The organism is Chthoniobacterales bacterium (assembly GCA_035274845.1).
In the GTDB taxonomy this organism is placed as follows: Bacteria; Verrucomicrobiota; Verrucomicrobiia; order Chthoniobacterales; family UBA10450; genus AV80.
The window spans coordinates 115,344-230,686 of the sequence record DATENU010000022.1; the positions used below are offsets into that span (position 1 = coordinate 115,344).

Sequence of the window (115,343 nt, forward strand, 5' to 3'; positions counted from 1 at the left end):
CCCTCTACATTAATCTTTTAAAATCGATGATTTCGCAATCCCAAGTCTACCGCGTTTGCCGGTTCACTACCTAGTGGCTCGGTAATTTTCACAAACAACCGGATTGTACTGGAATTTCCCAGAAACCGTCTCCAGGAGCAAATAATCGTCAGACGCGTCCCGTTGCGGAAACGGGCATTCAATCGCGTCTAGCACAATAGGCCTCCAACAGACTCTCTACTCGTGTTGATGGCCACGACGCACCAGACATGCAGTCGAGGAACGCGTCTGGGGATCTCCCCCCTCCATCGAAGCAGCCAGAGACATCCTGCTAAGAGCACAACCGATCTTTTCTACGAAGCGGTGATTACTTTAATCTCACCTGTTACTTTGTCAGTTCGGGGACTTGCAAACAGCCAAGGATCACCTCCGCCGGACTTTCGCGCGATGGGATCGTGGAATTGGAATTACTGCGGCCTGGACGTCGCGCCCCTCAACCTCTGACTCCCCTCAGGCCGCTACGGACGCCCAGGTGCTAGGCCGAGGGCGGCCGGTGGTTCACATCAAGCAGTTTACCAGCAGGGGCCGATTTCACTCTCGTGGTTTCCGTTCCCCAACGTGAACTTGCCCCTGTTCTCCTACCTTTGCGCACAAATTTCGGTACTTGACGCCTTTTCCGTCCGTCCACAGATTCGTCCGATTGTGATATGGCTACAGAACGTGATTCACGCGCCGAGAAGCCAACGAACTCTTCCGTGGCAGCGGAAAGCGTCCTGCAGACACTGTTCATAAGCGATTGGTCCTATAGCAGGATTCTAGCTAGGTTTGGGATGACAGGTTGCACAGTTCCTGGATGTCCATTTCACGATGATGGCAGCGGCACGCCGGCAATTTTCTTTTGCGCGTTGAATCTCTCTGACGCAATTCTGCGGGCTGGTCATACGCTCCCGCCAGCGAGCAATGTGAATTACTGCACCCATGCGAATCCGCGCGTGCGCAACGCTGATGGTATGGCGCGCATCGTCCGGGCCAAGAATGGAGGTGCGATCGATGTGTCGGGTTGGGCAAACCGACCATCCTGGCAAGGAATCGTCTACTTTGAGGGGGGCCCCGACTTGCAGAACGCGACGGGCCACATTGACCTTTGGAACGGGACACAGGGAGTGCATGCGCAATATCCCACGGCGACTACGATCTGGTTCTGGCGCCTGGCGGCCTGACAACCGGTGACGGACACCCCTGCGGAAGCTCCACCGTATCCGGGCCAGTTGCCAAACTTCTTCCTTTAGGGTCCCGCGCCTTTTTGACGTAGCATCATCCTCGAAAACGCGGAACGCCTTATCCGGCTGCATCGTACATTCCCCGATGCGGCTCAGTTTGGTTTTCTTGGCTCATGCTTTCCATTATGGCTTAGGACGCTTTAAACGACTCGAAAAGCGAGACGATCCGATACAACGGGAGAGGCAGCACCTGGATCGTTTTCCACTTCCGTTAGTTTAGGGGATACTTCACGTGTGCGCGCCCCGGACTCGCCGAAGAGCAGTTCCCAGGGAGACCTGTCTCGGTCTAGCGCGACATCGTTGCGTTTGCGCACCAAAATGAAGCGCACATAACCATCCTTCAGTGAGCCAATATTCGAATTCGACGGTGGATCGATAACTGTGAAGGGCAGCTCGGTAGCCTCAGCGCCCGCCGCCTCGCCGCGGTAGGCCAATGTAGCCACATAGCTCTCGCACGGCTGGCCTCCGATGTCATAAACTCGTTGGGTCACCACAAGCCAGCGCTCCATGCGTTCCTCGAAGGTGCGGTCGAAACGCTGCGCGTTCGGCACATTGATAAACCCATCCGCCACTCGGAGATTCACATGACCCTGACACTTCGCCTGGTCGCGCCAGCCCTTGGGAATGATGAAGTCCACGGACGGCAGGAATTGCACCCACTCCGGCGCGGTCAAGGGGCTGTCCAGCGTAGGCAGCGGTTGGCGTGCGTCGGCCGCGTTCTCCTCGTTGTCCTCCTCCTGCCGGGGCAAGGGCACCTCACAGAGTTCGGGGTAGAGCTTGCGGCGGACGGAAACGCGCATCATGAACAAAGCCTTGAGCGCTTCGTTGAGGCGCAGAGGTTCTTTTCCTTCCACTGGGATTTCGTTCGGCAGCGCGAGGATGAACGCGCTGCCTATCAGGCGCGGCGTTTGCGCGGCGAAGTCGAATGTCAGGCCCACCGGACCGGCGGGTCGTGCGTTCACCACTGGCATATACTCGAAGCCCGGCAGCGCCTCACCCGTGAGGGTTGGGTCATAGCCGGCATTCACGTACCAGCGCTGGCTGGCACCCGGGCTCTTCAGCACCTCCACGCCTACTTCCAATTGTTCGGCGAGGCCGGCTTCGGTATACCAGCGATCATTGAGCACAATCAGCAGCGAGGCCGCGGTATCATCGGGACTCGCATGCCCGTTCGTACCATTGAAGGATTTTGTCAGCGGCAAGATGAAGCGGATGGCGGGCTTAGGCATCGGCTTGCTCCGCGAAGCACGCCGGATGAACCGTCGCCACGGGTTCACCACCTCGGGTTCGTTCTCCACGACCACCGCGGTATCTACTGGATCCGCGAAAGCTCCGCCCAGCACCGCGTACCTGGAGTAGGCGGTGGCAGAGAAGCGGTAATACAAGGCCTTCTCTTCCTTGGGCCGATGGTCGGCAAAAAGTTCCTCCTCGTCCTCCACCTTATCCACGGCAGCGCCGGTCGGGGGGTCGTAACGCCAGAGGCGCAGGTGGCACTCCTTGGTCAGGCGCGCGAAGTCCGGCCGGTCGGCGAAGGCCCACGCCTCCCACTTCATCGCCAGCGTGGTCCGCGGCCCGCCGCCGGAGGGGTCCAGCTGGGTTTGATCGCGTGCCACCTCGGCGAGCTGGGCAGTGTCTATCAGCCGTCCATTCCAGTTCCAGACTTGATGATGCACATCGATCCGGCCGATGAGCGCAAATCGGGCAAAGTCGCCCTGCTGCCGCAACAGGCCGGCGGACACCTTGTCACCATTCTGCCGGATGGTGAGGGACTGCCACACCTCCTCGGGGAAAGTTCCGTCGGCGGGAAAGGCCTGGGCCGACTCGAACCAGAGCTCGATGGGCCTCGTGATCGCGTAGTCGTTGGTCTGGGCGTGCGACGAGACATCGGGGGTCAGTTCGAGCACCCCGCCCGGGTTGCCTTCCGTGATGCCCATCCACTCGTGAAACCGCCTCTGGCCGCCGGTAAAGTCATCGCGCCGCAGCACGGCGTGAGAGGAGATACGAACCACCTGCCCCACGGGCACGGTCACCCGCACCGCGGAACCGGCCACCTGGACTGCGAGATTCGCCTGGGCCGCCTCCGTGACCGTGAGTTGAATCTCCGGGTCATCCAGAAGCATGTCCCCAACGTCCGGGAAGGGCACTGAGTAGTACGACTTGGTTTTTACCGGGAACAAACATTCCACCAACAGCATCAGGCGATGCTCCACAGCGGGATCGCACAGGGCGGAACCCAGCAGTCCCGCATCCGTTTTGCTCTCGCGGAAGGGCCGATCGCGTTGCAGCAGATCCCGGGTATAGGCGGTCTTCTTCTGCGCCGCCGTTGTCGTGTCCCCCGCCCACGCATACCAGTTCCAGAAGCTGGTGCTTGGCTTACGCAGCGCGACGGTCACGGCGCTTTGCCGAAAGATGGTGGGATCTGCTTGGGTCGTGAGCAGATACCACTTGCGATCCGGCGTTACGACGCCGGACTTTGCTTCCTGCCTGATCGCATCCCCGGCGATCCACTCCGGCAGTTCGCTGGCGATGGAGCGCACCTCCTTGGGAGCGATTTGGTTGGTGATCTCCCCCTGGGCATCGCGCGCATTGACGACACGGACAGAGGAGACACCGACACGGCGGTAGTGCTTGTATCCAACCTGGTTCTCCGGGGCCGCGAGATCGACGATTCCGAAGTTGCTTCTGGGAACGTTCCATACGGCCGCATTCTCCCGGAGCGCTGCGGATAGCACACCGCTATTCAGCGCCACGAAACCGGCGAATTCATAGTGATAGCCGTACAACAGCGCCCAAGCCACATGCGTTGGGTCGAAGATGAATGAAAGACCTGGCTGAAGGGGCTCAGTATCGACCGAATTCTCCAGTTTTTCTCGCTGGCCGGCGATGAGCGAGAGCGCCTCGTTGCCCAGCGTGAGGAAGCAGCGGCGCGCACCGGACACCTCCGGCATGAAGGCTGGAGGAAGCAGAGGCAGAGCAAGTGGCCGCGACACGATTTGCCCCGCGTTGTCCTTCGTGCGGCATTCACTTTTCACGCGATTGAAGCTGCGCCACTCCTGACCAGCGGCCGCCGTTCCCCGGGTCACGCCACGACGGCTAAAGACGAGATGGCCGCTGATTTCATCGTTGAGGTCGCCGGTGGAGCTATCGTCTTCGGGGCCCGGTCGATCCACCGTGACCCGTATGGGTGGCGGGATGTCGTACACTTTATTCTCGCCGGGGAACAGATCCGCCAGTGCATCAGTCCAGAGCGGATCGTTGTTCATGAATGCGACGAAGCCAGCCCAGGTGGGCGCGCCCACCATGTCTACAGGTGGATTTGCGAACGGGTCAGGTTCGGCAACTTCGACGGAAGGGCGCAGATCCTGCACGGGGTGGACCCTGTCGCGCCTGTTCTCCGCATACTGCTGGAGACAGAGCTTTAAATTAGTCACGATCTGCTTGGGGATGTCTTCGGCCGTGACGTTTGCAGGAATGTTCAACAGTTGCGCGCGGTACCGCGTTATCAGGCTATCGCCCTGCAACAGCCGCGAGGAAGGCAGTTCCGCGAGTAGAGTCCGCAATGCGTTTTTCACGCCGCTCCATTGTGTGGCGTCAAGGCCGGCCGGCTGGCCACTCGTTTCCCACTGCAGCAGGACGATCCGATCGGCGAAGTCCTTCCCCTGCATTGCCTGCAGCACGATTCTCCACGCCCCCAGCCAGTGAGGGAGCGCCTTCCGGAGGGCTTCGGCGGAGGGATTAACTGCCGCCAAAGCAACAAAATCCGGCGTTACTGCACTGGTTTCTTCATAGGACGACACCGCGCCGTTCAATCGGTTGCGCCAGGTCGCAAGGTCGGGCGGCTCATTTGCCGGAAAATGAGCACCCAGAGCGGCCAACAGCGTGCGCAACACGGCGGCTTGGTCTTCCTCGCTGCCGCCGGAGGCAGCTGCAAAAGCTGCCGCCGCCCTCTTGACCAAGGAACCTCCATCCCCTTCCTCGAACCGACCGAAACCCAGCATGTCACGGGTCACGGTCAGGAGGAATCGCTCGATGCGCTGAAGGTAGTTGACGTACTCCCGCTCCTGGGCTTGCGCGACGGTTACGCTCAGAACCGACTCCGCTCCACGCAGATAGCCGAGAAGGCGCGCGGGCAGGTCCAAGTATTGCGCGGCGCGATAGTTGAGGCCCGGCAGCCAGTCTTCGGTATCCGTCACCCCTCCCGCGCCCATTCGTACCTGGCCGTAGAATGCGCCGTCGTGAACAAGACGGATGGGCGAATTGGGATTGGTCACGCCGCTGCTGCGATCGACAATGGTGATGGGGCAGTAAACCCGGAATACTCCTACGGGTGCTCCAGGGTCAGCATACGAATACCCGATGTGATTGGCGATGTCCGTGAATCGGTTATTCGTCCAATTCCACCACGCCCCTCCCGTGGGGAAGAGGACGAAATGCGTGGCGTCCGCCGGTATGATGATCCCCGCATCCGAGGCGAGGAAGACGAGGCGAAGTCCCTGGTTATGCGGTGGCGTCTTCTGGGCCAGCTCGGCGATCCGTCCTTTGAAATAGCCCTGGATGGTGGCGGGATCCGAGGTGTCATTCACTTCAACCACCTGGGCCGCCATGCTGGACAGGATTTTGGATGGAATGACGTGACCTTGCTGGTCGAAGATTGCTTCGCCGAGACTTTGCTCCGCGTGATTCCGAATGATGTCGGTATCCGGCTGGTAGCCCGCAGCGAACGCCTGCAGCGCGAGGTTCGTGGGCGCTCCAACTTCCGAGCCGTTCTGGTTCAGCCAGAACAGGCGCACCTGCGTCGGCAGGTCCCAGCGCCAGGGATAGAGATGCTTTTCCGTGAGATCAGGCACCGCTGGCTGGAGGCTGGGGTCCTGCCAAAAGACACCGGACAAACTCAAGGTGAAGTCCCCGGCCTGAGTCTGACCTGGCTCGAGTTTGCTGAGGGTGGAGGCGTCCAGGGTAATATGAAGCATGGCTTGTGAAAGACTTGGTTAGTTAAGAGTGGCAAGAGTGGCGGAAGCGATTGCCCCGCAGCGGGGTTCGGCCTTGTCGCGCGGGAGCCCCGTGATAACGCCAGGTCGATCCACGGCGGCCAAGGCCCGCGTTCCGTCCCCGCCCGACCGGGCGATCACCTTGGTGTAGGTCTTGTTCACCTTGATCTTAATGAAGCGGCAGATGCGGATCGTAAGCTTCACCTGCCCGGTGCCGATGAGTTCATTGCCGCCATTCCCCAACGAGCGATAGGTGGCTTGGAGCAGCAGTTGCAGATGGACCGTGATCAGGCTCAGGATATCCACATACCCGGTGAAGAGGATGAAGACGGAGATGTTGAACGCGGCGTTCTGTTGGGGCTGTTTGTGATACTCGGCCTCAAAGCCCAGCATGATGGAGACACTGCCGCTCATCCAACCCAGCGCGATCGTGAATGCTACGCTAGCATGGACGCTGATGCTGAAATCCACCGTCAGCCCGCCCGCGGACGGTTCATAGTAGATTGCTCCGTCCACATGCCCACCACCGCCCAGGATGAACACGGTGAGATTGAAGGGCGCGAGTTTCTTGCCCACATAGAAGCCCACGCCCACGCGGAAGGAAAAGGTGAGGTTGGGGCGCAGCACCGTCATCTCAAAGAACCCGCCGAAGGACAGGTTCGTGAGCGCGGCCACGCCTCCGCCCACGGAGATGGGCGGGATATCGAGCGTAGCGCGAATCCCAGCCGGGATGCCTGCACCGACCTTCACGAGGCCCACCTTGAAGACCTCGTCCTCCCCTTCCCCGGCTCCCCCGCTCAGGCCAGAGAGATTTTTCGTGGCATCAGTCAAAATCTTCATCAGCCCCGGCATCTCCATGCGGTTGGGATCCAGATCCACGCTCACGCGACCGTCACGGTAGATGATCTTCGTATCGCGGAAGATCATGAGAGAGCTTCCGCTCAGTCCCATGTGCCAGGAGCCCGTGAGCGTGCCCGTGTTGGTCTTCTTCACCTGGCCGTCGATGCCCATCTCCAGGCGCAGGTGCCCTTGGAAGATGCCGTTTTCCAGGTCCACGCGCAGCGGGCCGAAGTTCATGATTGCCTTCTTCCCCGCCAGCGTTACGTCCGCCTCCGCATTGACCCACGCCATCAGGGTTTGTTTGTCGAAGCCCTGAGTGATCTTGATTTTGTCCCGCGCGAACTGCGGCATTTTGAAGCCGGGGAAGAGCTTGTCCAGGCGCATGCCACCGATGTCGGACATAAGGTTGCCGAAGCCGAAATTGTCCAGCAACGACTGGCCCACATTCTTCCAGTCAGGCATGGGTGGCAGGAGGCGGTTTGCCAGGGCGACGACCGGAAGGCGAAGGCCGAGTCCTTCGAGATCCTTGCCGAACTGCTTCACCCGGGAGATGCAGGGTGTGAGAGAAAGGCGCTGCTGCACGTCCTTGAAGTCCGTGTTCACGATCATGGCCACGGTACGGCGGTTCAGCCCGAGGCCGGGCGCGGTGAACTCTTCCCAGACGCTGCGGATATTTCGCAGCGTCTCCTTGCCCGCCTGAATCACCTCGCCCGCTGAACTCGCCGCGGCATCCGCGTCGCGCACTTTCTGGGCGACTTCCCCGGCGAAACGTCCCAATTCCTCATTTATACTCTCGCCCAGCGCGGTGGATTCCTGGAGGATGGCGTCCAAGTCACCCGTCCTAATGGCGTCTTGCAGACGCTGATAGGCGTTTAGGGTCTCCAGCCATTGCGTGACATCCAATCCGGTGTCGCGGATGAAATCCAGCAGGCTGGAAATAATGAGATTCCGCAATTCGAGAAGCAATCCATTGAGAACGGTCAGTACCTCGAACACTGTGATGTTAATGCCCGGCAAGGATGGTGGCACCAAGACTTGGGTTAGCGCACCGACGAGCTGGCCTTTCAAGGCAGTTCTGACTTCCGCCAAGCCGGTGGCTACTATGTCACGAACCCCGGCGGTACTCGTCTGCACGGCGGCCCGCAGGGCGGCCAATCGGATCTTAATATCCGCCCACACTGTGTCCCACAGCATGGTGAGGGCCGTGCTGATCTCATGGTAAGCATTCCTAGCATCAGCCAATAGCGATGAGGCCTCTGTGTGGATGGTTTCCAGTTGAGTCCGCAAATCCTGGCGCAGACCCATTGAGCGCGCGTTGATTTCGCGGCGCATGCGCTGGATGAAGCCACCCGTGGTGTTGTCTGCCATTTGGATGGCGGCAGCAATCTCACTGTGAAATTGCCGTATTCTGTTTTGGATCGCACGGTCGATGGCATCCATCTTTCCATCCCAAGTGTTGTCGCCGAGAGGCTTCAGGTTCTCGATGAGGGTATGGATGGCAGCGCCAGTTTGGCCCTGTGGCACGGCGTCAGGATTACCAGCGGTGAAGAACAGGCGATCGTTGAGCTGGGTCAGCCTTGTCTTTGCGTCCGCCAACTGGAGTTCCGGCGCGCGGTTTTCAACCCATTGGTCGAACTGCGTGAACGCGGAGTCGATGGCGGACTCGGCCTGTCCCCGTACATGGTCCAGAGCCTTCTGCACCGCGGAGAAAGCGCCATCTACAGAAAACTCGATCCCCAGGCGGAAAGCCACGACACGCTCCTCAAAGCGCAAGAGTGCTGCCTCCAACTCCAGCGTCTCGTTGTTTCCGGCCGCGATGAGGCGGTCGATTTCCTTCAGGATACTGCCGGTCTGTTGGTCATAGAATCCGAGCGTCTGGTTGACCAAGCCATCGGCCGCAGTCAGCGCCTCCCGCCAGAGCCAGCGCGTAGGATAAGCGAAATTCTCCCCACTGGCCCACAAGAAATCAAAGTGTTTTAGGGTGGGCTTTGAGACACTCGATTGATCGGCCGGGGGTACGATGCCCGCGACCGCATTGCGCACGCTGCCCGCCACAGAGGTGACCTTGGAGAACACGGCATTCTCGTAGTCTGCAATGGCCAAGCTCCCGCTTCGAAAGCGGCTCTCCAGTTCCGCGAATCCGTTCGCCGCTACCGCGAGTGGGGCTGCGGCCCCCCTTGCTAGGCTCTGCAGCGATGCCCGGGCCGCGCCCGGCTGACTCCACCAAACATTCACCTTCTCTGCATCCGCCACGCTGCGGCTCATGGTGACGGTGCGCAGCCGTCCTGTGATGGCGGAGTCCGGGAAATATCGGCTCGCGACCGCAGCCGGCAATTCGACGCGATCCACACGGAAGGTGTAGCGCTCAAACCCCGGCGGCACTGAGGTAGCTGCTGGCATGGGCGCATCCAGCAGCGCCGGGCTGTCTCCCGCAGCGGGCTTAATATCCTCCTGCCGCGGATCAGGCAGCCGCGTGTAGTCCACCTCGACGATCGGCGGCCACGCATGCACGTCCGCCGTGATCTGGATAACTTTGCCCTCGGCATCCACCACTGTCTCGCGCGTATCCGTGTAGAACCAAAGGTTGTCCGGCTCGCTCAGGCTCACGCGGATGGCCTTCTCATCCGAGTCCGGCGGCGGCGCCAGGTCCAGCATGACCTGCGGTTTCGGATAGATCTCCGGATCCGCCCCGCGCTTCCACAGCGGCACCTCCCAGCCGATCGGAAACTCACCCTTGGGAATGTCCCACACATCCTTCCCCCACGTGGACAGCACGGGAATGATCTTGCTCTTGAACGTGCAGGCCATTACTGCGCCGGGCGCGGCCGGATCATCATCCATAGGGAAGTCCGGATAGGCCCGCGTGGGCTCCAGAATCTCCACATATTCGCGCACCTTCCGCACCAGCGGCCGGCCGGGATGCTCTTCCTGCGCACCGGCGAACTGCTTCGAGGGCACGACCGTGCGCTCGTACTCGATCACGTGCTTCGCCTTATTCCAATACACGCCGATGCGGCCTATGCGCTCTACCGCATAGAAATGGGTACGGCCCAGGCTGGTGTTCGACTTGATGATCGTCTTGTCCGCCGCGAACCGCGCCGATTGCCGACCCCAACCGCCCGGTGACGAGAAGGCCAGCCCGTGCGCCTCCGCCGAGGACGAACCTCTGCTGAAGGCCTCTCGCCAAAACTCCGTGTAGATGGCGAAGGATTCGAATCCATAGTGGAATCCGCCCGCGAGGCCCTCCGTGGCATGCGCCGCGGCCATCCTCGCCAGCAGGATATCTTTCTGACTGGCGCCAACGGGAAGCTCTACTTCTCCAGGTGGCGGCATTTCCGGAGGAACACTCTCAATTGGCCACCTGAGGTCCGCGCCCTTGTCCTTCCTATAGGTTACGATTCCCTGATCGTTGGGCGGCGTGGCTTCCACGATGATGCGGGGTGCATAAGACAGCCCCTCGGCGAAGCTCGCGTTCGAAAACGCGTCGTCCCGAGAAAGCTCCAAGACCGCGAGCCGCGACTGCCAGGCGCGATACACCTCGCGATAGTTTCGCCATTGATCCTCGAAGACATTCTTCTGCGGTTCTGTCGCGTTCCAAGCGATGCTGTTGACGGGAGGAGTCGGCACTTCACCGAGCTTCGCGCCCAGCTCCACCAGGAACGCCTTGGATGGTACGAGGTGCGCCGTCAATCCGTAGAGCAGCTCGAACCTCGCCTCCAGCAGCGGCGTGCCCGGCGCCTCGTCCCCCGCCCGGCCCCAGATGCGGCGCAGGTTCCAGGGTACCGCCACATAACGGCGCTCCAGCCTCTCTTGCGCGAGCCGTAGGATAGCCGGCGCGCCAAAGCGAAACTCGATCGGCTGGTTCAGCACCGGTTCGCCAGGCTGGGTTCTTCCCTTCACATAAGCTTCCCCAATCGCCTGCGCCGGGAGCACGAGGCGGAACCCTAGTGTTGCCGCTTCGTCATCCAGCAGTTCCCATCCGCCATCCTCCTCGGAGAGCGGCGAGCGCCGTGCGAGCACCCAAGCCCCGTCATCGATGCCCGGCTGTTGCAGGAAGCGGCAATCAACCAGCGCAGTCAGTTGCGGGTTGGAATCGAGGACCACCGCCTTGATGCTGCTTCCGCCGGAGCTGCCCGGCGTCGCGCTGATCTCCTGCAGACGCAGATCGAACCGGTGGCTTTGGCCCACATTCACACTCTCACTCGCCGTAAGGAAAAATTTCGAGACGCCTCCCGAATCTGCATGACGCTCCGCTGGCACGGGAATCACGAGCGCCGGCTCCGCCCGCTCGCCCGCGCCCTCGCCAGCTGCATTGATGCTGCGTGGCGCGAGCAGTTTGTCCGTAGCCAGGGCATCCTGTCCCGCCGGCTTCACGAAGAGCACGGGGAGAGACAGATCTTCTACCGCATAACCCATGACGACACGGTCCACCAGCTCCAGCGCCGGGTGCCACTGCCAGGGGAAGAACGGCCGCTGTCCCTGGGCCAGTTGGAGCGTCAGGCGGAGCCTACCCAGAAGCGTGTCAGTCTTGAGCGGGAGACTTGCCGGAACTTGCGCGCCGATCGTGAACGCCATCGCCCCATCGCGCAGGACCGGCGCTGCGTCTCCCGCCAGCCGGTTCACAGTAAAGCCACTCAGTAGGAGTTGGAAGATGGTGCCGTTGTCCGAGACGTTGCTCGCGCCGTTCGTGCCCGCCAGGGTCACGCGGCTCAGCAGAATTGGGGCCTTGCCCAAAAGGTTGTCAGGCTTGTCGTGCCGCATCGCCGGCAGCCTCACGCTCCCGCAGTGCACTGTGCCCATGCCTGCCACGCCATCCTCCTTCGGGAAGCCCGCCGCTACCAGGTTGTAGCCATCGGCGCCGCCGCCACAGCACGTGCCGGTGGGCACGGATGTACCCGTCGTCCACTCCGCTACATAATCCTCCAGGTCTCCATCATCCACACCCTCCAGCACGGGCACGATGCCCACCGGTGCCGCCCCCGCAATCGTTGTCAGGCTCGCCTCGATGGACTGCACATGGGTGTTCCACCGCGCGATCGCCCGCTGTTGGCTCACATCTTCCAGCCGCGCCAGCAAGCTCGTCTCCTGGCGGCATACCTGGACCACATGAATGTCAACTTCGCCAAGCGCCTGTCGTAGCGAAGTGTTGGCGGGCGCCTCGAACGCCCTCGCATAGATGGGATAGAAATAAGTTTGCGCCACGCCCCCCTCTTGCGGCGGCATCGTTTCACGCAGCAGCCACGCGAAGGCGTTCGCGCCAAACTTGCGTGTAATCCTATTCGGAATGAGTCCTCCCTGCGCCTCTTTGACTGGCCATTCAGAACGCCACCCGATGGCTTGTACCGTGGCGCCGACGCGTGGGATCAACACATCGTCCAGACGGCCGTCTCCCATCCCGAGCCTCCGGCGCCAGACGAGGGGACAATCGCCGCCAGCCTCCGGCTGGTCGAGACGCGCTACCGCGATGAATGGCTTCTTATTCTCCCTCACACCGAACCACGCATGAAATTGGTCCGCCTGCTTCTTATCCGTCGAGAACACATGGTTGCACGGGCATGGAAACACGATGACCTGATCCTCCGTGTTGAGGTCCGCTTCCGTGTACCACACGCGCAACGCATCCGCGTCACCCGCTGCCTGCAAGGTGCGCCAGTGGCCCTTCGCGCTCAGCCCCGAGAGCGCCGAGCCCAGCAGCAGCTTCGGATCGGCCTGCCACTGCGTATCATCCTCGTACCAAAAAAGCCACCGCATCTCACCATCGCGCCGCAGGCCCGGGTTCCTCACCGTGATATGCCGCGCATGAATCGGAGGCACCTTGCCATCCTCGGCCTTCTCCGCCACCCCCACCGCCTCCACCGAAATCGGGATCAGCCACAGCGGCCTGCCCCCTCTCCACTGCGGCGCCCCCGGCAGGCCATCCACCGTGCCATGGAAGTCCGGGTCACCTCCCGGGCGCGCTTTCTTCACGCTCCCGAAAATCGCCCAGTCAATTTCATCGGGACGTTCAGCATTGGGAATCGTCCCCAATACCTTTAGGTGCCCTTCCCCCGAACCTTCAAGGTAGCGGCGAAAATTTGGCGGCAGATTTTCGATGGAACGAGATCGTCCCAATTCTTCATCATTTGAGCCAGCGTTATCTTGCGGCATCGCAATTAATCCTGGGTAGTTTATTGGCGTGGGGTTGAACTGATGCGAGTCTTAGCGCTACTATGCTTTGGAGGCCGTGCGCATCTGCAATCCGTAAAGAATCACTAGCTTCGAAGGGTTCTTCACCAAGTGATTTCAACTTGTTCCCCCTGAGCCCGGACACTCGATCGGACTGTCAGTGATGGTTTTCCCTTCATATAAATAAAATGCTAATCTTGCGTAGAGCTAGGGTGCTACGGTTTCGTGGGCTCTTTGCTTCCTCAGGAGACGACACATCCTCATTCCCTTTACGGAAGCAGTGAGGCTAAGTTCCCGGAAAATTGCCTAATGCCCGAGATGGGACGTACGTCTACCGGCATCGGGCAAAGATATAGCCTGCTGGGAGATTTTTTGGAGCTCGAGCACGGCGACGGTTGTTTCTTTGTCATACGATCCAATCAAATTCACGAGCGAACCACTGAGCTCCTATTGGCATTCGCGCCCTTTCCTGAAGGTATAGAACGTATGCGACGCGCGTATCGTCCTATCTTCTCTTGCCTTTGAGGATTTGGCGGTAAATCCGCGGCTTGGTTGAAATTGGAGGGTCTCTCGGTTCAGCGCAACGTAGGTTACAGGCGGATTCACTGGATAAATTCGGTTTACCGCATCTACTGTCCGCTTCAGGTGGTCAACGTCAGCTGGCGTAGATATGATCAACTTCCATCGCGATTTCCCTTATCCGCCGATTGTCTTTCGAACCGCGCCAATGATACTACCGTCGCCGAAGCTGCTATTGTAGCAGGTCTTTCCGCCGTGCGTCTTCCACGTCGCGTAATAAGCGGCGTTGATCAGCGCAAGGCCGATGCATTTTTTTTCTTTGTCGTAATCGCCAGCCGAAGCGGCGTCGGTACTCTCAGCAAAAATCGCATCGGTTGGAGCCTCGGGCTCTTCTCCAGAAGGCAGTGGAAAATCAATTGGAAAGAACGCGGAAATGGAAGTGACGAAGTTATCCCTCTTCATTCTGGGGCGTACGATCTCCTGTCGTTATGCTGTAAACGAACCTCATTGGTCAAGAATTATTCCATTACACGCTTTTACCCTTGTGCCATGCCTCTTAGAACGAAATAGCCGGCAAAAGGTGCGCGGGCAAACTCTCGGGACTCATGGTGATGGAGTCTTGGCGGATGAGCGCGCGGCAGCGAAATCTCGTCGCTCGTCCTTGCGTTCCACGCGCGATTTTCACACTCTCAGGATTATGCCCTCGCCTGTTGGGCGCTTGTTCGCGGACTTTCGGCGGCAATCCCGCGAAGTGAGACCGTTCAGCGGTGCGCTGAAGATAGGCACCGCACGAGGGTCGCTACCCTTTAAACGCAGATCCAAATCAGGAAGACGATGGCAATGCCCAAGGCGATGAAAAAGGATTCAACACTTCGTCCGAGCCGCGCTTGTCTTTGCAGCCGCCCGTTCCCCCAGTCCGAGGCTTTGTTTAGCATGGAATAGATGAACAAAATCAGTCCTCCGAAAAAAGCGAGAGCTAGCATAATGAATCCTCCGATTTGATGTGATTGCTTTCTCGAAGAAGTAGTCGTCGGGAGCTATCACCGTGACGCGGAAACTCCAAATCATCGCCCCTCTTTGAGATCCTTAGAGGAACGTTTTCCACGCCACGCCTGCCGTTTTTCGTGCAGCACGGATCTTATCCGGGCGCCCGTTCGCTGTGCTGCATTGGGGAAGAGCATCGACGCGTGTCGCCGAGCGTGCTGTGAAATGCGCCGACTTCGGCATACTGTCTTTCGACGAAAGCGAAAAGCGCACCGCGTGCCCGACATCCTGCTGCAAAATGTCGATGCCGCTCGCGACACTAGCCAACGGCGTCACGGTCGACTTGAGCGGTTTCTACGGTCGTGCTCACGTCGAACCTCGGCCGCCGCCGCCGTGATGCAACTCTAGCACATGCCGCTCTCAACTATGGAACGCCGTGACCTCGGCAAAGCCCGACGATCATTTCGTCCGCAGTTCGCACGCTCACCGAGCTCGTCTTCAGTCGCCTCCCCTTTGACGAACAGTTTGGAGGCCCGAGCAGACAAACTACTCGTGAATTCGCATTTCTGCGCAAACAGGTCTCAACATAGTTGCCGACGAATCTCCGTCTCATTCTGATTCAATGCGGTTTCTACTTACGCTTGGCCGTTCGTCGACTGCGGGAGGCAGTCGACAGGTTTCTTCGCGATGCTCGCGGCGAATGCAATGAGCGTTCTCCAGTGGCGACGTTCACGACAGAGACAGCGTCCTGACCTTTCAGCAAATCAACAATCTGATCCAAGTGGTCTCCGACCGTAGCAATGGTATCGATCCGCCCGTCTCGCAACACAGCATCGACCTTAGCCTCCATCGCGGCCTGGCAGCTCGCCGAAGAAGGATCGCTGAGACGCACAAGGTGTCCGGTGTCGTCCACTGTCGCGAAGACGATCACCCGGAAATCGTATTTCTGGCGCCGTAAGGCGCGCGACCAAGCCAACGCCAGAGCGCCGGCGGCACTGCGTCCTTTGAGCGGAAAAGCGGGGCCCGCAACTCTGTGCCAGGTGCCAAAATGACCGATCCAGTTGGCCGGATCGCCCTGAGAGATTCTACCCTCTTTTTGCAGTGCCTCGCTTTGTTCCGTTTGAATGAACGTGTCTGCAGCATGCCACCCGTAACCCGCGGCTTCTCTGAATTCCTCGTCACCGTCACCAGCTTGAAGGGGGTGAGGGATAGCTACAGCCACATTTTCGGGGAAAACCATTACCTCGATCTCTACGATATGGCCGACGGGGGGTGATCCCGCTCCTCCTGTATCGATCACTGTTGCGACCGGACACCGCGCGATCCCGGACGGTTCAGTTTCCAATGTGCGGCGTGCAATCTCGCGCCAGGAGTCGGACCCATAGCTCCGGTAGTAGCCATTCCGTTCGTGGGAAATGCTCCGCGCATTTGCACTGAGCGGTCCCGGAAATTTGCCGGCTTCGCGATCAGCCAGACTTTCATGGGCCAATCCGACAACGTGTTCCCAGAGGAATGCATATCGGCGGAGCTGATCGGCCAACGTTTTTGCCGACTCCAAACGTTCCCGAACATCTTCCTGCAGCGGGGGTTGCTGGGTAGAAGTCCATGCCGTGAGCGTTGATGCTGAGCGTCCATAGGCCTGGCCTGACGCCACTGCGGGATTTCTTGCGTGACCGTCCAATTGATTGAGTTGTTCTACCGATGTCTCAAGCGTTGAGACCAACGATGCATACTCATTCACGAGAACAGAATCGCGCGCGAGCGCGCCAAGCGCTATCCTTGGCCAAGCGAGGGCTGACGCCTGAATCTTGTGAAGTCGGTCTATGGCGCTACTTGCGCCGCGCGGATCTTGGATCTGCGATAATGATGTACGTAGTTCCTCGATAAAACACGATTGGCCATCAAGAAGCTTCGAAAGCGCAGAGCAACACTCAGCGACCGATCGCCCCGTCGCGCCACGCGCCCAATCCCAGTTCATTGGACCGCACGCAGGCAAATTATTGCGTCGGGATCCAAGCGCCGGAGGTTCTCTCCTGTGAGCATGACGGCATCGCGCACGGTTGATGAACCACGAAGCACTTGCTTAAGCGTCAGCTCCGCACGCCAATCGCCGGGTCTTGCGAACACCTCGATGCGCGCGCCTGTATCCTCCACGTTTTCCGATATGACCTCAATTTCTACGCCATCTTTAAGAGGATTCAGACGGACTATAGCAGATTGGTCCTTGCTGAGATGTTCGCGCTCGGAAGTCGCGCACGAGTGAACGGGTCCGAGAAGGAACCTGATTTCTCGCATGAAGCCCGCGATGGCCTCGACAAGAGCAGCAGACACGGCTCCTCCCGGCGGGCGTAGCGGCGCGGCTTGCACCGCAACCGCAGCAACCGTCCTGCCAGTCTGGGCAAGTATACGCTCTTCAAGCCGCGCGAGTCGCGCTGGGGTAAACTCCTGCATCCCTCGCCTGCGCGCTTCGACATCGGCGCGAAGAGATTCGTCTTCAGCCAACAGGCCTTCGACGCGAGCTCTTATCTCTGGAGGGCAATCGCCCGCAAGATACTGCGCGATCCATTCCTCCTTTTCACGCTCTTCAGGCGAGAGGATAAACAGATCGCCCAATAGCGTCCTGAGTTGTTCAGTTTTCATGGTCTGTCCTCAATATACGTTAACTAGGCGTGTCGTTTGGCTCGATGTGACGTTCACGACATTGTGATTCCGCGGTCCCTAAGGCATCGTCGCAATTTCTCTCGCGCCCGCGATAGCCTCTTTCGACCCGCAGGTTCGCTTATGCTCAAAGCATTACATATTTCGCGATGTTTCTCCTCCTCGGGTCCACGATGCCCGCCGAAACGAGATACGTAGTCCCGATCCGACTCACTTAATTTATCGAGACACTCGTCCAGCGCCTTCATCTTATCCTTCATTTCTGTAGAATCATCCGGTCCACGTCCTTCGCTCTCGACTTCATTGAACAGGAATTCCCATTCCTCCGGTGATAGCAGTTTGGCGCGGCCATATCGAGAGCGCTTCAGGCACCAACTTCTTAGAAAGGGAAAACGAAAGTGTTTGCCACCAAATGCAAACATCGTGTTATGCCAAGATTCAAAACTGCCCGCCGCCGGATTGAACCGCGCGACAGTTTTGCGCGCAAAGAAGGTGCTTGCGTAGTAATCATGCAGTGCATCTTCTGCATCTTGCAGGTGATGAGTCCAATTGGACTTTGCCAAAGCAACGTTTTTCGTGAGATTGCATCCACTAAAAAGATAATGAACGCACTTGTGGAATTCCTCAGGCGTCCAATCAATGCCCGATTTATCAAAGCAAGCGGGACGCGGAAGGTCGGGCCGATCAAAGATAGACATGCGTTTTGGCGGGATGACGGAAGATAGTGCAATCGTGCCAACCGCCGCAAACACATTACTTTGAAAATCCTTGGTTGAAATCGAGGCACATTCGGAGACTTCGCAGTGAACTCTCATTGCTTATTGCAGGCATGAACGTCGAGTTCCGGCTGACGTTCCTTCTGAAACGCACGTCCCGAACCGGCGACCGCTATTTTGTTTTTCCGGGATTCCGTGCCCTAGCTTGGGCGGCACCACCTGAAGTTGGGTTCCCGACTTCGGAGGGCTTCTTGGTCCCCGCCGCCGCCTCTTTGGCTCCAGACTTCTTCAGTGCTTCCGACGCACTACGCAGTTTTGCCTCGTCGCGTATTTCCGGCTTGATCAAGGCCCGTTCTTTGTTGAGCGATTCCGTCTTATTCAGCGACTTCGTCTCGTTCAACTTCTCCGTGGTCTTCCCGGCTTCCACGCGCGCCCTTTCCGCGGCTTCCTGACGGCGGGCGATGTCTTTTTTTTCCTCGGCTTTCCTCCGAACATCATCCTCCACTCTTCCCTGCGCGTAGCCTTCTTGACCCGCCGCGAACAGCACGAGCACGAATGCGGCGATGCGCAGTGACCTGATGGCGAAGCTTTTCTTGCCGAATGGTTTTCCTGTTTGTGAGTTCATCGTTTGTAGATTGATGGATTATTTGCTGGTTGAGTTGAGAAATGCGTTGATCAAGTTGATGGCTTTCTCGGCTGCGGTGCCTACGGTCTCCACGACTTGTTTTCCACCAATTTTCCCGAGATTAGCCAGATCTGCATTGGACGCCCTGACCACGGCTTTGAACTCGGGCGTTCGCATGGCCACGATAGCGTCCTGCAAACGGCTCTCGGTCCCCGCAAAGGAGAGGAGCACAGCGAAACTGGCCTCGTTCTTCTTCCTAACGAGCATTTCGAACTCAGGGTCTGAGTCCGCCGCAAAGCGATCAAGGTAGATTGTGAGGTCACCAAGCAGGCTCTCCGCGGACTCGGCATAATCTGAAAGCGGAAACATCTCGTGCTCAGGTAGGTCGCCACTGAACGTTCCCGGAGTTGATCGCAACTCCAACATGCTGAACGTCAACGTCCAGAGGTAGAGCTTTTCGAGGTATTGCCGCTCGGAAATCTCGTAAACCTTTTTCTTTCGATCGAAGCGGCGGATGAGAGGTTGAAGCTGGCTGAATGCTTCTCGCTTGATCTGCTGGGCTTCCGCTTGGCTCATCGCGCTCGTCTCCACGCGACGCTCCGCTGGCGCGTCGACAGACGCCCGGCTCTCCGGACGTTCGACGCAACCGACTCCGCTGCCGAGAAGGGCGAGCAGCAGGACGATGCGGAAGTAATGCGGGAGGCGTTTGCGAAGGTAGCCAGCGCGGATTGTTTCAAACCTCGGCGTGAATGGCGTAGCGAACGAGGGCCAAAGGTAATTGAACGAACGGTCCCGCTTCATGGCTTCATTGAGATGACGAACGATTTGCATGGCGATAATGTCTGGTTTTGGTGTTGATGGTTGAAGGTCTCGTTCGGTATTTAGAAGCGGGACATGGGGGATGTGACGGAGATTCTTCACACCACCGCATTTTTTTGGCGGCTGCCTTGAGGGATGCCGCTCAAACAGCCCAACAAGCGGCCAGCCGGGGACTGTGCGGACCCTTGGGTTGCGCTCCCCTCTCACAAGCCGTGCAGTCCAGGCGACTCATGCCAAATCGACGATCCGTCCGTCACACAATGCAGTGTTCGGCGCTAGACCTCGCTAGACATGAGTGCTCCACCCTCGACGAAGACTCTTGTGCGAGCCGATGTGGTGTGCGTGGTTGCGGAGGTGAGACCGAGGCCCGGCAATCACACGAGGCGAATTGAGGCAGTGATCAGCCGAATATTGACGTGCCGCGCTGCCTTCTTTTGGATTGATTAACCGGGATGGCTTCACTTCGACAGCTTCTTAATGTCCGCTCTAGCAGTGCAGAGGCATTGGCTGAGTATCTAACTCAACTGATCTCCATTTACGGTCGCCATCCGCTGCTCGAAAAGCACGCCCCGGGAATCGATCTAGAAAAGGTCTGGCAGCCATTGCGGTGCGTCGAGCGCCGCGAAGAATACGAGCGGCGGACCGACGCTCGCACCAAGAGCGCGGTAGGCGAGACAGAGGTGCATGGCCGCTGGTCCTCTGAAGTGGGCGACACGACCGAGTTTCACCACCCGGTTGAAAGCGCCCTTCGGCCGGAACTCGGTCGCGGCCTCAGCAGCACCGCAGAATATATAGCATACCGACCGGAGAGCTGGGCAGATTTTCGCGTTTGCACCTTTTTGGGCGATCCCGGTTCGGGCAAATCCGAGCTACTCCGGCGACAGGTTCGAGAGCGTGCGCAACAACAGGCTGCTGTTCTGCAGGCGCAGACCGCGCTATCATCAGAACTCTGCCCGCCTGTCTTCGTCGCGTTGCGCACGGTCCCGCAGCTCTTGCGGCCCGAGAAAGAAATCGAAAAGCAATTGCTTGAGCGGATTGGTCGGTCCGTGACCCGAGCGCTGGGGTCGCAGCGGGAAGAGTGGGTCGTTCCATTCTCAATCCTGCTCGCCGCAGCGGCCCAGCAGATTCCCGCTCTTGAACACATTGCTGGTGCGGTGGCGCGTCATTGGTCGTGCCGGATGAGCGAAGGGGAGGAGGCGCATACTCCACCGCTACTATGCTTGGATGGACTCGACGAGCTACGGGGCGCCGCCTTTGAAGAGGTCCGGACGCTGCTGCAACCGCTGCTGGCACCAAGCCCATCCTGCCTACGAATGCAGATTGTGTTGAGTTCCCGGTTTCATGGGTATCAGCGCCTGATGAGATACCGCGAGCCGCGCCTGTTACCCTTTCGTCCCCCGGAAATAGATGCCTATATCGAGAGCTTCTTTCACGCCGGCGACAGAGAGTTCGCAAACTTCACCGGCTCACAGGTGCAAAGCATGGTGCGCAATCTTCTGCGGGAAAACCCAAGCATTTTCGATAGTTGCGCTAATCCGTTCATCCTCACGATGCTCTGCATCGACTGCTTCGAAAAGCTGCGGGATGGGCGCATCAATCTTCGGGAGCTAAGGCTGCCGGGCACTCGCTCCGAACTTTACTACGATATCCTCCGACGTATCCTAGGCGACGAGGCGTCCAAGTCGCGCCCAGGCAGCCCCGATCATCACGATCTGAGTACCGCCCGTAAGATTGAGTTGCTGGCGCATGCCGCGCTACAGATGTCTCCCGAGACATCCATTTCCACGACGGAGATAGAGGTGCTCTTCTGCAACGAGAAAGAACTTCTCAAGCAATTGCTGGAGAACGACTGTATCTTTACCAAACGAAGTGAGGCGGCGCAGCACCTTTCGTTTCTCCATCTCACCTTTCAAGAGTATCTGGCGGCGGCAGCTCTAGTGGCTCATCAACAGCTCCCCGAGGAGTTATTGCGTTGCTCTTACCTCCCCGTCTGGACGCAAGTGGTGCGCATGACCCTGGGTCTTCTCACCTTGCCAGAAAAGCGGCGCTGTCGAAACATTCGACCGGCGTGGACGCTGCAGGGCGTGATCGCCGCCTGGCATAAAATCGGCGGGCTGTGCTCGGGCTACTTTTCAATGCTACTCGCCAGCGGCGTTGCGGATATAGGCGCCCTAGAAGAGGGCGACCTCGCGGCCATTTGCGAAACATTGTTCCGTGACTGGTGTCGCGCGCAGGGAACGGCTGCGGATACAGCCATAGTAACTCAACCTATTGAGCGAGCTTTTTTCGTGCTCCAGCGCAGTGTAGTGAATCGCGCCCGCGTGCATGAATGGCTAGCTGTACAGCTGGAAGATGAGTCAACGGCCTGTCTCGCCGCCTCACTCCTACGCGCGGCAAATATCTTCAATCCAACTCGCCGCCTCGCCCGAGCGGTCTTCGGCGCGCTGCGTCATGACTCCGTGGAAGCTGGATGGCCGGTGCACCTTTATTTAACCTCTGCCGCCGGCAGTCGCTTGGAGCACCTCGCTGAGAAGTTTGCTCGCCGTCCGACAGCAGAGGAGACGAAGGGTTTGGACGAGTTTTTGCGCATGAACGTGATTTCCCGGCCCCTTCCCATGCTAGTGAATCCCGAAGAAGCAGTGAGCGAGATTCACTCCGTGCTCACTGAGGCTATTCAACTCCGCGAATTGCTGACGCTCGATGACCCTCCTGGTGTCGCCTATCTGAGAGAACATCCGAAGCTTCTCTGTACCGTTGCCATCCTTTTTGGAGGTTTTAATTACCTCGGCATGGAGCGATGTCTCGCCCGACGTGCCGCGCTGGTTCACGACATGCTGAGCCCCGCCCAGTTTGGCCGACGGCATTCTGCCGCTTGCGAACTTGACTTGGAGATATCACCTTGGCTGCAGCTAATCCGCAATGAGGGCCTAGATTTTCGCGCGGAGAGCATCTTTATGCCTTCGCCCCTGGACGAGGCCTTCACCGGCTGGATCCGAAACCGTCTTCCCGTGCCGCAAATCGTGCAGGAATTGGCGGCGATCATTCAAGCCGAATCTGCGAATGACGCCAAATGCGCTGAAGCCTATGTCGCCTGCTATTGCTTGGCCCCAGAGAAGGCGCCTGAAATTGATATTCCGGAGATCCGGCGGAGGGAGATTGCTCCGCTTTTGCGTCGACGCGCTTCTGTGCTGGAAAAAATCCTGCGCGACGCGATGATCCGCGCCGGTCCGCTGGCGCGCGATAGTGTAGTAAAAGCGAGCATTGAGAGACAGCCTATGACGCTAGGCCGCGCGCACGTGAAAGATGCGCATGCTTTGTGGCGAATTCATCAGATTCATCGTCGCTATGGTGGACAGCCACTGAAGCTCGCCTCAGATTTCCACCTACTTCCCGAGCCGATGCGCGTGGTTGCCCTAGGAGAGTTTATGGCGGCAGCCCTTAACGGCTCGCTGGAAGACGATCCAGGTTTCACGAACGACACCTGTTATAACATGATGGTGACACTGGACACTATCGGTGGTCCACTTTCCGATCCCGCCGTTCTCACCCGCTGGCTGCGATGGGTGCCATGGTCGGAAAGCGCGCGCCAAGAGCGAGGCTTGGCAAACGTTTGTTTCGAAGACGCGCATTCTTCAGCCGAGCGTGAACTCACGGAAATTATGGAAAAAGAAACCTGGCAAGGGCTTGCAGCGGCGCTGGATGTGATTTATCACAGTCCCGCTTGGAGTTATCCTTTTCAAGGCTGGGCTTTGGCTAACCTAGTCCCTCTCATTGCGGAAATCGCCCCAGCCATGCTGGCAGAGGTGCTCCTATTCGCACAACAGGCCTTGCAGGAAGATTGCTATCGCGCGCGTAGCATGGTGCTTTCGGCTCTGGCGCGGGTTGGAGCCGACCGCTTTCCAGACTCAGTGGACACGATGCCGTCACCTTTGGCGGTGCGATGGTGCGCGCTCGCCGTCTCACTCCGAGAACACATGGAAGACAAGTATCTCCCCATGGCGCAGCGTTGTTTAAACCGCGTGAACGATTCGCGGGAGAAGGCTCGGTCACTGGAACTGCTCTCCGTGAATTGCCGCAGCGACGAGGTTGTTGCTGGTGCCTGGGCTTTTTACTGCAGGACTCGACGCGATGTCTCGCTTAAACGTGAGCTTCCCCACCGGCGCGCGATCTCTGAGACTGCACCCGAATACCTACTGCGTTGCGGCAATCGTCTACATGCCTTCCTGCAAAAGTTTGTCGCTGGGGGTTCTGCCTTTCGTCGGATGATCCAACATAGTGCGCGACTCGAGCACAAGATCTCCCTTCCGGACGTTTCCTCTGGGACTCTACCGGAACATCTGCTGCGCTGCGGCGAGCGGCTACATGTCCTCCTTCGAAACTTGGGCGAAGCTCCGGAAGCCGATCTCGACGCTTGCTGGAACGAGTGCATCCGTGATCCGCAGAATGTGGAAAAACAAGCTTCCTTCGTGCAGAGAGTGAACACAACCGGCTTTCTCCTTACGCGCAGCCGCGCAATGTCGCTCGAGCACGAGTTGCCGCTGCGCGGTGCACGTGCCTTTGTTTCCCTGCTGCGCAAGATTCCACGCGTAGCGCGCTGCGCCGTTTTTGCGCTCCGCGCTTGGCTGCATTCTGCAGATGACGAGTCGTTCCGCGACATCTGCGCCCTGCTCTTACTAGAGCACGGGCTTTGTCCACCTTCCGTTGCCGCGCGGATTGGTCGTCTTCTCGAATCCGGAGACGACCTAATCCGGCAACGAACCCATGTCGCCCTTTACCCTAAATCAGAAGCCCATGCCGGCTGGGTCGCCGGAAGGCTTGGGCAGGAGACCCTACTTAAAGTCGCGGATCAAGCCAAGCGATACGGGAGGGATCGGCCCGGCCTTGCCCTTCACGTCGGGTGGTTTCTTGACCGGATTATCTTCGATAATGCTCAGATAGTCGCGGAGTTTTACAAACGGGCTTTGCGCGAGGGAAGAGACTGCACGGCGGCGCACGTCCTGGGGCGAATGCAGCTCATCGATGGGAGCGTGCTTGAGTATCTTCTGCAAGTTCTGCCGAACACCCCGACTTGGCTGAGTGAACGCCTCTTCTGTGCCGGCCGCCTCTTTCGGACTTGCGGCCCCGAGCTGCTGAACAGAACCGCAATGCCCCGGCAGATTGATGCATGCCTGCGTCCTATCGTGGAGCGGCAGGTCGCGCCGTCGGCTGCGCTGGCAGCCTACGCGTGGCGCAACTTTATCAATTGCTTGGGCCTCGAGAAGACGGAACAGAACGTGGCGTTAGGAGGTTTGCTTGAGTGTCTGCAGAGTCGTTTGGCTCGCTGGACCGAAGCAGATGGTGATTCCACAGTCCTCCTCGTTCTTAGCGGGCGGATCGCCGAGGAAGTCGCGCCCGGCCTTCTGCACCAGCTAGCGGACGAACTCACGGGAAAGGCACGCGCCTCATTTGCGGAGGTCGCATGGTTCTTGGAGGTGCAGGAAGCTCTGGCGGTCCCGCTCTGCATCGCCATTGTGGCGCTTCTGCTCGAGCACTACGAAGAGGAGCGCGCTCTTGAGGTGGGGGCAGCCTTCGCACCCGAACAGTGGGTCAGCGCCATGCAGTTCGCGCTAGATTCGCCGCTCATAAGCGAGTCTCTGCTCTCCAAAACAAAATTTTGTGCCTGGCTGCTGGCAAGAAATGAAGGGTGCCTTCAAGCCGCCGCCATGGAACTTGAGCAGTTGTTGAAGAAGAACATCTGGGATCCCACCACCTACGGCAGTGATGCCCACATCCTTTTTCCACGATCTAATCTGCTCATGCTCTTGGATGGCGCGTTCACTTTAGCGCCACGTCTGCGTCAAACGGTAGCTCCTCGCCTCACGCTGCTGCAGTGCGAGGTGCTGCGCGAATGCGCCATCCGGCACAATGCCTACCCAGGGCGCCGCGCGGCCATCCGGCTGTTGGCCCTCACAACCGGGGGCGCGGAATCGGCTCTTATTGCTTACGGTGCGAGAACTGGGCACGACGTCGGCGTGGTCAGTGGTATCTGGGCCGCTCTGCGCTGCCAGCAGGAGCATGCAGAAAATCTTCTCGCTGCGGCGGAAGAAGCGTCGGAGTCCGCTCGCTCCAGTCCGCGCACGGTGATGGTGATGCTGAACATGGTGGCTAACTCAGTCACCCATCAGGAGACCAGCAATGCCCGGCCGCTTCCCCCGCTCATTCTCCGTACTTTGCTGCGAATCAAGGATCGGGAAGTTTCGTATTTCGAGCCCACGGACGAGTTCAGCAAAACCTTCGTTTCCAGTTCCCTCGCGCTGCAACAACGCATCGTTACCGTGCTCTACCAGAAGCTGGGTATGATGGACCAACCTCTCCAAGCTGGACGCTTCGATTGTGTCTGCTGCGACATTGCCGCGTCGGCCATTTTCCCACAAGCCATCACGGTTGCTCCCGAAACGCTTCCGCTCTATATCTCGGAGATCCCCGTCGCCGGAAAGCGGATCGCAGAATATCAGTTGCGGCACTACTTGCGTCGGCTTTACGGTGCGCAGAATGTGAACACCGCCGACTGGTTTATGAATGTCACGAACAAAGCAGCGGAGGGAAGCTGGAGTATAGTTCGCTTTATCCTCACAATAGGTAATGAGGTCGCTCCGCCGCATATGCCCGAATCTATCTCGTGAACAGACTTGCAATCCCGCGTGAACTGATTGGGCAGAATTCGTGTGCAGACATATAGGGCACTCCTGCTCCTGCGCTAGCCATCCCGGTCGATTTCCAGACTGCGTGGCTGAGAGGGGGGGTTGGAAGTGCCCCTTGGCGGACATCCGGGGGGTAACCGAAGGAGATCGCGAAAGGCGGCGTGAACCCGTAAGGAACATGGTATCAAGATGGTCCCAGTCTGGGAGAAGCATTGCTTTCTGTGCTTCCTTTCGTCGAGTCCCAAAAGGTTGATGTTCAGAGCGTTTGGAAACTGCGCGAGATCGCCGATGAAAACCGTGTCTCGCTCAAAGACCTCTTCAATTATGTTTACAGTGAGGATCTATCTGGGGGGGTTAAGCTAATTCAATCCAACAAAGTAACTTTCGCAAATTTGCCGCGTGGATTGTGATCTGGTCGTGCGTTCGCCTTAGACATCGCGCCTTATCCTCATCCTCATCTCCCTGGCCTTCGCTACTCTGAGTTCCATCCTAGCATGGGTGAATACGTTGACCTTTTCGAGCACTCCCTAGGCATCCCCGATTCTCAATGCCATCTGCGAAATATTCTCCTCCGAACTGAACACGATTACCGCGGACGAAACCACTTTCGCTGTTCTTACACGGCGTTTGTCTCAGAAATAGCTTTGCGGACCGTTTCCAACATAAGCCGCAAGTGCTCGACAAAGCGACATACGGCTGCCATGACAGGGCTATCCGCGACCGGCAGCTCTTCATCATAGGGGAAATTTAATGCGTATGCGCACGTTTCCGAAAAAGAAGCATTGTGTTCGATGGTCATTCGCCGAAGCTCTGCCAATTCAAATAATGTCTCGGCGGGCACCTCTACCCCACGATTTGACCTAAGCCAGGCTGTTTGGAAGTGGAGTGCATTGATAATTCCCGGAGTGGGTTCGCCAAGGTAAAATTGAATTGGGATTAATTTCTCATTCACCCGACACGGTATGACAAACATTTTCATTTTCGGGCAAAGAGGAGACTCTAAAATCTAACGAGGCTCAAGCGTTAAAACGCAGAAGAGCGCTCTCAACGCCTCATGGGAAAGCGGCAAGCCGGTTTCCAGCAGTTGCGGGACTGATGGTGGCGCGTCACACTCGGCCACTGGGCCGCCTATGGATGAGTGTTAGTGAAAACCTCAACTTTCAACCACCTCATCCACATGCCTCAATACGAAGACCACCAATACGAACCCAGCCGCGAGATCAAGCAGCGCTTTCTCGCTACCCGCAAACACGATCCTACCATCGGCGCCACGCCGCACACAGGTCTCTTCCATACCGCCAATGTTTTTGGCGACACATTCGGTCTGATCTTGGCGCTCGGGCTTGAAACCTACGGCCTGGCCAATCTGATGCGGATCGGATCCATCGAACTGACCGCAGCCCTGGCACTTGTGGCGGTCGATATTCTGGGAGCGCTGCTGGCCCACTATCGGCAGGGAAACCTCTGCCGTATTCGCTGTTTGATCGCCGTGGCAGATGATCAGGAGAAACCCTACATCCGCCATCGCAACCGCTTGCGCGACCGGGCCATTCGTGGGCTGGGGTCGCTAATGATTGCCGGCTCGGCCGCTTGGAAGATTACCTCCTTCACAAGTATTGGCAGCCTCAACGAAACCCCAACGGCAATCATTGCGCTGATGGGGCTCGTCTATATTTCAGCCGCCTTTTTGCATTGGCGCTGCACCGGTTACGCAATCGCGCATGCCTGGCTGACACTGGGTTTAAGAATGGAATGGCGGCGCACATTAGGCGAGGATCGCTCTACGGCGAAATGCGTTATCCATGCCTCTCGCAACTATCTCTTCGAGAGCCAACTGCCGCTCCGGGAATGCACGGTGAACCGCCACGCGCTGATCGGTATCGGCGACACCCGATACACCCTGCGCACCTGGGGGCTGCTCCTTGATCACGATCTGGCTACGCTGGCCGCGGCGCAGGATTGTCCCGAGACGCGCAATAGCGTGAAAGATGCGGGGCTACGTGCGCAGTTGACGATGCTGGATGAGGAACCGGTCCGCCCCATCACGATGCCAAATGAGGTGCCCGCAGAAAGCGATGAGCAACATCAGCCGCAAACTTCTCGCAATGGCACCCAGCAGACGACTGCGCCGTTTGTACGCCAAGCCGCGCTCCTGCTCCTCTCGGCAGCGCTCGCCAGCGGTTTTTCCGGCTGCGGTAATCCGCCGACGCCGAAAAGTGTCGTCGAGTTGAAGGTTATCGTGCCGGCTTCCGTGTTGACCGATGGACACGCGCTGCCGGAGGCGTTGATCGACCTTCTGGCGCCGGCAAAGTCTGCGACTGCCAATGGAAAGGCCTCGGTCGTCGTCCCGGCGATTTCGCTCATGGTTGCGGGCGGCGGGAAACGCGAGCCGGTGACGATCAAGTCAAAGGCTGATCCGGGCTTCGTGGCGGGCACCTACGGTGCTGAACCCCCAGGCAGGCAACAACTCGCAAGCATCCGTGAGCAATTGCGGGCGCTGAAGCTGGAACCAAAAAGCGCGCCGGCCACCGGCCCGAACGATCCTGTTTCTCCGGAGGGCCCCTCGATGGAAGAGCTCGTCCTGGACAAGGAGGGCAAGCCTCAGGGGAAAGCGCTCGCCTTTGAACCCGGGGTAAAGGATACGCCGCCGGTGAAAATCGGCAATAACGAGGTGCCGGCATTTGGCGATGCCACGGAAATCAGCCGCGTGATCGTCGACGCCATCGCCGTCGGGGAATCCAAGTTCACTTTGCTCTACGCAGTAAAGGATTTGCTTTCGTCGCCCCCGACGGAGCTTGCGCAGGTCGTTGAGACCAAACCACCGGTTGCGCCAGAACCTCCACCGGAGGAGTTGCCCTCGAAACCGCGTATCGTCTCGCTTAACGAACAGTACAGTCACGCCGCGCTCGTGGATCACGCGGAATTGCAGCTGGTGATTAAGTTCAACTCAGGTAGTTCGGAACTAAGCTTCGAGGCCGTAAAGGAAATCGAACGCCTGGCGGAAAAGGCTGCCACCATCGGCCCTGCGGCAGGCCAGTGGATCGTCATTGGATATGCCGACGGAAAAGGAACAGAGGAACTTCGTGACCATCTCTCCTTGGATCGCGGACTGCGGACCGCCGCTGAAATGTCTTCCTGCGGAATGAAGGTCGCCATCGTAGCCGGTGCAGGTTCCACCCGCCCTGCTGGGCCCAACGAAACCGCAACTGGGCGGGCGCAGAATCGTCGGGTGATCGTCTACTGGAAACCCTCCACGGCGGCGAATTGAGGCCCCGCCGGAAAAACGAGGCGAGCAGGCGGTCTTCCACGATCGCCTGCTCTGCATCTGTCATGGCCTCTATGGAAGGAGGGCGTGATTCACCACCCGACGCAGGAAGCTGTCGATGAAAGCTGTCGTCACGGACTCGTCCGAAATCCAACTTCTGATAAGGTATTATCAATGCCCGCCACCCTCGCACAGCTTCTATCGGTCCATTCCCGGCTGGCCGAGGAAGCGATTGAGTTTCTCGAGCGCTTTGCGGAGGCGGTGGATCTGACCCCGTGGGAATTTTGCGGGAAAAAGCTCAAAGCAGGCTCCGCGTTCATTGAGCCGATTGTCCTGACGCAGCGCGAAATTCGCAAGGAGGACGATACCCTCGGCCGCAAGGCTCAGGGGCAGTCACTCGGTGGCAGCACGATCTCGCTTACCGACGAGATGTTGATGAAGCAATACGAGCGCACGCGGCTCTCTGGTAAGCATCAAGAGAAGCGCTGGAGCCAGGTGCTTCGTGCTGCCGGGAGACTTCGGTTGGTCGTGACCGGCGAGCCGGGCGGCGGCAAGACCTGCGCCACGCGCTGCACCGCGGCGGAAGTCGCGCGCGAGCGCGGCGCGTTTGCGCGGGCACGAGTCGGATATAAACGAGGTCACGTTTCCGCTATGGCTCATGGCCACTGACGTCGCTAAATTGCCGGACAGCATCGACCTGTCCGACGCGCTGCTCTCCGGCTCGCTCGTGCGACCGGCACTCGCCGGGTTCAGCGGTCGTCGCAATTTCCAGCACAACTGGGACAAAAATCTGCCAAACCGACTTCAACAGTGCAAGTCTGCCGCGTCCGTGTGCTAGAATTTGTGCTAGATCGAGCAGGTTTCTGCTCTCCATCGCTAGAATTGGTGTAATTCGCCGCTACAGGCGTTTTTCCCTCGTAAACACAATTTGCTTTGAAATAAAAAGCGACGCTTTGAAATCAATGATTTCGCAATCCTAAGTCTGGCGCGTCGAGAAACGCCAAAGATAGTAAAACAAAGCGGAAATTAGATTTTACGGTTCACACCCATTGCGATTCTGGAGGATGCTCAATCTTAATTGCACGCCATTCATTATTGAATGAGACACGCGGATGGTTTAGGTCCGATTTGTCCCCGACGGGCCAGAAATGAAACGCGAAACACCGTATTTCGATCACTGGGTGCGAGCTGCTGCGCGCAAACTGGCTCGTCGAGGTGCCAAAGCCGAGCTCGCCAGACATCTCGCCGAACGATATGGTCGCCCGGCACGATCATGGGAATCAAATCTCGCGAAAATACTCTCCCGGAATCGGTTGCCAAATGCAGAAGTTATTCTGGCGATTGACCACTGGCTCGCCCGTCGCACACCAACGAAAAAGGCCAGACGATAAGCTTAGTTATTCATAACAAAAAGCGTCGAGCATTTGACGGTCGCGAGAAGGAAACGACACCCTTGTTTGTTCGCTATTTCACATAGGAATTGACGTGACATTGTGATCTTATTAGGACACATTATTCCCATCAAACTTCAAATTACGGTCATGCGCTACGGTCGCCGGAATTGGGCCGTTTATGTAAACGGTGAATTGCTCGTTGTGGCTGTTTACAAGAAGGGTGCGCTGGCAGTCCAGAAGGCGATTGCGGGCAAACTTCGAAAGCATCGTGACGGTTCGACAGACTCTTTGAAAGAGACAAATCTGATACCCCAATCTGATACCGGTTGCCTTTCCTGGCGGCAAAATGGCGCAAAACTGCACAGCACCAAAACTTCATCGGTTCAACCGAAATGATTCTGCGTCAGGGAATAACAACGCCACGCAAAACCAAGCAAAAACACCGAAAACCCATTTTGAGTCTTTTCAGTCCTCTGCTCTACCAACTGAGCTACCCAGCCGATGGCGCGGACGCCTGGAAGTCGTCGTCGCGAGGGCGTCACTATGCAACAAACCGGTTGTAGGGCAAGCGCTCCGCTTGCCGCGTTTCTCCCGCCCGGCAGGCGGAGCGCCCGCCCTACAAAAAACTGCGCGGGAGATTTACGGCGGTCGCAAGGAGGTGCAGATATTCAGCGCGCGGGATTTCAACGGCGCCGAACTGGCGCAGGTGCGGCGTGGTCCATTGAGTGTCCAAAAGGAGAAACTTCCGCTCTCGCAACCGTTCCACGAGGGCCAGGAGAGCAATCTTCGAGGCATCGCGGACCTGATGGAACATCGACTCGCCGAAAAACGCGCCGCCGATCGACACCCCGTAGAGGCCGCCGGCGAGCTGGCCATCTTGCCACGCCTCAACGGAATGAGCATGTCCCAGCCGATGGAGTCGCGTGTAACTCTCAATGATCTCAGCGTTGATCCAGGTTTCGTCGCGGTGCGCGCATTGACGCATCACTTCGGTGAAGGAAGCGTCGACCCGGATCTCGAAAGTTTTCTTCCGCTTGATCCGCTGGAGGGTATGAGGGACGTGAAATTCCTCCAGCGGCAGGATCGCGCGCGGGTCGGGCGAAAACCACCCAATCTCGCCGTCCTCCATCGCCATGGGGAAAACGCCCAGCCGGTATCCCTGGAGCAAGACTTCGGGATCAATCATTCGGGAAAAAGTGACATGTGACGAGTGACGTGTGACAAGAAAAGAAGTTCGCGACAACGCCAGATTCGAAGCTCGTCACTCGCCACTTGTCACTCGTCACTTTCTTCATTATTGTCAGCGCTTGAAGGCACTCTCCATCGCTTTCTTTATCCTCACCGCCCTCTTCCTGGGCGGTTGCGCCGATCCGCTCGAAAAATCGCTGGGGCAAGAGGCTGGCGAAAAATTTAAACGCGGCATCCGCGGGGAAGGCACCCTGGGCCCGATGAATCGCGACGACGATCCCTACATTCAGGAGCGCCATTAGCCGTGAAGACCGCTGCTCCGTCCGCCCATTCCAAGATTCTCCTTCTCGATTTCGGGTCGCAATACACCCAGGTGATCGCCCGGCGGATTCGCGAATGCCAGGTCTATTCGGAAATCGTTCGCTTCAACATCCCGGCCGAGGAAGTGGCAGCCCTCCAGCCGAAGGGGATCGTGCTTTCCGGAGGTCCGGCGAGCGTTTACGACGAACGGGCGCCCCTGCCCGACCCCAAGATCTTTTCGCTCGGCATTCCGGTTTTGGGGATTTGCTACGGAATGCAATTGATGGCGCATCATCTCGGCGGCCAGGTAGAATTCAGCGAGCGACGCGAATACGGCGCGGGAATGTTGCAGATCCTTGACGGATCGCGGCTCTTCGACGGAGTGGGTGAACAAATCGACATCTGGTGCAGCCACGCCGACAAAGTGACCGCGATGCCTCCCGGGTTTCGCAGCTCCGCCCGGACGGAAAACGCGCCCTTTGCCGCGATGGAAGATACGGACCGCAAATTGTACGCGCTCCAATTCCATCCGGAGGTCGCGCACACGCCGCGCGGAAAAGAAATCATCCAGAATTTCGTCTTTCACATTTGCGGCTGCGCCATGGACTGGACGATGGGCTCGTTTATCGAGGAAGCCTGCGATCGGGTCCGCCGGCAGGTGGGCGACCAGAAAGTGGTGCTCGGCCTGAGCGGCGGGGTTGATTCCTCCGTGGTCGCGGCGCTCCTGCACAAAGCGATCGGCGACCAGCTCACCTGCATTTTCGTTAACAACGGGCTACTCCGCTCGCGAGAGGAAGAAATTGTCCAGCGCGTTTTCGAGGAAAATTTTCATATCCGGCTGAAGTACGTCGACGCGGCTGGGCGTTTCCTGAAACTCTTGGAAGGCGTGACCGATCCGGAGACGAAACGCAAAATAATCGGGCGCGAATTCGTCAAGGTCTTCGAAGAGGCGACCGAGGAATTGCTCGCGGAAGATGCCGCCGATGGTTCGGGCGGGCACGGCGGCTACCATTTCCTCGCGCAGGGAACGCTCTATCCGGACGTGATCGAAAGCGTGGCCATTGGCGGCAACCCGGCGCACGTGATCAAGAGTCATCACAACGTCGGCGGATTGCCGGAAAAGATGCATTTCGAGCTGGTCGAGCCGGTCCGGCAATTATTTAAGGATGAAGTCCGGCAGGCGGGACTGCAATTGGGCCTGCCGAAGGAGATTGTCTACCGGCAGCCATTTCCCGGCCCGGGCCTGGCGGTGCGAATTCTTGGGGAAGTGACGCCGGAGCGCCTCCGGATTTTGCGGGATGCCGACACGATCGTCACGAGCGAGATGGAAGCGGCGGACTGGTATTACAAAGTCTGGCAATCGTTCGCGGTCCTCCTGCCGGTGCAATCGGTGGGGGTAATGGGCGACCAGCGCACCTATGAAAACACGATCGCGTTGCGCATCGTGGAGAGCCAGGACGGGATGACCGCCGACTGGGTTCGCGTGCCTTACGAATTGCTGGCGCGGATCAGCAACCGGATCGTGAACGAAGTCAAAGGCGTGAACCGCGTCTGCTACGACATTTCCACGAAGCCCCCGAGCACAATCGAGTGGGAGTGATCGGATTTTCGAATTTCGACACCGAAATGCTTCGGTGCTCGCGATTAATTCGGAGTTGCCGATTTGCGATTTTTGATTGCTAATCGGCTTCGTGAACGCCGAGCAGCAGCGCCTCGCGGAGAATAAGAAGGACGAGCGCTGGCATCTCTGGGGTCCGTATCTGGCGGAGCGCGCCTGGGGCACGGTCCGCGAGGATTACAGCGCTAATGGGGACGCCTGGAATTATTTCCCGCACGATCACGCCCGGTCCCGCGCGTTCCGCTGGGGCGAGGACGGAATCGGCGGGATTTCGGACTTCAAGCAGCGGCTCTGCCTGGCCTTTGCGTTTTGGAACGGTCGCGATCCCATCCTGAAAGAGCGGCTGTTCGGCCTGACCGGTCCGCAGGGTTCGCACGGCGAAGATGTAAAGGAGGTCTACTTTTACGTCGACAGCACGCCGACTCATTCCTACATGCGGATGCTTTATCGGTATCCGCAGGCCGCGTTTCCCTATGATGAGTTGGTGACGGTCAACTCCGGCCGGCCCAAGCGCGAGCCGGACGTCGAGCTCTGGGACCTGGGTGTCTTTCGGGATAACCGCTACTTCGATATCCTGCTGGAATACGCCAAGGTCGACGCGGACGATATTTTCATCCGGATTACAGCGACGAACCGGGGGCCCGCGCCTGCCGATCTTCACTTGCTGCCGACGCTTTGGTTTCGCAATACCTGGTCATGGGGCAGCGACCGTCGCCTTCCCTCCCTGCGCGCCAGCTCGGACCTGATCAGCCATTGCCCGACCATCCAGGCAGTGCACGACGCGCTGGGCGAATACAAACTCCACTGCGACGGCCGCCCGGATCTTCTTTTCACCGAGAACGAGACCAACACCGAGCGGCTCTTCTCTTCCCGCAACAAGGTGAAATTCGTGAAGGATGGCATCAACGATTTCATCGTGCATGGCCGCAAGGAGGCGGTAAATCCGGAGCGCGCCGGGACGAAAGCGGCCGCGCACTACCGATTTACGATTGGGGCTGGCGAGAGCGAAACGGTGCGGCTTTGGTTCGGACGCGTGGGCGAACCACCAGTGGAAGCGGAGTCTCCCGGCGAGCCTGGCGCCCATCCCCGGCCGGTCTGCCTCCCGGTTCTGGGGCATGAAGCATTCGAACATTTCGACGGAGTTTTTCGAACGCGAAAAGACGAGGCCGACCAATTTTATGCGGGGCTGGAACCGGCGTCCCTGAGCCAGGAACACAGGCTGATCCATCGCCAGGCGCTGGCCGGGATGCTCTGGAGCAAGCAGTTTTATTACTACGTCATTGAGGAATGGCTCGAGGGTGATTCGCGCCAGCCGCCTCCACCGCCTGAGCGCCGGAAAGGCCGCAACGCCGAGTGGCGCCATCTCTATAACGAGCGTGTCATGTCGATGCCGGACAAGTGGGAATATCCCTGGTATGCGGCCTGGGACCTGGCGTTCCATTGCATTCCCCTGGCCCTGGTCGATTCAAAATTCGCGAAGGACCAGCTCGATATCATTTTGCGCGAATGGTATCAACATCCCAACGGCCAGATCCCCGCTTACGAGTGGAACTTTAGCGACGTCAATCCGCCCGTAATGGCCTGGGCGGCATGGCGAGTTTACAAAATCGAGGAGAAACAATCCGGCCAAGGCGACCGCGCTTTTCTCGAGACGGTTTTCCACAAGCTCCTCATCTCTTTCACCTGGTGGGTGAACCGGAAGGATTCGGAAGGAAAAAACATTTTCCAAGGCGGCTTTCTCGGTCTCGATAACATCGGCGTCTTCGATCGGAGCGCGCCCCTGCCGGGAGGCGGCTATCTGGAGCAAAGTGACGGCACCAGCTGGATGGGAATGTTCTGCCTCAACCTGATGCGGATGGCGCTGGAGCTGGCGCGCCAGAATCCGGTTTACGAAAATATCGCCACCAAGTTCTTTGAGCATTTTCTCGGCATTGCCGGAGCGATGAACAATCTCGGCGGACAGGGGATCGGTCTTTGGGACGAGCCGGACGAATTTTTCTACGACGTCCTCCACATGCCCGACGGTCGCTACCTGCCGCTGCGAGTTCGTTCGCTGGTCGGCCTGATGCCGCTGCTCGCCGTGGAGACAATTGAGCCCGAGCTTTTGGACGCCATGCCAGGATTCAAAGAGCGCCTCGAATGGTACCTGGAACATCGGCCTGATCTCGCCAGCCTGATCTCGCGCTGGCACGAACCGGGGGCCGGCGATCGCCGCCTGGTTTCCCTGACCCGCGGCCATCGCATGAAGTGCCTTCTTCGCCGGATGCTGCACCCGGACGAATTTCTGAGCGACTACGGCGTCCGTTCGCTCAGCAAATTCCACGCGACGCATCCTTACGTTCTTTACACCGAGGATGGCGCGCAACGGGTGGTTAACTACGAACCAGGCGAATCGCAGACGAATATTTTCGGCGGAAACTCAAACTGGCGCGGCCCGGTTTGGCTGCCGATCAATTACCTGCTCATCGAGTCCCTCCAGAAGTTCCACCATTACTACGGCGACGATTTCAAAGTCGAATGCCCGACAGGTTCCGGCCAGCTCCTGACCCTGAATGAAATTGCCAACGACTTATCGAACCGCCTGATCCGCCTCTGGCTTCGGAACAGAAACGGCGCCCGTCCCTTCGAAGGCGCCAGCGGCGATGCCCTGAAAGCGGAACACGATCGCGACCTTTATTGGTTCCACGAATATTTTCACGGCGATACCGGGGCCGGCCTGGGCGCGAGTCATCAAACCGGTTGGACAGGCCTGGTAGCGAAGCTGATTCACCAACAAGGCGAAGGCGGCACCATAACCAGGCGCGATCCGTTTACGGACCTCTAGAACTGGAGAGGGCACGCCCTCGTGCCGTTGGGGGAAAACGCCACTGAAAAGCTCCTCTCCCCGGCGCGATGGCGCGCCGGCTCCAATTTTTCACCGCCGCATGATATGAATGGCGAGAATCCGGCTCTGATGGCGCGCGAGCAGGTAATCGATGAAATCGCCGATGATGGAATTCGGCTTGTTGCCCAGCTTCGTCACGACCCGGCAAATCAGAACGCCGGTGCGGCTGTGCCATTCGAGATTGATCACGCCGTGCGCTTCCTGGCTGTGAATTTTCGCCCAGCCATGCGGACGTCCCGCGCGGAAATGCTCGGTGGGGATGAGATTGAATTTCTTCTCGAGCTGCGGATCGCTCATGATCCGGTTGCGCAACGACCCGCCGCCTGTGGTCACCACCTGGATTACCGTTTGCATTCGTTAGGCTTCCTCTAACGAACGAAACATCACGTAAGCGTCAACCAATCCTTTGTCGGCGTGGCGAAAAGCCCCCGGCAAAGTGCCGACGATCCTAAATCCAAGCTCCTGCCAGAGACGGAGGGCGGATTCATTCGTCGCGATGACAAAATTGAATTGCATGGCGCGATACCCGAGCCGCCGCGCTTCCGCGAGCGCATGCTCTCCCATCGCCCGACCCACCCCGAGACGGCGGGCGGCAGGATCGACCATGAAGCCCGCGTTCGAAACATGGTTACCCAACCCGGGGCGATTCGGGCGCAGAATGTAACTGCCGACAACCTCCCCTGGAGTTCAGCCACGTACGTCCGGGTTCCCTTCGCGAACCAATACGCCTCAGCTTCCTCGCGAGGTGTCTTCGGGTCGTAAACAAAGGCGTCGCCCGGCGCGACGGTGGCGCGAAAAATTTCCCAGACCGCCTCGCGATCCTGAGCGGTTGCTTCGCGGATGGTCAACTGGTCGCCGGCAATGGACGTTTCCACAGGAACAACAATCCCCCGAGAACGAGAAAATCGAGGGCAAGATGCCACGAGAAACTGAGATAGGTGCTCGCATGCCCGAAGCACCCGCAGCTCACGTCTAGTCCACGCGCTTTAGCAACGATACTGGCAACGATAAAGAGAGACATCAGGCCCGTCACCATGAAAACGCTGCCGCGATAAAGAACGCGCGTGATTAAGGCGAGCCCGCACAAGATTTCGAGCCACGGAAGATAGAGCGCGAGCCAGACACTGCTCGACCAGGGCAGCATCTTGTAGTTGTCGATATCCCGCGCGAACTCGACTGGATCGATGACCTTGACGATCCCGGCATAAACGAACAGCCCACCGATCAGAATAGCCACGACCCGTTTCATTTTTTCGCCTGCCACGCTTCCCAGCCGCCCTTGAGAATCCGGATCTCGTTAGGCAGTTTGGCTTCTTTCCGAAGCCGTCGCGCCACGTCTTCCGCGAGGTTGCAGCTAGCGGCACTGCAATAGACCACGATCTTTTTTTCCGGAAGCCACTCGTTCCCAAGGAATCGAGCCAGCCCTTCGCTCCAGCGATCTTCATTGAGCGAAACCGCGCCGGGAATGTGGTCGCGCTCGAATTCATCCGCTGGCCGCGCATCGATCCAGATGACGTTGGCGCCCCAACCTTGCGCCGTCGCGACGTCGACCAAATCAGACTCCGCGACGCGTGCGTTCCACGGAATTTTGTCCCGCAGGTAAACCGCCTCGACAACAGCCGGCAACAGGGCGAGGGCCACGAGCACCGCGCTCTGCCGGAACAGTGCTTTCACGAACTAAGGCTTGGCAGGAGGGGCCGCAGGGGCAGTCGTCGGAGGCAACACGCGCGCGGACGCGTAGAAAACTTTCGCCGGAGTGACCGCGGCATCGGGCTTGACCGTCAAGGTGGCGTTGAGGGCCTTGTCGGTCTCTTTCGGCTGGACGTTGATCTTGAATTCGCCGGGCCCGGAGCCGGGTTCCACCTTCGTGGTAAATTCCGTGCTCGAAGATGTGACCTCGATATTCTTGACGGTCACATCCTTACCGGCCTTGGCGAGAATCGTTTTGGCTTTGGCAGCTTCGCCCGCCTGCCAGGCGACGTTTGGTGGATCGAGGTCGAGGACCGAAGTGATCATTGCTTTGAGGGTCAGCACGGTCGTCGGAGCCTGGGCATCATCCGTTTCAACGGTGATCGTCTTCTGCTGCAAACCAGTGCGATCGCCGATATTGAAGGTCGCGGTGATTTCACCCTTTTCCCCAGGCGCCACATCATTCTTGGCCAGTGCCGCCGTGGTGCAGCCGCACGATGGGCGCACCGCATTAAAATGGACCGGTTTGTCGCCTTTGTTTTCGTATTTGAAAACGCCGACCGCGGTCGCAGCGCCGAGCGCCGGTTTCAGTTCCAGCTCGGTCTTTTCCCAGGACAACGACGCCTGCGCAGCAGCAGCGATCGCAAGAGAAAAGAGACCGACGAGTAAAGTCTTTTTGCCGTTCATACCGGAAAGCAAAACGGGGTACGCCTGCGGTGTCAAACAATCTCAACATTTGGAGGCGGCCTGCCCCCAGGCCGTAGGGGGAAAACGGCTACTGCGGGGCGAGGGCGGGCTCCCCTTCCGGCACGGTGGCGTGCCGGCTCCAAAGCAGCACGAGGGCGTACCGGCTTCAACTCAGTTGAGCTGGTAAACTTCGACGACGGCCACTCCGGTCGTTTCATTCGCACCGCGAACGATTGCCGTATAGGCCCCGGGCGAAAGCGACACGAGGATGGCCGATTCCGCGTTGTTAGCCGGGGCCAGGCCCGTCTGACTGATGGCCGCTTCCTGCGTCGAACGCCAGTTGTCGTTCGAGGCCATCAGGGCGCCATCAGGGTCCCGGAGCTCGAGAATGGGATCGGTCATTGCCCCCGGAAGCGGAAGCGACGGGCCGATGGCGCGCACAATCACGTTGGCGGCTGATTGTCCCGCCACGATCAAGCCGCCGATCAGGACAGCGTCACCCGACTGGACCGAGGCCCGCGTTGATATATTGGCCAGTTTGGAATTAACCGAGAAATCGAGGTCGTACACTTCCACGACCGCGGCGCCGGTGGTTTCGTTAGCGCTGCGAAGAACCGCCGTGTAGGAACCGGGGGCAAGCGTGGCAAGAATAGCGGACTCGTTGGGGTCGATCGGAGCAAGGCCGCTACCGTTGATCGCCTGGCTGTTTCCGGCCTGGCTCCAATCGTCGTTGAAGCCGATCTGTGCGCCGGTCGAATCGTGCAATTCGAGAATCGGATCAAGCATTTTGCCCGGCAACGACAACGATGGGCCGATTCCGCGGATGATGACTTTCTTGGTTTGCGCTCCGGTGACAATGAAGCCGCCAATCAAAACATTCTCGTTTGTTCCCACAACGGCGCGCGTCGAGATATTGGCCAAAATCGGTGCGGCAGGGGGCGTCGGAGTTGGCGTTGGCGGCGGGGTAGGTGTGGGGGAGCCGGTGACCAGGTAGTCAGCCTTTACATTCTGGGTTCCGACGACGTTGACGTTTTTTTGAGCAATCGAAACGGAGCCGCCGCTAAAGGTTACCGTATAAGCGCCATCGCCCGGAACCGGCACCGAATAGCCCCCGGCGCTCGCCGTCACCGCATAATAGTTCGTGTTCGAAACGTTGACGGTCACGCCGCCCATCCCCTCGTCCGGATCATAAAGTCCATTGCCGTTGAGATCGCGGTAAACGACTCCCGTCACGAAAGGCAAAAGACCGCCGACACTGCCGAAATCCTGGGTCACGAGCTGAGGTCCAACCCCGCCGCTGCCGCCATTGCTGCCGAGCACGACGCCAATCCCTACTTCGCGAAAATCAGCGTTGTGGATATTGATCCGATGCCCTGGCGGCGACTGCATTCCGCCGGTCGCGATCGTGCCACCCCAGTCGACCTCAAATCCGGCATGCCCGTACGGGACCGATTTTGAATAGGCGTAAACGTTTTCGCCCAGGGTGTAACCGAAGGCTCCCGAGACGTAGGCCTGGAGCCGGGTGAGCAGGTCGCCGTCGGGGCCGTTATGTCCCTGGTAATTGTTTTGCAGCATGTTTTGACTGTGCGCCCTGGCGACCGTGGCGAGGGTCGCATTCATCGAGAGCGGCGGGCTGGGAAGGACCGTGGCGAACTGCGCCTGCATCAGAACGAGGTTCACCCCGAAGACGGAATAAGCGCTGAGAATGTTTGGATCGGTTAGGCCCGCGAGACGAAGTCCTTCGGCCGGCGGGTTGGCGCGCGCACGATTGATCAGCTCCAGGTAGAATTGCTCCTCCTTGGTGGGGTTACCGATCGAATAAAGTTGTCCGTCCTGTGGCTCCAGAGGAGACACCAGGGAACCCGCCGCGGAAGAGAAGATCGGCGGAGGTGAAGGTGGCGCGAGCGGGGTTGTATCCTGGGCGTCGGCGGCCACGCCGCCGGCCACCAAAAACAAGAGGGACGCGACGACACGGTGAATCCGTGGGGAAGAGAATAGCGCTCGGTTGTGGCAGGGGTTGAATCCGTCCATCGCATAAGCACTTAAGCAGTAAAAGTGCCGTTGCCGCCCCTCCCGGGGTGGCCCTGCCGCTACCGAAATGCAATAATCGCAGGGCGCACCCCGCGCGGCCGGCCGGTCCCTAATCCAGCGCGTACGCTTCTACCACGGCGATGCCGCTAGTATCTCCCACCCCACGCACAATGGCGGTGTAAGCTCCTGGCGGCAATATTCGGAGGATTGCGGATTCGCTGTCGTCCGTCGGGGCAAGCCCGCTGTCGATGATCGCTTGCTTGTTGATCGAGAGCATCCAGTTGTCGTTCGACTCCAGCAAAGCTCCGTTGTCATCGTGTAATTCCATCGTCGGGTCCGCCAACTTTCCGGCGATTGTCAGCGATGGCCCGATGGCGCGCACGATGACTTTTTGAGACGTTTGTCCCTGCACGATCACACCCGCGAAGAGCACGTTGTCTCCCGTCTTGACCAGACCGCGCGAAGAAATATTGGCCAGCTTCGAATCCGCCGCCTGGTCGATGTCGTAAATCTGCACGACCCCGATGCCGGTGGTGTTGTTTGCTCCGCTCAGCAACGCGGTATAAGCCCCGTTAGCCGGCAGAGTCGCGATGATGGCTGATTCCAAATCGTTGGTCGGGGCCAGGCCACTATCGATGATGGCTTGTTTGTTAGGCGAGGTTTGCCAATCGTCGTTTTGATCGAGAAGCGCGCCCGATGAATTGCGCAGCTCGAGCGTCGGGTTCGCGAGCTGATCGGGCAATCCGAGCGACGGTCCAATGGCGCGAATAACCACCTTCTTGGGCGCCGTTCCCGAGACGATGAATCCGCCGATGAGGATGTTGTCTCCGTTCTCAACCCGCAAGCGGGTGGCGATATTGGCGAGATTCGCGTGAGGCGTGGGAGTTGCCGTTGCTGTTGGCACCGGCGTCGTAGTCGGGACTGGCGTCGCGGTCGGAACTGGCGTGGTAGTGGGAACTGGAGTGACCGTCGGAACTGGCGTCGCAGTGGGAACTGGAGTGGCCGTTGGAACCGGCGTCGCCGTTGGCACTGGCGTGGCAGTCGGAACCGGTGTTGCAGTCGGAACTGGTGTCGGAGTAGGCGATGGCCCCGGGCTCGTCGGCAGCGGCCAGGCATAGGCGCCACGCCCTCGCGTCCAAAGCGACAGAGTCGTGCTCCCGCGATCGATCTGCATGTCCCAGATCATCACGTTCGGCAGACCATTGTTGAAACGTGACCAGGTGGGCGAGGCCGCCGTAATGTCGTCGGTGTAGTAAAGTCCGAAGTCGGTGCCGGCGAAGACCTGCTGCGGAATATTTGGATTCACGATGATCGAATCCACCGGGATATCCGGGAGGTTCCCGGTTTTGTCGAGCCAGGTGAACGACCCGCAGGTGGCCGCGCAAGTCACTTGAAAGACATGGCCGGGGGTCGTCGGCGTATTGGCGTTGAACCCGCCCACCGCGGCATAACCGACGGGGACATTTGCGGCCGGCACTGATGGATCAAGGGCGATACCGAGCACCGGACGATTCGGCAAAATGGCGTTATTACCGGTGACGTTCACCCACGTCGCCTGGGACGCGATGCTGGTGCCGAGATTGAAACCGATCTGCACATTGCCGTCATTAGTTCCGACAATGGCAACGCTCTGAAACTTTGGCGAATACTTGACCTGGTTAATGAATGAGCGATTGCCGAGCGTTCCTTTGCAAAGGTTAGGGCCAGCCGCCGAACCGGGCGGATTGTTCGTGATGTACCAGCTTGAGCTCGGCATCGTAGCGTTACCGCCAGAAACCGATTCCCATACCCGCGTCGTGCCGGCAATAAGATGGCCACACCCGCCAGGAGTACCGGCGGGCAGACAGTCGTCGCCGCCGGGAATGCCGCCGTGAAAAAGATCGATCGGCAGGATGAAGGACTGTTGGTCGCTACCCCAACCGCCTTTCACGCTCGTCCAGACGGCCCCGCCCACGGTGCAATTGCTGATGCACCGGCTGACACCGCCGCTATTGTTGCCTTCGAAAAAGCGATTGCTCGTGCCAGTGCCTACCGGATCAATTCGGCCGGAGAACCCGTCCCCGCCGAGTCCTTCCTGCCACTGGATCGGTCCGGTCGCGCTTCCAGTGAAGGTAACCGAGCTCGGTCCGTTGTCCTGCGCCCCACCGACCGCCTGGGGCGTGGCTGAGGTGGCGAAGTTCCCGCTAATGTCGCCGGAATAGAACTCAATCGTGTTCAAGTCCGTGTCCATGTTGAACCAGGTGTTCCGGGTAACCCCGATGACCGCCGCCGAAGCGTTGCTGGATCCAAAGATGCCGCCGTCACTTCCTTCGAGCAGCAAGTCGGATGAGCCCGGGACAAAGGCGAGAGCATGATGGTCGACGTGCACCACGGTGCCGCCGCTATAGCCGCAGGTCAGGTCGTAGAAACTCGCGCCGACACGACTCGCCAGCCAGGTGTCGAAGGTGTCGACAAAAAGGCGGTCCGGATTATTCGGATCGACTGCCAGCCCCTGGTCATACCAATTCTGGGGATAATCACCCGCGCCGCCGGAGCAATTCAAAAGGGAGCCACCTGCCGAGCCAATCATGAAACTCCAGCTGGCGCCCCCGTCCGTGCTCGACCAAACGCCGAGCTGACAGCCGTTAGCGCCGCCACAGCCGCTGTTGCTGTTAGGAGCGATCGATTGGACCTGCGCGTAAATAACATTCGGGTTGCTGGGAGCGACGGCGATATCCATTCGTCCCGGCTGCGTCCCGGTGCCGACCCCGCCATAGGGTGTGCCGCTGCCCGCGTTCATGGCAGCTCCCGTCGAATACGCGCTGCCAGTCACCTGCGGGCCGAAGACGAAGCCGTTATCGTTGCGCGAGATCAGGGTGAAATCGGACGGGCATCCGCTCGCAGGCATTGTCCCCTTGTAGAGACCATTCGCGCCATTCTGGTTGAGATTGTACTGCACTGTTGTCGCAAACCCTCTGACGCCGACAGCGGCGAGAATCCGGGTGGTGCCACCCACGTTGGTCAATTCCAGACCGGTGATGTCCTGGCGTTGCGTGCTGAAGCTGTTCGTCGTGCAAGGGCCTGTCCAGTTGGTGCCGCCGTCGTAGGAGAAATAGAGACCGGTCTTCGTCCCGGCCACGACTCTGTTGCTGTTGTTCGGATCAACCCGCACCTTGCCGACGGCTTGATACTGAGGGAATTGCCCCGGGGGCTCCGGCAGCATCGCCCCGAAAATATCTGACGCGAGCACTACCCAGGAGGCCCCGCCATTGGTGGATTTTAGAATGCCCTGGCTGCCCATCGAAAACGAGCCGTAGTTCAGATCGCCGGTCCCGGCGTAGATCGTATTGTGATCGTTCGGGTCAATCGCCAGAGTGTCGATACTGGTTGTACTGACCAGCGCGTTGTCCGTAACCTGAGTCCAGCTGGTCGAGCCATTGCAACAGTTCGTTGACTTCCAAACCCCGCCGCCTACGGCGGCGATGTAGGCCGTGATCGAGCCATTCGTGGTCGTGGTGGGATCGACAGCGATGGCGTTCACCCGACCCTCCGTGGTGCTGTAACTAAAGCAGCCGCTGCAGCCGGTCATCCGCTCCGGTTTTGGGCCAAGGGCGACAAAAGAAGTTTGATCCAATTCGAGCGGCGCCTCGGGACCCCGCAGGAGGTTCGTCGCCCGCTGTCCGAACGGAACGCTCCGCGCAATGGTTGCGTCGTGTTCCGCGGCGCGCCGAACCCACGCGGGATCGAACACGCCGGTCGGGTAGGTCAACCGATCGTGCCATTCTTCTTCCATCCGGTTGAAATCATCCAAATCCCCTTCCGGAACCGGCATGAAGCGAGGCCGCTCGTCGGCCTGGCGCAGGAGAACCGACGGCACGCCCGCAACCGAGAAGATGGCCAGCAACCCACCAAACAGGCAAAAAACAAGGCTGAGCAGGATGCGCGGGCTAAAGAAACCGCCCCGAGAATGGCGTTCGTTTTTCATAAGAGATTTGTCTGTTTGTTGCTCGGATGCCGCCGCCGGATTCGCGCGTCACCGAAGAGCGAACTGTCTAGTTAACTGCGTATGCTTCCACGACCGCAATGCCGGTCAGATTGCCCGAACCTTTCACAATCGCGGTGTAAGCCCCGGGCGGTAAACTACGGATGATGGCCGACTCCATGTCATGCGTGGGAGCGAGTCCGCTGTCGATGATTGCCTGTTGGTCGTTCGACAGCACCCAGTCGTCGTTCGAATCCAGGACCGTGCCGCTGGCATCGCGCAATTCCAGAGATGGGTTCGCCAGTTTTCCAGGGATGGTGAGGGATGGTCCGATCGCACGCACCACTACCTTTTGCGAGGCTTGCCCCAGGACGATCATTCCCGCGATCAGAACATTGTCCCCATTTTGCACCAGGCCGCGCGAGGAAATATTGGCCAACCTTGAAGCTCCGGCACTGTCCACATCGTAGATCTGAACGACCCCGATTCCTGTCGTGTTACTTGCTCCGCGCACAATCGCCGTGTAAGCCGCGCCGTTCGCGGGAAGGGTTGCCATGACAGCCGATTCGAGATCGTTCGTTGGGGCCAGGCCGGCGTCGATGATCGCCTGTTTGTTGCTGTTCGCGACCTGCCAGTCGTCATTTTGATCCAGCAGCGCGCCCGCTGAATTGCGCAGCTCGAGAGTTGGATTCGCTAGTTGGCCCGGCAACCCGATCGACGGCCCGACAGCACGGACGATGACTTTCTTGGGGGCGCTACCCGTAACGATGAATCCGCCAATGAGCGCGTCATCGCCCGTCCCGACCGCGAGCCGCGTGGCGATGTTACCTAACTGCGTCGGCGGCGTTGGACTCGCGGAAGGCGACGGCGAGGCGGACGGAGATGGTGAGGGCGATGCGGAGGGCGATGGCGATGCAGACGGTGAAGGTGATGCGGACGGAGAGGGCGACGCTGATGGAGATGGCGATGCAGAAGGTGACGGGGTAGCCGTGGGCGAAGGAGACGGGGATGGCGTCGGAGTTACGGATGGTATGGGCGTCGGGGTCGGGCTCGGGCCTGGGCCGGCGTCGACCGCGGCTTTGACGTCGAGCCGCCCGTTACCAAAGGTATTATTCGGCGAGCCAGGCGGATTCGGAGAGTCGCAGGTATTGGAATTGATATGAACCGCCGACGCGCTCAGCACACTGCGAGTTCCCATCACGTCTCCCCGCAGCACTGGTCTTGCCGACAATAATAAGGCAACCGCGCCGGCAACGTGCGGGGAGGCCATGGACGTGCCGCTCAGGTTCGCAAAAGCCGTATCGCTGCTCCGGGTGGCCGAACGAGTGGCCGTGCCGGGGGCGGAGATATCGGGCTTCAGGCGCAAACTTCCGTCGGCGGTCACCGGGCCACGACTGCTAAAGGAAGCGATGTTGTCCGTCGCGGTGGTCAAAGCTCCAACACTGTAGACCTCCTCGTAGAGGGATGGCGGGTCCGAAACCGTGGAACAGGCAGGGCCGCTGTTGCCCGCCGAAACGACCATCACGATCCCAGCCGCGCGTTGCGCTGCCACGGCCGACTGGAGCGACGTGACGTTACAGCCTTCCGAGGGAGGGCAACCCCATGAATTGTTCGTTACGTCCGGCGCCTTGGTTGAATCTCCCTGCGCAGGCGTGCCACCGACCGGATAGGGCGCGAGGAAAAACTCCATGCACTCGATGTAGGTAGCGGGCGTGCCGGCGCCCCCATTCATGTTGCGGCAGCCAATCCACTTCGCTCCTGGAGCCATGCCGATCTGATTCGCGCCCCCGTCATCGCCCACCACCGTGCCCATCGTGTGGGTGCCGTGGCCGTGATCGTCGCATGGCTGAACGGAATCCTGACCACACACTCCAGTGCTGGTGTGAATGCTATCGTGCCAATTGTAGTCGTGATTGGCCACCGCGCCGTCCCAGCCGCGGTAATGCGGCTTCAGGGTGTTGTGCGTCCAGCGGATTCCCGTATCCGCTCCAGCGACAGTGATTCCCTGGCCAAAGAATCCGGCCGCCCAGACTTGCGGCGCCTTAGTGTAATTGATGCCGGGCTCGATGGCGGTGATAACCTCCGGCGCAACTTGCTCCTCCGGCTCCGGCTCAGCCAAATTGCGGACGCTGGGATTCCCATCGACGCGGAGCACGTCGGGCCGCGCTGCGAGCTGCATCGCGAGATCGCGATTTCCTTTCACCCAGATCAGGTTCACGATGTAGTAAGCGCGATGCTCCACCTGGTGCTCTCTCAACCAGGCGAGAAGCGGCCCCTGGGTTGATTGCGCTTTGTTCCACAAAACGTCGCGGACGTAGCGGCCTTTTTCTTCCTTGGTCCGCAAGGCATCCGCGGCGCGGAGATCGGCCTGGTCGGACAGAACCACGAGGAACTCAGCCTGAGCGCCGTTTGCCGTCCGCTCGAGAACCCACGATGCGATCTTGGACGCGGGCGCGGAATTCCCCGCCTGGGCGGAAACACCGGAGGAGAGGCCAAAAGCAATCAACGCGAGGAGCATTCCCGCCATGCCCAAAACCAGGCCGAGGAGGATGCGTGGATAAGAGAAACCACTTCGAGAAAGACGCTCTTTGTTCATAAACATTTTCTCCGGCTGGGTATGCGAAAAAACAGCAATCGGTTGCTGTGATCCACGGGCAAAACCACTGCGGCTCGGACGGCCTTTTGAGTCGTGGACGAGACCCTGCTTTCTACCCGCGAAGCGTAACTGTGTCGAGTGTTTTTTTCACATCGAACACACTTAGGTCGGCCCCTTGCGCACCGAAAAAACGACGGATTCAAATCGCGCCTTATTGAATATTATAGGCTTCCACTAACCCCACTCCGGTCGTCCGGCCAGCCCCCCGGACGACAGCTGTGTAGGCACCTGGCGGGATGGTTTGCACCAACGCCGATTCCGCGTCGAATTGGGGTGCGAGGTTAGCCGCCTGGATCAAAGCCATCTGGCTGGGATCGCTCTTCCAGTCATCATTCGAGCGGAGCACAATCCCATTCGCGTTGACCAGATCGACCGTTGGATTCGCGAGCGCGCCAGCCACTCCGAAGTTGGTCAGAGTCGGCCCAAGCGCCCGCACCAGAACATTAATGCTCCCCCCGCTTGCCGGTCCGACAATCACACCGGCGATCATCACATTGTCATCCACCCCCACAAATCCACGCGTGCTGATGTTGGCGAGTTTTGAGGCGGCGGCCTGGTCGAGATCGAAAGCATCCACCACGGCGAGTCCGAATTGCCCATTCTTTCCCCGAACCACGGCGGTGTAGGCTTGATTTGGACTTAGCGTCACGATGATCGCTGACTCCGCATCTTTGGCCGGCGCGAGTCCGCTGTTCTGGATCTCGGCCTGCTGGGCGGAATTACGCCAATCGTCATTCGTGGCCACAGAGGTATTGCCTTGAAAAACCTCGAGAGTTGGATCTTGCAATGCGCCCGGCAAGCCAAAGTCGGTAAGGGTGGGACCGATCGCCCGGATAATAACTTTCTTTCCCGCGGTGCCCTGGGTGATCATCCCACCGATCAAAACGTCGCCGCCATTTTGCATCCGCAGCCGGGTGGAAATGTTAGCCAGGAGAGAGGGAACGATTGCGCCGGTCGCCAAATAATCGGCCTTAGCGTTGAGCGAATTTGCCACCGTCACTGTCCGTTGCGCAGTCGCCTGTCCGCCGCCGCTGAAAGTCACGTTGTAAGATCCATTACCCGGCACCGGCACCGAATAGCCGCCGGAAGAAGAGCTCACCGCGAAGAAATTCGACCCTGCAACATCGATCCGCACGCCCCCGATGCCTTCACCCGGATCATAGAATCCGTTGCCGTTTGTATCGCGGTATACAACGCCGGTAATGAACGGAGTCGAGTTAGTCTGCGTTCCGAAATTCTGGACGACATAGAGCGAATCCCACGTATTGCCCTGACCGTTGTCAGTCCCTGCGCTGATCCCGATCCCGATCTCCCGGAAAAACGCCAGCATTGTCGTCATGCGATGTCCCCGACCCGGCACAGTCTGGTCCGTGAAAAGATTATTGTGATCGTTGAGAATTTCCGTGATCAACTTCGCGCCCGTGAACGGACCGCTCCCGATGGTCTCTGATTCCGCAATGTTTTCCGGGCCTGGAAAAAAACCGGAAGCGGTGGTCGGCCCGTTATAGTTCGCCATCGAGTAATTCGCCGCCGCAATTCGAATTTGAGGGCTAGAAGTCCCATTCGGATAAGTGTGCGGATTTTGGCCGGAAAAAAATTGATCGCCATTGTTGAGATTGGTGGCGTGGCCTTGCGCCGAATTGAAGAGCAACGAATTTCGCGAAAGTGGCTGGACCGAATTCTGAATGGTCCAGGATTCGCCGTTGATGTTGGGGTTGCCTTCCTGGAGCCCGCTCAATCCGAGCCGAGCCGCTTCCGCGCCGCCATTCGCACGCGCCCGGTTGATGAGCTCGATCATATATTGCTCCTCATTGCTCGGAGTGCCGATCGAATATTGGGTCTGCGCTATCGCTTGAGACAGCGCCGTTGCCGCAGTGAGGGCGATGAATCTGATCAGGTAAAGCTGGACGTTTGCGAACATCCGGCAAACCTGCCTTCGTTTTCTGAAAAAAGAAGAGGAAATCCTACAACTCCAGCCCGGGGGGCTCCCTGCTTCCGGTCACTGCAGGAAATAAACTTCAACCAAACCGGTGCCGGTAGTTTCGGGTTTACCGCGAACCTGAGCGGTGTACTGCCCGGGCTGAATCGTCTGGACCAGGGCCGCCTCGAGATTGTTGGTCGGTTGAAGCCCGGTGCCCTGGAGTTCTACCGCCTGGTCCGTCATCCAGTCGTCATTCTCCCGCACAATGTTCCCGTTCTGGTCCCTGAGCTGAAGGGTTGTGTCGGGCAGCGCATTGGTAATGCCAAACGCCGCCAACGAAGGACCGATCGCCCGGACCACTACCCTGACCGGTCCATTCTGGATAATGAATCCGCCGATCAGCAGTCTGTCGCCGGGTTGGACCAATCCTCTCGTTGCCACGTTGGCCACCCGCGCCGTTGATGCCGGGCTCAGGTCGTAGGCATCGACCACCCCGGTGCCCACCGTGTTGTTCGCCCCGCGTACCACCGCCGTGTAACTGGCGGGCGTGAGGTCAGCGACAATCGCCGATTCCAGGTCGTTCCCCGGCGCCACTCCGCTTCCGTTGATTTCCGCAAATTGATCGCCGGTGATGATCCCACCCACCTGCGTCGTTTTCCAATTATCATTCGAAGCGATCTGCGCATTACTGGCGTCGAAAATTCCCAGGGTCGGATTGGCCACTGCGTCGGTAACTCCAAACGCCGCGAGGGATGGTCCGATCGCGCGCACCAGGAGCTTCTTTGTCGAGCCTGCTGGGCCCTGGATAATAAACCCTTCAATGAGGGCGTTATCCCCCGTGCCGACGGGCAGGCGGGTAGAGATGTTGCCGACGAGGCCGGGTGCGCCATTTCCCGTAATCGTAAAATTGGCGTCGGAAATATCGAAGAAAATATTGCCGACGGCTTCCACCTTGATGCGGGCCGTGGTGGTCGGAAGATTCGGCACCGTGACGTTGGCGGTGCCATTATTAGGAACGCTCGCGGCCAGCACGGCGGCAAAGGAAGTCCCGCCATCCGTGGAGAGCGAGATTTTCACATTTGCCGCGCTGACCGGCGTCGCTGTGGTGTTGGCCACATTCCAGTTCACCGTCAACTGCGAACCCGCCGCTACGGTCACGGCCGTATTCGGTGCCGTGACAACAAACGGTCCGCTCGCCGCGTCGATGTTTATCGCCACGCCGGCGTCGCTTATGCCTCCTTTGTTGTCCCGAACGGCGACGCGGAAGTTCATTGTCCGGGCCACGGAGGGAAGGTTCTCACCGGTCACACAGGTGTCTCCCGTCCGGCAAACAGCGCCGGTGGGCGAAGTTCCCGTGAAAGTCAGCGGGGGAGTGTTCGCGTTGTTCAAAATGTAGGTCAGGCTCGGGTAGGTGCGGGACGAGCTCGCGGCTGGAGCGTAAACCCGAAACAAAGGACGCAGGACGCCGTCCGTGTCGACATCGTAGGTCCCCGGAGGCACTCCATTCGGCCCGCTGGCGGAAGGGGCCAGGTCGTATTCCTCCCAGGAATAAGTTAACGGGTCATTGTCCGCGTCGGTCGCCGTGGCGGTGAGGGTGAAAGGAGTCAATTTCGGGATCGTAAAGCCCGCTCCCGCGCCTGCGACCGGGACATTGTTTCCGGTGGGAGTGCTCGTGCCGCAAGTCGAGCTTTCCCCGTTCTCGATCTGGTCCAGCATCTGGGTGAGACTGCGGATATGAAAGTTATCGAATGAAAACCGTTGCTGGTTTCGGTCCCCGCAAATGCCGACGTAGGACATGATGGTACTTCCGCTCGCGATTTCGAACGCGTTCGGGGCCGAACGGGTGCTGCAGACTGGACCCTCGGATGTGTTGTAAGTGTGCTTTCCGGCGAATTGATGGCCGATTTCGTGGGCCACATAGTCGACCCAAAAAGAATCGCCCGTTGGTGGAACGCGGGCGGAATAACCTTGCGCTTTTTGGGTCGAGCACACCGACGGGCTTAGGGCGACGCCGCCCCCACCCGTGCCGAACAAATGGCCGATGTCGTAATTGGCGGCGCCGATCGTGTTGTCGAGAGTGGTTTGATTGATCGTGAGTTGCGCGCCGTTGTCCGTGTTGTCGTACGGATCAGTGGCCGGGTCCGGAAAAACGGTGTTTGTCCCGGAGACAAGGGTGAAGGTCAACGACAGGTCCCGACGGTAGATGAGAATGAGGCGGTTTACCGCGTTCATCACGTCCGCCAAGGCGGTTGCCTGGCCGCCCCGGTCGACAGTGTACTCTCCGGTGGTCGCGATCGCTATGCGATAAGTCCTCAAATTCGCTCCGTTACTAAACTCGGGAACGGCCGGCTCGATGGGGGCACGGCGATCGCCAGCGGTGGCGCGCTTGCCCAGCTCGAAAAGCCGGTCAATCTCACAATGAAAGGAGCTTTTCGGCGCCTCCAAATCCTGCTTGCGATACGCAATGTAGTTTTCCGGATCGCCAGGAGAATAGGGGTCAAGGTAATGAGACCCATCCGCGCCGATGATGAAAGCGCGTAAACCTTCCTTGGACCAGCTCAGGCGAACGGTCGCAGTTCGATCTTCGATCCCCTGTCCCGAGTACGTTTTCCAATCCGGAGCTTCGGCGGCAACCTGCGGGGAAACCATTGGCGATTCTGTAATCTCGAAACGCCAGAAGCCCCCATCCGCTTTCGGCAGCGTAATGATCACGTGACGGGTTTTCGCCGCGTCACTGAACTCCATCGGGGCGCTGTTTAGAAGCTGGGCCATTGCCACTGTATTCAGCCGCAGAGTCCGATACCGCTGCGGGAGAACCTGGCTTGGACGTTTGGTGGCTATTTCGCTTTCCCTCACATCCTGCCAAAGCGCGGACTGGGCGAAGGCCCCGATAGGAACGAAGACAATGAGAAAAGATGCAATCAATTTACGCATAATAATGGATTTGCTTCGGCGCATATTGCTCAACCCGAGACAAATAGGCGAGATTTTTTTTCAAGCCTTCGCAGGTTCTTTTCGGGGATATCCTCCGGGACCCCGCCGCTACCTGATGTGATGGCGAACATAGTCTGCGACCACCTTGCGCCACGGACGCACCGTTTGGCCGGTGAGCGCCTCGTATCGCGCGCTCGAAAGCACGCTGTACACCGGCCGCTTCGCGACGAAGCTCGTCATGTCAGCGAGGGACGATGCGCCAACCGTGCGCGCTTTCAGTGGAATTCCCTTCTCATGGCAGCAGTCGAGCGCCCATTGGGCGTACTCCTGCCAACTGCACTCGCCGGTGTTGGCCAGATGGAGAATCCCGCTGGCGTAGCCGGGATCGCCGACCCTGGCTGCAGCGAGCGGCTTCAGCCAGGCCGCCAAATCCAAAGTGTAAGTCGGCGTCGCCCATTTGTCCGCGATCGCCTTCACCTCATCGTGTTCCCGAGCCTGGTTGATGGCCCAATCGACGAAGCTCGGCCGATCGGGACCGAAGACCCACGACACGCGCACCATTAACGCGCGCTCATTCGCCTCCAGCGCGCGCCGCTCCCCTTCCCTTTTCGATTCTCCGTAAACACTGATCGGGCGCGCCGGGTCCTCTTCCGCGTAAGGCTCGCGCTTCTCGCCATCGAACACGTAATCGGTACTGATATGGATGAACCGCGCTCGCTTCGCCGCGCAAATTTCAGCGAGAACCCGCGGCGCTTCAGCGTTGAGCGCAAATGCTTCGTCCACGTGCGTCTCGCAGCGATCGACGTTTGTCTGCGCCGCGGTGTTGATCAACGCATCGAACTCCAGTCCGCCGAGAGTGGTGCGCAGTTGTTCCGGCGCGCCGAGATCCAGTTGCGCGTGATTAAATCCGACGACGGAGAATTCCTTACCGTACTCTCGCGTCAGCGCAGCGCCGAGCCGGCCGCCGGCGCCAACGATAACAATTCTCTGCATTGCGCCCAACTAAGCGCCGGAAATTCCAAATCCCAAGCTCCAAATCCCAGGCAAACTCAAAAAACCAAAGTTCAAAGACCGATTTTCGCCACCCGGGCTCCTTGGCGCTTGGAGCTTTCCCCCTTCATTTGGAATTTGGGGGTTTGGATTTGGGATTCCGGCGCTTATTTCGCCGGCTTCGTCGGCTTCTTAGCCTTCGCGAGTTTCGCGCACTCCTGCGCGCACTTACGGCAGGCCTCGGCGCACCGCGAAAAAGCTTCCACCTTCGAATGCTTGTCGCAGGCTTTCGCGAGTTCTTCGCAAGCCCGCGCGCAGACATCGCAAATAGGATAGGCATACTTCGACCCGCGCTCGAGGAGCTGCGTGGTCAGGGTCGCGATCCGCGCACAATCCCGCGCGGTCACGATGACCGACGCCACCGTGTTCACATCCGGCTGGGCCAGCCCGGCCGTCACCACTCGTTCGCAACGCCGGCGCGCAACGTTACAGGCATCGATGCAATCGCTAAATTTTGGAGGCCACATAGCTATTTTCCTCTCGAATGAATTTTGGATGCGGGCCGCTCTTAGCCCTCGGCCGACAGTAGAAAAACTTTGCCTGGCAAGGCAAGATTTTATTGGGAGCCAAAACACGCGACTGCGATCATCCTGGCGGGACTCCCAGGTGATCGCCCTTCGCGGTTTCCGTTTTAGTTAATCCCGTAGGCTTCGACCACGGCGATGCCGGTCACGCCGCCCGAGCCCTTCACAATCGCGGTGTAATTCCCCGGCACCAGTGTGCGAATGATCGCCGACTCCTTGCTATTCGCCGGCGCAAGTCCAGTACCGCTGATCGCTACTTGGTTGTTCGACAACGTCCAGTCGTCGTTCGCTTCGAGCAGGTTGCCGTTTCCATCGCGTAATTCCAGCGCTGGATCCGTCAGTTTTCCAGCAATGGTCAGCGACGGCCCAATCGCGCGCACCACCACATCCTGCGTCGCCTGACCCACTACGATCATTCCTGCGATCAGCACATTGTCGCCGTTCTGCACCAGTCCACGTGAGGAGATATTGGCCAGCTTTGCATTGCCAAAGGGATCCACATCGTAGATCTGGACGACGCCAATGCCCATCGCGTTGTTCGCTCCGCGCACGATCGCCGTGTAAGCCGCGCCGTTGGCGGGAAGCGTCGCCATGACCGCAGACTCCAGATCGTTGGCCGGCGCCAGCCCGGCATCGATGATCGCCTGCTTGTTGCTGTTGGATACCTGCCAATCGTCGTTTTGATCGACCAACGCCCCCGCTGCATTGCGCAATTCGAGCGTCGGGTTAGCCAACTGGCCCGGCAATCCGAGGGATGGACCGATGGCACGGACGATAACCTTCTTGGGTGCGGTCCCGGTGACGATGAACCCTCCAATGAGCACGTTATCGCCATTCCCGACCGACAGTCGCGTGGCGATGTTACCCAGCTGAGTCGGAGGCGCTGGGCTGGGGGACGCCGAAGGAGAGGGCGAGGCTGACGGAGAGGGCGATGGAGACGCAGACGGCGAAGGAGAAGCACTAGGCGATGGGGACGCGGACGGCGAAGGAGAAGCACTAGGCGAGGGCGACGCGGATGGCGAGGGCGAGGCCGATGGCGACGGGGATGCGGATGGGGAGGGCGACGGAGTCGGGGTTGCCGTTGGTGTAACGGTTTCTCCTACTGTTGGGGTCGGGGTTGCGGTTGGGACTGGCGTAGCAGTCGGTGTCGGGTTCGGAGTAGCGGTCGGCGTCGGGTTCGGCGTAACGGTCGGCGTCGGAGTTGCAGTCGGAGCCACGGTGGGAGTTGGCGTGGCCGTCGGCGCGACCGTCGGAGTCGGGGTTGCGGTTGGGACTGGCGTGGCGGTCGGCGTCGGATTCGGCGTGGCCGTAGGGGTTGCAGTCGGCGTGGCCGTTGGCACCGGAGTCGGAGTTGGCGTAGCCGTCGGAACCGGTGTTGCCGTCGGCGTAGGCGTCGGGCCCGCAGTCCCGGGAGCCATGATCGCCACCGTTATGGGCGAACCGGTCTTGAAAAATCCGATCGTCGCGGTCGTGGCCTGCGGCGGGGTGTTGGAATCGAACCGGAAATTGTAAAGCGTGCCCCAGCGAATCGCGTTGGCGTTCTGGTTTTGAGCGAAAGTCTCGCTGCTCCAGGTGAGATCAGAACTGCCTTGGGTGGAGCCCCAGGCTGTGTTGCTATATCCCGCGCTTCCTAACGTGCCGTCATTCGCAATCCCAGGATGATTCGTCGGGGCATGGAATCCGAGATTGCTCACGGTGGCTCCGCTACCAAAGGCAACAGGCACCGTGAAGGATTGGATCGCCCGGTCCAGATTCTCATTGTAAACCACGTATTCGTAGTGCCAGACACCCGTCGAAGGATTCGTCACTCGATAACCGACAAACCCGACGCCATCGACTCCCGGCGCCGGCTCGATTTGGTTAATAGTCGCCTGCGGGTTGCTGGTCGCTGCCCTCCAGGCGTTGATGGCAGGCTCCGTCCTCACCGTGGTGAAACCGGTCCCGGAAAAAGTGAAACTGGTCGTGCCGGTAACCGTAAACCGCCGATACGAGACGTTATTCTTCATGTTCGCGTTATTGACGCATTGGCCCGGATTCTGGCTGCACCAGAGGAATTCGTGCGGAGTCACATATTGACCTTCGGCAAAATAAGTCGCCCCGGTGTTTTGCGTGGTGTCCAGATCGCTGACTGCGACCAGGCAGCGATGAGTTGGACCCGCGTGGGTGTGGCCGGTGTGGTTATTCGGATTCGTAGCCCCCGAATCGCCTCGAGGATAAACACCCGTAAAGGGATTGACCCACGCCCGCGAACCAATCCCGGTTTGATCGGAATTCAGGCTGGCTGAATAAGGATCGGAGCAGCCCGAGCCAAGATGGGAGCCGCCGGTACCGTTGCAGCCAAAGCCGCAGATATTCTGAGTCAAGGCGGTGAAAGCATGTTTGAGCCAGGACTGGCCGACCTGTTCGAACCGGTCGTTGTTGCTCGTTCCGCCGCTCATTCGATACAAATTCTGCGGGATGACTGGATGGTCGTTGCTAGGCAACTGAAACCAGTCCAGGTCCACGATGCCGTTGTTGCAGGAAGTCGTGGCGACGCCGAGTCCAACAAAGCCGCCCGAGGCGGTTCCAAATTGTTGCATGGCGGGTAAGTCTCCTACGATGACGTCGGGCCCGGGCGCTGTGCCCACCGAAGGGACAGATGGCTGATTACTGTCATGCCGGAGCGGCGGCATCACCGATGATTGCACCGATCCGTTCACCAGCTTGTCGATTTCGATCGGGTAAACGGAAGCCGCAATCGAGATGTTTCCCACGATTGCACCTGCTTCCACGTTTCCGAGCTGCCGGGCGAATTCCTTCGAAACGAGGAGTCTGCCGTTGTCGATCCGAAGGACCCGCTGGGCCGCGTCGTAATTGTACTCGTGGCCATCAATATTGAAGAAAACAAGGCCGGTCCTGGAGTCGCGCAGCACCAGTTCGACACTTTCTCCCCAGGAAACTTTTTCCAGGACCAACTGCCGGATGGAAGCGCTTAACGCCGCGGGAAGAGTCCCAGAATTTTGTGGCGTCAAAGCCATCGAGCCGGGCTCCGGCCCGCGCAGCTGATCGTTGAGGACGAGCATCGTGAAAAACGAATTTGGCGACACCGCGAAACGCAGTGTTTCCAGCTGGGCCTTTTCCGCCGAGGCGTCCCCGTTGAGCCGCTTGAGGTCGAGATCCATCGCGACGCTCCCGTTCGCGACGATCATTCTTTCCAGCGTGCCGCTCGGTCCGTCAGCGCTTTTGGCTGGCGATCGAGCGATCAAATCTCCCGAGCTGTTGCTCAACAGCAACAGCACCGGGACCACGATACGAAGGACTAGTGTTTTTAACATGTTTTGAAACTCCCAAAGCTCCGGGCAATCCCTTGAATGAATCCTGGAGGCGGCGCGCTCCTGACCCTTGACCGATAGTAGGAAAATTCTGCCGCGTCAGGCAAGATCTTATTGAGACGGGCAATCAACGAAGTCGCCATGCCTCAACCATTTGAGGCATGGCGCGACTGCGATCACCCTGGCCGGAGCTCCAAGTGATCGCCACTTCGCGGTTTCAGTCTTAATTGATTCCGTAGGCTTCGACCACGGCGATGCCGGTCGCGCCGCCCGAACCCTTCACAAGCGCGGTGTAATTCCCCGGCGGCAGGGCCCGGATAATTGCGCTTTCCACCGGGCTCGACGGAGCAAGCCCGCTATCGATCAGCGCCTGCTTGTTGTTCGACAGCTCCCAGTCGTCGTTCCCTTCTACCATGTTCCCGTTTCCATCGTGCAATTCCAGCGACGGATCCGCCAGTTTTCCAGCAATAGTCAGCGATGGCCCAATCGCGCGCACCACTACGTTTTGCGAGCTTTGACCCACCACGATCATTCCCGCGATCAGCACATTGTCGCCCGTCTCCACCAGCCCACGTGAGGAAATGTTGGCCAGCCTCGCGTTCCCAAACGGATCCACATCGTAAATCTGGACCACGCCGATGCCCGTCGTGTTGTTCGCTCCGCGCACGATCGCCGTGTAAGCCGCGCCGTTGGCCGGAAGGGTCGCCATGAGAGCGGATTCGAGAGCGTTGGACGGGGCCAGGCCCTTGTCGATGATATCCTGGGTGTGGCTGTTGGAAACCTGCCAATCGTCATTTTGATCGATCACCGCGCCCGCTGAATTGCGGAGCTCGAGCGTCGGATTCGCAAGCTGACCGGGCAATCCGATCGACGGGCCGATGGCACGGATGATGACCGTCTTTGGCGTGGTCCCGGTGACAATGAATCCACCAATTAGTGCATTGTCACCTGTCCCGACCGACAGTCGCGTGGCGATGTTACCCAGCTGAGTCGGCGGCGCTGGACTCGGCGTTGCCGTCGGATTCGGTGTTGCGGTCGGGTTTGGAGTCGCCGTTGCGGTCGGATTCGGCGTCGCGGTTGCCGTCGGCACCGGAGTTGGGGTTGCAGTTGGCACGGGAGTCGCAGTCGGCGTGGCCGTCGGCGCTACGGTCGGAGTTGGGGTTGCCGTAGGCACTGGCGTAGCCGTCGGCGTCGCCGTTGGCACAGGGGTCGCGGTCGGCGTAGCCGTCGGCACCGGTGTGGCCGTCGGTGTAGGCGTCGGGCCCGCGGTCCCAGGAGCCATGATCGACACCGTAATGGGCGAACCGGTCTTGAAAAATCCGATCGTCGCGGTCGTGGCCTGCGGCGGGGTGTTGGAATCGAACCGGAAATTATACATGGTGCCCCAGCGAATCGCATTCGCGTTCTGGTTCACCGCAAACGTCTCGCTGCTCCAGGTGATGCTCGAGCTGTCTTGCACGTTACCCCATGCGGTATTGCTGTAGCCCGCGTCGCCCAGGGTGCCGTCATTGGCAATTCCAGGATGATTTGTCGGCGCATGGAAGCCCAGGTTGCTCAGGGTGGCTCCGCTGCCAAAGGCAACCGGCACCGCGAAAGACTGAATCGCGCGATCGAGGTTCTGATTGTACACGATGTACTCATAATGCCAGACCCCCGCCGACGGATTCGTCACGCGGTAACCGACGTATCCGATCCCGTCGACTCCAGGCGCCGGCTCGATCTGATTGATCGTGACTCTCGTTTCTACAGCCTCGGCGGCGTGCGCCGCCCTCCAGGCGTTGATCGCAGGTTCCGTCCGCACCGTGGAAGCCGCTCCTGTGAAAGAGAAGGTGGTGGTACCCGTTACGGTAAACCGCCGGTAGGAAACGTTGTTCTTCATGTTGGCGTTGTTGACGCACTGACCGGGGTTCTGGCTGCACCAGAGAAATTCATGCGGCGTCACATATTGACCTTCGGCAAAATAGGTCGCTCCCACATTTTGCGTTGTGTCCAGGTCGCTGACCGCCACCAGGCAGCGGTGGGTCGTGCCCGTTTCGCTGTGACCCGAGTGGTTATTCGGGTTGGTGGCCGAATCGCCTCTGGGATAAACGCCCGTGAACGGGTTCACCCACGCGCGAGAACCCAGCCGGCTTTGCTGAGAATTTAAGCTGGCTGAATAAGGATCGGAACAACCTGAACCCAGATGCGAACCCCCCACTCCATTACAACCAAAGCCGCAAATGTTTTCAGTCAGGGCCGTGAAAGCGTGCTTTAGCCAGGATTGGCCGACCTGTTCGAAATGGTCGTTGTTGGTCGTCCCGCCACTCATCCGATACAAATTCTGCGGGATGACCGGATGGTCGTTGCTCGGCAACTGGAACCAATCCAAGTCCACCACGCCGTTATTACAGGAAGTCGTCGCGACACCGAGTCCGACAAAGCCGCCAGCGCTCCCAGCCTGCGTCATGCTCGGCAAATCTCCCACGATGACGTCCGGCCCGGGGGCCGTGCCGACCGAAGGAACGGACGGCTGATTGCTGTCGTGCCGCAGCGGCGGCATCACCGAGGATTGCACCGAACCGTCGACTACCTTGTCGATTTCGATCGGATAAACCGAGGCCGCAATCGAAATGTTTCCCACGATCGCGCCCGCTTCCACGTTTGCGAGCTGCTGGGCGAATTCTTTCGAAACGAGAAGTCTCCCGGCGTCGATCCGAAGGACATGCTGGGCCGCGTCGTAATTGTACTGGTGTCCATCAATATTGAAGAAAACGAAGCCCGTCCTGGCGTCGCGCACCACGAGATCGAAGCTTGCTTCCGAAGAAGCTTTTTCCACGACCAGCTGTTGGATGGAAGCCGTCAACGCCGCGGGAAGAGTCGCGGAATTCTGAGGCGTCAATGCCATCGCGCCGGGCTCTGGCCCGCGCAAGAGATCGTTCAGAACGATCATCGTGAAGAACGAATTTGGCGACACCGCGAAATGCAGGGTTTCCAACTGCGCTTTTTCCACCGAGGCGTCTCCGTTGAGCCGCTTCAGATCGAGATCCATCGCGACGCTCCCGTTCGCTACGATCATCCTCTCGAGAGTGCCGCTCGGCCCGGCCCCGTTTTCAGCGTTTTTGGCGGGGGATTTTGCGATTAAATCTCCCGAACTATTGCTGAAGAGCAAAAGCAATGGGACTATGACACAAGTAATGAATCTTTTTAGCATGGTGTGAACTCCAAAGCGCCCGAGGTGTCTCGGATTTCCTGCCATATGAGAGCACTTTTTGGGAAAAAATCCTCTCGAAAAAGTAACAGGTTCCGCGGTTGAAATGAGCGGCCGTTGCCGGGCGCGGCCCCCTCATTATGAAAACTGGTTGTGAAGATCAAGCACTAAAAAAGCGGGGCCCGCGAATTTCCGGCCCGGCCCAGGTTTGGCCCCCCCGGATGCGCGCCTCCAAGACCAGCCGCTGGCGCGCCGCCGCCCTCATTCTGCTCAATCTTTTCATGATCGCCCACGTGATCCAGTGGCGAGTCACCGGCAGGACCGTTTCGCCGATCGAACCCTCGGAATCGATGCAAACCCTCCAGAACGGTGCGGTCAACGCCGGCTTTATCTTTTTCTCCATCGCCATCCTGGCCACGATCGTCTTCGGGCGCTACGTCTGCGGCTGGGGTTGCCACATCGTCGCCCTCCAGGACTTCTGCGCCTGGTTGCTCCAAAAGATCGGGCTCCGCCCCAAGCCGTTTCGCTCCCGGCTCCTGGTTTATGTGCCGCTCATCGCCGCATTATATATGTTCGTCTGGCCGACCACGTATAGGCTCCTCTTCAGCCCCGAACCCGGCCCCGCCATCCCCGCGTTCAGCAACCACCTCGTCACGGAAAATTTTTGGGCCACGTTTCCAACGGTCGCGGTCGCCATTCCGTTCCTGCTCATTTGTGGATTTCTCACCGTCTATTTTCTTGGGATGAAAGGCTTCTGCACTTACGCCTGCCCGTACGGCGGATTCTTTGCCCTGGCCGATACCCTCTCGCCGTTCCGGATTCGCGTGACCGACGCCTGCAATCAGTGCGGACATTGCACCGCCACCTGCACCTCGAACGTGCTGGTCCACGCTGAGGTAAAGGAATACAAAATGGTGGTCGACCCGGGCTGCATGAAATGCATGGACTGCGTGAGCGTCTGTCCGAATGACGCGCTTTATGTCGGCTGGGGAAAACCGGCCGTCGCAGTCCGCAAATCGGACAAGATTCCCCGCCGCTATTCGCTTACCTGGCCGGAGGAAATTCTCGGAGCCCTCACTTTTTTCGGCAGCTTCATGGCGGTCCGCGGCGTGTACGGACTTGTGCCATTCCTGATGGCCCTGGGTTATGCCGCGGTCACAACCTTTCTGACTCTCACGATTTGGAAATTGATGACGCGCGAATCGCTCTCCTTTTACCGATTCGATTTGAAGGCTCTCGGGAAAATCAAAACCGCCGGACTCATGTTTCTTTCCCTCTCGATCATTTGGATTGGCCTTTGTCTCCACAGCGGCTGGGTTCGCTGGCACGAACACCAGGGCGACCAGGCCTTCCAACGATTGCAGGTTCCCGATGAGCTCGCCCTCGCCCAGGTCGATCCGGCCCCGTGGCTCACTCCGGAGGACCGTCGAAACGCCGAAGCGGGCCAAAAGTCGCTGACCGCGGCGGCCGACTACGGATTGTTCGTGAACCCCGACGCGCTGGCCAAGCTGGCCTGGTTCGACTACCTGCTCGGGAACGCGACCAAATCGGTTGAACGTTTGCGCCAGGCCGCCGATCACCAGAAAGACCAGGCCAAAGCGCTGAGTCTCTATTATCTCGGCACGATTCAAAACCGGCTGAGCCGTTACCCCGAGGCGCTCAAGAGTCTGGACGAGTCCTTGAAGGAACGGCCGGACTTATTGCTGGCCCGGCAGGAACGCGGCGAATCGCTCTGGCAATTGGGGAACAAGGAAGAAGCCGCCGCTACGTGGGCTGACGCAGTCCAACGCAACACGCATCTTTCCCTGGCCGGGAATTTCCTGGCGGGTGCCGAGCGCTCACTCGGCCGAACCGAAGACTCGGTCGCGCACGAAAAACAGGCGGACCAATCCACTCCGGACATTCCGGCCTACCATTGGATGCTCGGGCTGCGGTTGCAAAGCGTCGGCATGCCGGAACTCGCCCAAAAGCATTTCCAGCGAGCGGCCCAACTCGATCCCCGTTTCCGGGCCCGACCGAACTGATCGTTCGACCGGCGAGGACGATCACTGCGCCTACTGAATATTGTAAACTTCGACCAAGCCGACGCCGGTCGTGCGGCCACTTCCGCGCACCACCGCCGTGTAGGCGCCGGGAGCAACGGTCTCGATCAGCGCCGCTTCTTCGTCGTGATTTGGAGCAAGGTTCGTGGCTTCGATCTCCGGACGTTGGTCCGTTTTCCAGTTGTCGTTGGAGCGAATCACGGTCCCGCTCGAGTTCACCAGGTCCAGAGTCGGATTATCTAGAGAGTTTGGCACCCCAAAGTCCCCAAGCGTTGGCCCCAGTGCGCGCACCAGCACTTTGCTGCTGGTCCCATTGCTCGGGCTCACAATCAATCCCGCGATCATCACGTTGTCGTCCACGTCCACAAACCCGCGCGTGCTGATGTTCCCCAGTTTCGAAGCTGAACCTTGTTCGAGATCGAACAGTTCCACCAGGCCTACTCCGGTTTCCCCATTCTTCCCGCGAACGATCGCCGTGTAGCCCTGATTCGGCGTCAGTGTCGCGATGATCGCCGATTCGGCGTCCTTGTTTGGCGCCAGCCCGCTGTTCTGGATTTCGACCTGTTGCGGCGATAGTCGCCAATCGTCATTACTAGTGAGGAGTGTATTGCCTAGATAAAGCTCAAGAGTGGGATCTTGCAGGGCGCCCGGCACACCGAAGTCATTGAGGCTCGGCCCGATCGCTCGAATAATTACTTTCTTGTTCGCCGTCCCCGTGGCGATCATCCCACCGATAAGAACATTATTTCCACCGAGAACGCGAAGGCGGGTGGAGATATTGCCCAATGAACCGGGGGTAGCGGTAGGTACTGGAGTCGGTGTTGCCGAAGGAATTGGCGTCGCCGAAGGAGTTGCAGTCGGGGTCGGCGTCACGCTCGGACCGGGCGACGGAGTCGCAGTGGCAATTGGCGTCGGAGTTGGTGTAGGTGCCCCCATTGGTTTGCGCCAGACGCCCTCCCGAAACGTCCCGGCAAACAGGTAAGCATTATCGGCGGCCGATGCTTCAACATCGGGTATTGAGCATTGCGGAAATCCTTCATTAACGGCGGTCCAGGTCGCACCGCTATCGGTGGATAACCACATTCCTGCCGCATCGCCGGCGAATATGGCGCCGCCTCTAAACGTATAAGTGAAGATGCCGCAACCAAACGGACAGTTCCCGGGTGGATCACTAAAAGTCCAGCTTTCCCCGAAATCCGTTGAGTAAAAAGCGGCAAACAGGCCACCTGCGAGCACATTGCTTCCATTTGCCGCGAGACGCTCAATATCCACATTGAGGGCCTGTCTTTGCGTCCAGGTAACGCCTCCATCGGTGGATTTGTACAAACCTTTGACTGAAGAGCTCTGCCCAAACACTCCGGCATAAGCAAGAGCACTTCCATCCGATGCAACCGCAGTCACGGCAGTAGGAGTGACAGGCAAGTTGGCCTGATGCCAGGTGCTGCCGTCGTCGGATGAATAAAAGATGCCAGCTAGACTTTCTGACACGGAAAACTCGACATTCACCGCTGCGACAATATTACCACCACTCACCGTCATAGAGTATGCCGTCACCTTTATGTTCGGCGGAAAGCCATTCAGCATTCTCTGAAACGTCGCACCGCCGTCGGTCGATTTGTAAATACCCCCGAGTGCTCCAGCAAAGAGCGCGTTATCCTTTATGCAGAAGGTCAAAACCAGCTCTTGAGCGAGGAGGCTGTTATTCGGATCAACTTTTGTCCAAGTACCTCCATGATCACTTGAACGATAAATGCCGTCTCCCTCCGTTGCTGCGAAGAGGTCCGCTCCAAAAGAAATCAGACTGCGGATAGTTTTAGCGACCGGCAGGCCTGCGGCAGCGGGGTCCCAACTCGCCCCACCGTTCGTGCTCCGGTAGATTCCTGCTGCCTCCGCGGGCGTGCTGGCAAAAAGAGTGGTCCCATCATAGAGCAACGCTTCGATAACTCCGTGGCCCAGGCCGGCACTGACGTCGCTCCAGGTTGCCCCGAAATCAATAGATTTGAAAACCTTACTGGTGGCACCGAGATAAATCGTGCTGCCATTCGCAGAAAAAGAAACCGCTCCGCCTGAAAACGTTTCAAAATTCCAGGTCGCGCCGTTATCCGTTGAAGTATGAAATCCTCCTGTCCCGGCTGCGCCAAACAACTTCGTGCCGACTTTGGCAAAGGAACTGACGCCGGTCAGGGCAAACTGCTCCACGAGGTCCCAGGTAGCTCCGTCATCGATTGATCGCCAGATAAAATTGCTCTCCGCCACAATGATCGCGTCGTCGCTGACGATGGATTTGCCTGGCCGTGTTATGATGGAAGGAACTACCTGCCAGGTATTTCCATTATCGGTTGATCGCGCGACACCGCTGTCATTAGGAAGGGCAGAGAAAAATGCCCAGACAGTGCCTCCTTTGATTGCGAAGGAATTGACTCCGTTGCCGGCCAGTCCGGTCGTCGCGCTCCAAGTCGCTCCGTTATCCGTAGACCGGAAAACATTTTGCAAACTGGGACATTCGTTTCGGGTAGCAACTAACAGGTTGGTTCCGGAGAAAATTATGTCGCTGACTTCGACCCGCTCGATGCCGGCATTTGCCGCCACCCAGCTCAAACCGTTATCGGTCGATTTGTATACTCCCTGGGACTTAGTTCCTGCATAGACAATGTTATTAACCTTGAAGATCACGTTTGTCTCTATGCCAAGCGGGCCGGCGGTTTTTTCCCAGGGTGCCGCACCAGCCATGCCGGAGATATTCTGGGGAGCGCCCGAGGCGGCAGGCGCCCTGCCGAGCGCAAGAATCGGAACCGAAAGGATCGCGGCGGCAAGCACCAATCTGCGGAGGTACCGGACCGGCGAACTTCCAGACCTGGTTGCTTCGGCAACGAATCGTGGGCGGGAGTCCGATTCGATAGCTTTTTGGTGAACCGAGAAACGATTCTTTTTCATAAAATTCACGCTTCAGTGCGCTAAAGAATCGTTTGAAACCACCTGCGCGATGGTCAGCCTCTCAACTCCTCCCAATCTGATTGTTAACAGAATTGTTACTTTTCAGGTTTCTCGCGTTCGGACAGCAGGACTGCTGTGTCGATCAACGACCAGTCGCTGTTTCCGGATCTGAAGCAATAACAGGCCTTAGTCCCGCCTGGTTCGCTCGAGGAGCGGTTTCCCACCAGGCGCGGCTGGGCTATCGATCACCGCCTACGGAATATTGTAAGCTTCGATGAGGCCAACGCCGGTCGTCCGTCCGTTCCCGCGGACAACCGCCGTGTACGCACCGGGCGGGACGGTTTGCACCAGCGCTGCTTCTTCGTTATGGCTCGGTGCAAGGTTCGCCGCTTCAATCTCCGATTGTTGCGAATCCCTCCAGTTGTCGTTAGAGCGAATCACGGTTCCGCTCGCATTCACCAAGTCGAGCGTCGGATCTGCCAGAAAGCCTTGCACTCCAAAGTCGCCAAGCGTTGGCCCCAACGCGCGGACCAATACTTTGGTGCTCGTTCCATTGCTCGGGCTCACGATCAATCCCGCGATCATCACGTTGTCGTCCACATCCACGAACCCTCGCGTGCTGATGTTCCCGAGCTTCGAACCTGACCCCTGTTCCAGGTCGAACGCTTCCACTACCCCGACGCCAGTGGTGCCATCTTTGCCGCGCACGATTGCCGTGTAACCTTGGTTCGGCGTCAGGGTCGCGATGATCGCCGACTCAGCATCCTTGCCTGGCGCGAGGCCGCTGTTCTGGATCTCGGCCTGCTGCGGCGATTGCCGCCAGTTATCGTTACTGGCGATGAGTGTGCTGCCCTGATAAAGCTCCAGGGTCGGGTCCTGCAAGGCTCCCGGTACACCAAAGTCCGTGAGTGTAGGACCAATCGCCCGGATGATTACCTTTTTGTTCGCGGTCCCCGTCGCAATCATCCCACCGATCAGAGCGTTGTCTCCACCCAGCACCCGAAGACGGGTCGAGATGTTTCCTAATGAGCCCGGTGTTGCTGTTGGAGTTGGACTCGGAGTTGCCGTCGGCGTTGGGGTTGGTGTGCTTGTCGGTGTCGCCGTTGCGGTCGGCGTCGGATTCGGCGTTGCCGTCGAAGTCGCAGTCGGGGTAGGCGTAGCCGTCGGGATTGGTGTGGCGGTTGGGGATGGGGTCGGCGTCGGCGTTGCTGCGAGCGTGCTGATTGTGAAACCTGTGTCTTTCACCAAGGTCGCGTAACCGGGACCGATATCGGCATCACCGGACGCCGCTCCGGCAACGCGCACGAAAGCCAGGTCGCAGGTGTAGTTGGTTCCGGCCTGAAGACTTCCCGCCGGCAGCGTATAGGAGGTCTGCGTCGCTGGGAACGGGCTCAGGTTTACGCCCGAATTGCGAATCGCGAACTCGATCACGTCGGTGGCCTGCGCGTTCGCAAATGCATTCCAGGTGAAGGTGTAGTCCAGCGAGGGATCGAGCACCAGGACGCCGCCCTGCCAGTCACTCGCCGGCACCGTCAGTATGGGTGTCGTAGGATAACTGAATGGAAAAAGGAAAACCGAGCGCGAAAAAATTCCGGCGCTGGTGTCGATGTTGACCGTGAAGTTGCCGCTTTGATAAGCCGCGTCCAATTGCGCTTGCGTCGCAAAAGTATCGAGAATGGAGAAATCGCCGGTTCCCGTCACCGCAGCGTAAGTGCGGGGACTGGAGGTCCCGGTAAACGTCAAGGTGGCGCTGTTGATCGTGGCGGTGCCCATGGTGATCAGCGATCCAAACTGGAATGGCTGCGCGGCATTGGCGACGGGAGCTGCTGAGCTGGTTTGCTGGAAGTTTTGTATTTTGCCGTGAAGGAAGCCCGCCACGTTTTGCGCAAAGCTCGTGACGGTAGAAATGTTCAGGGCGAGAACGAGAAGCGTCCAACGCGCGAAGGAAGAATGCGGCGAGCGGGATTTCACGCTCGCTTCATAGCAAATCGGAGGCGCGATTCCAATCGTTTGTTGGCCCCTTCATTACGAACCTCGCTCTGGCCGCCAAGACGCTACTGAATATTGTAAGCCTCGATCAGGCCGACGCCGGTCGTCCGTCCGCTCCCGCGGACAATCGCGGTGTACGCGCCGGGCGGGACTCTTTGTACCAGCGCCGCTTCTTCGTCGTGGCCCGGAGCGAGATTCGCCGCTTCAATCTCCGATTGCTGCGAATCCCTCCAGTTGTCGTTGGAACGAATCACCATGCCGCTCGAATTCACCAGATCGAGTGTCGGATTGGCCAGGAAACCCGACACGCCAAAGTCGCCCAGCGTTGGCCCCAACGCTCGCACCAGCACTTTGCTGCTGGTTCCATTGTTCGGACTCACAATCAATCCCGCGATCATTACGTTGTCGTCCACATCTACAAATCCTCGCGTGCTGATGTTCCCCAATTTCGAAGCCGCACCTTGATCGAGGTCGAAAGCTTCCACCACGCCTACTCCGGTTTCCCCATTCTTCCCGCGCACAATCGCGGTATAGCCCTGGTTCGGCGTCAACGTCGCGATGATCGCCGACTCGGCGTCTTTGTTTGGCGCGAGTCCGCTATTCTGGATCTCGGCCTGCTGCGGCGATTGCCGCCAATCGTCGTTACTGGTTATCAGCGTGCTGCCCTGGTAAAGCTCCAGGGTCGGGTCTTGCAGGACACCGGGAACGCCAAAGTCAGCCAGGGTAGGACCAATCGCGCGGATGATCACTCTCTTGTTCGCTGTTCCCGTCGCGATCAATCCGCCAATGAGAGCGTTGTCTCCGCTCAGCACCCGAACACGGGTCGAGATATTGCCTAACGAGCTCGGTGTGGCTGTGGGAGTTGGGCTCGGTGTTGAGGCGGGAGTTGGCGTGACTGTCGGGGTGGGGGTGGGCGGCGGCGTTGCAGCCGGTGTCGGTGTTGCCGTCGGGGCGGGAGTTGGCGTTGCGCTGGGAGTAGCCGTAGAAGTTGGCGTCGCAGTAGCAGTAGGCGAAGTTGTTGGGGTAGGAGTTGAGGTAGCCGTAGGAGAAGGCGTGATCGTGGGGGCAGGTGTCGGCGTTGGAGTCGCCCCCGGCAAAAAAGCATTCCGGATGGATTCCGTGATGCTGTCCGAGCCACTGTTGCCGTCGCTGGAATAATAGCCGCGGGCGCGAATGTATATGTTCTGGCCAGTCGGGAGATTCAAACCTGTCAGAGCCCAATTGCTCCCAGCGGCGGTCCCGTGGCCGAGAAGAGTGTAGTTCACATTATCGGTTGAAAGCTCGAAAGTGGCGCGAGTCAGGTTGGGGCTCGAGCCGCCGCGCGTCCAAGTGATCACGCTGGGCGTGACCTCCAGGTTTTGCAGCGCTGCCGTATCGTTACTCAAACGAGCGAAAAAGTTGCGAGGCAGGTTCCCGACGCTGGTGAAATAACCTCCCGCCAGAATCTTGCCGTCCGCCTGCACCGCCATCGCAGTGACAACTTCGCTTGCATTTGGGTCGAAGGAATCCGGCCGGCCGCTTGTGGCATCGAGCCGGACAATGCGATTGCGCGTGTACCCGGCGATGCTGGTGAAGGAACCGGCCGCTAAAATCTTGCCGTCTGCCTGTACTGCCAATTCACCGACAATATTATTGGCGCTTGGATCGAACGAGTCGGCCAAGCCGGTAATAGCGTCGAGCCGGGCAATGTAGTGACGGTTTTGTCCACCGATGAAGCCGAAAGGGCCACCCGCTAGAATCTGGCCGTCCCCTTGCGCCACAATGGCATAGGGGTGAACAGAACCTATGTTCCCCGGGTTGAACATGTCCGCCAAGCCGGTGCCAGGATCGAGCCGGGCAATGCCGTTGCGCGGCTGTCCGCCGATGCTGTAGAAAGAGCCCGCCGCTAGAATCCTCCCATCAGCGTCCTCCGCCATGCAAAAGACTGCGTTGTTCGAGGCCGCGTTGAACGAATCAAGCGAGCCGCTGGGATCGAGTCGTGCGATTCCCGTGCGCTCGACATACGGACCGCCGTTGGGCCAAAGGAACGAAAAAGCGCCGCCGATAACAATCATTCCGTCCGCCTGCACCATCAATGAATAGACTGCCTTGTAGGTCCCATCGAAGGGATCCGCGTTCGGATCGAATAAATCCGCCTGGCCGGTGATGGGATCCAGCCGGGCGATCCGGTTTCGCGTCTGGCCGCCAATGCTGTTCTTCCCATAGAAAAAACCGCCGACCAGAATCTTGCCGTCGGTCTGCAAGGCAATCGCCATCACCGTTCCGTTTGCGTTCGGGTCGAAGGCCATATCGAGCGTGCCATCCGGATTCAACCGGGCGATGTTGTTACGGGGCACGCCCAGGACGCTGGTAAAGCCGCCACCAATCAGAATCTTGCCATCCGGCTGAACAGTCGTGGCGTGGACCGCCAGGAGGTCACCCCCGATGCCCTGAATGTTGAGATCGAGGGTCTGGTCGAGCCTGCCGTCTTTTTCCAAACGGGCGATCCGATTGCGCGTCACTGCTGGTCCCCCATTGGGCGCGAGAGTGGTGAAATTGCCGCCCACCAAAACCTTGCCATCCGGCTGGATCGCGACGGCAACGGTAGGCGAGATCAGGCCCCCATTCGGGTCGAAGGAGTCAGCCGCTCCGGTAATCGGATCGAGCCGGGCGATCGCGTTGCGCGACTGTCCCCCGATGCTGTTCGCTCCGCGGAAACCGCCAACCGCCAGAATTTTACCGTCCGGCTGCACGGCGAGGGAAATGACAGCATCGTTCGGGTTGGGGTTGAACGAATCAGCGAGGCCGGTCGTGGGATCAAGCCGGGCCAGGCAACGGTGGGCCTGTCCGCCGATGCTGAAGAAATTACCTCCTGCCAAAATCTTGCCGTCCGCCTGCAACGCGAGCGAATAGACATGACCGGTCGCGTTCGGATTCCACGAATCGAGCAGTCCCGACGTGGGGTCGATCCGCGCGATATGATTGCGGGTCTGACTGCCGATGTTCGTGAATATGCCCCCGATTAACACCTTGCCGTCCGTCTGGAGCACGACTGAATAGACGGGATCGCTCGCGTTTGGATTGAACGCGTCGGCCAATCCCGTCGTAGCGTCGAGCCGGGCGATGTAGTTGCGTGGCTGACCGCCGATGGTGAAAAAATAGCCGCCGGCCAAAATCTTCCCGTCAGGCTGCACCGCGAGGGCAAGAACAAGGCCGTTCGCATTCGGATCGAATGAATCCGCTAACCCGGTTATGGGATCCAGCCGGGCAATGTTATTGCGTGGTTGACCGCCGATATTCGCGAAGGCGCCCCCCACCAAAATCTTACCATCCGGTTGCAGCGCGATTGAATTGATATTCGCATCGCCGGAATCCGGGTTGAAGGCCATGTCCACAGTTCCATCAGCGTTGAGCCGGGCGAGGCCCTTGCGCGAAACGGTTCCGGGGCCATTGGCGGGCGAGAGGGTCGTAAAATCACCGCCAAGAAGAATCTTCCCATCCGGCTGCACCGCGATAACGCGGACGAGACCGTTGGCATTCGGATCGAATCCGTCGAGGGCGGATTGCGCCGCCGCTCTTTCCGAACCGAGGAACCCCAAAATTGCCAAAACGCCAAGCGCGCCCAGGCGCCATGGGAAATGCCGGCTAACAGGAAAATAGGGCGGTCGGTGGGTGCTCAAAGCGTAGGACTCAGGAGAAGCCCCTCTTGCTTGAGCAGTTCCGATGCTCAATCCGCTCAGAAGCCGACGCCGAGCGCAGCCTATTGGATGTTATAAACCTCGACCAGCCCCACGCCGATCGTGCGGCCGCTTCCGCGAACAATCGCCGTATAGGCGCCGGGAGCGACTATCTCGACCAGCGCCGCTTCTTCGTCGTGACTCGGAGCCAGATTCGCTGCTTCGATCTCCGGACGCTGGTCCGATTTCCAGTTGTCGTTGGAACGAATTACGGTTCCGCTCGAATTCACCAGGTCGAGTGTCGGATCCGGCAGAAAGCCAGAGACGCCAAAGTCACCGAGCGTTGGACCCAGCGCGCGAACCAGCACTTTGGCGCTCGTTCCATTGCTCGGACCCACAATTAATCCCGCGATCATCACGTTGTCGTCCACGTCGACGAAACCGCGGGTGCTGATGTTTCCCAGCTTTGAAGCTGAACCCTGTTCCAAGTCGAACGCTTCCACTAGCCCAACGCCAGTTGTCCCATCTTTGCCGCGCACGATCGCCGTATAGCCCTGGTTTGGCGTCAGCGTCGCGATAATCGCCGATTCGGCATCCTTGCCTGGCGCGAGCCCGCTGTTCTGGATCTCGGCTTGTTGCGGCGATTGCCGCCAATCATCGTTACTGGTGATAAGCGTGCCCCCCTGATAAAGCTCCAGGGTTGGATCCTGCAAGGCGCCAGGCACGCCGAAATCCGTTAGCGTAGGACCTATCGCGCGAATAATAACCTTCTTCGTAGCCGTCCCGGTTGCGATCATCCCACCGATCAGAGCGTTGTCTCCCACCAGCACGCGAAGGCGCGTCGAAATGTTACCCAACGTGGTGGGTGTGCCTGCGGTTCCTTGAACTTCAAACGCGCCAAGGTCGCTTCCATCACCACCACTGACGCCAGGCATACCTACCGGGCGAGTGAAGCCGCGTTGATCGGTGACGACCGAACCTCCAGAGTACCCTTTGTCGATCGCCGGACTGCCGGAAAGCAATGCGTGCGTCCTAGTCGGGCCGCCGTTGTCTTGCAGCGGTCCCAGAATCGGATCGACGTTGAATTGATTTCCAGTCGTAAAACCGGTGAGAGTCATGCCACTGGTGTTGCCTACCAGGACATAACCCTGCGAAAACAGCCTGCCCGACACATCCGGACCAGTCGCGGCAGTATTTGTAGCAATGATGGAGTTAAGCACTTTGAGAGAGTTGCCGCTGGGCTGTCCAAAAATTCCACCGCCGTCTTGCGACGAGTTACCAGTAACGGTACTGTGGCTGATGGTGAGGGCGCCAAGAGTGTAAATACCGCCGCCCTTCGTGTTGCCAGCGGAGTTGCCCGAAATCGTGCTGTTGGTTATTGTTACTCGGCCACCGCCGTCCAAAATACCGCCGCCACCCAGGCCCCCCATCGTTGAGTTCCCGGTAATCGTGCTGGAGGCAATGGTTAACTGGCCTCCGGGATCGCCTCCGTCGTTGTAGATGGCGCCACCGCCGGAAAATTCGCCGGCTGACACGCTGTCGGCAATAGTGCAACCGGTAATTGTTAGCGTGCCAAGGTTGTCAACGGCGCCGCCGTTGACGCCGGACGGAGGGCTTCCATTGCGAATCAGCAGGCCGGAGATGGTGACCGCCGCGAACGACGGGACATGGAAGATGTGGAATGCCGCTGTGCCGGGTGCCGCACTCCGCTGCACAGTCAACAGATTCGCGCCAGGACCGGTGATAGTGAGGCTCTTCTCGATCAACAACTCACCGCTTGTGAGATTTATTGTCGAGAGGCCGGGAGCAAAGTTGATCGTATCGCCGGATGCAGCCGCCGCAATTGCCTGACGGAGCGTGCAGCTCGCGCCGGGACAACTCCCGCCTGAATCGGCGGGACTGTTTACCGTCAAGCTCGCCGCATCAACCGCCGGCGCCAGGAGCAGGGCTACGATGAGTCCGGCAAAGGAGAGCAGATATCGGCCGTATGACTTTGTCATGGTTAGGAGCGGTTACGGAATATTGTAAACTTCGACCAGGCCGACGCCGGTCGTACGGCCGCTGCCGCGCACAATCGCTGTGTAGGCGCCCGGGGTGACTGTCTCCACCAGGGCCGCTTCCTCATCGTGAGTCGGAGCCAGGTTCGCGGCTTCAATCTCTAAGCGCTGTTGCGGATCGTCTTTCCAGTTGTCGTTGGAGCGAATGGTAGTTCCGCTCGAGTTCACCAAATCAAGGGTCGGATCCCCCAGGAAGCCGGGCACCCCAAAGTCTCCGAGCGTTGGCCCCAGCGCGCGCACCAACACTTTGGTGCTGGTTCCATTGCTGGGGCTCACGATCAATCCCGCGATCATCACATTATCGTCCACGTCCACGAAACCACGCGTGCTGATGTTCCCGAGCTTTGAAGTTGAACCTTGTTCCAGGTCGAACGCCTCGACCACTCCTACGCCAGTCGTTCCATCCTTCCCGCGCACAATCGCCGTGTAGCCCTGGTTCGGCGTCAGCGTCGCGATGATCGCCGACTCAGCGTCTCTTCCGGGCGCGAAACCGCTGTTCTGGATCTCAACCTGTTGCGGCGATTGCCGCCAGTCGTCGTTGCTGGTGATGAGCGTGCTGCCCTGATAAAGCTCCAGAGTTGGATCCTGCAAGGCGCCGGGCACGCCAAAGTCCGTCAGCGTAGGACCGATCGCGCGGATAATTACTTTTTTGTTCGCCGTCCCAGTCGCGATCATTCCACCGATAAGGGCGTTATCTCCTGCCAACACGCGAAGACGCGTCGAGATATTGCCCAAGCTGCCGGGCGCCACGAGAAAAGCATTCCGCACTGACTCTGTGATGCTCTCCGATCCAAGAGTGTGATAAAAGCCCCGCGCGCGGACGTAAATATTTTGTTCGGTTGGGAGATGCAAGCCAGTCAGATTCCAGGAGGAATCAGACAGGAGAGCATCGCCGAGCGGGGCGTAGTTTAGATTGTCCGTCGAGAGCTCAAAAGAAACCCGCCTCAGTGACGGACTCGCCCCAGAGAGCTTCCAACTAATAGTGGTCGGCGTCACGGTGAGATCTTGCAGCGCCGCAGTGTCGTTACTCAATCGGGCGGCTCGATTCCGAGGTTGTCCGCCGATGGTCTGGAAGAAGCCCCCAGCCAAAATCTTACCGTCCGCCTGCACCGCAATCGCGTCAACAGTATCACTCGCATTGGGGTTGAATGAATCGGCCAAACCAGTGCTGGCATCGAGTCGGGCGATACGGTTGCGCGTCTGGCCCCCTATGCTGTTTGTTCCGTTGAAATCGCCAACCACCAGAATTTTTCCGTCCGCCTGCAGCGTGATTCCATCAACGTTAGTGGTCGGGTTTGGATTAAATGAATCGGCCAAACCAGTCATGGCATCGAGCCGGGCCAGGTAATTGCGTGTTTGTCCGCCGATGGTGTGGAAAAAACCGCCCGCCAGGATTTTGCCATCCGCCTGCACCGCAATCGAGTAGACGGTGCCGTTTGCATTCGGGTTGAACGAATCAGCCAGGCCAGTCGCCGCATCGAGCCGCGCCAAATAATTGCGGGGTTGTCCGCCAATAATCGTAAACGCCCCGCCCACCAAAATTTTCCCGTCCGGTTGCACCGTGATCGACACCACCGAAGGAAAGTTTAACCCGCTCGCATTAGGGTCGAATGAATCCGCCGACCCGTTTGTCGGATCAAGCCGCGCGATGTGATTGCGCGGCTGGCCACCCATAGTCGTGAAAGCGCCGCCCACCAAAATCTTGCCATCGGCCTGGACCGAGATCGAGCGCACCGTAGGAAAGCCAATTCCAAAGCCAACTCCACTTGGGTCGAAGGAGTCAGCTAAACCGGTTATGGCATCGAGCCGTGCCAGGAGCTTACGCGGCTGGCCGCCCACCGAATTAAATTCGCCGCCTACGAGAATTTTCCCGTCCGCCTGCACCGCGATTGAGTAGACACCGCTGTCCGCATTTGGGTCGAACCCCATGTCAAGCGTGCCGTCGATGTTAAACCTTGCAATATTGTGCCGGGTCACTCCCCGAACGCGGGGAAACCTGCCACCGATGAGAATCTTGCCGTCTGGTTGCACGGCGTAGGCAAAAACGGCGTCGAAAGTGGCGCTGGTTTCAATACCAAAATCGACCGTCTGATCGACTCTGCCATCCGTTTCCAGCCGGGCGATGCCGTTGCGCGTCACCACAGCCCCCCCGTTCGGCGCGAGCATCGAGAAAAAGCCCCCCACGAGGACCTTGCCGTCTGGCTGCACCACGATTGAGTGCACGGTACTGCTCGCGTCCGCGCTGGGGTCGAAGGAATCGGCCAATCCGGTCGTGGGATCGAGCCGAGCAAGGTAGTTGCGCGTCTGTCCGCCAATGCTGGTAAAATCGCCACCCGCCAGAATCTTACCATCCGCCTGGACCGCGATTGAAAGAACACCATTGAGCGCGGTCGCATTGGGGTTGAACGAATCCGCTAGGCCTGTCACTTGATCGAGCCGGGCAATTCGATTGCGCATCTCGCCACCGATGCTGTTCGCACCGTTAAAAAAACCACCCACTAAGATCTTACCGTCCGCTTGGACCTCAATTGCAGTGACAAAAGCGTTCGCGTTCGGGTCGAATGAATCCGCCAATCCAGTTGTCGCATCGACCCGCGCAATCCGGTTGCGTGATTGTCCCCCGATGCTCGTGAAATCGCCGCCAACCAAGATGCGTCCGTCCATCTGCGACGCCATTGTGAAAACCACCCCGTTCGCGTTTGGGTTAAACGAATCCGCCGCTCCAGTCGTAGGATCAAGTCGGGCAATGCGACCGCGCGACTGCCCACCGATGCTGCTGAAACTGCCGCTCACCAAAATCTTGCCGTCCGCCTGGACTGCGATTGCAAATGGAACACCGCTTGCGTCGGGGTCGAAGGAATCAGCTGCTCCAGTGGTGGCGTCGAGGCGGGCGATGCGATTACGCGTCTGCCCACCGATGCTGTTCGTACCGTTGAAAAAACCACCCACCAGAATCTTCCCATCCGCCTGGAGGGCAATCGACCGGACATCGCCGTTAGCGTTTGGGTTGAAGGCGAGATCGAGCGTGCCATCCGGATTTAACCGTGCGATGCGGTTGCGGGTGACCGCCGCCCCGCCGTTCGGCGAAAGAGTAGTGAAATTGCCGCCGAGCAGAACCTTTCCATCAGGTTGCCGGACAACGATGTATATGCCGCCATTGGTATTCGGATCGAAACCGTCGAGCGCGGATTGTCCAGGCGCCGTCGCTGCCATCAAAAGCAAAAACGGGACGACCAGAAATCTGAGGAGGTGTTTCATAAGGGGCCGTTGGCGGGCGACACCTATCAGTCCACTAACCCCTCGTCGAGATTTATTACAGAATACGAAAGAAAACTCTCTGGCGTGGGAATTCGATGGCCGCCTACGGAATATTGTAAACTTCCACCAGCCCGACACCGGTGGCGCGGTTGTTTCCGCGCACGATCGCCGTGTATGCTCCGGGCGGGACGGTTTCCACTAGCGCGGCTTCTTCGTCGTGATTCGGCGCTAAGCCAGCCGCTTCAATCAAAGCGCGTTGCTGCGCGTCGTCCTTCCAATCGTTGTTCGAGCGAATCACTGTCCCGCTCGCATTCACCAAATCGAGCGTCGGGTTCGCCAGGAAGCCTGACACGCCAAAGTCGCCCAGCGTTGGCCCGAGAGCGCGCACCAGCACTTTGGTGTTCGATCCGTTGCTCGGGCTTACAATCAATCCCGCGATCATTACGTTGTCGTCCACGTCCACGAACCCGCGCGTGCTGATGTTCCCCAGCTTTGATCCGGAACCCTGTTCCAGGTCGAACGCTTCCACCACCCCGACGCCAGTGGTCCCATCTTTGCCGCGCACAATGGCCGTGTAGCCCTGGTTCGGCGTCAGCGTCGCGATGATGGCTGACTCAGCATCCTTACCTGGCGCGAGTCCGCTGTTCTGGATCTCAGCCTGTTGCGGCGATTGTTGCCAGTCGTCATTGCTGGTGATGAGTGTGCTGCCTTGGTAAAGCTCGAGGGTCGGATCCTGCAGTGCGCCGGGCACCCCAAAATCCGTCAGAGTAGGACCGATCGCTCGGATAATAACTTTCTTGTTCGCCGTCCCCGTCGCGATCATCCCACCGATAAGCGCGTTGTCCCCGCTTAACACGCGCAGTCGTGTCGAAATATTTCCCAACGAACCAGGCGCAGCTGTTGGCAGGGGCGTCGGCGTTGGTGTCGCTGGTGCCGCACAATATCTTCCACCGGTATTCAAGAAATCGGTGTAATATCCGCCCCACACGATCATTTCGCTCCCGGTCCAAACGGCCGTGTGCAAATATCGAGCGACGTGCGGACTGATGGGGGTCCAACTATCCGTGCTGAGGTTGTATCTGCCGCCGCTGTTTAGCGGCATGAAGTTGTTGTCCCGTCCAGCCCAGACCAGCATTTCAGTGCCAGTCCAAACCGCCGTGTGCAGGTTCCGGCCAGGAGGCGCGTTAACGATGCTGATGGTCGTCCAACTGTCTGTCACCGGGTTATACCTCCCGCCCGAGTCCAGAACGGTGCCGCCCCCAAATCCACCCCACACGATCATTTCGCTTCCAGTCCAAACTGCCGTGGCTTCGAATCGAGCAGTAGGCGCGTTCGTGATACTGGTGGCTCGCCAGCTGTCGGTAGTTGGATTGTATATTCCGCCCGTGCGTCTCTCGTGGGTCAGGCCGTATCCACCCCACACGATCATTTCGTTTCCAGTCCACACGGCTGCGTGAAGGTATCGGCCGGTCGGCGCGTTAGTCGTGCTCATGGCAGTCCAACTGTCCGTCGCTGGATCGTATATTCCGCCGGTGTCCAGATAGTGATCCCCATTGTCGTCATGAGCAAATCCACCCCAGACGATCATTTTGCTCCCAGTCCAAACGACAGTGTGCAGGCTTCGTGCGCCGGGCGCGTTGAGCGCGCTGGTGGCGGTCCAACTATCGGTCCCGGAATCGTAATTCGCGCCAGTGTTCACATTCCCGCCCAACTCAAGTCCACCCCAGACAATCATTTTGGCGCCGGTCCAAATCGCCGTGTGGGTCTGACGGGGTGTAGGGGCGTTGGAAGTGCTGGTCGCCGTCCAACTGTCGGCGCCTGGGTTGTATCTCCCGCCGGTGTTCACATTGCCGCTGGCACCGGTTCCACCCCACACAATCATCTCAGTGCCGGTCCAGACGGCTGTGTGAGTTTCTCGGCCAGTAGGCGCGCTGGCAGTGGCCGTGTTTGTCCAAACATCGCCGGGGCAGGTCGCCGTTGGAGTCGGTGCCGGGGTTGCTGTCGCAGTCGCTGTTGAGCCCGGCGAAGGTGTTGCCGTTGCGCTAGGAGTCGGTGTGGCTATCGGCGTACCCGTAGGTGAAACTGTTGAGGTCGGAGTTGCTGATGGGCTGGGCGAAGGGATAGGCGTCGATGAAGGTGAAGCTGTGGGCGTGGGAGTTCCGGTAGGTCCATCCAGGACCCGGGCGATGTGATTGCGCGTCACCGGGGCCCCGCCGTTCGGTGCGAGCGTCGTGAAACTGCCACCCATCAGAATCTTTCCGTCCGGCTGCACCGCGATCGCATTGACGCTGTTGTTTCCGTTCGGGTTGAAGGAATCAGCCAGGCCGGTGACGGGATCGAGCCGGGCAATCTGGTGGCGCTGTTGCCCGCCGATACCGAAGAAATCGCCGCCGGCCAGGATCCTACCGTCCGTCTGCACCGCGAGGGTAAAGACGCCATTGTTTGCATTCGGGTTGAAGGAGTCTGCCGCGCCGGTCGTCGCATCGAGCCGCGCGATGCTGTTGCGGGATTGTCCGCCCATCAGCGTAAAGAAGCCTCCTGCTATCACCTGCCCGTCTGCCTGGATCGCAAGGCATCGGACTTCGTCGCTCGCCTGAGGGTCGAATGAATCGGCCGCTCCGGTCATCGGATCGATTCGAGCGAGATTACGGCGCGCCTGTCCGCTGATGTCGTTGAAAAAGCCCCCCGCCAGGATATTGCCGTCTGCCTGGACTACGATGGAATAAATTACCGTGCCGGTTCCAGTCGGATTCGGGTCCCACGAATCCGCCAGTCCGGTTACCGGATCGAGTCGGGCGAGGCGGCTGCGCGGCTGCCCGCCGATATTCGTAAAAAAACCGCCGGCCAGGATCTTGCCATCCGCCTGCACCGCGATGGCAAACACCGCGCTGCTCGCATTCGAGTCAAAAGAATCCGCGAGCCCGGTCACGGCATCGAGCCGGGCGATTCGGTTTCTTTGTTGTCCACCGATCGTCGTAAAAGAACCGCCCGTTACAATCTTGCCGTCCGCCTGCACCGCGATGGAGTTGACGGTGTTGTTTGCGTTCGGATCGAAGGTGGAATCGAGCGTGCCATCCGGGTTAAGCCGCGCAATTCGGTTGCGCATGACCGTTGGCCCGCCATTGGGAGCCAGCATCGTGAAATCGCCGCCGATCAGAATCTTTCCATCGGGTTGGACCACGACGACTCGAACCGTGCCATTCGCGTTCGGGTCGAAGCCATCGAGCGCCGACTGCCCAGGGGCCGTTGCCGCCACGAAAAACAGGAACGGCCCAACGAGAAATCGGAGGAGAGGTTTCATGAGGGCCCGTTGAAGGGCGACACCTATCAGTCCGCTATTCCCTCGTCGAGATTTACTACAGAATCCGAAAGAAAACTCTCTGAATTGAGAGTGCGGTCGCCGCCTACTGAATATTGTAAACTTCCACCAGCCCGACACCGGTGGCGCGGTTGTTTCCGCGCACGATCGCCGTGTAGGCGCCCGGCGGCACTGTCTGCACTAGCACCGCTTCTTCGTCGTGACTTGGTGCTAAGCCAGCCGCTTCAATCAAAGCGCGTTGCTGCGCGTCGTCCTTCCAGTCGTTGTTCGAGCGAATCACTGTCCCGCTTGAGTTCACCAGATCGAGCGTCGGGTTTGCCAGAAAGCCTTGCACACCGAAATCGCCTAGGGTCGGCCCCAGCGCGCGCACCAGCACTTTCGCGCTAGTTCCATTGCTCGGACCCATAATCAATCCGGCGATCATCACGTTGTCGTCGACGTCCACGAACCCGCGCGTGCTGATGTTCCCCAGCTTTGACGCTGAACCTTGTTCCAAATCGAACGCCTCCACTATCCCGACACCCGTCGTCCCATCCTTCCCGCGCACGACCGCCGTGTAGCCCTGGTTCGGCGTCAACGTCGCGATGATCGCGGCCTCGGCATCTTTGCCTGGCGCAAGTCCGCTATTCAGGATCTCTGCCTGTTGCGGCGATTGCCGCCAATCGTCGTTGCTGGTGATAAGGGCACTCCCCTGGTAGAGCTCGAGGGTTGGATCTTGTAGCGCTCCAGACACACCGAACTCATTCAGAGTGGGACCGATCGCACGGATGATAACTTTCTTGTTCGCCGTCCCAGTCACGATCATCCCTCCGATGAGGGCATTGTCTCCAGTCAACACCCGGAGCCGGGATGAAATGTTTCCCAAAGACCCGGGGGTTGCAGCAGGTGTAGGAGAGGGTGATACGATCGGTGTCGGCGTCGCGGAAGGAACTGCAGTTGGCGTTGGAGCGGCTGTTGGTGTCGCCGTGGCTGTCGGTGTCGGCGTAGCAGTGAGCGTTGGCGTGGCGGTTGCTGTTGCTGTTGCTGTTGGCGTTGGCGTCGGCGTCGGCGTCGGCGTCGGCGTCGACTCGACCAGAAAAACATTTCGGATCGATTCGGTGATGCTCTCGCAGCAGCTATAGGCCCCACTCCGATAATAGCCGCGCGCGCGAATGTAAATGTTTTGTCCAGCGGGAAGGTTCAAACCGGTCAGCACCCAGTTACCGTCATCGACCGACCCGTGGCCGAGAAAAATGTAGTTCACACTATCACTCGACGACTCAAAAGTGACCCGCGTGAGATTCGGGCTTGAGCCGGCAAGCGTCCAGGTAACGACAGTTTGGGAAACAACCAGATTTTGCAATGCGGCGGTGTCGTTGGTGAGACGGGCCATGAAATTGCGGGTCTGCCCGCCGATCGCTTGGAAAACGCCGCCCACCAAAATTTTGCCGTCTGCCTGCATGGCGATTGAAGAGACACGGGCGTCCGGGTTGGGATCGAACGAATCAGCCAAGCCGTTCGTGCCATCAAGCCGCGCCAAATAATTACGCTTCTGGCCGCCAATCGCGTTAGCCCCGGAGAACAATCCCGCCGCTAGCACTCTGTTATCGGACTGCAATACCGTTGAAATCACGACGTCGCTCGCGTTTGGATTGAAAGAATCGGCCAGGCCGGTCGTGCCATCGAGCCTCGCGATGTGGTTGCGCAGCTCTCCGCCCACGGCGATGAACTCACCGGTCACCAAAATTCTACCATCCGGCTGCCCTGTGACTGAATACACCCAGCCGGTCGAGTTCGGGTCAAATGAATCAACCAGGCCGGTCTCGCTCTCGAGCCGGGCAATGCGGTTGCGCATTTGTCCACCGACGCTGGTGAATCCGCCACCGAGGCAAATCTTCCCACTTACCTGCAGCGCGATTGAAATCACAGGGGCATCCACTGCCGGGTTGAAGGAATCAACAGACCCGCTTGCGGGATCGAGTCGTGCGATCGAATTGCGCCAGACCGGCCATCCTTCGATGGGCGTAAGGCTCGAAAACATCCCGTTGATAAGAATCTTTCCATCCGGCTGGACCGTGATCGCATAGACAGCGCCATTCAGATTCGGATTGAACGAATCAGCGAGCCCGGTGACGGGATCGAGGCGGGCCATGCGGTTGCGCGTTTGCCCACCGATGCTGTTCGCGCCATTGAAAGGGCCCCCCACCAAAATCTTGCCGTCCGCTTGCAGCGCGATAGCATAAACTGGATAGTTCGCGTTAGGGTCGAAAGCTGTATCAAGCGTCCCGTCCGTATTCAATCGGGCAATGTTGTTGCGCGGCACGCCCAAGACACTGGTAAAGCTGCCGCCGATAAGAATCTTGCCATCCGGCTGAACAGCGGTGGCGAAAACGGCGTCGCCCACAATGCCGAGATCGAGGGTTTGATCGAGCCGGCCGTCCTTTTCGACCCGGGCGATCCGGTTACGCGGCACCATCGCTCCTCCGTTCGGCGCGAGAGTGGTAAAATTACCGCCCACCAAGACTTTACCGTCTGCCTGCACCGCTACTGCTAAAGCCGGAGCAATCACGCCCGCATTCGGGTCGAAGGAATCAGCCGCTCCGGTAATCGGATCGATCCGGGCGATGCCGTTGCGCGTCAGCCCGCCCATGCTGTTGGGCCCGTAGAAAAAGCCAGCCACGAGAATCTTGCCGTCCGCCTGCACGGCCATGGAAACGACGCTGCTATTTGGGCTCGGGTTAAACGAATCTGCGAGGCCAGTCACGGGATCGAGCCGGGCCAGGCAACGTCGCGCCTGACCGCCGATGTTGAAGAAATTACCGCCCACCAAAATCTGGCCGTCGGCCTGCAACGCGAGGGAATAGACATGATCGTCCGCGTTCGGATTCCACGAATCGGGCAGTCCGGACGTGGGGTCGATCCGCGCGATATGATTGCGGGTCTGGCTGCCGATGGTCCTGAAAATGCCCCCGATTAACATCTTGCCGTCGGGCTGGACCACGAGTGAATAGACGGGATCACTCGCGTTTGGATTGAAGTTGTCGGCCAATCCGGTCGTCGCGTCGAGCCGGGCGATGTAGTTACGTGACTGACCGCCGATGGTGAGAAAATAGCCGCCGGCCAAAATCTTGCCGTCAGCCTGCACCGCGATGGAAAGGACAGTATTGTTCGCATTCGGATCGAATGAATCCGCCAACCCGGTTGCAGGATCCAGCCGGGCGATGCGATTGCGCGGCTGTCCCCCGATGTTGGTAAAACCTCCACCTACCAAAATCTTGCCGTCCGCCTGAACCACGATGGAATCGACCCCGCTCCCGACGCCGCCACTGTTGGCGTTCGGGTTGAAAGCCGAATCCAAGGTGCCGTCCGGGTTAAGGCGAGCGATCCCATTCCGTGTCACTGTCCCCGCTCCGTTCGGTGCGAGCGTGGTAAAACCACCACCGAGCAGGATCTTCCCATCCGCCTGGACGGCAATAGCGCGGACAAGGCCGTTGGCATTCGGATCGAATCCATCAAGGGCGGATTGCGCCGCCGCTCTTTCGGAACCGAGCACCCCGAGAACAGCCAAAACGCCAATCGCGCCCAGGCGCCATGGGAGATGCCGGCTAATACGAGAATAGGGCGGTCGGTGGATGCTCAAAGCGTGGGACTTAGGAGAAGCCCCTCTTGCTCAAGCAGCTTCGGTGCTCAAACCGCCCTGAAGCCGCAGCCGACCTCCGCGTCTCGCTGAACGACTTCGAGCTAACTAGAAGTGCCTAATGCCGCCCCGTCCGCTCCAGGAGCAGCTCCCACCAGGCGCGATTGGCCGCATATCAATCGATGTTCGAATTGAGCCCTTCCTTGAAATTGTGGAGCGGGTTACGGAAGAAAATAAACCTCAACGGTTCCAATGCCTGTGGTTTCAGGTTTCCCGCGCAGCTGGGCCGTGTATTGGCCGGACGGGATCCTCTGAATAACGGCTGCTTCGAGATTGTTACTCGGCTGAAGTCCGGTCGCCTCTAGCTCTGCCTTCTGGTTCGTCATCCAATCGTCATTCTCCAGGATGACGATGCCGTTTTGATCCCTTACCTGAAGTGTCGTGTCGGGCAGCGCGTTCGTGATGCCGAACGCTTCCAGGGAAGGCCCGATCGCGCGCACAACCGCTCTGACCGATCCATTTTGGACGATAAAGCCGGCGATCATCAGTTTGTCCCCCGGTTGCACAAGACCGCGAGTAGCAATGTTGACGAGCTGCGCCGGTGAGGCGGCGCTCAGATCGTAGGCGTCAAGAACGCCAGTCCCGGTTGTGTTTCCGACGCCGCGGACAACGGCTGTGTAACTGCCGGGCGTGAGATCCGCGATGATTGCTGATTCCAGATCATCACTCGGCGCCAGGCCGCTCCCACTAATCTCCGCGAATTGATCGCCCGGGATAAGGCCGCCGATCTGGGTGATTTTCCAATTGTTGTTCGTCGCCACGGTGGCGCCGCTCGAATCGTGAACCTCTAACACAGGATTGGCCAGCGCGTCGCTGATTCCAAACGGAAGGAGCGAAGGCCCGATCGCGCGCACCAGGATCCTCTTTGCCGATCCCTGCGGCCCTTGAACGATAAAGCCTTCGATCAATGCATCGTCACCGTGACCGACTGGTAAGCGCGTCGAGACATTTCCAATCATTCCCCGAGCAGGCGTGGGAGTTGCCGTGGCTGTAGCGGTTGCCGTTGCCGTAGGAGTTGCAGTCACGGTCGCCGTCGCCGTGGGCGTTGCGGTCGGCGTCGCAGTTGCCGCCGCAGTTGCCGTCGCCGTCGCAGTCGCAGTCGCGGTTGCAGTTGGCGTCGCAGTCGGCGTTGTCGTCGGAGTCGCGGTCGCTGTTGCTGTGGGCGTCGCAGTAGTTGTTGCGGTCGGAACCGCGGTTGCCGTTGCCGTCGGAGTCGCAGTCGCGGTTGCAGTTGGCGTCGCAGTCGCCGTTGCCGTCGGCGTCGCAGTCGCGGTTGCCGTCGCAGTCGCGGTTGCAGTTGGCGTCGCAGTCGGCGTTGTCGTCGGAGTCGCTGTCGCCGTCGCAGTCGCGGTTGCAGTTGGCGTCGCAGTCGCCGTTGCCGTCGGAGTCGCGGTCGCCGTTGCAGTCGGAGTCGCGGTCGCCGTTGCAGTTGGCGTCGCAGTCGCCGTTGCAGTTGGCGTCGCCGTTGCCGTGGGAGTGGCAGTCGCGGTTGCTGTCGGCGTGGCGGTCGGCGTTGGGGAGGAGGAAATCGTACCGAGCTCGAACGCGCCGATGTCGACCGTGGTATTTACAATACGCGGATATCCAGCACCTCGCTGGTCGGCAAACGACGGCCCAATGAATGGTGGAGTTGTAATTGCGGAATTATCTCCAGCGTCAAGCGCTGGGCTGCTGGCAAGGAGCGACCGCGTCAGGGTGAGGCCACCATTGTCGGCCAGCGGCGCCAGGAGTGGATCAACCGGTGAAACGGTCGTCCCAATCTTGTTGCCGTTGGTTCCATCGATCGCGCCCGTCAGGCTCGAACCGTCGCCGATCAAATTAAAGCTGCTACTCTGGTCAATACTTCCAAAAATGTCCGGCCCCTGGCTTGCGATTCCGCCGGCTACGATTGTGTTTCGCAAAGTCACTGTCCCGGTCTCGACATAAAGGCCGCCTCCTTGCGCGGACGTGCTGATTGAGTTGCCGTCACCGCCAGTTCCGGCGGCCGCATTATTCGCTATCGTGCAGTTGATCGTGCTGAGCGCTCCCCAAAGGTGCGCGATTCCGCCTCCGCGCCCGGGGTTTCCGACGTTTGTCGAGGAGCCGCCGGTCGCCGAGTTGCCGCTGATCGTGCTATTGACCAACGTCATGGACGCGTCGGAATAGGTATTTACCGCTCTATAGATAGCGCCGCCGCTTCCCTCTTCGCCGAAACCGCCATTCTGTCCGGTCGGCGAGGGACCCGCTTTCCCACCCAGAACGAAGTTGCCGCTAAACGTGCAATTGGAGATTGAAGCCGTTCGGCTGCCGTAATAGAGACCCCCGCCCTGAGCTTTTTTTCCGCCGCCCCCGGTGCCGCCGATTGTCCCACCCGAACCGCCATTTCCGGCCATGGCCGTGTTGTCGCTGATCGAAGAATCGACCAGGGTTACTTGCGGAGCAAAGGGACGCAGACCCGCTCCGGACGCCGCTCCTCCGTCGCCGCCATTGTAAGCGGTGGTATCGCCGTTGCCGCCATTGCCGGCCTGGATGGTATTGCCCATGATTTGGGAGTTTAGAATTGTGCAGCTGGACCCGAAGCCTTGATAAATACCGCCGCCAAACGCGCCCCCGCCGGTATTACCAGATTGAGCACCATCCGCTCCGTCGCCGCCGAAGATAGTGTTCCCCTCGATCCGACAATTAGTCATCGTCAGATTATCGACCTGATAAATGCCCGCGCCGTATCCGGTGCCACCGGCGGCGTAGGCGGAGTTAGCGGGATGGCCCTTCCCGCCGATGATCGAGTTGCCACTCACAACCGTGTTGGTCAAACTCAGTGGACCAAAGCTATAAACGCCGGCACCATAACCGCCGGTGCTCGAGCTATTCGCCGTGGCGTCAGCGCCAACCAATGAATTACCCGCGATGACACAATCCTGAATCGTTAAGGTCGTGGCCCAGCTATAAATTCCCGCCCCTTCGGCGGCCGCGCCGGCTATGCGCCCGCCACGGACTGTCAGGCCCGAGAGATTGACCGTGAGCTTGCTGAAGTCGCTGTAGATTTTGAAAACCCGTCCAGCGTTGTTTCCATCCACCGCAAGAACGGAGGCACCCGGTCCGTGAACGGTCAGGTCTTTATTGATGAGGAGTTCTCCACTCGTGAGAGTGATGATCCCGGTCACATTTGGCGCAAATTCGATGGTCGCCCCCGACGTCGCGCTGACGATAATCTGCCGCAGCGAACCCGGACTGTTGTCGTCGGTATTGGTAACGGTGAGCACCGCAGGCGGCGACGGAGCCGGCGCACCGCCCAGCTCGAAAGCGCCCATGTCGCTCAAAAAGGAGCGAGTGAAGTTCCGTTGATCGGTCGCCGGCGCATTCGCGTCGCCCCCGCGATTGTAGGGCGGGCTGCCAGGAAAAATTGCGCGCGTCCACGTGCGTCCGCCGTTGTCCTTCAAAACGTCCAGTTGCGGGTTTCTGTTGCGGATATCGCCCAGGGCATTTAGAGCGCCCCCAGGACCAGTTCCTGTGTCTCCTCCGGCGGCATCATCACTAATGTTGTGTCCTTTCGAAGTAACGGTGCCGCTTAGGTTTTCTCCCGCGCTCCCGCGCTGAAAGATTGTGTTCGCCGTGGTCAACCCGACGCCGTAAAAGGCCCCGCCGCGCACGGCTGAGTTTCCGCCGAACGTGCAGTTCGTCACGGAAGGAGTTCCCACCGCGCTATAAAGGCCGCCCCCGTCCGCGGTCGCGGAGTTGTTATCGAAAGTGGAATTGGTGATTTCGAGCAGGCCCTGGTTAAAAACCGCGCCGCCAAGGCTCGCGGAATTGCCGGTAAAGGTGCAGTTGAGCACGGCCATATTCCGGCCGTTCCACACCGCCCCGCCGCTGTTGGCGTGATTCCCGGAGAACGTGCAATTGCGCAGGGTCAAAAAGGCATTGGCCCAGACGGCGCCTCCTGTTGAGTAATTGCCATTACTAATATTGATGCCGGCCACAAGGACCCACGGACTGGTGAAATTATCGCCTATCGTAAAAGCGCGGCCGCCAGCTTGAACGGTGATCGCCTCATCACCGCTGCGATCGTTCAGGATAACGACGTTAGAAAGAATCGTGGGCAACGGGGTTCCCAGCATGATGACATGCGGGCCCGTGCCCGGGATATCAAAGACAATTATGTCGTCCTCAGAACTGAGGTTGGCTCTGTCAATGGCGTTGCGAAGTGATCCAATACTGGAACTGCTGGTGTTAGTGACCGTAAACGTCGCGGCGCTTAAAGAGCTGGCTCCGAGGAAAAGCGCAGGAAAAAAGGCGCAAAAAAAACGCCCCGCGAGGGACCTGGGGCGTACGGCAGAATTCATCTCCCCGCGTGATGCAGGAACAATGCCCGCCGGCAGGAAAACGGGTAACAACGCTTGCCAAGAAGAACCTAATGCCTCCCGGTCCGTGCGAGGAGCGGTTCCCACCAGGCGCGATTCGCCGCATACCAATCGATCGTCGATTCAAGGCCTTCCTTGAAATTGTGGAGCGGCTTCCACTTCAGTTCGCGTTTCGCGAAGGAAGAGTCGATCGCGTAACGGCGGTCGTGACCGAGACGGTCGGTGACGAACGAAATCAAAGTCTCGGGTTTTCCCAGCTTGCGCAGGATTGCTTTCACCGTGTCGAGGTTCGGCATCTCGCTGTCGCCGCCGAAATTGTAAGTCGCCCCGGGCTTCCCTTCGAAAAGCGCCGCGACGATTCCGGCGCAATGGTCCTCCACGTGAATCCAGTCGCGCACATTCATGCCGTCGCCATACACTGGCAGTTTGTCGTCACGCATGGCGTTGATGATCATGAGCGGGATCAACTTTTCCGGGAATTGATACGGCCCGTAGTTGTTCGAACAGCGCGTCACGATCACTTCCTGGCCAAATGTTTTGTGGCAGGCCAGCGCCAACAGGTCGGCTCCGGCTTTGCTCGCGGAATAGGGCGAGCTCGGCTCGAGCGGTGATTGTTCCGTGAATTTCCCGGTTTCCCCGAGCGAGCCATAGACCTCGTCAGTCGAAACCTGCATGAAGCGCTGGACGCCATGGCGCCGCGCGGCGTCCAGTAAAACACTGGTGCCGACGACGTTAGTATGAATGAAATTCTGGGGATCGTTGATGCTGCGATCGACATGCGATTCCGCGGCGAAGTTGATCACCGCATAAAACCGGTGCTCGGTCATGAGCGCGTCCATCTGGTCGGAATTCGCGATATCGGCTTTGAAAAATTCGTAGCGCTCGCCATGTTCCTCCGCGACTCCGTCCAGGTTCGCGAGATTTCCGGCATAGGTGAGCACGTCGACGTTGCTCACGGACGCGGGCTTGTAATGTTCCAAAATATACCGAATAAAGTTGCTCCCGATGAATCCACAGCCACCGGTTACGAGAATGCGCATCGCTGCGGTTACTAGCAGCGGAGCGGAGGCCGCGCCAGCGGTTTCTCCCACCCTTGGGGCCAGGCTCGACGACCTGGTAAAACGAGCCGGCAGGGTCGATTGGACTCCCTGGGCAATCGTCGCTCTCGGCGCCTTTCTTCGGCTCCTTCTGCTCGGGATCAAACCGCCCCATTTCGATGAAGGCATCAATGGCTGGTTCGTCGACCAGATGGTGAAAAACGGCTTCTACCGTTACGACCCGACCAATTATCACGGCCCGCTCCATTTCTACATTCTCTTCCTGGCCCAAACTCTTCTGGGCCGGAACCTCTGGGCGATCCGTTTGCCGGTGGTGATCGCCAGTATCTTGTCGGTCCATCTGACCTTGAAGTTCGAGCCGTTCGTCGGGCGCAATGTCGCCCGCCTGGCGGCCCTGGCCATGGCGGTCTCCCCCGGTTTTGTTTTCTACGGGCGTTACGCCATCCACGAAGTCTGGCTGCTTCTCTTCCTGATGCTCTTCATGCTTGGCGTGCTGGGAATGTGGAGGCGCGGAACGGTCGGCTATCTCTGGTGCACCGGGATGGGCCTTACCGGGATGATTCTGACCAAGGAGACCTACATCATTCATCTCGGCTGCGCCGCCATCGCGGCCGTGATGACCTGGATCTCGCATAAGATGATTCGAATGCATGATGCGCAACGCGTCCGGCAGACGTGGACGTTTGTCGATCTCCTCGTCGTGACTGGCGCCGGCGTTGGTCTCATCATCTTCTTTTATTCCGGCGCCTTCATGAACTGGAGCGGAGTGCCGGGTCTCTTCAAGACTTTCCAAGCCTGGTTTCAGACGGGCAACAAAGGCAACGGCCACGAGAAGGACGCCTACGCCCTGGTGGCTTCGCACAAGTGGATCAACTATTATTGGTTTGCGCTCCTGGCTCGCTATGAGCTGCCGGCGTTGATCGGCCTCGTCCTTTGCGGGGCGTGTCTGTGGTTCAAGCACCTCGCGCTGCGTTATCTTTCCATCTACAGCGTCGGAACGCTGATCGCCTACACCATTATCGCCTACAAGACGCCATGGTGTATCATTAGCTTCGGCTGGCCTTTCCTTTTCCTCTTCGGCGGCGTGCTTCTTCTGATACCGGGTCTGATTCCGGTCAGCCTTACTCGCGCGGTCTACATCGGAGCGGGGATCGCTCTTACCATTTCCCTCGCCCTGTGTATCCGGTTGAACTACGTCCATTTTACCGATAGCAAGGAACCCTATGTTTATGTTCAGACTTACAAGGACGTCTGGAAGCTGACCCGGCCGGTCCTGCGTCTCGCCAAATCCGACCCGGTTTACTACCAGATGGTTGGCCACCTGATCCGAGGCAGCACCTATCCCCTCCCCTGGATGCTGGGCGATTTCACTCGTGTAGGATATTACGAGGGCGGCAACATGCCCGATAAACTCGATGGCGATTTCCTTCTCGTGCAGGAAGACAAGATCGCCACGGTGGAAGCGAAACTGCACGAAAGCTATTTCACGGAACCGCTGACCATTCGCGAGTATCAGGACCCCTCGAAGCTCTACTTGAACGCCAAGACCTTCGGAAAACTCTTCCCCGGACGCGTCCCGGAATTTGTCGGCAAACCGGCGCCCTAGAAGAAGGGGAACAGGGCATGAAGTGGTTATCGGCGTTACTCACCTTTGCTAATATCTCGGTTGTTGCCTCCGTTCTTCTCGGAATGGCGGAGGGAGGATTGAGCAGGTCGCTGGCGACGCTTTCGATGCTCATCGGTCTGGTCACCGCTATCCTGGCCTGGTGGTTCACCGAGTACGATCCCTCCCCCTGGCGGCCATTGGAGCAACCCAATCAAAACCCGGAAATTCAGCTAAGCCGGCGAGCGCTCAAGCGACTCAAGAAAGAGCCGGTGGTCGTTACGCCGCCGCGAGAAAGGTACCGGCACATCTGGTTTTGGCTGATGGCCGCGGTCTTCGCGATTTTCGCGTGCCGGTCCTTCTGCTGGGTCATTTTCCTCGACGGCAACGAATGGAGGGTCCAATCCCCGAATAACCTGGGTGACCTGTCGCTCCATATCACTTACATCAAACAATTCGCCAGCGGAGTCCCGCTTTGGCCGGACAACCCAATTCATGCCTTTAGCAAGCTAAGATACCCGGCGGGAATCGATCTGTTTAATGGGTTGCTTACCCTCATGGGAATGGACGTGCCGCGCGGCCTCGTTTGGACTGGTTTGCTCGCTTCCGCCGCCACTTGTTATGCGCTGTATCGCTGGGCGGGGAGCTTCGGCATCGCCGCCTTTCTCTTTAATGGCGGGGTCGCGAGCTTCGCTTACTTCAAAACATACGCTTTCCAGGATTATCAGGGCGTGAACTCGATTGCCTGGAAAAGCATTCCCCTGTCGATGTTCGTGACCCAGCGAGGCTTGCTCTATGCCATTCCCGCGGCGCTCCTGCTGCTCTACCAATGGCGAGCAAGATTTTTCCCGAATGAACCGGAAACGGCGGTGGCCGGATCTCCCTCCGCGCCGGATCTGCCTGAGAATGCCGCCGCCCCGAAGAAGCCGCCTCTCCCCTTTTGGGTGGAGCTGTCGCTTTACGCGACCATGCCGCTTTTCCACGTTCACACGTTCATGTCGCTCAGCATTGTGCTCGTCTTCATTTTCTTTTTCGGTAACGCGAAGACTTGCAAGCAGCTGCTTCTCTTTGTCGGGGCCGCGTTCCTCCCGGCGGTCTTTTTCGTCTGGGTAATCAGCGATAACTTTCACGCCGGATCGGTCCTGGAATGGAAGCCCGGCTGGGTCCAGCAAAACGGCGAGTTCGCCATGCCGTTCCTCAAGTTTTGGCTGGTCAACTTTGGCGGCTGGGTTCCGCTCGTCCTTTTCTTTGTGGGCATTACCGCCATGGCCGCATGGAAGATCTTTCGCGACCCTGAGTTCAAGATGCCGGCCGGGGCAGCCTTCGTTTTTCCGGCGGGCGCTCTCCTCGTCGCGGCCGGGCTTTTCAAATTCGCTCTCGGGCAGTCGCAACGGACGAACTCAAAACTTTGGCTCTACCTGGTGGTCTTCTTTTCCGCCGCAATCCTTGCGAGCACTCTCTGGTATGCCTGGAAAAAATTCTCCCGGACTCCTGATTCCGCCCTGCCGGCGGCCTTCCCTTTCGTCACGGCGGCTCTCGCGATCTTTTTGCTTGGCTACCTGGTCAAGACCGCGCCGTGGGAATGGGACAACATCAAGATCATCGTGTGGGCTTATTTCATCATCCTTCCTTTTCTCTGGAAGGGATTGGTCTCGCACTGGCCATTCCCCCTCCGGGCGATTGCCTGTATCGTTCTGTTCTTCTCGGGCTTTGTCGCGCTCTTCGGAGGTTTGAAGGCAGGCCAGCCCGGATTTGGAGTCGCGGAACGCACCGAGCTGGATGCCGTCGGTGCGGCGCTGCGCAAGCTCCCCACCAACGCGCGCTTCGCAGGGTATGCCACCTACAATCATCCCGTTCTGCTCCAGGGACGAAAAATGGTTTTGGGATACGCGGGCCATCTCTGGACCCAGGGATTCAATACCTCGGTCGAGAACGACAAACTTCAGGCTCTCTTGAACGGCGCCCCCAATTGGAAGGACAACGCCCGCTACCTCCAGACCCGCTATTTGTTTTGGGGAAGGATGGAGAAATCGAATTACCCAGCCAGCACGAAACCGTGGGAACGAGAATCACGGCAGGTCGCCGCCGGCGACTGGGGGGCCATCTACGATCTCGAGGCTTCCCCAACTCCGCCCGCCATTCCGCCGAAGCCCCCCGGCCAGTAATTGAGCGCTCGAGGTCGGTGACGGCTTCGCATCGAAAACCAGCTGCCGGGCCCTGACTTTTTGGGCAACAAGATACGGAACACCGTGATCGCGGCCGAGGTGGGCACGATGAAAGAAGACCAGGATTTTTTCGGCCCGATTCGCTTCGAAATATCGGCTAATGGTCGCAGCGGCGAATTGTTCCCCAACCCCGTCATCAGCTAATCCGAGAAAATGAACGCCGAGGGGCGCGGCGTCCCGTAACAGTCTGCGGCAGATCTCGATCTCGCGAGCCGAGCCCTGCAAATGCAGCGCAGAAACAGTATCGTCGGTGGCGACTTTCCTATTCGTCCCGCGATCAAGAAGGGATTGTTCGTCTCCGCGGATCGCGTCCCAGCCGATGGCAAACGACCCACTTTCCCGGTGCAAAGCTTCGACTAATTTCCAGGCCGATTCGTACCGTCCGGAAGAGCCCAATGATTCGCTCGGGAAATAAATGAGGTCGGCGCTTTGCACCAGAGCCGCGATTTTCGCGTCCGCCGCGGGAATCGAAGCTGACTCGATAGCCGCCTGACGTGGTAACGGCGGTGGCGGCGAAAAAAACGAACAGCTCGCCAAGAAGCTGGCGCTGGCAATCACAACAACCCCCAGACACCGGGAGCCGGCACGAGAAATCAAAAGATATGAAAAACGGCCGTCAGGTTCCACGAGCTCGAGAGTGAGCCAACGATGCGCTATTCCGGTCCGCGCGCAAAGGTCGCGGCCTCGCTCAAAACCAGTTGGCCTTCCGCGACCGCCTGGCCCCGCACCGTAGCGATGACCTTAAACTGGATAAGGTCTTCCATCTGTCCCAGCTTTTCCGCCTGCAAATCGATCTGCTCTTCCGGACGGACCGCTCGGAAAAATTTCATCGTCCGGATCGCGGAAAGGAGGAACAACGGTTTCGCGGTGTCCGGGTAACCCGAAGCCGCGGCAATGCCGGCCGCCTGCGCCAGCGCCTCGGTAATAATTACTCCGGGAACCAGGGGATTTCCCGGAAAGTGGCCCGCAAACATCGGATCGTCCGAAGAGAAGGAAGTTCTGGCCGAAACCGAGTGGCCCGGTTCACAGCTCACAATCTCGCGGACAAAGACAAACGGCGGTCGATGAGGGAGGCCAAGAAAGTGACGTGTGACGTGTGACAAGTGACGAGATCCTGGCTCAGCGCTGCTTTTGCATTTTCACGTCACACGTCACACGTCACATGTCACATGTCACTTTCCTCACCCATTCACGAAATAGACGAACTTCCAGCTCCCCTTCACCCGTCGAATACCAAGCCGGTATCCATCGTAGTTGAGACTGGGATCGGCAAACTGCGGTGGAGAGACCCAATACTCGCCCTTCTTCGCGAACTTCTCCGTCGTGACGATGGCTTCCAGCTCCGGCCAGAGATTATTCTCGTCCCAATATTTGAAAACCCCGTCCCCAGCCTTTTCCGGATTCAGGCTATAACCAAAATCCTCCGTCATCATTCCGGCGATCGTGTTGACGTCGTGGGCGGAGATCGCCTTCTTGAGGCGGCTTACGAACGCCTGGAAATCCACGTCGTTGTTTTCCTCGCGCAAATCCGCCTTGGCTCTCTTTTTATCGATCGCCGCTTTCTTGTCGTCCTTCTTTGACCCGAACATTCCGCACCCGCTGAAAGCCAGGGCCGCCACAAGAATAAGAAAAAGGAAACTGAATTTTTTCATGTCAGTTCATCTTTTGAGCACGTTTGCCGATCCAACTCAACTCTTACCTCCATTCCCTGCCCGCAAATGCTACAGCGTTGCAGGCGGGTCCATTCTCAATTCTCGCCTTCTCATCCGCAAGGGATGCGCAACGAAGACGAAATATATGGTGCTGACCAGGTCGACAAAACTGGCGGGTGGGCTCGTCAGGCGGAGTGGCCCCCGCCGGAGCGCGGCCAGCACATTTTCCACGGTGAGTTCCGCGAGCGCCGGAATGCTCGTGTAATTCGATCCGAAAGCGTGGAGGCGATGAGCGTCCGAAGTCGCGATGAGGGGCTTGCGATATCGCTCCGCGACCTCGATGGCTCGCCGGTTGGGGTTGAAGAGGCGGCTCCAGAAATGGCAAAGCTCGATCGCATCGAAACAATCGATTTTTTCCTCCAGCTTCTTTCCCATCGAGCCGCCAAAAACATAGAAGGGATGCGGAGCAATCGTGAACAATGATGGGCCGCGCCGCGCTCGCAGCGCCCGCAGATCATCGAGCGTGCGAAGCGACGAGATTTCTTCCCCGGTGACGTTCAGCAGGATGACGTCCGCCCCTTCCAGGCGCACTTCCGCCGCGGGAATAAGCAGGATTCCCATCCTCGCCGCGTCCTCAAAAACTTCCGCGCGATCGAAAACGGCGTCATGCAAGGTGATGGCCAGGACGCGAAAGCCAAGAGCACGCGCCCGCTCCAGAAGTTCGTGCGCCGAATAATCGAGCGCGTCCTTCGGATCGTCGAGCGTATGAATATGGAGATCGACCTTGATCCATTCGTCCTGCTGCACCGATCAATCTGCGGTCGAGAAGCGGCCAGGCAAGGGGCCAATCAAGCGCAGGAAGGGGTCGCCAAACAGACTTGCAGGCCGTCGGACGTGCTTTACCATTCCGATGCTCCGCACGCTCGGGTGGTGAAATGGCAGACACGTACGTTTGAGGGGCGTATGCCGCAAGGCATGGGGGTTCAAGTCCCCCCCCGAGCACCAACGAAAGGCGGGGTTCCGACGTGGGAAAGTCAGCCGATGAGGGCCGGGCACCCTATCTACGGCGAGCTGCACGGAGTTGGCGTCGGGGAATTCGACGGAATCGGGACGAGTTGCACTTTGACGGTGTCTCCATCGACTTCGAACGCGAGGTAATGATTAAATGAGCCGCAATTCGAGCATGCGCTCGCGGGACAGGTATCCAGCGGAGCCCCTGCGCCGCCGCTGACGAGGTAGGATGGTCCCTGGGAGGACGGGTCCTGGCGATCGACCGGAGCCAGAGTCGTTCCCGTGGCGTTGTAGTACAGATGCTCGTGCGCCGCGATGACATAGGAAACATTCGGGTAGTTTTTGAAGAGCGTTTGCAAAGCGGTCGCAATTGCCGGCTCCAGGCCAGACGAACTTTTCGCCGGCATGATCGGATGATGCATGAAGACAAAAATGTGCGCCTTGGATTTGTTGGCCTCGAGGTCTTGCGTTAATAAATCGATCTGCTGGGGGCTGACGAAGCCGGGATCCAATCTAAGCTTTTTCGCGGGCGTCGCTGTGGCGGTCGCAGTTGCAGTCGGCGTTCCAGTCGGCGTCGGGGTCGGGGTCGCTACTTCTTCCGTGTCCAGGGCGATAAAGCGCGAGTTTCCGTAATCGAAGGCGCCGTAGGCGGGAGCGCCGGACGGAAATTTCATGAACTCCAGATAAAACGCCTGGAGCCTGGAATCGGGCGTTTCGATTTTTTCGTTTCCTATTTTCTGCACGGAATCCATCTCGTGGTTTCCAGGCGCATTGAAGACGGGGACGTTCGCGTGCTGCGCTTGATGGAAGAATTCTTTGTACTGCGCCTCGAGTTTTTTGCGGTGATTTTCGTGACCGTAAATCGTGTCGCCTGACCAGAGAAAAAAGACCGGCTTGAATTTTTGGGCGTCTTTGAAAATCTGACTCAGCACGTCGGGTTGCGGCAAACTCTCGGACGCCGGCCGATTATCGCCGGCAGCGATAAACCAAAACTTCGTGGCCTTCGGGTCATCCTTCAGAGCCCCCGTCTTGGGGACTGGGGAGAGTGGTGGGAATCCGGCGGCTGTTCCTGCTTGCGCGGTGAGGACGCCAGGGAGGACTGCGGCGAAAATTCCGACGAAGGCAAAACGAGATTTCACAGGGGATTTTTTCTGGTTGGAGGCAGCGCGAATCTTGAAGGAGTCTTTCGAAACTGTCGATCACTCCCTTCAACCGGCACTGAAAATCAAGGAGTGCTCCACCACCGCGTTGTGAGAAAATCGTGCGCTTCCATCCTCTCTCCCCGCGCGGGTAGTGAAATGGCAGACAAGTCCGTTTGAGGGACGTATGCCGCAAGGCATGGGGGTTCGAGTCCCCCTGAGCACTGCCGGCTCTTTGGAGTTCTCCTTTCCGATTCGCCACGCTTCCGGCATAACCAAGCGATGCCGGAGCAAACCATTGCCGGTTCGGACAATGTCTCGATTACCGTCATTACCTCCTCGCGGGAATTTCTTTTCCGGTATCGTCCCGCCGGCACGATCGAGAATGCGATAAATATTTTTTTGGCCCTCGGCACGCTACGACAGATCGGCGCGGCGGTTCTTCCGTTCGCGCAATGGGCGGAAGGTTCGACGGTCTTTCTGCCTTTCAAAGGCGATCTGCTTCTCACGGCGGAAATCCGAAACGGCCTGATCGTTCCGATCATCCGCCGATGGGAACGTTGGCGCTGGAGCGAACGCGAGCAGACCCAGGCGTTCGATGTAACGGAGCAGAACGGCGAATTCACCTTTCACATTCCGCGCGCTGTCGTCGGCGACGTGGCCACGATCAATTTCGCGATCTTCGCCAAAGACCCGAACGCGAATGACGGCTGGGGCTGGTTTTGGGGTTGTTCGGACCGGACGGTCGTTTCGGGAACGGGCGACAAATTCATTCCGCATTACCACCAATTGCGCCTGGATGGGAATGCTCCGCTCCTGCTCTGGCGCAGCCGCCATGACCTCGCCAAAATCAGGACCCGCATCTACCAGCTGTTCGTCCGGCTCTTCGGCAATACAAACGAGACCCGCCGGCGAAACGGGACCCTGGCGGAAAATGGCGTCGGGAAATTCGCGGACATCAACGACGACGCGCTCGCTTCAATCCGCGAGATGGGATTCACGCACGTCTGGCTGACCGGGGTTCTGCAACAGGCCACCGCCACTGATTATTCGGAATTTGGCCAACCGGCAGACGATCCCGATTTGCTCAAGGGCCTCGCCGGCAGCCCTTACGCGATTAAGGATTATTTCGATGTCTGTCCGGATTACGCCATGAACGCCGCCGATCGGATGAAGGAATTTCAGGAACTGGTCGAGCGGCTACACCACCACGGGCTAAAGGCGATCATCGATCTCGTGGCGAACCATGTCGCGCGGAGCTACAGCTCGTGTGTCCGGCCTGATTGCAATTTCGGCACTTGCGGCAGCGCCGGCGCAGGAGATGACCGGACGAAGTTCTTCCACCCGCACAACAACTTCTTTTACCTCACGCCGGACGCGAACGGGCCGCCGCTCCGCTTGCCTACGTTTCGCGATGGAGTCGCGCTCAGTCCAACCTGCCAGGCTGTAGCGGCGGTCTCGGACCGTCGAGCCGCGCAAGATGACGGCGGTCTGAGACCGCCGCTACAGAGCTGCGATGGAATCTTCGAGGGCGAGAGAACATTCGGCCGCGTCACCGGCAACAATTGCGTGAGCTGGACGCCGCAGCTTCACGATTGGTATGAGACGATCAAATTGAACTACGGCTTCGATTTCACCGATCCGACAAAGTCCGTCCGCGAATATCCAAATGCCTGGGCCCCGGACAAACCAATCCCAGACACCTGGAAAAAGGCCGATCAGGTGATCGCGTATTGGCAGTCGTTAGGCGTGGATGGTTTCCGCTGCGACATGGCTCACATGGTGCCGCCGGAAGTGTGGTCGTGGACCATCGCGGAAGCGCGGCGCCGCCAACCCGACATCTTCTTCATGGGCGAAGCCTACGACGATGACCCGGCAAAGGTCCCGGGGACCGATCCGATTGTTTCCCAGCTCAACCATGGCCGCGGCAACGTGCTCTTCGACCTGTTGAATGCCGGGTTCAATGCCGTTTACGACGCCCCTGCCTATCGGGCGCTCAAACGCATTTACGACGGCTCCGGCTGGGCGAACGATATCGATCGCGAGATTGCCGACGATTTCATCTGTCACAACTCCGTGCGTTACGCGGAAAACCACGACGAAGTCCGGCTCGCGGCACGCGGCGAATGGGGCAGCATTGGAATGAATGTGGGCCGGCCAGTCGCCGCGATTCTTTACGGATTATCGCGCGGCGCGATCATGCTTTACAACGGCCAGGAAATTGGTGAACCGGCTGAGGGTGCGGAAGGATTTGGCGGGGATGACGCGCGCACTTCGATCTTCGACTATTGGTCGATGCCGGAGTTCGTGAAATGGGTAAACGATCATCAATACGATGGCGGACGTCTTTCGCCCGAACAGGATGAGCTAAGGCATTTCTACGGCCGGCTCATCAATCTCGTCGGCGAGCCTGCGTTTCGAGACGGAAAATTCTTTCCGCTAAATTCGGCGAACCACGACAACCCGCATTTCGGGCGAATGCCGGGCGAATCGGCGAGCGGCCACTGGCTCTATGCCTTTCTCCGTTACGATCCCCTGACACTGCAGCGCTTTCTCGTGGTCGCGAATTTGCATCCTCAGCTCACCTTCAGTGAGATTAAAGTTTGTCTCCCGGCTGAGGCGCGGCGTTTCCTCGATCTTGCGCCCGACGCGAAGCCAACGCTGATTGAGCGACTCTCCGGCTCGACCGGCGAGATCAGCGACGGCGCCATCCGCATCGCGGAGACACCGCCGCTCTCCGCATTTTACTTCGAAATTCAGCTAGCCGCGGAGACCACTGGCAGCTTCGAGGAGCGCAACCTGCGTAGTCGCTTTAACTGGCCGTCACCGCTACGAGCACCGCTTTCTGCACGTGAAGCCGATTCTCGGATTGATCGAAAATCGTCTGGGCGTGCGCTTCCAGCGTCGCGTCGTCGATTTCCTGGCCGCGATGGGCGGGAAGACAATGCATCACCAGCGCGTCCGGTTTCGCCAATTTCACCAGCGCTTCGTTGATCCAGTACGGACCAAGCTCCGCCTGGCGCCGCGCTTCCTCGCCTTCCTTCCCCATCGAAACCCAGATATCGGTGTAAAGGACGTCCGCCCCAGTCGCTGCTTCCTGCAAGTTCGCATTGCAGATCACTTTCCCGCCGGCGCGCTTTAGCACCTCCGCACTCGGCTGATACTTGTGCGGCGCCGCCAGCCGCAGCTCAAAATTCATTTTCGCCGTGGCAAAAATCCAGGAGCGCGCCGTATTCGAATTCGCGTCGCCGACAAAGGTCACGACCTTTTCCTCGATGGTTCCGAGCTTCTCCTGGATGGTGAAAATATCCGCCAGGATCTGGCAGGGATGCTCGTCGTCGGTCAGGGCGTTGATCGTCGGCAGGGCGGAGAATTCCGCGAACTCCTCGATATCGGCCTGGGCAAACGTCCGGATGATCGCACCGTGAACCATGCGGGCCAGGACGCGAGCCGTGTCCTTGATCAGCTCGCCGCGCCCGAGCTGAATGTCATTGGGGTTCAGGAAAATCGTTTCTCCGCCCAGTTCGCGCACACCGACTTCGAACGACACGCGAGTGCGCGTCGACGGCTTGGAAAAAATCAGGCCCCAGGTCTGGCCGCGCAGCGGAAACTCCGTGTGCTTGCCGCGATTTTGCTTTTGCAAAGTGGCGACGCGGAAGATGTCATCCATCTCCTCACGACTCAGTTGCTCGATGCTCAGGAGATTTTTCATTGTTGTGACGCCGCCAGGGCGGGGGCAAACGTTCGTTGCCGCCGGAGAAACCAGCATAGCTTCTGCATTCGGGCGATCAACCGCTGGGCCTGTCACCGTCGTCTCCAATATCGGAAAGGCTTGCCAATCCCTTCCGTTCTGTTCAGCCTATCACTATGCGAGTCCTCCCTCTCTTGAGTCTCCTCCTGTTTGCTGCGTCCGCATTCGCCGGCGACGACCAATGCCCGCCGCGCTTCTCCTACTGCGGCTATTCGGGTCCGGCGCAATGGCCGAATATTCAGATACCGGACAAGGAGAACCAATGCGGGGGCACGAGGCAATCACCCATTGATCTGCCGAAACTAGCGCCTACGCCAGGCCCGCGGATCCAGGTAGCGTACCTCGACGGCAGGGCGACGATTCGGAACACGGGCTATGACATCGAGGTCACACCCGTCGAGGCCAACAGCAAGATCACGATCAACAAGGTTGAGTACACGCTGGTCAAGTTTCACTTCCATGTTCCAAGCGAGCATCACATCGAGGGGGCGGAAAAACCGGCCGAGATGCACGTCGTCCATACCCGGATCGACGGCGGCACGACCTACTACGCGGTTATTGGTGTAATCCTGGACAAGGGCCCCGACCATCCCGCTTTAGAGCCCGTGTTCAAGAGCCTTCCGAAGACTGTTTGCGAGAAGTCCGGCCAGGTGCCGATCGCTTTCAGCAAACTGCTGCCGCAGGAGCTGGGCAACTATTACACCTATGCCGGCTCTCTCACCACGCCACCCTGCACGCAGACCGTCACCTGGTATGTCCTCGGTACACCCCAAACGATCCGGGAGGCGGGCCTGATGAATCTGCGCGCCCTCGGTAACAATGCCCGACTCATTCAGGTTAACAAACCACCGTTGCCAGTCACGTACGTCCGTCCGCAATAGGGCCGAACGCGCCTGTGGAATTAGGCCGCCAGCGCGGCGACGACCACTTCGATCGCGCGCAACCCTTCCATCGCTTCCGGCCGGGTGAGGTTCAGGGCGGGCAACAGGCGAATCACGGAGGTTGCGGCCGGGACGGTGAGCACACCTGCGGCGTGCAGACGGTCGACGACTTGCAACGCCGGCGCTTTCTCGCTTTTGCCGAAGCCGGGCGCATCCGCGCGAAACTCCAAACCAATCATCAAACCGAACCCGCGCACCTCTTTCAACACCGTCGGGAATTTCCGGATCAATCGTTGCAGCTCGCCAGTCATGAAGGCGCCCAGGTCGCGCGCATTCTCCGCGAGCTGATCGCGCCCTATGACTTCAAGGACCTTCAGCGCCACCGCGCAGCCGAGCGGATTACCGCCGAAGGTCGTGGCGTGGGTGCCGGCGGAAAGAACCTCCGCATATTTTTCGCTCACCCAGAACGCACCGATCGGGAAACCGCCCCCGAGCCCCTTCGCCATCGAGATGGCGTCCGGCACAAATGTTTCCGCGCCGGGCACATCTTCGAGAATGCGCTGCCAGCCGTGGAACTTGCCCGTCCGAAAGTGACCGGCCTGCACTTCGTCGAGCAGGAGCAACATGCCCCGCTCATCGCAAAGCTTCCGCAGGCCGAGCAGATATTCGGTCGTCGCGGGCGTGATCCCGCTTTCGCCCTGGATCGATTCGATAAGAATCGCCGCGGTTTTTGGCGTGACCGCCGAGCGCGTCGCCTCCAGATCGTTGAACGGAACCTGCCGGAAACCGTCCACCATCGGCTCGAAACCCTTCTTCACTTTTTCCTGACCGGTCGCGGCGATCCCGGCCAGGGTGCGTCCATGAAATGATCCGTCGGTCGTGAGCACTTCGTAGCGGCCGGCGTCATGGCCGAACTTGCGCGCCAGCTTGTAGAGGCCTTCGTTCGCTTCAGCGCCGCTATTGCAAAAAAAGCAGCGACCCGACCCGATCAGCCCGACCAGCGCTTCCGCGAGCCGGGCCTGCGGCTTCGTGAAATAGAGATTGGAGACGTGAAGCAGTTTTCGCGATTGCTCGAGGAGTGCCTCGGTGATCTCCGGGTTTGCGTGGCCCAGCGCGCAGACGGCGATGCCGCCGCCAAGATCGAGGTAACGCTTTCCCGCAACGTCGTAAACGTAGCTGCCCTCGCCATGGTCCAGCGCAAGATCGAAACGCGCGTAGGATGGAACCACGTTCCGTTGATACTGCTTCCGAATATCGCTCAGCCGATCGACCTTGATCGCTTTCATCTCCCCGCCGATTTCCATCTTCACAGCACCACCTCCGTCCCCACTCCAGCGTCCGTAAAGATTTCCAAGAGGATCGAGTGCGGGACGCGGCCATCGACGAATTGCACCTTCTCCACGCCGCTCTGGATTGCGGCCACGGCGCTATCCACCTTGGGGATCATCCCCTCGCCCACGATCCCGCGCGTCTTCAGCTCGGGCACTTCACTCGCACTCAGGTGGCGCATCAGGGAATCTGGGTCGTTCGGGTCGCGCAGCAACCCGGGAACGTCGCTCATGAAAACGAGCCGGCGCGCCCAGAGCGCGATTGCCGCCCGGGCCGCGGCGACATCGGCATTGCAATTGTAGATGCGGCCATCCTCGCCCCGCGCGGTCGGGCTGATTACCGGGGTGAGCCCGCGCCGGATGCATTCCCGCAACGGCGCCACGTTCACGTCATAAACTTCGCCGACGTAGCCAAGGTCGATCTGGCTGCCGTTCTCGTCGTTAGGCCAGAATTTCCGGCAGCGAAAGATTTCCGTGCCGGCAAAGCCCCGGGCCCGGCCGCCCAGCTCTTCGATCGCTCGGACGATTTCCGGATTGATCTCACGGGAAAGAACTTCATCCACGACCTGCACGGTCGCTTCGTCGGTGACCCGCTGGCCTTGGAGAAACGTGGTCGTCAGGCCCGCTGACTCGAGCGCACGAGTCACGGCTTTGCCACCGCCGTGCACCACCACCGGGTTGATCCCGACAGCTTCCAAGAACACGATTTCGCGCGCGACCCGATGACGTTCCGCCGGGTCGGGCGAATCCATGAAGCTGCCGCCGTATTTCACGACGAAGACCTCGCCGCGAAACCGTTGAATGTATGGCAATGCTTCGAGGAGCGTTCCGGCTTTGGTGATGATTTCCTGCATGGCCCCGCATTAACCACCGAGCGAACTCGGATCGCTCAAATCGCCCTTGTTAAACTCCACGTACTCTTCCGTCAGATCGCTCGTGTAAAGGACGCAATCATGGCGGCCGTTGTTCAGGAAAATATGAAGATCGAACTCGGGCCCGGCCACGATGGCTCCGAGCGTCTGCAACGCGACGCGAGTCGGTTGCCCGCGGCGAACGGCAAACGTGACCTTCTTCTTCCCTGGCCGGCTGTAGCCTACGTCCACTTTGCTCTCGTCGACCTTCGCCGGGGAATAGCCCATCGCGCACAGGATGCGGCCCCAGTTCGGATCGCCGCCGAACCAGCTCGTTTTCACCAGCGTGCTGTTCGCCACGGAGCGCGCGACCGCCTCGGCGTCAGCCGCCGTTCGAGCTCCATGGACGCGCAGGATTATGAAACGCGTAACGCCCTCGCCATCGCGCACGATCATCTTCGCCAGCTCAAGCGTTACAAAGTTGAGCGCTTGTTGAAAAAGCCCGAGACCCGCCGGCCCATTGCCAGCCAAACCATTCGCCAAAATCAGCACCGTATCGTTGGTGCTCATGTCGCCATCGACCGTGATACGGTTGAAGCTTTGCGCGACGGCGCGCTCCAAGGCAGTTTTCAAATCGTCGCTCGCAATCGCCGCGTCGGTCGTCAGGAATCCGAGCATCGTTGCGTGCGGCGCCATCCCTGGCTGAATCATTCCAGCGCCTTTGCAAATTCCACCGATTCGAACGGGAACGCCGCCAAGCTCGAACTCAACGGCGATCTCTTTCCGGCGCGTGTCGGAAGTCATGATCGCTTCGGCGGTTTCGCGAGCGGCCTCCGGGCTGCGCGCCAGTCGCTGCGCGGCATCCAGAATCCCGCGCTCCACATTCGCCATCGGCATCGGCACCCCGATCCGGCCCGTCGACGCGACGAGGACGTCCTTCGGGGTAATTTTCCTGTAGCGGCGGTCTCTGACCGTCGACCGATCGCCAGTAATTTTATTTCGGCGGTCAGAGACCGCCGCTACAGCGGACGCCGTCCAGCGCGTCATTTCCTGAGCGTCGGCCAACCCACGAGCACCCGTGCATGCGTTGGCGTTTCCGGAATTGACCACAATGCCCCGCACGAAGCGACGGCGGCAATTTTTCGCGCTCACTTTTACCGGCGCCGCGCAAACCTGGTTGGTGGTGAACATCCCGGCGACCGCCGCCGGAATATCGGAGACAATCAACGCGAGATCGCGCTTCCGGCCTTTCTCCGAGCCTTTGCCGGTCCCGAGCCGCTTAATGTCGCAAAAAACGGCGGCGGCCTTGAATCCGCGAGGGGCGCAAATCGAGCCGTCAATTTTTCGGAACGAGTCCTTCACAGCAATCCCGCGGTCTGCTCGTAACCGCGCATCAAATTGAAACATTGGATCGCCTGGCCGCTGGCGCCTTTGAGCAAATTATCCTCGGCGCTCATGACGATGAGGCGGCCCGTGCGTGGATCGTGGCGCCAGGCGATTTCGATGACGTTGGAGCCGATGACGTTCTTCGTATCAGGCAAGGCCTTCTCTCCCAGCAGGCGAACAAAAGGAGCGTCCGCGTAGGCGTTCTGGAACGCCGCGCCGATGCGTTGTCCGTCCGTCGGCGTGAGATAGAGAGTCGTGAGGATACCGCGATTCACCGGGACCAAATGGGGCGTGAATTGAATCTTGATCGAGCTTCCAGCTGCGATCGACAATTCCTGCTCGATCTCGGCCAGATGCCGATGTTTCGGCACGCCATAGGGCCGGACGCTTTCGTTACATTCCACAAAGAGATAATCGAGCTCAGCCTTCCGGCCGGCTCCACTCACCCCGCTCAGGCTCGAAGCGATGATGCTGCCCGGCTCGATCAATTTCTCTCGCAGGAGCGGGATCAACGGCAAAAGAATACTCGTCGGATAACAACCCGGGCAGGCGATCAAGCGCGCCTCCCGAATCTTGTCCGAATAAATCTCCGGCAAGCCATAGACCGCGCCGTCGAGCAAATCGGGCGCGCCGTGTTCGTGACCGTAGAACTCCCGATAGATTTCCGGGTTTCTGATCCGGAAGTCCGCGCTGAGATCGATGACGCGCGCGCCCAGTTGCAGAAGCGGCGCGGCGAACTCGGCCGCCACGCCATGGGGCAAAGCAAGGAAGACGACCTCGGCGTCGGCGCTCAACTTTTCGGCGGATGGTTCGCTGAACCGGACCGAGTGCGCGGCGGAATGCAAACCAGTGCGCGGGAAAACGTCGGCGACACTCCTGCCCGCAAACTGCCTCGAGGTACAGGCCACGAGCTCCGCGCCCGGATGCCGCAAAAGCAGCCGGACCAGCTCCTCGCCGGTGTATCCGGAAGCGCCCACCACCGCGACCCTGGTTTTCATTGCGCGCAATGCGTATTCCGTCTCGCGGGGATTGCAACGAAAGATTGCGTTGGTAGGGACGTCGCGCTGCGGCGTCCGCCCAGCGAACCACTCTGGGCGCACTACCGCGGACGCCGCAGCGCGGCGTCCCTACCATTCGGAATAGACTTCACGTGCCGAATCGGCCCCGCTAATCTGCCCCCATGGAGTCGCTTTATCTCGTCGTCATCGCGGTCGTTGCCCTGGTCGCTTTTATCCTCTGCATCATTGTCTTCCGGTTCTTCAATTTTTGGCTTCGGGCCCGGCTCGCCAATGCGCCCGTGGGGTTATTCAAGATGTTTGGAATGAGCCTGCGAAAGGTGCCGGTCGGAATGGTGGTCGACAATCGCATCACCGCCGTCAAAGCCGGCATTGATATCCCGAGCGATCCGCTCGAGGCGCATTACCTCGCGGGTGGTGACGTTAACCAGGTGATCCTCGCCCTGATTGCGGCGGACAAGGCCGGCATTTCGCTCGACTACAATCGGGCCTGCGCGATCGACCTGGCGACGAAAGGCACCGGCAAAACCGTGCTCGAAGCCGTTCGCACCAGCATCAATCCGAAAGTGATCGACGTGCCCAACCCGAGCATGGGCCGGCAAACGATCGATGGCGTCGCAAAGGATGGCATCGGCGCGAAGGTCAAAGCGCGGGTGACTGTCCGCTCGCATCTGGATCGCTTCGTCGGCGGCGCCACGGAAGAGACGATCATCGCCCGCGTCGGCGAAGGCATCGTGAGCGCCATCGGCTCGGCTGATTCCTACAAGGATGTGTTAGAAAATCCTGATCGAATTTCCAAAGCGGTCCTGGCCAAGGGACTCGATAGCAACACGGCCTTCGAGATTCTTTCCATCGACATCGCGGACGTGGACGTGGGCGACAACATCGGGGCGAAATTGCAGAGCGAACAGGCGGACGCCGACAAGCGAATTGCGCAGGCGAAGGCAGAGGTCCGCCGCGCCGCCGCGGTGGCGGTGGAGCAGGAGATGCGCGCCAAGACCCAGGAAATGCGCGCCAAAGTGGTGGAGGCGGAGTCGCTCGTTCCGCAGGCCATGGCCGACGCGTTTCGTTCCGGCAATCTCGGCATCATGGATTATGTGCGGATGAAAAATGTGCAGGCCGACACCACGATGCGGGAGTCGATCGCGGGCGGCGACAAACCGCGGACGGAAGGCACCTGAGAGCAATGAGTCACGCTCTCCAAACTCTGGCGGCCAATATCCTCGATCATCCCTGGCTCATTCTTATTTTCGCGGCCATCGGATTCATCCAGTGGCTCGCGAAAAAAGGGAAAAGCTCGGAGAATGTTTCGGAACCTCCGCCACCGCCGTCTGAGCCGCTTCCGCGCAACAATCCGCAATCGGAAGAGGAACGGATCCGCCGTTTTCTGGAAGCGCTAGGTCAGCCCCGCGGCGCCCACCCGCCGCCCCCGGTCGCTCGACGACCAACGGTGCGTGGAGCGATGCCTCATGTGCCGCCTCTACCCTCGCCCCTTCCGCGGCTTAAGACTGTCCCTCCGCCGCTGCCCGCCGCCGTCGAACCGCCGCCAATGCCGCAACGATCGGAGCCGCAAATCCCCAGGCCAGTGCCAGTGAGCGAACTCAGCTTCGAAATCAGGCGGCCCGGCGAAGTCGATGATCCATCTCGGCGCTCTGGCAAGGTCGCGCAGCCTGACCTCTCCACTTTAGCGGGCCGGTTGAAGACGACGCAAAGCCTGCGCGACGCTATCGTCTTGCGCGAAATTTTCGGACCTCCGCGCAGCTTGCAGCCGATTGACCTAACGAGCGGATTGTAATCGACGCGAAGACACGCTGTTGTAGCGACGCCGCTCTGTCGGCGTACGGAAGCCGAAATACAGGCGGCGCGTTCTTACGGCGACAGAGCGCCGTCGCTACAGCTACAGAAAACGAACGCGAATGCGCGTTTCTGCTCGACGACCTGTCGCAGGGTCGATTGCGATCAGTTGATGCTCGCCTTCGGCAGCGAGGGCGAAATCAGCCCCTCCCTCAGAGCGGCAAGCCAGCGAATCACTTTGCCACTGCACTTTGCCGGCTCCAAAAGCCCGAAGCGGAATGCGCTGCGTGGAGGGGACGTCTGGGTCGACCACGTAAACACTTCCCGGCAGTGGCGAAGTGATCCGCAAATCGTCACCACCCGAGGCGAGGACCGCGTGGTCCCGGACAATGTTCTCCGCGCTCCGAAACCAATCGGCGTACTCCGGCCCTAGCTGGACCTTTCCGGACGCGTCATAGTCCGCCGGCGATTCGGGAGAGGGAAGCCGATCGACTACAAATTTCTCGCGCAACCCGCGAGGGTCCAGATCGGCGAGCAATTTTCCGGTAAGGGGATGGATGGTCCGGTCGACAATTCCGGCCGGGGCGCGGTACCAGCTCGTGCCGCGGCTCGCATGCAGATAATCGAACACCGCATGCAGAATTGGCCCGGCCCCAGTCACGCCGGAAACCTCGCGCATGGGCGCGCCGTCGAAGTTGCCCACCCAAACGCCGACCGAAAATTCCGGTGTGAAACCAATGGTCCAGTTATCGCGAAAATCGGTGCTCGTCCCGGTTTTGCAGGCGACGGGGTAATCGAAGCGCAGCGCCGAATTCATTCCAAAAGCAAGGGTGCGCGCGGAATTGTCGCTCAGGATATCGGCAATTTGCCAGACGAGCTCCGGGCGGGAATACCGCCGGGGCGAGGATGGGGCATCGGCCAGGACCCGCCAGGGCCGGTATTCGCCAAGGCGCGCCAGGCTCGCGTAGGCGTTGGTTATTTCGAGCAGGCGTCCCTCGCAGTTTCCCAGGGTCAGGCCGAGGCCGTAAACTTCCGGGGGCCGGTTCAGAGTCGTTAGACCGCACTCGCGCAAGCGCTCATGCAAGGCGGCCGGCCCTCCCGCGGCCAGCAGCACTTTCACCGCCGGGATGTTCAGCGAACTGGCCAGGGCCGTGCGGAAACGGACTGGCCCGTAACAACGCCGATTGTAGTTTTCCGGCCGATAAAAACCGCCTTCCGCCGGGAAACTCGTCCGCACGTCGGCTACCATCGTCGCCGGGGTCGCACCGCGCTCGAGCGCGAGAAGATAGGTAAACGGCTTTAGCGCCGAGCCAGCCGACCGCGGGGCCCACGCCCCATTCACCTGCCCGGTGCCCGGCGCGAAGTAATTCTCCGAGCCGACGAGCGCAATGACATCGCCGCTGGCATTATCAATCACCACCACCGCGGTGTTGCGCACATTCTGCTCGCGCAATTGGGCCAGCCGCTCCCGCGCGATTTTTTCCACCTGCTCGTTCAGGCGAAAATCGAGCGTGGTTCGCAGTTCCGCGCGTGGCGTTTCCGGCAGCTGCTGGAGAACCATCTCGACAAAATGGGGCGCGCGAAAACGGCGTTGCGGCGGGCGCAGCGCAAGCGATTCCGCCAGCGCTCTCTCCTGCCGCGCCGAATCGAGCCAGCCATTCTCGCGCATCCGGCGCAACACGGTTTCTTCCCGGCGCCGCGCGGCCTCTGGCGCGAGGTGGGGATTGAGTTTCCGCGGGTTCTTCGGAAGCCCGGCGAGAAAGGCAGCCTCCGCCACGCTCAAATCCGAAACCGGCTTGTCGAAATAATAATCCGCCGCGGAAGAAAGGCCGAGGTTCAGATTGCCGAAGTCGAGGCGGTTAAGATACGCGACCAGGATTTGCTCTTTCGACCACGTTTGCTCGAGACGAAGAGCCGTAACGCTTTCGATCAATTTTGAGCGCAAAGTTCGCGGCCGGCGCTCGGAGATTTTCACCAGTTGCTGGGTGATGGTCGAAGCACCGGAAACGATTCGGCCACGAACCAACCCTTTGAGCGCGGCCCGCCCGGTCGCAATCCAGTCGACCCCATGATGCGAAAAAAACCGTTTGTCCTCGGCGGCCAGAATTGCGTCGATGACGTGGGGCGGCACTTCGTCCAGCGCGAGCTCATGGCTGAAGCGCTCGGCGACCCGCGCTTCCCTGAGCGGAATTCCGTTCCGGTCCAGCAAGGCGATGCTTTGAATCGGCGGCCGCAGCAAGACCGAAGGAAGAGGGACGAGCTTCAGCGCAAAATGCCCTGCAACCAGGAACGCGGCCAGCGTTCCAACGATCGATCCCGGGTAAAACCGAAGAGGCAAATGGCGACGCCAGAGTTTCACTTCAACGATTCCGTGTGGACACGGCTCGTCTCGGTCGTGCCCATTCGCTCGGGGTGATACATTTCTTCGATCTTCGCGGAGGGCGCGAGGGCGTCGCCGGCGGAGATGACCCGGGCCAGGTAGCGCAACTTGTATTGCCCCGGATAAAGCACGTCCGCAAAAAATAGAGCGCGATCGGTCCGCAGCTCGTTGTAATCGCTCACCCATTCCGTGCCCAGCGTTTCGCCCGCGACAACTTCCTGCGATTTGAAGACCGGGTTGATCGGTTCGAAAACTCCGGGAAGCGGATCGGCTACCGCGAGATAAGTCGCGCGGCGCGGGACTTGGATATCGAGCGTCACCAGGACGCGATCGCCCACTCGCAAATTCTCCGCCGGCCCCAGTTTTCCCTCGTCATCGAGCTTGGAATAACGGCGCGTAATTGTGTACCCGCGGTTCTGCCGCGGCTGCTCGACGAGCTTCGGCCGCGCTTCCGCCGTCATCTCAGTGTAAACCTTTCCGCCGGTCTTGCTGATTCGAATCGCCTCGGCGCTGCCGCCGCCGTCGATCGGGAACGACGAGGTCATCAGCGGCTTTGAGTTGCTGACCGAAAAAGGAACCACCGCCCGGTTCCAGCGAACTTCACCGCTCGCGTTCCGGTCGCCCGTTTCGATGGTGCGGACGTAGGTAGAAAGGGCGAGGACGGACCAGGCGTTCGCCTGGGTGGTGCTCCAATGCCCGTTGCTCCGGCGGGTGAACAACTCCACCGCCAGCTCGTCGACGCGCGGCGAAGCCGGCTGATGAAGCGTCCACGCCATGAGATGAAGCGCGTTTTCGCGGGCGACCGAACCGAAGAACTCGTCCAGATAACCGTCGGTCGCCGCCGCCGGTTTCAACAACTCGTCGACCATGTTTTTCGGTCCCTTGCTCTCGAGGACGGCCAGCGCCACCAACGCGCGATCTTCGGCCGAAAGCTGGGCGCGTTTTTGAAACAGCAAATCGTGATAGGCTGCCTCCGGTTTCCCGGCGATCGCGAGTGCGTAGACGGCGAGACAACGATCCGATAACCGGTAACCGGTCGCGTCCGTCGCCGTGCCGCGCAGTTGTTCGCTCAGGTAACCAAGCAGCTTCTTCATTTCCCCCGCCGGCACTTCGAATCGCTGCCTTTGCGCGAGGGCGAGGGCGAGACCGGCATACGCGCTCCCCCAGCGGCTGGCCTCGTTGCCGCCCGGCCAGTAACTCAACCCACCCGAGCTGGTTTGCATCGAAAACAGCTTGTCAATGCCTCGGCTCACCGCTTCGGTCACTTCCGCGTCGCTCTTGTTCAGCTCGGGAACCGCCGCGCGCAGATCTCGCACCGTCAGCCACGGCAGCAGGCTCGATGTGGTCTGCTCGACGCAACCGTAGGGATAATGGAGCAATTGCCGGAGCGCCTCCCGGATCTCGGTCACGCGCGTGTTGGCGACATTGACGTCGACTTTTCCGACGCCCTCGAGAATTTGCGGATCAGTCACGCGGCCCAGCTCGGAGTCGTTCGTCTCGATCCGCTTCGTTTGGACTTCGCGGACGAGTGGCGCCGGGTAGTTGACGTCGAGTTCGGATTGCAGCGCGTCGGTCAATTCACCGCTCTGGCCGCCGTTGAAGCGGGCGCTCCAGCGCCATTGCGCATGACCAGTGGCCACGAATTCCGCCGGGAAATCGATTGGGACCGATCCCCTCGCCGGAACCGTGAGGTGGCGTTTCGTCTCCGCAGCCTTCGCGGTCGGATCGAGTTGCAACTCAACCTCCGCTTCGCCGGCCGCGTCGGTGTTGTTATGGAGAACGGCTCGCAAGGTGAGTTTGTCGCCGACGTTGCCAAACCGCGGCAGCGACGCCTCGATCATTAACGGCTTATTGATCTCGACCGCGGACTCGGCGGTCCCGAATTGGTTCTGCCGCGACGCCGCGACCGCGATGATGCGGTAACGCGTCAGGCTGTCCGGCGCGTTGAACTCGGCGTGGACGTGCCCCTGCGCGTCCGTCCGCAGGGCCGCGTTCCAAAATGCGAGCGCGAGGAAATTCTTCCGTAACCCATCCATCGCCGGCGGGCCGCCCTTGGCGTCGCCGATCAGGTAACCTTTGTTCGCGAAATCGGAGTCGTCGACGTCTTCCTTCAACAGCGTCGGCAAGGTGAGGCTCGTGAACACGTTGAGCTTGCGGCGTTGATTAAAGAAACTGAGCGGATCGGGCGTTTTGTAACCGGTCAAAGAGAGAACGCCTTCATCTACTGCGTAAAGGACGACCTCTGAGTCGGCGGCGGCCTTGCCGGTGGCGTCGCGGACATCGGCGTCGAGCTGGATTTTTTCGCCCGGCTTCGCGGTCGCGCCGCTGGATTTCACGGTGACCGCCAGTTTGTCTTTAGGCCGGACCACTTTCACTTCGCAATAGCCGATCCGGTATTCCGGCATCTTGATTTTCTTTGGACTATCGTTCGCGCCGCGCAGGAGCATCACGGAGACGAAAACGTTCGGGGCATCGGCGTCGGTCAACGGCACCTGGACCGATGGCGCGTTGCCAGTGAGCTGGGTGACGAAGGAACGCAGGACCTTGTCGCGCTCGATCGTCACCAACGCTGCGCCCGCGATCGGCGTCTTAACCAGAATCGTTGCCGTCTGTCCCGGCTCGTAGCTTTCCTTGTCCGTGACGAGATCGACCGCGTACGGGTTCCGATAATTCCAAACCGTCTCGGCCGGTCCGGCGACCTGGAAAGTAGTGGAGGTGAGAATGTCGCGGCCTTGCGCGTCTTTGCCGGCGACTTCGAGCAGATACTGGCCGGGTTTTCCTGCCAGCACATCCGCCAATGTCGCCACCTTCGGTTTCCGATCGGAGCCTGCACCTGGCGTCGTCGTGAGCTCGCGCTCCCATTCCACATGCCGCTCCGCTTTGCTCTCGAACTCCGTGGTGTCCCCCGCTCCCGCGAGGCGATTCGTCTGCCACGTGATTCGGGTCAGGCGCACCGTCGATTTCACCGGCGCGGGCAATGGCTTTCCGTCCGGGGCGACGGCGATCAACTCGACCGGCACCTTGTTGCCTTCCTTGTACATGGGGTCGAGCCGGCGCAGTCCAAAATAATAATCCGAGCTGTGCTGCACGAAGGAACGCGATTCCGAAACGGTCTGCTGGCTGATGTCGGTCACTTCGCAAATTAACTTCGCCGCGCGCGGCTGCGGGGCGTTTGGGTTCATCGGCAATTGCGCCGTGATCTTCACCGTGCCGTCAGCCGCGAGGTCGGCGGTCCCCTGATCATTGAACTGCGAAATCCGGTCGAGCGCCTTGTTCAGCTGGAAATCGTCGATCCCATTGCCGAAAGCGAAATCGGAAAGCCCTTCCGGCCGGAATGCCTCGTCGCGCGCGACGAGCGACCAGGTGAGCTTCGCTTTCGAGAGCGGCTTGCCCATGAAGTATTTCGCCGTGATTGGCAAATCGAGCGCGAGCGGGCCGGTGGCGCTCGGCGGCGCCGGGATAAGGATTTCGAATGCGTTCGGTCGGTACTCCTGCACCTGGAAATCGCAGTTGCCGCTGAACCGGTGCGTCTTTTCCTCATCCGCGACCGACACCCGATATTTTCCGAGGCTGCCCACGGGAATCTTTATCTCCTGCGCGAACGATCCGAACTCCGACAGCGTCACCTTTTCCTTGAACACTTCGCGATCTTTCGCGTCCTCCATCTTTACGACGAGCGTCTGACCAGCAGGCAACGTCGATTGATTCTCGTTCAGGTTCCGCGCGATTCCCTTGAGATGGACTACGTCGCCAGGCTTATAAACTCCGCGCTCGGTGAAGAGAAATATCGAGCTCAACTCCGGCTCGTCGCCGTAATCATCCGTGACCCCGAGCCGGTAGAGCGGAACCGAAGCATCGCCCGCGTTGATCGCGATCAGGTAGCTGTCGCCTTCGCGTTGCGCGAAGACCCAGCGCGCGTCGCTCGAATACGGCAAGCGCGCGCCTCCCTGGGCGTCGGTCACCGCTTCGCCGATCTGTTTTAACTCGGTATCGATGAGCCGAAGCTGAACATTTGGGAGCGACACTCCGGTCGTCAGCGAAAAGAGGTGGAGCGTCAGTTGCTTGAAATCGTTCTTCCAAACCGAGCCGATGTCGGTGAGCTGAATCACCGCCTGGGTGCCGACACGCTCCCTGCTCGCCGCGACGGCATCGATCGATTCGGCCGTAAGCAAAACGGCGCCGGTCTTGTTCTCGCCCAGGATTTCATCCCAGCTTAACGGGACGATCTCCTGCTTATCGACGGCCGCAGCCGTATTCAGTTCGCGCTCCCAGATGACCTGTCCGGGCAGTTTCTCGACATCGACCCGGCTATACATTTCGTCCGCCGGCCGGCCTTCGGTAAACTCTTCGTACTTATCGTAGGCCTTAAGCGCCACCGTCATGTTGTCGCCAGTGAACAAACGAGCTGTGACCTTGACCCGCGGGACGTTGATCGACAGAAGCCGAAAACGCCGGGTTCCGGCGCGGTGCTGGCTCGTCGAAAAGTCTTCGAAATAAAGCCGGGGCGCGACCTGCTTGAAGGTCAAGTCGTTCGTCTGGCCGCGCTCCAGCTTGAACGGCTCTCTCGCCATCAGGCCCGGTTTGGTCGTCACCCGATACTTCGGGCCGAGCGCAAAATTGCCCTTCAACGTCACGTAACGCCCATCAACTTCCGCTTTGAGTTTCTCCGGCGCCGGGGAGACGGAGATCCAGCGCAAAACGGTTTCTTCGGTCACGTCCGCCGCGAGCAGCTTCGAAAACTCGATGATGATCCGTCGTCCGGCGATCCGGTTGCTTTCCGCCGCGATGCTCGCAATCACGAACGGCTTCACCCGGCCGATCTCAATTTCCTTTTTTACAGGGAGGGCTGTTTTCCATTGCATCGCCGGGAGCCCGGCGTCGATCACGAGCTTCCAGCCATTGCCCGGTGGAAGCGGCTTTGGCGCTGAAATCAGGAGAATGTTCTTGCGCAGCGTATGCGGCTTATCGCTGTCCCGCTCGGAAAACTCTCCCTCCGGTTCCGCCGCCTCCGGTTTCTCTCCCCACGCGGCCAGGGATCGATCGTCGCTCTGGTAAGGGTAAAATAAACGGTCGCGGTCCTTCGGATCGTCACCCTGGACTCTCGCCTCTATTTTTGTGCCGGCGCCGTTGACGAAGTGGATGAATTT

59 protein-coding genes, 1 tRNA gene and 2 pseudogenes (1 of these 62 only partly in view) are annotated in these 115,343 nt (G+C 59.3%); 17 read left to right on the forward strand and 45 right to left on the reverse strand.

Translation table 11 applies throughout. The annotated features are described in order from the left end of the window. The first annotated feature begins 809 nt into the window (after positions 1-809). Positions 810-1,199: a T6SS effector amidase Tae4 family protein gene (locus tag VJU77_16830; GenBank protein ID HKP05019.1), complete on the forward strand. Its 390-nt coding sequence runs from the start codon at positions 810-812 to the stop codon at positions 1,197-1,199. A gap of 200 nt (positions 1,200-1,399) precedes the next feature. On the opposite strand, the gene VJU77_16835 is transcribed toward VJU77_16830, so the two are convergent. From VJU77_16835 to VJU77_16870, 8 genes are all read right to left on the reverse strand, one after another. Then, the gene (locus VJU77_16835) at positions 1,400-6,229 is read right to left on the reverse strand and encodes a hypothetical protein (protein HKP05020.1); all 4,830 of its coding nucleotides are present in this window, start codon (positions 6,227-6,229) and stop codon (positions 1,400-1,402) included. A gap of 18 nt (positions 6,230-6,247) precedes the next feature. After that, entirely contained in the window at positions 6,248-13,234 is a 6,987-nt protein-coding gene (locus tag VJU77_16840; GenBank protein ID HKP05021.1) for a hypothetical protein, read from the reverse strand. A gap of 714 nt (positions 13,235-13,948) precedes the next feature. Beyond that, complete coding sequence (locus VJU77_16845; GenBank protein ID HKP05022.1) at positions 13,949-14,233, reverse strand: hypothetical protein; 285 nt, start codon at positions 14,231-14,233, stop codon at positions 13,949-13,951. Positions 14,234-15,386: 1,153 nt separating this feature from the next. Next, a complete protein-coding gene (locus tag VJU77_16850; GenBank protein HKP05023.1) occupies positions 15,387-16,496 on the reverse strand; it encodes a hypothetical protein in 1,110 nt (369 codons plus the stop codon). Between the two features lie 233 nt (positions 16,497-16,729). Next, entirely contained in the window at positions 16,730-17,395 is a 666-nt protein-coding gene (locus VJU77_16855) for a hypothetical protein (protein HKP05024.1), read from the reverse strand. 53 nt (positions 17,396-17,448) lie between these two features. Beyond that, entirely contained in the window at positions 17,449-18,228 is a 780-nt protein-coding gene (locus VJU77_16860) for a sigma-70 family RNA polymerase sigma factor (GenBank protein ID HKP05025.1), read from the reverse strand. A gap of 73 nt (positions 18,229-18,301) precedes the next feature. Beyond that, positions 18,302-18,754, reverse strand: coding sequence for a hypothetical protein (locus VJU77_16865; GenBank protein ID HKP05026.1), 453 nt, complete (start codon positions 18,752-18,754; stop codon positions 18,302-18,304). 18 nt (positions 18,755-18,772) lie between these two features. After that, a complete protein-coding gene (locus tag VJU77_16870) occupies positions 18,773-19,585 on the reverse strand; it encodes a hypothetical protein (protein ID HKP05027.1) in 813 nt (270 codons plus the stop codon). Positions 19,586-20,025: 440 nt separating this feature from the next. On the opposite strand from VJU77_16870, the gene VJU77_16875 reads away from it, so the two are divergent. After that, positions 20,026-26,235: a hypothetical protein gene (locus tag VJU77_16875; GenBank protein ID HKP05028.1), complete on the forward strand. Its 6,210-nt coding sequence runs from the start codon at positions 20,026-20,028 to the stop codon at positions 26,233-26,235. 634 nt (positions 26,236-26,869) lie between these two features. On the opposite strand, the gene VJU77_16880 is transcribed toward VJU77_16875, so the two are convergent. Next, a complete protein-coding gene (locus tag VJU77_16880) occupies positions 26,870-27,232 on the reverse strand; it encodes a DUF2610 domain-containing protein (protein HKP05029.1) in 363 nt (120 codons plus the stop codon). Between the two features lie 165 nt (positions 27,233-27,397). Between VJU77_16880 and VJU77_16885 the strand changes: the two genes are divergently transcribed. The 4 genes from VJU77_16885 to VJU77_16900 all read left to right on the forward strand — a co-directional run bounded on the left by VJU77_16885 (position 27,398) and on the right by VJU77_16900 (position 31,308). Next, positions 27,398-29,521 (forward strand): OmpA family protein, encoded by a 2,124-nt coding sequence (locus VJU77_16885; GenBank protein HKP05030.1) that lies wholly within the window; start codon positions 27,398-27,400, stop codon positions 29,519-29,521. A gap of 171 nt (positions 29,522-29,692) precedes the next feature. After that, complete coding sequence (locus tag VJU77_16890; GenBank protein HKP05031.1) at positions 29,693-30,187, forward strand: hypothetical protein; 495 nt, start codon at positions 29,693-29,695, stop codon at positions 30,185-30,187. Next, on the forward strand, positions 30,177-30,356 hold the full coding sequence (locus VJU77_16895) for a hypothetical protein (GenBank protein ID HKP05032.1): 180 nt from the start codon (positions 30,177-30,179) through the stop codon (positions 30,354-30,356). Before VJU77_16890 ends, VJU77_16895 begins: the two co-directional genes overlap by 11 nt. Positions 30,357-31,011: 655 nt before the next feature. Continuing rightward, the gene (locus tag VJU77_16900; GenBank protein ID HKP05033.1) at positions 31,012-31,308 is read left to right on the forward strand and encodes a hypothetical protein; all 297 of its coding nucleotides are present in this window, start codon (positions 31,012-31,014) and stop codon (positions 31,306-31,308) included. Positions 31,309-31,528: 220 nt separating this feature from the next. Here the strand turns inward: VJU77_16900 and aat are convergent, their stop codons facing one another. Next, a complete protein-coding gene (gene aat / locus VJU77_16905; GenBank protein ID HKP05034.1) occupies positions 31,529-32,098 on the reverse strand; it encodes a leucyl/phenylalanyl-tRNA--protein transferase in 570 nt (189 codons plus the stop codon). A 121-nt stretch (positions 32,099-32,219) separates the two neighbouring features. On the opposite strand from aat, the gene VJU77_16910 reads away from it, so the two are divergent. From VJU77_16910 to VJU77_16920, 3 genes are all read left to right on the forward strand, one after another. After that, complete coding sequence (locus VJU77_16910) at positions 32,220-32,402, forward strand: hypothetical protein (protein ID HKP05035.1); 183 nt, start codon at positions 32,220-32,222, stop codon at positions 32,400-32,402. A gap of 2 nt (positions 32,403-32,404) precedes the next feature. Then, the gene (gene guaA / locus VJU77_16915) at positions 32,405-34,000 is read left to right on the forward strand and encodes a glutamine-hydrolyzing GMP synthase (GenBank protein HKP05036.1); all 1,596 of its coding nucleotides are present in this window, start codon (positions 32,405-32,407) and stop codon (positions 33,998-34,000) included. A gap of 76 nt (positions 34,001-34,076) precedes the next feature. Then, complete coding sequence (locus VJU77_16920) at positions 34,077-36,842, forward strand: hypothetical protein (protein ID HKP05037.1); 2,766 nt, start codon at positions 34,077-34,079, stop codon at positions 36,840-36,842. A gap of 90 nt (positions 36,843-36,932) precedes the next feature. Here the strand turns inward: VJU77_16920 and VJU77_16925 are convergent, their stop codons facing one another. The 14 genes and pseudogenes from VJU77_16925 to VJU77_16990 form a co-directional block, all read right to left on the reverse strand. After that, a complete protein-coding gene (locus VJU77_16925; protein ID HKP05038.1) occupies positions 36,933-37,256 on the reverse strand; it encodes a hypothetical protein in 324 nt (107 codons plus the stop codon). A 3-nt stretch (positions 37,257-37,259) separates the two neighbouring features. Beyond that, positions 37,260-37,571 (reverse strand): annotated as a pseudogene (locus VJU77_16930) (GNAT family N-acetyltransferase). A 175-nt stretch (positions 37,572-37,746) separates the two neighbouring features. Beyond that, positions 37,747-38,151, reverse strand: a complete 405-nt coding sequence (locus VJU77_16935) for a MauE/DoxX family redox-associated membrane protein (protein ID HKP05039.1) — start codon at positions 38,149-38,151, stop codon at positions 37,747-37,749. After that, the gene (locus VJU77_16940) at positions 38,148-38,576 is read right to left on the reverse strand and encodes a rhodanese-like domain-containing protein (GenBank protein HKP05040.1); all 429 of its coding nucleotides are present in this window, start codon (positions 38,574-38,576) and stop codon (positions 38,148-38,150) included. The genes VJU77_16935 and VJU77_16940 overlap by 4 nt, the downstream gene beginning before the upstream one ends. Before the next feature lie 3 nt (positions 38,577-38,579). Next, a complete protein-coding gene (locus tag VJU77_16945; GenBank protein HKP05041.1) occupies positions 38,580-39,278 on the reverse strand; it encodes a DUF1573 domain-containing protein in 699 nt (232 codons plus the stop codon). Positions 39,279-39,449: 171 nt separating this feature from the next. Next, complete coding sequence (locus VJU77_16950) at positions 39,450-41,225, reverse strand: CAP domain-containing protein (GenBank protein ID HKP05042.1); 1,776 nt, start codon at positions 41,223-41,225, stop codon at positions 39,450-39,452. 193 nt (positions 41,226-41,418) lie between these two features. Further along, on the reverse strand, positions 41,419-45,273 hold the full coding sequence (locus VJU77_16955; protein HKP05043.1) for a hypothetical protein: 3,855 nt from the start codon (positions 45,271-45,273) through the stop codon (positions 41,419-41,421). 67 nt (positions 45,274-45,340) lie between these two features. After that, positions 45,341-47,866: a S8 family serine peptidase gene (locus VJU77_16960; GenBank protein HKP05044.1), complete on the reverse strand. Its 2,526-nt coding sequence runs from the start codon at positions 47,864-47,866 to the stop codon at positions 45,341-45,343. A 211-nt stretch (positions 47,867-48,077) separates the two neighbouring features. Continuing rightward, entirely contained in the window at positions 48,078-49,847 is a 1,770-nt protein-coding gene (locus VJU77_16965) for a hypothetical protein (GenBank protein ID HKP05045.1), read from the reverse strand. Positions 49,848-49,925: 78 nt separating this feature from the next. Continuing rightward, positions 49,926-52,781 (reverse strand): zinc-dependent metalloprotease family protein, encoded by a 2,856-nt coding sequence (locus VJU77_16970; GenBank protein ID HKP05046.1) that lies wholly within the window; start codon positions 52,779-52,781, stop codon positions 49,926-49,928. A gap of 108 nt (positions 52,782-52,889) precedes the next feature. After that, entirely contained in the window at positions 52,890-53,774 is an 885-nt protein-coding gene (rfbD, locus tag VJU77_16975; GenBank protein ID HKP05047.1) for a dTDP-4-dehydrorhamnose reductase, read from the reverse strand. Positions 53,775-53,938: 164 nt separating this feature from the next. After that, on the reverse strand, positions 53,939-54,298 hold the full coding sequence (locus VJU77_16980) for a four-helix bundle copper-binding protein (GenBank protein ID HKP05048.1): 360 nt from the start codon (positions 54,296-54,298) through the stop codon (positions 53,939-53,941). 164 nt (positions 54,299-54,462) lie between these two features. Then, positions 54,463-57,669, reverse strand: a complete 3,207-nt coding sequence (locus VJU77_16985; GenBank protein HKP05049.1) for a hypothetical protein — start codon at positions 57,667-57,669, stop codon at positions 54,463-54,465. 220 nt (positions 57,670-57,889) lie between these two features. After that, the gene (locus VJU77_16990; GenBank protein HKP05050.1) at positions 57,890-60,721 is read right to left on the reverse strand and encodes a hypothetical protein; all 2,832 of its coding nucleotides are present in this window, start codon (positions 60,719-60,721) and stop codon (positions 57,890-57,892) included. A gap of 353 nt (positions 60,722-61,074) precedes the next feature. Here VJU77_16990 and VJU77_16995 point away from each other — a divergent pair, with 353 nt between their 5' ends. After that, the gene (locus tag VJU77_16995; protein HKP05051.1) at positions 61,075-62,877 is read left to right on the forward strand and encodes a 4Fe-4S binding protein; all 1,803 of its coding nucleotides are present in this window, start codon (positions 61,075-61,077) and stop codon (positions 62,875-62,877) included. Between the two features lie 30 nt (positions 62,878-62,907). Here the strand turns inward: VJU77_16995 and VJU77_17000 are convergent, their stop codons facing one another. The 9 genes from VJU77_17000 to rfbB all read right to left on the reverse strand — a co-directional run bounded on the left by VJU77_17000 (position 62,908) and on the right by rfbB (position 89,161). Beyond that, positions 62,908-65,625, reverse strand: coding sequence for a hypothetical protein (locus VJU77_17000; protein ID HKP05052.1), 2,718 nt, complete (start codon positions 65,623-65,625; stop codon positions 62,908-62,910). Positions 65,626-66,081: 456 nt separating this feature from the next. Next, on the reverse strand, positions 66,082-67,800 hold the full coding sequence (locus VJU77_17005) for a hypothetical protein (GenBank protein HKP05053.1): 1,719 nt from the start codon (positions 67,798-67,800) through the stop codon (positions 66,082-66,084). Positions 67,801-67,883: 83 nt separating this feature from the next. Next, a complete protein-coding gene (locus VJU77_17010; protein ID HKP05054.1) occupies positions 67,884-71,477 on the reverse strand; it encodes a delta-60 repeat domain-containing protein in 3,594 nt (1,197 codons plus the stop codon). Positions 71,478-71,557: 80 nt separating this feature from the next. Then, the gene (locus VJU77_17015) at positions 71,558-73,474 is read right to left on the reverse strand and encodes a right-handed parallel beta-helix repeat-containing protein (protein ID HKP05055.1); all 1,917 of its coding nucleotides are present in this window, start codon (positions 73,472-73,474) and stop codon (positions 71,558-71,560) included. Positions 73,475-73,486: 12 nt separating this feature from the next. After that, positions 73,487-76,789, reverse strand: coding sequence for a hypothetical protein (locus VJU77_17020; protein HKP05056.1), 3,303 nt, complete (start codon positions 76,787-76,789; stop codon positions 73,487-73,489). A 103-nt stretch (positions 76,790-76,892) separates the two neighbouring features. Next, positions 76,893-80,090 carry a hypothetical protein gene (locus VJU77_17025; protein HKP05057.1) on the reverse strand — a complete coding sequence of 1,066 codons (3,198 nt, stop codon included), beginning with the start codon at positions 80,088-80,090 and terminating at the stop codon, positions 76,893-76,895. Between the two features lie 103 nt (positions 80,091-80,193). Continuing rightward, the gene (locus tag VJU77_17030) at positions 80,194-83,727 is read right to left on the reverse strand and encodes a delta-60 repeat domain-containing protein (protein HKP05058.1); all 3,534 of its coding nucleotides are present in this window, start codon (positions 83,725-83,727) and stop codon (positions 80,194-80,196) included. A 218-nt stretch (positions 83,728-83,945) separates the two neighbouring features. Next, the gene (locus VJU77_17035; protein ID HKP05059.1) at positions 83,946-87,878 is read right to left on the reverse strand and encodes a right-handed parallel beta-helix repeat-containing protein; all 3,933 of its coding nucleotides are present in this window, start codon (positions 87,876-87,878) and stop codon (positions 83,946-83,948) included. Positions 87,879-88,171: 293 nt separating this feature from the next. Continuing rightward, positions 88,172-89,161: a dTDP-glucose 4,6-dehydratase gene (gene rfbB, locus VJU77_17040; protein HKP05060.1), complete on the reverse strand. Its 990-nt coding sequence runs from the start codon at positions 89,159-89,161 to the stop codon at positions 88,172-88,174. On the opposite strand from rfbB, the gene VJU77_17045 reads away from it, so the two are divergent. Together VJU77_17045 and VJU77_17050 are read left to right on the forward strand one after the other, a co-directional pair. Further along, positions 89,154-90,785, forward strand: coding sequence for a flippase activity-associated protein Agl23 (locus VJU77_17045; protein HKP05061.1), 1,632 nt, complete (start codon positions 89,154-89,156; stop codon positions 90,783-90,785). The genes rfbB and VJU77_17045 overlap by 8 nt on opposite strands. A gap of 17 nt (positions 90,786-90,802) precedes the next feature. Continuing rightward, positions 90,803-92,947, forward strand: coding sequence for a hypothetical protein (locus VJU77_17050; protein HKP05062.1), 2,145 nt, complete (start codon positions 90,803-90,805; stop codon positions 92,945-92,947). On the opposite strand, the gene VJU77_17055 is transcribed toward VJU77_17050, so the two are convergent. From VJU77_17055 to VJU77_17070, 4 genes are all read right to left on the reverse strand, one after another. Continuing rightward, positions 92,852-93,442, reverse strand: a complete 591-nt coding sequence (locus VJU77_17055) for a hypothetical protein (protein HKP05063.1) — start codon at positions 93,440-93,442, stop codon at positions 92,852-92,854. The two genes, VJU77_17050 and VJU77_17055, sit on opposite strands and share 96 nt — an antisense overlap. 218 nt (positions 93,443-93,660) lie before the next feature. Continuing rightward, a complete protein-coding gene (locus VJU77_17060) occupies positions 93,661-94,110 on the reverse strand; it encodes a 3-hydroxyacyl-ACP dehydratase FabZ family protein (GenBank protein ID HKP05064.1) in 450 nt (149 codons plus the stop codon). Between the two features lie 78 nt (positions 94,111-94,188). Next, positions 94,189-94,659, reverse strand: coding sequence for a hypothetical protein (locus VJU77_17065; GenBank protein ID HKP05065.1), 471 nt, complete (start codon positions 94,657-94,659; stop codon positions 94,189-94,191). Between the two features lie 69 nt (positions 94,660-94,728). After that, positions 94,729-95,466 (reverse strand): PHP-associated domain-containing protein, encoded by a 738-nt coding sequence (locus VJU77_17070; GenBank protein HKP05066.1) that lies wholly within the window; start codon positions 95,464-95,466, stop codon positions 94,729-94,731. Positions 95,467-95,580: 114 nt separating this feature from the next. On the opposite strand from VJU77_17070, the gene VJU77_17075 reads away from it, so the two are divergent. Further along, positions 95,581-95,664: transfer RNA gene (locus VJU77_17075), tRNA-Leu, on the forward strand. A 56-nt stretch (positions 95,665-95,720) separates the two neighbouring features. On the opposite strand, the gene VJU77_17080 is transcribed toward VJU77_17075, so the two are convergent. Then, positions 95,721-96,809 carry a metallophosphoesterase gene (locus tag VJU77_17080; GenBank protein HKP05067.1) on the reverse strand — a complete coding sequence of 363 codons (1,089 nt, stop codon included), beginning with the start codon at positions 96,807-96,809 and terminating at the stop codon, positions 95,721-95,723. Positions 96,810-97,091: 282 nt separating this feature from the next. Between VJU77_17080 and VJU77_17085 the strand changes: the two are divergent. After that, a pseudogene (locus tag VJU77_17085) lies at positions 97,092-99,026 on the forward strand (alpha-amylase family glycosyl hydrolase). A gap of 595 nt (positions 99,027-99,621) precedes the next feature. Here the strand turns inward: VJU77_17085 and argF are convergent. Next, the gene (gene argF / locus VJU77_17090) at positions 99,622-100,521 is read right to left on the reverse strand and encodes an ornithine carbamoyltransferase (GenBank protein ID HKP05068.1); all 900 of its coding nucleotides are present in this window, start codon (positions 100,519-100,521) and stop codon (positions 99,622-99,624) included. Positions 100,522-100,676: 155 nt separating this feature from the next. Here argF and VJU77_17095 point away from each other — a divergent pair, with 155 nt between their 5' ends. Beyond that, positions 100,677-101,441, forward strand: a complete 765-nt coding sequence (locus VJU77_17095; protein ID HKP05069.1) for a carbonic anhydrase family protein — start codon at positions 100,677-100,679, stop codon at positions 101,439-101,441. Positions 101,442-101,461: 20 nt separating this feature from the next. On the opposite strand, the gene VJU77_17100 is transcribed toward VJU77_17095, so the two are convergent. From VJU77_17100 to argC, 4 genes are read right to left on the reverse strand one after another with little or no spacing between them, the layout of a single operon-like run. Further along, positions 101,462-102,745, reverse strand: coding sequence for an aspartate aminotransferase family protein (locus VJU77_17100; protein ID HKP05070.1), 1,284 nt, complete (start codon positions 102,743-102,745; stop codon positions 101,462-101,464). A 2-nt stretch (positions 102,746-102,747) separates the two neighbouring features. Beyond that, positions 102,748-103,623, reverse strand: a complete 876-nt coding sequence (gene argB / locus VJU77_17105; protein ID HKP05071.1) for an acetylglutamate kinase — start codon at positions 103,621-103,623, stop codon at positions 102,748-102,750. Between the two features lie 9 nt (positions 103,624-103,632). Continuing rightward, positions 103,633-104,982, reverse strand: a complete 1,350-nt coding sequence (gene argJ / locus VJU77_17110; GenBank protein HKP05072.1) for a bifunctional glutamate N-acetyltransferase/amino-acid acetyltransferase ArgJ — start codon at positions 104,980-104,982, stop codon at positions 103,633-103,635. Then, entirely contained in the window at positions 104,979-106,004 is a 1,026-nt protein-coding gene (argC, locus tag VJU77_17115; protein HKP05073.1) for an N-acetyl-gamma-glutamyl-phosphate reductase, read from the reverse strand. Before argC ends, argJ begins: the two co-directional genes overlap by 4 nt. Before the next feature lie 182 nt (positions 106,005-106,186). On the opposite strand from argC, the gene floA reads away from it, so the two are divergent. Then, a complete protein-coding gene (floA, locus tag VJU77_17120) occupies positions 106,187-107,203 on the forward strand; it encodes a flotillin-like protein FloA (GenBank protein ID HKP05074.1) in 1,017 nt (338 codons plus the stop codon). Between the two features lie 5 nt (positions 107,204-107,208). After that, positions 107,209-107,817 (forward strand): hypothetical protein, encoded by a 609-nt coding sequence (locus VJU77_17125; GenBank protein HKP05075.1) that lies wholly within the window; start codon positions 107,209-107,211, stop codon positions 107,815-107,817. A 102-nt stretch (positions 107,818-107,919) separates the two neighbouring features. Here the strand turns inward: VJU77_17125 and pbpC are convergent, their stop codons facing one another. Beyond that, entirely contained in the window at positions 107,920-110,175 is a 2,256-nt protein-coding gene (gene pbpC, locus VJU77_17130; GenBank protein HKP05076.1) for a penicillin-binding protein 1C, read from the reverse strand. Further along, positions 110,172-115,343 carry the 3' portion of an alpha-2-macroglobulin family protein gene (locus VJU77_17135; protein HKP05077.1) on the reverse strand. Its footprint extends 477 nt past the window's final position, so the window shows 5,172 of its 5,649 coding nt (coding positions 478-5,649); the start codon falls outside the window, past its right edge; it ends in the stop codon at positions 110,172-110,174. Before VJU77_17135 ends, pbpC begins: the two co-directional genes overlap by 4 nt.

Coding starts and splice junctions, on each gene's coding strand:
- VJU77_17100 (HKP05070.1), bottom strand. CDS start 102,745: ATGGAAATCGGCGGGGAGATGAAAGCGATCAAGGTCGATCGGCTGAGC.
- rfbD (HKP05047.1), bottom strand. CDS start 53,774: ATGCAGAGAATTGTTATCGTTGGCGCCGGCGGCCGGCTCGGCGCTGCG.
- VJU77_16880 (HKP05029.1), bottom strand. CDS start 27,232: ATGAAAATGTTTGTCATACCGTGTCGGGTGAATGAGAAATTAATCCCA.
- VJU77_16830 (HKP05019.1), top strand. CDS start 810: ATGACAGGTTGCACAGTTCCTGGATGTCCATTTCACGATGATGGCAGC.
- VJU77_16855 (HKP05024.1), bottom strand. CDS start 17,395: ATGAAAACTGAACAACTCAGGACGCTATTGGGCGATCTGTTTATCCTC.
- VJU77_17050 (HKP05062.1), top strand. CDS start 90,803: ATGAAGTGGTTATCGGCGTTACTCACCTTTGCTAATATCTCGGTTGTT.
- VJU77_16890 (HKP05031.1), top strand. CDS start 29,693: ATGCCCGCCACCCTCGCACAGCTTCTATCGGTCCATTCCCGGCTGGCC.
- VJU77_16970 (HKP05046.1), bottom strand. CDS start 52,781: ATGCGTAAATTGATTGCATCTTTTCTCATTGTCTTCGTTCCTATCGGG.
- VJU77_17125 (HKP05075.1), top strand. CDS start 107,209: ATGAGTCACGCTCTCCAAACTCTGGCGGCCAATATCCTCGATCATCCC.
- VJU77_16845 (HKP05022.1), bottom strand. CDS start 14,233: ATGAAGAGGGATAACTTCGTCACTTCCATTTCCGCGTTCTTTCCAATT.
- aat (HKP05034.1), bottom strand. CDS start 32,098: ATGATTGATCCCGAAGTCTTGCTCCAGGGATACCGGCTGGGCGTTTTC.
- VJU77_16995 (HKP05051.1), top strand. CDS start 61,075: ATGCGCGCCTCCAAGACCAGCCGCTGGCGCGCCGCCGCCCTCATTCTG.
- VJU77_17095 (HKP05069.1), top strand. CDS start 100,677: ATGCGAGTCCTCCCTCTCTTGAGTCTCCTCCTGTTTGCTGCGTCCGCA.
- VJU77_16840 (HKP05021.1), bottom strand. CDS start 13,234: ATGCCGCAAGATAACGCTGGCTCAAATGATGAAGAATTGGGACGATCT.
- VJU77_16875 (HKP05028.1), top strand. CDS start 20,026: ATGGCTTCACTTCGACAGCTTCTTAATGTCCGCTCTAGCAGTGCAGAG.
- VJU77_16960 (HKP05044.1), bottom strand. CDS start 47,866: ATGAACAAAGAGCGTCTTTCTCGAAGTGGTTTCTCTTATCCACGCATC.
- VJU77_17025 (HKP05057.1), bottom strand. CDS start 80,090: ATGAAACCTCTCCTCCGATTTCTCGTTGGGCCGTTCCTGTTTTTCGTG.
- VJU77_16980 (HKP05048.1), bottom strand. CDS start 54,298: ATGTGGCCTCCAAAATTTAGCGATTGCATCGATGCCTGTAACGTTGCG.
- argF (HKP05068.1), bottom strand. CDS start 100,521: ATGAAAAATCTCCTGAGCATCGAGCAACTGAGTCGTGAGGAGATGGAT.
- VJU77_16990 (HKP05050.1), bottom strand. CDS start 60,721: ATGATCGTAGCGAACGGGAGCGTCGCGATGGATCTCGATCTGAAGCGG.
- VJU77_17065 (HKP05065.1), bottom strand. CDS start 94,659: ATGAAAAAATTCAGTTTCCTTTTTCTTATTCTTGTGGCGGCCCTGGCT.
- argC (HKP05073.1), bottom strand. CDS start 106,004: ATGAAAACCAGGGTCGCGGTGGTGGGCGCTTCCGGATACACCGGCGAG.
- VJU77_16935 (HKP05039.1), bottom strand. CDS start 38,151: ATGAAACGGGTCGTGGCTATTCTGATCGGTGGGCTGTTCGTTTATGCC.
- VJU77_16925 (HKP05038.1), bottom strand. CDS start 37,256: ATGCAAACGGTAATCCAGGTGGTGACCACAGGCGGCGGGTCGTTGCGC.
- VJU77_16965 (HKP05045.1), bottom strand. CDS start 49,847: ATGTTCGCAAACGTCCAGCTTTACCTGATCAGATTCATCGCCCTCACT.
- VJU77_16945 (HKP05041.1), bottom strand. CDS start 39,278: ATGAACGGCAAAAAGACTTTACTCGTCGGTCTCTTTTCTCTTGCGATC.
- VJU77_16870 (HKP05027.1), bottom strand. CDS start 19,585: ATGCAAATCGTTCGTCATCTCAATGAAGCCATGAAGCGGGACCGTTCG.
- VJU77_17035 (HKP05059.1), bottom strand. CDS start 87,878: ATGCTGGGAACCCCGTTGCCCACGATTCTTTCTAACGTCGTTATCCTG.
- VJU77_17045 (HKP05061.1), top strand. CDS start 89,154: ATGCGCATCGCTGCGGTTACTAGCAGCGGAGCGGAGGCCGCGCCAGCG.
- VJU77_16835 (HKP05020.1), bottom strand. CDS start 6,229: ATGCTTCATATTACCCTGGACGCCTCCACCCTCAGCAAACTCGAGCCA.
- VJU77_16865 (HKP05026.1), bottom strand. CDS start 18,754: ATGAACTCACAAACAGGAAAACCATTCGGCAAGAAAAGCTTCGCCATC.
- VJU77_17000 (HKP05052.1), bottom strand. CDS start 65,625: ATGGCTGGTGCGGCACCCTGGGAAAAAACCGCCGGCCCGCTTGGCATA.
- rfbB (HKP05060.1), bottom strand. CDS start 89,161: ATGCGCATTCTCGTAACCGGTGGCTGTGGATTCATCGGGAGCAACTTT.
- VJU77_16860 (HKP05025.1), bottom strand. CDS start 18,228: ATGAGAGTTCACTGCGAAGTCTCCGAATGTGCCTCGATTTCAACCAAG.
- VJU77_16985 (HKP05049.1), bottom strand. CDS start 57,669: ATGTTAAAAACACTAGTCCTTCGTATCGTGGTCCCGGTGCTGTTGCTG.
- VJU77_16955 (HKP05043.1), bottom strand. CDS start 45,273: ATGAAAAACGAACGCCATTCTCGGGGCGGTTTCTTTAGCCCGCGCATC.
- VJU77_16895 (HKP05032.1), top strand. CDS start 30,177: ATGGCCACTGACGTCGCTAAATTGCCGGACAGCATCGACCTGTCCGAC.
- VJU77_17020 (HKP05056.1), bottom strand. CDS start 76,789: ATGAAACACCTCCTCAGATTTCTGGTCGTCCCGTTTTTGCTTTTGATG.
- VJU77_17015 (HKP05055.1), bottom strand. CDS start 73,474: ATGACAAAGTCATACGGCCGATATCTGCTCTCCTTTGCCGGACTCATC.
- argB (HKP05071.1), bottom strand. CDS start 103,623: ATGCAGGAAATCATCACCAAAGCCGGAACGCTCCTCGAAGCATTGCCA.
- floA (HKP05074.1), top strand. CDS start 106,187: ATGGAGTCGCTTTATCTCGTCGTCATCGCGGTCGTTGCCCTGGTCGCT.